Source organism: Pseudomonas sp. FYR_7 (genome assembly GCF_043106155.1).
GTDB lineage: Bacteria > Pseudomonadota > Gammaproteobacteria > Pseudomonadales > Pseudomonadaceae > Aquipseudomonas > Aquipseudomonas parafulva_B.
This window is the reverse complement of sequence record NZ_JBICMI010000010.1, coordinates 1-111,668: the sequence shown is the minus strand read 5'-3', so window position 1 is coordinate 111,668 and position 111,668 is coordinate 1. Positions and strand designations below refer to the sequence as shown.

At 61.3% G+C, this 111,668-nt stretch carries 109 protein-coding genes, 6 tRNA genes and 4 pseudogenes; 77 read left to right on the top strand and 42 right to left on the bottom strand.

The annotated features are described in order from the left end of the window. Positions 1-141: 141 nt before the first annotated feature. The 6 genes from murJ to ispH all read left to right on the top strand — a co-directional run bounded on the left by murJ (position 142) and on the right by ispH (position 7,477). Positions 142-1,680 (top strand): murein biosynthesis integral membrane protein MurJ, encoded by a 1,539-nt coding sequence (gene murJ, locus ACF8R3_RS01390; RefSeq protein ID WP_392514694.1) that lies wholly within the window; start codon positions 142-144, stop codon positions 1,678-1,680. 118 nt (positions 1,681-1,798) lie between these two features. Then, entirely contained in the window at positions 1,799-2,749 is a 951-nt protein-coding gene (gene ribF, locus ACF8R3_RS01385) for a bifunctional riboflavin kinase/FAD synthetase (protein WP_197844829.1), read from the top strand. Next, positions 2,746-5,577 carry an isoleucine--tRNA ligase gene (gene ileS / locus ACF8R3_RS01380; RefSeq protein WP_197844828.1) on the top strand — a complete coding sequence of 944 codons (2,832 nt, stop codon included), beginning with the start codon at positions 2,746-2,748 and terminating at the stop codon, positions 5,575-5,577. Before ribF ends, ileS begins: the two co-directional genes overlap by 4 nt. Further along, entirely contained in the window at positions 5,570-6,085 is a 516-nt protein-coding gene (gene lspA / locus ACF8R3_RS01375) for a signal peptidase II (RefSeq protein ID WP_058638649.1), read from the top strand. Before ileS ends, lspA begins: the two co-directional genes overlap by 8 nt. Further along, entirely contained in the window at positions 6,078-6,515 is a 438-nt protein-coding gene (fkpB, locus tag ACF8R3_RS01370; protein ID WP_058603168.1) for an FKBP-type peptidyl-prolyl cis-trans isomerase, read from the top strand. Before lspA ends, fkpB begins: the two co-directional genes overlap by 8 nt. 14 nt (positions 6,516-6,529) lie before the next feature. Beyond that, positions 6,530-7,477, top strand: coding sequence for a 4-hydroxy-3-methylbut-2-enyl diphosphate reductase (ispH, locus tag ACF8R3_RS01365; RefSeq protein WP_058603167.1), 948 nt, complete (start codon positions 6,530-6,532; stop codon positions 7,475-7,477). 36 nt (positions 7,478-7,513) lie between these two features. Here the strand turns inward: ispH and ACF8R3_RS01360 are convergent, their stop codons facing one another. Next, the gene (locus tag ACF8R3_RS01360; RefSeq protein WP_392514692.1) at positions 7,514-8,011 is read right to left on the bottom strand and encodes a GspH/FimT family pseudopilin; all 498 of its coding nucleotides are present in this window, start codon (positions 8,009-8,011) and stop codon (positions 7,514-7,516) included. Between the two features lie 109 nt (positions 8,012-8,120). Here ACF8R3_RS01360 and ACF8R3_RS01355 point away from each other — a divergent pair, with 109 nt between their 5' ends. From ACF8R3_RS01355 to thiO, 5 genes are read left to right on the top strand one after another with little or no spacing between them, the layout of a single operon-like run. After that, positions 8,121-8,303: a prepilin-type N-terminal cleavage/methylation domain-containing protein gene (locus ACF8R3_RS01355; protein ID WP_078479150.1), complete on the top strand. Its 183-nt coding sequence runs from the start codon at positions 8,121-8,123 to the stop codon at positions 8,301-8,303. Further along, positions 8,300-8,938, top strand: coding sequence for a PilW family protein (locus ACF8R3_RS01350; protein ID WP_145256863.1), 639 nt, complete (start codon positions 8,300-8,302; stop codon positions 8,936-8,938). The genes ACF8R3_RS01355 and ACF8R3_RS01350 overlap by 4 nt, the downstream gene beginning before the upstream one ends. Beyond that, a complete protein-coding gene (locus ACF8R3_RS01345; RefSeq protein WP_078479148.1) occupies positions 8,935-9,399 on the top strand; it encodes a hypothetical protein in 465 nt (154 codons plus the stop codon). The genes ACF8R3_RS01350 and ACF8R3_RS01345 overlap by 4 nt, the downstream gene beginning before the upstream one ends. 1 nt (position 9,400) lies before the next feature. Then, positions 9,401-9,787, top strand: a complete 387-nt coding sequence (locus ACF8R3_RS01340; protein ID WP_058638644.1) for a type IV pilin protein — start codon at positions 9,401-9,403, stop codon at positions 9,785-9,787. Between the two features lie 56 nt (positions 9,788-9,843). Continuing rightward, complete coding sequence (thiO, locus tag ACF8R3_RS01335; RefSeq protein ID WP_058638643.1) at positions 9,844-10,941, top strand: glycine oxidase ThiO; 1,098 nt, start codon at positions 9,844-9,846, stop codon at positions 10,939-10,941. Positions 10,942-10,949: 8 nt separating this feature from the next. On the opposite strand, the gene ACF8R3_RS01330 is transcribed toward thiO, so the two are convergent. Continuing rightward, complete coding sequence (locus tag ACF8R3_RS01330; RefSeq protein ID WP_023533255.1) at positions 10,950-11,180, bottom strand: PP0621 family protein; 231 nt, start codon at positions 11,178-11,180, stop codon at positions 10,950-10,952. A 94-nt stretch (positions 11,181-11,274) separates the two neighbouring features. Then, complete coding sequence (locus ACF8R3_RS01325) at positions 11,275-12,294, bottom strand: outer membrane protein assembly factor BamD (RefSeq protein ID WP_058638642.1); 1,020 nt, start codon at positions 12,292-12,294, stop codon at positions 11,275-11,277. A gap of 147 nt (positions 12,295-12,441) precedes the next feature. Here ACF8R3_RS01325 and rluD point away from each other — a divergent pair, with 147 nt between their 5' ends. From rluD to ACF8R3_RS01290, 7 genes are all read left to right on the top strand, one after another. Further along, entirely contained in the window at positions 12,442-13,404 is a 963-nt protein-coding gene (rluD, locus tag ACF8R3_RS01320) for a 23S rRNA pseudouridine(1911/1915/1917) synthase RluD (protein WP_023533229.1), read from the top strand. Next, entirely contained in the window at positions 13,401-14,141 is a 741-nt protein-coding gene (gene pgeF / locus ACF8R3_RS01315; RefSeq protein ID WP_058638641.1) for a peptidoglycan editing factor PgeF, read from the top strand. Before rluD ends, pgeF begins: the two co-directional genes overlap by 4 nt. 173 nt (positions 14,142-14,314) lie before the next feature. After that, positions 14,315-16,879 (top strand): ATP-dependent chaperone ClpB, encoded by a 2,565-nt coding sequence (gene clpB / locus ACF8R3_RS01310; protein WP_196126674.1) that lies wholly within the window; start codon positions 14,315-14,317, stop codon positions 16,877-16,879. Between the two features lie 483 nt (positions 16,880-17,362). After that, positions 17,363-17,438: transfer RNA gene (locus ACF8R3_RS01305), tRNA-Asn, on the top strand. A gap of 4 nt (positions 17,439-17,442) precedes the next feature. Further along, a tRNA-Pro gene (locus tag ACF8R3_RS01300) sits at positions 17,443-17,519 on the top strand. Positions 17,520-17,525: 6 nt separating this feature from the next. Next, a tRNA-Lys gene (locus ACF8R3_RS01295) sits at positions 17,526-17,601 on the top strand. A gap of 122 nt (positions 17,602-17,723) precedes the next feature. Beyond that, positions 17,724-18,770 carry an FAD-dependent oxidoreductase gene (locus tag ACF8R3_RS01290; protein WP_326384256.1) on the top strand — a complete coding sequence of 349 codons (1,047 nt, stop codon included), beginning with the start codon at positions 17,724-17,726 and terminating at the stop codon, positions 18,768-18,770. Between the two features lie 35 nt (positions 18,771-18,805). Here the strand turns inward: ACF8R3_RS01290 and ACF8R3_RS01285 are convergent, their stop codons facing one another. Both ACF8R3_RS01285 and ACF8R3_RS01280 read right to left on the bottom strand, forming a co-directional pair. Then, positions 18,806-20,101, bottom strand: coding sequence for an NAD(P)/FAD-dependent oxidoreductase (locus ACF8R3_RS01285; protein ID WP_078479144.1), 1,296 nt, complete (start codon positions 20,099-20,101; stop codon positions 18,806-18,808). 350 nt (positions 20,102-20,451) lie between these two features. Continuing rightward, positions 20,452-21,081: a DUF1780 domain-containing protein gene (locus ACF8R3_RS01280; RefSeq protein ID WP_023533234.1), complete on the bottom strand. Its 630-nt coding sequence runs from the start codon at positions 21,079-21,081 to the stop codon at positions 20,452-20,454. A gap of 150 nt (positions 21,082-21,231) precedes the next feature. Between ACF8R3_RS01280 and ACF8R3_RS01275 the strand changes: the two genes are divergently transcribed. After that, positions 21,232-21,915, top strand: a complete 684-nt coding sequence (locus ACF8R3_RS01275) for an energy-coupling factor ABC transporter permease (RefSeq protein ID WP_078479143.1) — start codon at positions 21,232-21,234, stop codon at positions 21,913-21,915. A gap of 49 nt (positions 21,916-21,964) precedes the next feature. Here the strand turns inward: ACF8R3_RS01275 and yacG are convergent, their stop codons facing one another. Genes yacG through ACF8R3_RS01255 form a run of 4 tightly spaced genes read right to left on the bottom strand, consistent with a single transcriptional unit; the run spans position 21,965 to position 24,861 of the window. Beyond that, the gene (yacG, locus tag ACF8R3_RS01270; RefSeq protein ID WP_023533231.1) at positions 21,965-22,165 is read right to left on the bottom strand and encodes a DNA gyrase inhibitor YacG; all 201 of its coding nucleotides are present in this window, start codon (positions 22,163-22,165) and stop codon (positions 21,965-21,967) included. Beyond that, positions 22,162-22,785: a dephospho-CoA kinase gene (coaE, locus tag ACF8R3_RS01265; protein WP_392514688.1), complete on the bottom strand. Its 624-nt coding sequence runs from the start codon at positions 22,783-22,785 to the stop codon at positions 22,162-22,164. Before coaE ends, yacG begins: the two co-directional genes overlap by 4 nt. Then, the gene (locus ACF8R3_RS01260) at positions 22,782-23,651 is read right to left on the bottom strand and encodes an A24 family peptidase (protein ID WP_145256845.1); all 870 of its coding nucleotides are present in this window, start codon (positions 23,649-23,651) and stop codon (positions 22,782-22,784) included. Before ACF8R3_RS01260 ends, coaE begins: the two co-directional genes overlap by 4 nt. A gap of 1 nt (position 23,652) precedes the next feature. Continuing rightward, positions 23,653-24,861, bottom strand: coding sequence for a type II secretion system F family protein (locus ACF8R3_RS01255; protein WP_392514687.1), 1,209 nt, complete (start codon positions 24,859-24,861; stop codon positions 23,653-23,655). A gap of 214 nt (positions 24,862-25,075) precedes the next feature. Between ACF8R3_RS01255 and ACF8R3_RS01250 the strand changes: the two genes are divergently transcribed. From ACF8R3_RS01250 to ACF8R3_RS01115, 28 genes and pseudogenes are all read left to right on the top strand, one after another. After that, entirely contained in the window at positions 25,076-25,486 is a 411-nt protein-coding gene (locus ACF8R3_RS01250) for a pilin (protein WP_058638634.1), read from the top strand. A gap of 70 nt (positions 25,487-25,556) precedes the next feature. Beyond that, positions 25,557-25,632 (top strand) — tRNA-Thr (locus ACF8R3_RS01245). A gap of 161 nt (positions 25,633-25,793) precedes the next feature. Further along, a complete protein-coding gene (locus ACF8R3_RS01240; RefSeq protein ID WP_392514686.1) occupies positions 25,794-27,107 on the top strand; it encodes a tyrosine-type recombinase/integrase in 1,314 nt (437 codons plus the stop codon). A 181-nt stretch (positions 27,108-27,288) separates the two neighbouring features. Further along, on the top strand, positions 27,289-27,990 hold the full coding sequence (locus ACF8R3_RS01235; protein ID WP_392514684.1) for a hypothetical protein: 702 nt from the start codon (positions 27,289-27,291) through the stop codon (positions 27,988-27,990). A gap of 173 nt (positions 27,991-28,163) precedes the next feature. Further along, a complete protein-coding gene (locus ACF8R3_RS01230; protein WP_392514682.1) occupies positions 28,164-28,421 on the top strand; it encodes a helix-turn-helix transcriptional regulator in 258 nt (85 codons plus the stop codon). Next, on the top strand, positions 28,422-28,775 hold the full coding sequence (locus ACF8R3_RS01225; protein ID WP_392514680.1) for a hypothetical protein: 354 nt from the start codon (positions 28,422-28,424) through the stop codon (positions 28,773-28,775). Next, positions 28,772-29,287 (top strand): Rha family transcriptional regulator, encoded by a 516-nt coding sequence (locus ACF8R3_RS01220; protein WP_392514678.1) that lies wholly within the window; start codon positions 28,772-28,774, stop codon positions 29,285-29,287. Before ACF8R3_RS01225 ends, ACF8R3_RS01220 begins: the two co-directional genes overlap by 4 nt. Continuing rightward, positions 29,284-29,835 (top strand): hypothetical protein, encoded by a 552-nt coding sequence (locus ACF8R3_RS01215; protein WP_392514677.1) that lies wholly within the window; start codon positions 29,284-29,286, stop codon positions 29,833-29,835. Before ACF8R3_RS01220 ends, ACF8R3_RS01215 begins: the two co-directional genes overlap by 4 nt. After that, complete coding sequence (locus tag ACF8R3_RS01210) at positions 29,835-29,984, top strand: hypothetical protein (protein WP_178102750.1); 150 nt, start codon at positions 29,835-29,837, stop codon at positions 29,982-29,984. The genes ACF8R3_RS01215 and ACF8R3_RS01210 overlap by 1 nt, the downstream gene beginning before the upstream one ends. Continuing rightward, positions 29,981-30,313 carry a hypothetical protein gene (locus ACF8R3_RS01205; RefSeq protein ID WP_392514675.1) on the top strand — a complete coding sequence of 111 codons (333 nt, stop codon included), beginning with the start codon at positions 29,981-29,983 and terminating at the stop codon, positions 30,311-30,313. Before ACF8R3_RS01210 ends, ACF8R3_RS01205 begins: the two co-directional genes overlap by 4 nt. Continuing rightward, positions 30,310-30,609 carry a hypothetical protein gene (locus tag ACF8R3_RS01200; protein ID WP_058603144.1) on the top strand — a complete coding sequence of 100 codons (300 nt, stop codon included), beginning with the start codon at positions 30,310-30,312 and terminating at the stop codon, positions 30,607-30,609. The genes ACF8R3_RS01205 and ACF8R3_RS01200 overlap by 4 nt, the downstream gene beginning before the upstream one ends. Continuing rightward, the gene (locus ACF8R3_RS01195; RefSeq protein ID WP_058603143.1) at positions 30,606-30,821 is read left to right on the top strand and encodes a hypothetical protein; all 216 of its coding nucleotides are present in this window, start codon (positions 30,606-30,608) and stop codon (positions 30,819-30,821) included. Before ACF8R3_RS01200 ends, ACF8R3_RS01195 begins: the two co-directional genes overlap by 4 nt. Next, complete coding sequence (locus tag ACF8R3_RS01190) at positions 30,818-31,534, top strand: hypothetical protein (protein WP_392514673.1); 717 nt, start codon at positions 30,818-30,820, stop codon at positions 31,532-31,534. The genes ACF8R3_RS01195 and ACF8R3_RS01190 overlap by 4 nt, the downstream gene beginning before the upstream one ends. Before the next feature lie 2 nt (positions 31,535-31,536). Beyond that, positions 31,537-31,821: a hypothetical protein gene (locus tag ACF8R3_RS01185; protein WP_392514671.1), complete on the top strand. Its 285-nt coding sequence runs from the start codon at positions 31,537-31,539 to the stop codon at positions 31,819-31,821. After that, positions 31,814-32,041: a hypothetical protein gene (locus ACF8R3_RS01180; RefSeq protein ID WP_060709044.1), complete on the top strand. Its 228-nt coding sequence runs from the start codon at positions 31,814-31,816 to the stop codon at positions 32,039-32,041. Before ACF8R3_RS01185 ends, ACF8R3_RS01180 begins: the two co-directional genes overlap by 8 nt. Then, positions 32,038-32,928 carry a toprim domain-containing protein gene (locus ACF8R3_RS01175; protein WP_392514670.1) on the top strand — a complete coding sequence of 297 codons (891 nt, stop codon included), beginning with the start codon at positions 32,038-32,040 and terminating at the stop codon, positions 32,926-32,928. Before ACF8R3_RS01180 ends, ACF8R3_RS01175 begins: the two co-directional genes overlap by 4 nt. Next, positions 32,915-34,714, top strand: a complete 1,800-nt coding sequence (locus ACF8R3_RS01170) for a DUF927 domain-containing protein (protein ID WP_181074044.1) — start codon at positions 32,915-32,917, stop codon at positions 34,712-34,714. Before ACF8R3_RS01175 ends, ACF8R3_RS01170 begins: the two co-directional genes overlap by 14 nt. A gap of 336 nt (positions 34,715-35,050) precedes the next feature. Beyond that, positions 35,051-35,353, top strand: coding sequence for a hypothetical protein (locus ACF8R3_RS01165; RefSeq protein WP_392514669.1), 303 nt, complete (start codon positions 35,051-35,053; stop codon positions 35,351-35,353). Continuing rightward, positions 35,350-35,949, top strand: coding sequence for a hypothetical protein (locus tag ACF8R3_RS01160; protein ID WP_392514667.1), 600 nt, complete (start codon positions 35,350-35,352; stop codon positions 35,947-35,949). Before ACF8R3_RS01165 ends, ACF8R3_RS01160 begins: the two co-directional genes overlap by 4 nt. A gap of 3 nt (positions 35,950-35,952) precedes the next feature. After that, entirely contained in the window at positions 35,953-36,897 is a 945-nt protein-coding gene (locus ACF8R3_RS01155; protein WP_392514665.1) for a hypothetical protein, read from the top strand. Between the two features lie 71 nt (positions 36,898-36,968). Next, on the top strand, positions 36,969-37,571 hold the full coding sequence (locus tag ACF8R3_RS01150; RefSeq protein ID WP_392514663.1) for a tail assembly protein: 603 nt from the start codon (positions 36,969-36,971) through the stop codon (positions 37,569-37,571). Further along, entirely contained in the window at positions 37,568-38,029 is a 462-nt protein-coding gene (locus ACF8R3_RS01145; RefSeq protein WP_392514661.1) for a hypothetical protein, read from the top strand. Before ACF8R3_RS01150 ends, ACF8R3_RS01145 begins: the two co-directional genes overlap by 4 nt. Before the next feature lie 60 nt (positions 38,030-38,089). Next, positions 38,090-38,443, top strand: a complete 354-nt coding sequence (locus ACF8R3_RS01140; protein WP_392514659.1) for a hypothetical protein — start codon at positions 38,090-38,092, stop codon at positions 38,441-38,443. A gap of 612 nt (positions 38,444-39,055) precedes the next feature. Continuing rightward, positions 39,056-39,838: a hypothetical protein gene (locus ACF8R3_RS01135; RefSeq protein ID WP_392514657.1), complete on the top strand. Its 783-nt coding sequence runs from the start codon at positions 39,056-39,058 to the stop codon at positions 39,836-39,838. A gap of 217 nt (positions 39,839-40,055) precedes the next feature. Next, on the top strand, positions 40,056-40,940 hold the full coding sequence (locus tag ACF8R3_RS01130) for a hypothetical protein (protein ID WP_392514655.1): 885 nt from the start codon (positions 40,056-40,058) through the stop codon (positions 40,938-40,940). 951 nt (positions 40,941-41,891) lie between these two features. Further along, entirely contained in the window at positions 41,892-42,107 is a 216-nt protein-coding gene (locus ACF8R3_RS01125) for a hypothetical protein (RefSeq protein WP_392514653.1), read from the top strand. A 303-nt stretch (positions 42,108-42,410) separates the two neighbouring features. Beyond that, positions 42,411-43,055: pseudogene (locus ACF8R3_RS01120) on the top strand (Abi family protein); the annotation flags it as partial. A gap of 573 nt (positions 43,056-43,628) precedes the next feature. Next, positions 43,629-44,525: an FRG domain-containing protein gene (locus ACF8R3_RS01115; protein ID WP_196186751.1), complete on the top strand. Its 897-nt coding sequence runs from the start codon at positions 43,629-43,631 to the stop codon at positions 44,523-44,525. On the opposite strand, the gene ACF8R3_RS01110 is transcribed toward ACF8R3_RS01115, so the two are convergent. Then, positions 44,522-45,136: a recombinase family protein gene (locus ACF8R3_RS01110; RefSeq protein WP_196186752.1), complete on the bottom strand. Its 615-nt coding sequence runs from the start codon at positions 45,134-45,136 to the stop codon at positions 44,522-44,524. The genes ACF8R3_RS01115 and ACF8R3_RS01110 overlap by 4 nt on opposite strands. Before the next feature lie 150 nt (positions 45,137-45,286). Between ACF8R3_RS01110 and ACF8R3_RS01105 the strand changes: the two genes are divergently transcribed. After that, a complete protein-coding gene (locus ACF8R3_RS01105) occupies positions 45,287-45,844 on the top strand; it encodes a hypothetical protein (protein ID WP_392514651.1) in 558 nt (185 codons plus the stop codon). 146 nt (positions 45,845-45,990) lie between these two features. Here the strand turns inward: ACF8R3_RS01105 and tnpC are convergent. The 4 genes and pseudogenes from tnpC to ACF8R3_RS01085 form a co-directional block, all read right to left on the bottom strand. Then, positions 45,991-47,544: pseudogene (gene tnpC, locus ACF8R3_RS01100) on the bottom strand (IS66 family transposase). 18 nt (positions 47,545-47,562) lie between these two features. Next, positions 47,563-47,922 (bottom strand): IS66 family insertion sequence element accessory protein TnpB, encoded by a 360-nt coding sequence (gene tnpB / locus ACF8R3_RS01095; RefSeq protein WP_230384521.1) that lies wholly within the window; start codon positions 47,920-47,922, stop codon positions 47,563-47,565. Positions 47,923-48,076: 154 nt separating this feature from the next. After that, positions 48,077-49,756: a DUF262 domain-containing protein gene (locus ACF8R3_RS01090; RefSeq protein WP_392514649.1), complete on the bottom strand. Its 1,680-nt coding sequence runs from the start codon at positions 49,754-49,756 to the stop codon at positions 48,077-48,079. A 17-nt stretch (positions 49,757-49,773) separates the two neighbouring features. Then, positions 49,774-50,322, bottom strand: a complete 549-nt coding sequence (locus ACF8R3_RS01085; RefSeq protein ID WP_392514648.1) for a PD-(D/E)XK nuclease family protein — start codon at positions 50,320-50,322, stop codon at positions 49,774-49,776. A gap of 493 nt (positions 50,323-50,815) precedes the next feature. Between ACF8R3_RS01085 and ACF8R3_RS01080 the strand changes: the two genes are divergently transcribed. Continuing rightward, the gene (locus tag ACF8R3_RS01080) at positions 50,816-51,337 is read left to right on the top strand and encodes an AAA family ATPase (RefSeq protein ID WP_197844698.1); all 522 of its coding nucleotides are present in this window, start codon (positions 50,816-50,818) and stop codon (positions 51,335-51,337) included. 27 nt (positions 51,338-51,364) lie between these two features. Here the strand turns inward: ACF8R3_RS01080 and ACF8R3_RS01075 are convergent, their stop codons facing one another. Further along, positions 51,365-53,320, bottom strand: coding sequence for an ATP-binding protein (locus tag ACF8R3_RS01075; protein ID WP_392514646.1), 1,956 nt, complete (start codon positions 53,318-53,320; stop codon positions 51,365-51,367). Between the two features lie 211 nt (positions 53,321-53,531). On the opposite strand from ACF8R3_RS01075, the gene ACF8R3_RS01070 reads away from it, so the two are divergent. From ACF8R3_RS01070 to ACF8R3_RS01060, 3 genes and pseudogenes are all read left to right on the top strand, one after another. Next, positions 53,532-55,307 carry an EAL domain-containing protein gene (locus tag ACF8R3_RS01070; protein ID WP_392514644.1) on the top strand — a complete coding sequence of 592 codons (1,776 nt, stop codon included), beginning with the start codon at positions 53,532-53,534 and terminating at the stop codon, positions 55,305-55,307. Then, positions 55,280-56,170: pseudogene (locus ACF8R3_RS01065) on the top strand (PAS domain-containing protein); the annotation flags it as partial. The gene ACF8R3_RS01070 and the pseudogene ACF8R3_RS01065, both read left to right, overlap by 28 nt. A 48-nt stretch (positions 56,171-56,218) precedes the next feature. Continuing rightward, on the top strand, positions 56,219-56,722 hold the full coding sequence (locus tag ACF8R3_RS01060; protein WP_235166502.1) for a methyl-accepting chemotaxis protein: 504 nt from the start codon (positions 56,219-56,221) through the stop codon (positions 56,720-56,722). 70 nt (positions 56,723-56,792) lie between these two features. Here ACF8R3_RS01060 and ACF8R3_RS01055 read toward each other — a convergent pair whose 3' ends face one another. Both ACF8R3_RS01055 and ACF8R3_RS01050 read right to left on the bottom strand, forming a co-directional pair. Beyond that, on the bottom strand, positions 56,793-57,614 hold the full coding sequence (locus ACF8R3_RS01055; RefSeq protein ID WP_326383407.1) for an amino acid ABC transporter permease: 822 nt from the start codon (positions 57,612-57,614) through the stop codon (positions 56,793-56,795). After that, positions 57,611-58,432, bottom strand: coding sequence for an ABC transporter substrate-binding protein (locus ACF8R3_RS01050; protein WP_100852257.1), 822 nt, complete (start codon positions 58,430-58,432; stop codon positions 57,611-57,613). Before ACF8R3_RS01050 ends, ACF8R3_RS01055 begins: the two co-directional genes overlap by 4 nt. A gap of 118 nt (positions 58,433-58,550) precedes the next feature. Between ACF8R3_RS01050 and ACF8R3_RS01045 the strand changes: the two genes are divergently transcribed. Then, positions 58,551-59,435, top strand: coding sequence for a homocysteine S-methyltransferase family protein (locus ACF8R3_RS01045; protein ID WP_178102749.1), 885 nt, complete (start codon positions 58,551-58,553; stop codon positions 59,433-59,435). 164 nt (positions 59,436-59,599) lie between these two features. Next, a complete protein-coding gene (locus ACF8R3_RS01040; RefSeq protein ID WP_197844702.1) occupies positions 59,600-61,573 on the top strand; it encodes a choline BCCT transporter BetT in 1,974 nt (657 codons plus the stop codon). 6 nt (positions 61,574-61,579) lie between these two features. Here ACF8R3_RS01040 and ACF8R3_RS01035 read toward each other — a convergent pair whose 3' ends face one another. From ACF8R3_RS01035 to ACF8R3_RS01025, 3 genes are all read right to left on the bottom strand, one after another. After that, positions 61,580-62,536 (bottom strand): arsenic resistance protein, encoded by a 957-nt coding sequence (locus ACF8R3_RS01035; RefSeq protein ID WP_196186348.1) that lies wholly within the window; start codon positions 62,534-62,536, stop codon positions 61,580-61,582. A gap of 475 nt (positions 62,537-63,011) precedes the next feature. Then, positions 63,012-64,265 (bottom strand): serine hydroxymethyltransferase, encoded by a 1,254-nt coding sequence (gene glyA / locus ACF8R3_RS01030; RefSeq protein WP_023533265.1) that lies wholly within the window; start codon positions 64,263-64,265, stop codon positions 63,012-63,014. Between the two features lie 251 nt (positions 64,266-64,516). Further along, positions 64,517-68,386 (bottom strand): bifunctional diguanylate cyclase/phosphodiesterase, encoded by a 3,870-nt coding sequence (locus ACF8R3_RS01025; RefSeq protein WP_196125967.1) that lies wholly within the window; start codon positions 68,384-68,386, stop codon positions 64,517-64,519. A 199-nt stretch (positions 68,387-68,585) separates the two neighbouring features. On the opposite strand from ACF8R3_RS01025, the gene ACF8R3_RS01020 reads away from it, so the two are divergent. The 3 genes from ACF8R3_RS01020 (at position 68,586) to gdhA (ending at position 72,542) form a co-directional block, all read left to right on the top strand. Then, entirely contained in the window at positions 68,586-68,984 is a 399-nt protein-coding gene (locus ACF8R3_RS01020; RefSeq protein WP_078479116.1) for a hypothetical protein, read from the top strand. 251 nt (positions 68,985-69,235) lie between these two features. Then, positions 69,236-70,903, top strand: coding sequence for an energy-dependent translational throttle protein EttA (gene ettA, locus ACF8R3_RS01015; RefSeq protein ID WP_023533201.1), 1,668 nt, complete (start codon positions 69,236-69,238; stop codon positions 70,901-70,903). A 298-nt stretch (positions 70,904-71,201) separates the two neighbouring features. Beyond that, the gene (gene gdhA, locus ACF8R3_RS01010) at positions 71,202-72,542 is read left to right on the top strand and encodes an NADP-specific glutamate dehydrogenase (protein WP_145256796.1); all 1,341 of its coding nucleotides are present in this window, start codon (positions 71,202-71,204) and stop codon (positions 72,540-72,542) included. A 72-nt stretch (positions 72,543-72,614) separates the two neighbouring features. Here the strand turns inward: gdhA and ACF8R3_RS01005 are convergent, their stop codons facing one another. The 4 genes from ACF8R3_RS01005 to ACF8R3_RS00990 all read right to left on the bottom strand — a co-directional run bounded on the left by ACF8R3_RS01005 (position 72,615) and on the right by ACF8R3_RS00990 (position 76,094). Further along, entirely contained in the window at positions 72,615-73,115 is a 501-nt protein-coding gene (locus tag ACF8R3_RS01005; RefSeq protein ID WP_058638615.1) for a GreA/GreB family elongation factor, read from the bottom strand. Positions 73,116-73,185: 70 nt separating this feature from the next. Continuing rightward, complete coding sequence (locus ACF8R3_RS01000) at positions 73,186-73,536, bottom strand: hypothetical protein (protein WP_145256793.1); 351 nt, start codon at positions 73,534-73,536, stop codon at positions 73,186-73,188. A gap of 143 nt (positions 73,537-73,679) precedes the next feature. Continuing rightward, the gene (locus ACF8R3_RS00995) at positions 73,680-75,533 is read right to left on the bottom strand and encodes a DUF4105 domain-containing protein (protein WP_392514640.1); all 1,854 of its coding nucleotides are present in this window, start codon (positions 75,531-75,533) and stop codon (positions 73,680-73,682) included. 72 nt (positions 75,534-75,605) lie between these two features. Continuing rightward, positions 75,606-76,094: a DUF3015 domain-containing protein gene (locus ACF8R3_RS00990; protein ID WP_023533283.1), complete on the bottom strand. Its 489-nt coding sequence runs from the start codon at positions 76,092-76,094 to the stop codon at positions 75,606-75,608. A 253-nt stretch (positions 76,095-76,347) separates the two neighbouring features. Between ACF8R3_RS00990 and ACF8R3_RS00985 the strand changes: the two genes are divergently transcribed. From ACF8R3_RS00985 to ACF8R3_RS00970, 4 genes are all read left to right on the top strand, one after another. Next, positions 76,348-78,786 (top strand): Lon protease family protein, encoded by a 2,439-nt coding sequence (locus ACF8R3_RS00985; RefSeq protein WP_058603100.1) that lies wholly within the window; start codon positions 76,348-76,350, stop codon positions 78,784-78,786. Between the two features lie 156 nt (positions 78,787-78,942). Further along, positions 78,943-79,281, top strand: coding sequence for a hypothetical protein (locus ACF8R3_RS00980; RefSeq protein ID WP_027915475.1), 339 nt, complete (start codon positions 78,943-78,945; stop codon positions 79,279-79,281). Positions 79,282-79,373: 92 nt separating this feature from the next. Then, the gene (locus ACF8R3_RS00975) at positions 79,374-79,862 is read left to right on the top strand and encodes a TIGR00645 family protein (protein ID WP_151924393.1); all 489 of its coding nucleotides are present in this window, start codon (positions 79,374-79,376) and stop codon (positions 79,860-79,862) included. A gap of 121 nt (positions 79,863-79,983) precedes the next feature. Next, on the top strand, positions 79,984-80,601 hold the full coding sequence (locus tag ACF8R3_RS00970) for an FKBP-type peptidyl-prolyl cis-trans isomerase (RefSeq protein WP_058603099.1): 618 nt from the start codon (positions 79,984-79,986) through the stop codon (positions 80,599-80,601). 46 nt (positions 80,602-80,647) lie between these two features. On the opposite strand, the gene ACF8R3_RS00965 is transcribed toward ACF8R3_RS00970, so the two are convergent. The 3 genes from ACF8R3_RS00965 to ACF8R3_RS00955 all read right to left on the bottom strand — a co-directional run bounded on the left by ACF8R3_RS00965 (position 80,648) and on the right by ACF8R3_RS00955 (position 82,414). Further along, positions 80,648-80,893 carry a hypothetical protein gene (locus ACF8R3_RS00965; protein WP_023533238.1) on the bottom strand — a complete coding sequence of 82 codons (246 nt, stop codon included), beginning with the start codon at positions 80,891-80,893 and terminating at the stop codon, positions 80,648-80,650. Between the two features lie 83 nt (positions 80,894-80,976). Further along, complete coding sequence (locus ACF8R3_RS00960) at positions 80,977-81,318, bottom strand: zinc ribbon domain-containing protein YjdM (RefSeq protein WP_058603098.1); 342 nt, start codon at positions 81,316-81,318, stop codon at positions 80,977-80,979. A 127-nt stretch (positions 81,319-81,445) separates the two neighbouring features. Next, positions 81,446-82,414: a polyprenyl synthetase family protein gene (locus tag ACF8R3_RS00955; protein WP_058638612.1), complete on the bottom strand. Its 969-nt coding sequence runs from the start codon at positions 82,412-82,414 to the stop codon at positions 81,446-81,448. A gap of 244 nt (positions 82,415-82,658) precedes the next feature. Here ACF8R3_RS00955 and rplU point away from each other — a divergent pair, with 244 nt between their 5' ends. The 5 genes from rplU (at position 82,659) to ACF8R3_RS00930 (ending at position 86,347) form a co-directional block, all read left to right on the top strand. Then, positions 82,659-82,973 (top strand): 50S ribosomal protein L21, encoded by a 315-nt coding sequence (gene rplU, locus ACF8R3_RS00950; RefSeq protein ID WP_023533254.1) that lies wholly within the window; start codon positions 82,659-82,661, stop codon positions 82,971-82,973. 38 nt (positions 82,974-83,011) lie between these two features. After that, positions 83,012-83,269, top strand: a complete 258-nt coding sequence (rpmA, locus tag ACF8R3_RS00945; RefSeq protein ID WP_023533198.1) for a 50S ribosomal protein L27 — start codon at positions 83,012-83,014, stop codon at positions 83,267-83,269. A 189-nt stretch (positions 83,270-83,458) separates the two neighbouring features. After that, on the top strand, positions 83,459-84,685 hold the full coding sequence (gene cgtA, locus ACF8R3_RS00940; RefSeq protein WP_058638611.1) for an Obg family GTPase CgtA: 1,227 nt from the start codon (positions 83,459-83,461) through the stop codon (positions 84,683-84,685). An 85-nt stretch (positions 84,686-84,770) separates the two neighbouring features. Next, a complete protein-coding gene (proB, locus tag ACF8R3_RS00935) occupies positions 84,771-85,889 on the top strand; it encodes a glutamate 5-kinase (protein WP_058603097.1) in 1,119 nt (372 codons plus the stop codon). 2 nt (positions 85,890-85,891) lie between these two features. Then, entirely contained in the window at positions 85,892-86,347 is a 456-nt protein-coding gene (locus tag ACF8R3_RS00930) for a CreA family protein (RefSeq protein ID WP_371259680.1), read from the top strand. Positions 86,348-86,481: 134 nt separating this feature from the next. Here ACF8R3_RS00930 and mksF read toward each other — a convergent pair whose 3' ends face one another. The 3 genes from mksF to mksB are packed head-to-tail and all read right to left on the bottom strand — an operon-like array spanning position 86,482 to position 91,296. Beyond that, positions 86,482-89,313: an Mks condensin complex protein MksF gene (mksF, locus tag ACF8R3_RS00925; RefSeq protein WP_058603096.1), complete on the bottom strand. Its 2,832-nt coding sequence runs from the start codon at positions 89,311-89,313 to the stop codon at positions 86,482-86,484. Continuing rightward, entirely contained in the window at positions 89,310-90,017 is a 708-nt protein-coding gene (gene mksE, locus ACF8R3_RS00920; RefSeq protein ID WP_100852240.1) for an Mks condensin complex protein MksE, read from the bottom strand. The genes mksF and mksE overlap by 4 nt, the downstream gene beginning before the upstream one ends. Next, positions 90,007-91,296, bottom strand: a complete 1,290-nt coding sequence (gene mksB, locus ACF8R3_RS00915; protein WP_392514637.1) for an Mks condensin complex protein MksB — start codon at positions 91,294-91,296, stop codon at positions 90,007-90,009. Before mksB ends, mksE begins: the two co-directional genes overlap by 11 nt. Before the next feature lie 222 nt (positions 91,297-91,518). On the opposite strand from mksB, the gene ACF8R3_RS00910 reads away from it, so the two are divergent. The 3 genes from ACF8R3_RS00910 to ACF8R3_RS00900 are packed head-to-tail and all read left to right on the top strand — an operon-like array spanning position 91,519 to position 93,388. After that, the gene (locus ACF8R3_RS00910; protein WP_078479453.1) at positions 91,519-92,304 is read left to right on the top strand and encodes an energy transducer TonB; all 786 of its coding nucleotides are present in this window, start codon (positions 91,519-91,521) and stop codon (positions 92,302-92,304) included. After that, the gene (gene rimI, locus ACF8R3_RS00905) at positions 92,301-92,753 is read left to right on the top strand and encodes a ribosomal protein S18-alanine N-acetyltransferase (protein WP_392514635.1); all 453 of its coding nucleotides are present in this window, start codon (positions 92,301-92,303) and stop codon (positions 92,751-92,753) included. Before ACF8R3_RS00910 ends, rimI begins: the two co-directional genes overlap by 4 nt. 41 nt (positions 92,754-92,794) lie before the next feature. Next, on the top strand, positions 92,795-93,388 hold the full coding sequence (locus tag ACF8R3_RS00900) for a D-Ala-D-Ala carboxypeptidase family metallohydrolase (protein WP_392514633.1): 594 nt from the start codon (positions 92,795-92,797) through the stop codon (positions 93,386-93,388). Positions 93,389-93,581: 193 nt separating this feature from the next. Here ACF8R3_RS00900 and ACF8R3_RS00895 read toward each other — a convergent pair. Further along, a tRNA-Met gene (locus tag ACF8R3_RS00895) sits at positions 93,582-93,658 on the bottom strand. 313 nt (positions 93,659-93,971) lie between these two features. Here ACF8R3_RS00895 and ACF8R3_RS00890 point away from each other — a divergent pair. From ACF8R3_RS00890 to ACF8R3_RS00880, 3 genes are all read left to right on the top strand, one after another. Then, complete coding sequence (locus ACF8R3_RS00890; protein WP_078479114.1) at positions 93,972-95,186, top strand: MFS transporter; 1,215 nt, start codon at positions 93,972-93,974, stop codon at positions 95,184-95,186. Between the two features lie 119 nt (positions 95,187-95,305). After that, positions 95,306-95,443 (top strand): hypothetical protein, encoded by a 138-nt coding sequence (locus ACF8R3_RS00885; protein WP_167338938.1) that lies wholly within the window; start codon positions 95,306-95,308, stop codon positions 95,441-95,443. A gap of 78 nt (positions 95,444-95,521) precedes the next feature. Then, positions 95,522-96,682, top strand: a complete 1,161-nt coding sequence (locus ACF8R3_RS00880) for an MFS transporter (RefSeq protein WP_058638607.1) — start codon at positions 95,522-95,524, stop codon at positions 96,680-96,682. A 67-nt stretch (positions 96,683-96,749) separates the two neighbouring features. Here the strand turns inward: ACF8R3_RS00880 and ACF8R3_RS00875 are convergent, their stop codons facing one another. Beyond that, a complete protein-coding gene (locus ACF8R3_RS00875; protein WP_392514631.1) occupies positions 96,750-97,703 on the bottom strand; it encodes a FecR domain-containing protein in 954 nt (317 codons plus the stop codon). Beyond that, positions 97,690-98,205 (bottom strand): sigma-70 family RNA polymerase sigma factor, encoded by a 516-nt coding sequence (locus ACF8R3_RS00870; RefSeq protein WP_027915459.1) that lies wholly within the window; start codon positions 98,203-98,205, stop codon positions 97,690-97,692. The genes ACF8R3_RS00875 and ACF8R3_RS00870 overlap by 14 nt, the downstream gene beginning before the upstream one ends. A gap of 171 nt (positions 98,206-98,376) precedes the next feature. Here ACF8R3_RS00870 and ACF8R3_RS00865 point away from each other — a divergent pair, with 171 nt between their 5' ends. The 3 genes from ACF8R3_RS00865 to ACF8R3_RS00855 are packed head-to-tail and all read left to right on the top strand — an operon-like array spanning position 98,377 to position 102,566. Further along, positions 98,377-99,000 carry a DNA-3-methyladenine glycosylase gene (locus ACF8R3_RS00865; protein ID WP_058638605.1) on the top strand — a complete coding sequence of 208 codons (624 nt, stop codon included), beginning with the start codon at positions 98,377-98,379 and terminating at the stop codon, positions 98,998-99,000. Positions 99,001-99,036: 36 nt separating this feature from the next. Continuing rightward, entirely contained in the window at positions 99,037-100,092 is a 1,056-nt protein-coding gene (ada, locus tag ACF8R3_RS00860; RefSeq protein ID WP_145256772.1) for a bifunctional DNA-binding transcriptional regulator/O6-methylguanine-DNA methyltransferase Ada, read from the top strand. Positions 100,093-100,148: 56 nt separating this feature from the next. Then, a complete protein-coding gene (locus tag ACF8R3_RS00855; RefSeq protein ID WP_196186351.1) occupies positions 100,149-102,566 on the top strand; it encodes a DUF3772 domain-containing protein in 2,418 nt (805 codons plus the stop codon). Between the two features lie 66 nt (positions 102,567-102,632). Here ACF8R3_RS00855 and ACF8R3_RS00850 read toward each other — a convergent pair. Beyond that, positions 102,633-103,022 (bottom strand): annotated as a pseudogene (locus ACF8R3_RS00850) (transcriptional regulator); the annotation flags it as partial. Here ACF8R3_RS00850 and ACF8R3_RS00845 point away from each other — a divergent pair. Beyond that, on the top strand, positions 103,005-103,559 hold the full coding sequence (locus ACF8R3_RS00845) for an MFS transporter (protein WP_392514629.1): 555 nt from the start codon (positions 103,005-103,007) through the stop codon (positions 103,557-103,559). The pseudogene ACF8R3_RS00850 and the gene ACF8R3_RS00845 overlap by 18 nt on opposite strands. After that, positions 103,547-104,188: an MFS transporter gene (locus tag ACF8R3_RS00840; protein ID WP_392514627.1), complete on the top strand. Its 642-nt coding sequence runs from the start codon at positions 103,547-103,549 to the stop codon at positions 104,186-104,188. The genes ACF8R3_RS00845 and ACF8R3_RS00840 overlap by 13 nt, the downstream gene beginning before the upstream one ends. A gap of 122 nt (positions 104,189-104,310) precedes the next feature. On the opposite strand, the gene ychF is transcribed toward ACF8R3_RS00840, so the two are convergent. From ychF to ACF8R3_RS00800, 8 genes are all read right to left on the bottom strand, one after another. Next, entirely contained in the window at positions 104,311-105,411 is a 1,101-nt protein-coding gene (ychF, locus tag ACF8R3_RS00835) for a redox-regulated ATPase YchF (protein ID WP_392514625.1), read from the bottom strand. A 24-nt stretch (positions 105,412-105,435) separates the two neighbouring features. After that, positions 105,436-106,020, bottom strand: a complete 585-nt coding sequence (gene pth, locus ACF8R3_RS00830) for an aminoacyl-tRNA hydrolase (RefSeq protein ID WP_016501511.1) — start codon at positions 106,018-106,020, stop codon at positions 105,436-105,438. A gap of 79 nt (positions 106,021-106,099) precedes the next feature. Continuing rightward, on the bottom strand, positions 106,100-106,699 hold the full coding sequence (locus tag ACF8R3_RS00825) for a 50S ribosomal protein L25/general stress protein Ctc (protein WP_023533244.1): 600 nt from the start codon (positions 106,697-106,699) through the stop codon (positions 106,100-106,102). A 120-nt stretch (positions 106,700-106,819) separates the two neighbouring features. Further along, positions 106,820-107,761, bottom strand: coding sequence for a ribose-phosphate pyrophosphokinase (locus tag ACF8R3_RS00820; protein ID WP_003247410.1), 942 nt, complete (start codon positions 107,759-107,761; stop codon positions 106,820-106,822). A gap of 48 nt (positions 107,762-107,809) precedes the next feature. Next, positions 107,810-107,884: transfer RNA gene (locus tag ACF8R3_RS00815), tRNA-Gln, on the bottom strand. 19 nt (positions 107,885-107,903) lie between these two features. Continuing rightward, on the bottom strand, positions 107,904-108,764 hold the full coding sequence (gene ispE, locus ACF8R3_RS00810) for a 4-(cytidine 5'-diphospho)-2-C-methyl-D-erythritol kinase (protein WP_182140272.1): 861 nt from the start codon (positions 108,762-108,764) through the stop codon (positions 107,904-107,906). 4 nt (positions 108,765-108,768) lie between these two features. Continuing rightward, positions 108,769-109,386 carry a lipoprotein insertase outer membrane protein LolB gene (gene lolB / locus ACF8R3_RS00805; protein ID WP_197844707.1) on the bottom strand — a complete coding sequence of 206 codons (618 nt, stop codon included), beginning with the start codon at positions 109,384-109,386 and terminating at the stop codon, positions 108,769-108,771. A gap of 4 nt (positions 109,387-109,390) precedes the next feature. Further along, the gene (locus tag ACF8R3_RS00800) at positions 109,391-111,109 is read right to left on the bottom strand and encodes a tetratricopeptide repeat protein (protein ID WP_392514623.1); all 1,719 of its coding nucleotides are present in this window, start codon (positions 111,107-111,109) and stop codon (positions 109,391-109,393) included. Between the last annotated feature and the right edge of the window lie 559 nt (positions 111,110-111,668).

Here is a 111,668-nt window from a genome sequence, read left to right as displayed (position 1 = left end):
GCGCCAACAAGCGGGAAAGATTCCTTTCTGCTGCGCGACCTGTACACTCGGGAATTTTTGGCTCCCCTGCGAAGGCGCGGGAGTATCGCACATTCGGGCGCGCTCTGGCAGCGTCCTCTGTCATTGGCGTGAATCTTTTCGATGAACCTGCTCAAATCCCTGGCTGCGGTAAGCTCGATCACCATGATTTCGCGGGTGCTGGGCTTTGTCCGCGACACCATTCTGGCGCGTATTTTCGGCGCCGGCGTTGCCACCGATGCCTTCTTTATTGCATTCAAGCTACCCAACCTGCTGCGCCGCATCTTTGCCGAAGGGGCGTTCTCCCAAGCATTCGTGCCCATTCTTGCCGAATACAAAAGCCAGCAGGGCGAAGAGGCCACGCGTACTTTCGTGGCCTACGTCAGCGGCTTGCTGACGCTGGTGCTGGCCGTTGTGACCGGCATCGGCATACTGGCCGCACCCTGGGTGGTGTGGGCCACGGCGCCTGGTTTCGTCGACAACGCCGAGAAATACCAGCTCACCACCGATCTGCTGCGGGTCACCTTTCCTTATATATTGCTGATCTCGCTGTCATCGCTGGTGGGCGCCATCCTCAACACCTGGAACCGCTTCAGCGTGCCGGCCTTCACGCCGACCTTGCTGAACGTGGCGATGATCGTGTTCGCCGTATTGCTCACGCCGTATTTCAATCCGCCGATCATGGCGCTGGCCTGGGGCGTGCTGGCCGGTGGCCTGGCGCAACTGCTCTACCAGCTGCCGGCCCTGAAAAGGATCGGCATGCTGGTGTTGCCGCGGCTGAACCTGAAAGATGCAGGCGTGTGGCGGGTGCTCAAGCAGATGATCCCTGCCATCCTCGGCGTCTCGGTGAGCCAGATATCGCTGATCATCAATACTATTTTCGCCTCGTTCCTGGTGGCAGGTTCTGTCTCCTGGATGTATTACGCAGACCGGCTTATGGAACTGCCGTCTGGTGTCCTGGGCGTCGCTTTGGGCACCATCTTGCTACCGACCCTGGCCAAGACTTACGCCAACAAGGACCGGGAAGAGTACTCGCGCATCCTCGACTGGGGCCTGCGCTTGTGCTTTTTGCTGGTGCTGCCGTGTACGCTGGGGTTGGCGATCCTTGCCGAGCCGCTGACCGTGGCCCTGTTCCAGTACGGCAAATTCAGCGCGACCGATGCGGCCATGACCCAGCAGGCGCTGATCGCCTATTCCGTTGGTCTGCTGGCAATCATCATGGTCAAGGTGCTGGCGCCGGGCTTCTATGCGCAGCAGAATATTCGCACGCCAGTGAAGATTGCCGTCTTCACCCTGGTCTGCACGCAACTGTTCAACCTTGTGCTCATCGGCCCGCTGGCGCATGCCGGACTGGCCCTGGCCATCAGCCTTGGCGCCTGCCTCAACGCCGGCTTGCTGTTCTGGAAACTGCGCACCCAGCGGCTGTTCCAGCCGCAACCGGGCTGGGCCGTGTTTCTGCTCAAGCTGGTGTTGGCGGCAAGCCTGATGTCCGGTGTCCTGTTGGCCGGCATGCACTACCTGACGGCCTGGGTCGAGGGGAACATGCTTGAACGACTGATGCGGCTGATGGCGCTGATCATGGCGGGCGTCGTCACCTACTTTGGTTGCCTGTACCTGTGCGGTTTCCGGCCTCGGCAGTTCGCCCGCAAAGCCTTGCACTGAGGCGGCGGGCGCGTCAGGCGTCGGTTTTTCGCAATCCACGCCGCCCTTGGGCGCTGCTGCCTGTCACCGGCGCCCGGGTGTGGTTATAATCGGCCACTTTATGAGCAAGAAGCGCGTTATGCAGCTGGTTCGAGGTCTTCACAACCTGCGCCCCGAACACCGGGGGTGTGTCGCCACCATTGGCAACTTCGACGGGGTTCATCGTGGCCACCAGGCAATCCTGGCGCGCCTGCGCGAGCGCGGCCAGGCCCTGGGCCTGCCGACCTGCGTGGTAATCTTCGAACCGCAGCCGCGTGAGTACTTCACGCCCGACACCGCGCCGGCCCGCCTGGCCCGGCTGCGCGACAAGATCGCGTTGCTGGCCGGGGAGGGCATCGACCGCGTGTTGTGCCTGGCCTTCAACCAGCGCCTGGGTGAGCTCGACGCCGACGACTTCGTCAGGACCATCCTGGTCGATGGCCTGGGCGTGCAGCATCTTGAAGTGGGTGACGACTTCCGCTTTGGCTGTGACCGTAAAGGCGACTTCGCCTTCCTGGTCCAGGCAGGCGTGCAGTATGGTTTTACCGTAGAAGCCGCCAACACCGTGATCCAGGACGGCCTGCGGGTCAGCAGCACCGAGGTGCGCAAGGCGCTGGCGCAAGGCAACTTCGAGCTGGCCGAGCACCTGCTGGGCCGCCCGTACAGCATCACCGGCCGCGTGTTGCATGGCCAGAAGCTGGCCCGCCAGCTCGGCACACCCACCGCCAACATCCAACTCAAGCGCCGTCGTGTACCGCTGGCCGGGGTCTACCTGGCCAGTATCGAGATCGATGGCAAGGCCTGGGCGGGTGTCGGCAACATTGGCGTGCGTCCTACCGTTGCCGGTGACGGACGCCCGCACCTGGAAATCCATCTTCTGGACTATGCCGGTGACCTTTATGGCCGCCGCCTGACGGTGGTGTTCCACCACAAGCTGCGTGAAGAGCAGCGATTCGCCTCCCTGGAGGCGCTGAAGTCGGCGATCGATGCGGATATCGCCGCCGCACGTGCACATTGGCACGCTCAACCGCTAACCAAGAGCCTGAAATGACCGACTACAAAGCCACGCTAAACCTTCCGGACACCGCCTTCCCCATGAAGGCCGGCCTGCCTCAGCGCGAACCGCAGATTCTGCAGCGCTGGGACAGCATTGGCCTGTACCAGAAGCTGCGCGAGATTGGCAAGGATCGTCCCAAGTTCGTCCTGCACGACGGCCCGCCCTACGCCAACGGCAAGATCCACATCGGTCATGCGCTGAACAAGATCCTCAAGGACATGATCGTCCGTTCCAAGACCCTGGCCGGCTTCGATGCGCCGTACGTGCCGGGCTGGGACTGCCATGGGCTGCCGATCGAACACAAGGTCGAAGTCACCCATGGCAAGCACCTGACCGCCGACCGTACCCGCGAGCTGTGCCGCGAGTACGCTGCCGAACAGATCGAAGGGCAGAAGACCGAGTTCATTCGCCTGGGCGTGCTGGGCGATTGGGACAACCCCTACAAGACCATGAACTTTGCCAACGAGGCCGGTGAAATCCGCGCCCTGGCCGAGATGGTCAAGCAGGGCTACGTGTTCAAGGGCCTCAAGCCGGTGAACTGGTGCTTCGATTGCGGCTCGGCACTGGCCGAGGCCGAAGTCGAATACGCCGACAAGAAGTCGCAGACCATCGACGTGGCGTTCCCTGTCGCCGATGACGCCAAGCTGGCCGCAGCCTTCGGCCTGGCGGCACTCGAAAAGCCGGCCGCCATCGTGATCTGGACCACCACCCCGTGGACCATCCCTGCCAACCAGGCACTGAACGTTCACCCCGAATTCCAGTACGCTCTGGTCGATATCGGCGAGCGCCTGCTGGTCCTGGCCGAAGAACTGGTCGAGTCCTGCCTCAAGCGCTACGAACTTGAGGGTTCGGTGATCGCCACCGCTCCAGGCTCGGCCCTTGAACGGGTCAACTTCCGTCACCCGTTCTACGACCGCCTCTCGCCGGTCTACCTGGCCGAATACGTCGAACTCGGCGCAGGCACTGGTGTGGTGCATTCCGCGCCGGCCTACGGTGAAGACGACTTCGTGACCTGCAAGCGCTACGGCATGGTCAACGATGACATCCTCACGCCCGTGCAGAGCAACGGGGTGTACGTCGAATCGCTGCCGTTCTTCGGCGGGCAGTTCATCTGGAAGGCCAACCCGGCCATCGTAGAGAAACTGGGCGAAGTCGGTGCGCTGATGCACACCGAGACCATCAGCCACAGCTACATGCACTGCTGGCGTCACAAGTCGCCGCTGATCTACCGTGCCACCGCACAGTGGTTCGTGGGCATGGACAAACAGCCACGCGACGGTGAACCGCTGCGCGAGCGTGCCCTCAAGGCCATCGAGGACACCAAGTTCGTCCCGGCGTGGGGCCAGGCACGCCTGCACTCGATGATCGCCAACCGGCCTGACTGGTGCATCTCGCGCCAGCGCAACTGGGGGGTGCCTATCCCGTTCTTCCTGAACAAGCAGACGGGTGAGCTGCACCCACGCACCGTCGAGTTGATGGAAGAGGTTGCCAAGCGCGTCGAGCAACAGGGCATCGAGGCCTGGTTCAAGCTCGACGCCGCCGAGTTGCTGGGCGCCGAAGCCGATCAGTACGACAAGATCGCCGACACCCTGGACGTATGGTTCGACTCTGGCACCACGCACTGGCATGTACTGCGCGGCTCCCACGACATCGGCCATGCCACCGGCCCCCGCGCCGATTTGTACCTGGAGGGTTCCGACCAACACCGCGGCTGGTTCCACTCGTCGCTGTTGACCGGCTGCGCCATCGACGGCCACGCCCCGTACCGCGAGCTGCTGACCCACGGCTTCACGGTGGACGAGAACGGCCGCAAGATGTCCAAGTCGCTGGGCAACACCATCGAGCCCGAGAAGGTCAACAACACCCTGGGTGCCGATATCCTGCGCCTGTGGGTAGCTGCCACCGACTACTCCGGCGAAATGGCAGTGTCCGAGCAGATCCTGCAGCGCAGCGCCGATGCCTACCGGCGTATTCGCAACACCGCACGCTTCCTGCTCTCCAACCTGACCGGCTTCGACCCGGCCCGCGACCTGCTCGCGCCGCAGGACATGCTGGCCCTGGACCGTTGGGCGGTGGACCGCACCCTGTTGCTGCAACGCGAGCTGGAAGAGCACTACGGCGAGTACCGCTTCTGGAACGTCTACTCCAAGGTGCACAACTTCTGTGTGCAGGAGCTGGGTGGTTTCTACCTCGACATCATCAAGGATCGCCAGTACACCACCGGTGCCAACAGTGTCGCCCGTCGCTCCTGCCAGACCGCGCTGTACCACATCAGCGAGGCGCTGGTGCGCTGGATCGCGCCGATCCTGGCCTTCACCGCCGACGAAATCTGGCAGTACCTGCCGGGTGAGCGTAACGAGTCGGTCATGCTCAATGGCTGGTATGAGGGCCTGAACGAGCTGCCGGAAGGCACCGAACTCGATCGCGCCTATTGGGATCGGGTGATGGCGGTCAAGGCTTCGGTCAACAAGGAACTGGAAAACCAGCGGACCGCCAAGGTCATCGGCGGCAACCTGCAGGCCGAAGTCACCTTGTATGCGGACGAGGGCCTGAGCGCCGACCTGAACAAGCTGGGCGACGAGCTGCGCTTCGTGCTCATCACCTCGGCTGCCAGCGTTGTGCCGTTCGCGCAGGCGCCTGCCGAGGCGGTGGCGACCGAAGTGGAAGGCCTTAAGCTGAAAGTGGTCAAGTCCGGCTACACCAAGTGCGGCCGTTGCTGGCACTTCCGTGCAGACGTCGGCAGCCATCCGGAGCACCCGGAAATCTGCGGTCGCTGTGTGGAAAACCTGACCGGCTCCGGCGAGGTGCGCCACTATGCCTAACCTTGCAGGGGGGCGCTTCGGGCGCCTCGCGTGGCTGTGGCTGAGCGTGCTGGTCCTGGTCGTCGACCAGGCCACCAAGCTGTACTTCAACAATGCCCTGACCATGTACCAGCAAATTGTCGTCATCCCCGACTACTTCAGCTGGACCCTGGCCTACAACACTGGCGCTGCGTTCAGTTTCCTGGCCGATGGCGCCGGCTGGCAGCGTTGGTTGTTCGCCCTGATCGCCGTGGTGGTCAGCGCAGTGCTGGTGGTGTGGCTCAAGCGCCTCGGTCGTCATGAAACCTGGCTGGCCGTAGCGCTGGCCCTGGTACTGGGTGGTGCTATCGGGAACCTCTACGATCGCATCGTGCTGGGCCATGTGGTCGATTTCATCCTGGTGCACTGGCAGAACCGCCACTACTTCCCGGCCTTCAACGTGGCTGACAGCGCCATCACCGTCGGCGCAATCATGTTGGCGCTGGATATGTTCAAGAGCAAGAAATCCGAGGAGCCGGTCCATGACTGACATTCGTATCGGCCAGAACACCGAAGTCACCCTGCATTTCGCCCTGCACCTGGAAAACGGTGACACGGTCGACAGCACGTTCGACAAGGCACCTGCCACCTTCAAGGTGGGCGACGGCAACCTGCTGCCGGGCTTCGAGGCCGCGCTGTTCGGTTTCAAGGCTGGCGACAAGCGTACCGTGGAGGTTGCCCCGGAGAACGCCTTCGGCCAGCCTAACCCACAGAATGTGCAGGTTATGCCGAGGTCCCAGTTCGAAGGCATGGAGCTGTCCGATGGCTTGCTGATCATTTTCAAGGACGCCGCCAACGCCGAACTGCCGGGCGTGGTGAAGGCCTTCGACGACGATCAGGTGACCATCGACTTCAATCACCCACTGGCTGGCAAGACCCTGACCTTCGAGGTGGAGATCCTCGAGGTGAAGGCCCTGTAGGCCTGGAGCCGATCATGCAAATCAAACTCGCCAACCCGCGCGGCTTCTGCGCGGGGGTCGACCGGGCAATCGAAATCGTCAACCGCGCGCTGGAAGTGTTCGGCCCGCCCATCTATGTGCGTCACGAAGTGGTGCACAACAAGTTCGTCGTCGAAGACCTGCGCAGCCGTGGCGCCATTTTCGTCGAGGAGCTCGATCAGGTGCCGGACGATGTCATCGTCATCTTCAGCGCCCATGGGGTTTCCCAGGCCGTGCGTCAGGAAGCCGGTGGGCGCGGCCTGAAGGTGTTCGATGCCACCTGCCCGTTGGTCACCAAGGTGCACATCGAGGTGGCCAAGTACAGCCGCGATGGCCGTGAGTGCATCCTGATTGGCCATGCCGGGCACCCGGAAGTCGAAGGCACCATGGGGCAGTATGACGCCAGCAACGGCGGGGCCATCTACCTGGTAGAAGACGAGAACGATGTGGCCAATCTGCAGGTGAAAGACCCTGACCACTTGGCATTCGTGACGCAAACTACCCTGTCGATGGACGACACCAGCCGCGTGATCGACGCGCTGCGTGCGCGCTTTCCCAACATCGGCGGGCCGCGCAAGGACGATATCTGCTACGCCACGCAAAACCGCCAGGATGCCGTGAAGCAACTGGCCGACGAGTGTGATGTGGTCCTAGTGGTCGGCAGCCCCAACAGTTCCAACTCCAACCGGCTGCGTGAACTTGCCGAGCGCATGGGCACCCCGGCCCATCTGATCGACGGTGCTGAAGACCTGCAGCGGGCCTGGTTCGACCAGGTTGGCCGCATCGGCATCACCGCAGGCGCGTCCGCGCCGGAAGTGCTGGTGCGCGGCGTCATCGAACAGCTCAAGGCATGGGGCGCTACGGGTGCCGAAGAGCTGGACGGGCGTGAAGAGAACGTCACCTTCTCGATGCCCAAAGAGCTGCGTGTGCGCTCATTGATCTGATCGCCTGCGCGGGCCTGAGCGTTTATCCATAAACGCTCAGGCCCCAGCATCTGTGCACCTTCGATTATCGCGGATTTCATTCGATACCCGGACCCTGCCGCTGGACGCCATCACCACTTGATGCTGGCTGGTGCCGGCCGAGCGCGTGCATACCTCGAAAGTCGCCGCCAGCCAGTTGCCGGCAGGGTTGACTGGCAGGCCCATGGCCGTGAACGTCATCGTCGGACCCAGGTTCGCGGCGATCTGCAGAGGCCGGCGCAGGCGTTGTTCACGCAGCACCCGCGAATCCTGCACCAGCATCACTCGCCATCCGTTGCCCCACGCATCGTCGAGCGCCTGCACCCGCACATCCTCACCCAACAGCATGGCGTGCCCGCGTGCGCTACGCAGCGTTTGCGCCAAGTCCCGCGTGACGGCAGCACGGTGTAGGTCATCGCTGAGCTTGACGTAGGCAGGCGCCCCAAGCTGCGTCAGGACAGCGAGCACCGCCAGCGCCGACACCGTTTGTATCAGTGTTACTCCCTGTTGCTTCACCGTGCATTTCTCCTTGGACGTGCTTGGCTTTAGCTTCACGCACGCGGGGTCACCCTTCCAGTGGCAGGCGTACATCGACAACGCATGAAAAGTCGCAGGAGCTGCAGGGATGCAGGTAACGCAACGGGGCATGACGCTCTTGGAAACGCTGTTGGCCATGGTGGTGATTGCCGTGGGCATGTTTGCCGCAGCGGCGCTGCACATGCAGGCTTTGCAGGCCACGCATGACGCTCGGCAGCAGGCGCAGGCGGTGCTGGCATCTGCCAGTGCACATGAGCAGGCGCTGCCATGAGGCTTCGGCAAAACGGGGTCGGATTGCTCGAACTGCTGCTGGCGCTGGCACTCGGGTTGATGCTGTTGGCCGGCGCCAGCCAGTTGTTCACCTCTGCCCACCGGGCGTGGCAGTTGCAAGCGGCTGCGCTGCGCATGCAGGAAGATGCACGGCTGGCCCTATTGCGCATGGCCCAGGACGTCCGTATGGCTGGCATGTTCGGCTGCCTGCGCTTAGAGCCCGCTGATCTGCCGGACGGCGACACCCTTGCCGCCTTTAGCCGACCACTGGAAGTCGAGGAATCAAGCCTTACGGTGGTAGTGGCCGACCTTCCGGGCCATTCGCTCAAGCCCCAATGGACCCTGCTCACTGACTGCGTCGGATACGCCAAAGTACATCGTGGACATGTCCACGCCGTCGCGCCGCTGATGGCCATCCCCATCACCCGGCATCGTTACGCCGTCAGGGACGATACCCTGTACTTCACCCGTGGCAGCAGCACCCAGCCCCTGCTTGAGCATGTACGCCGTCTACACGTGGTGGCTGCGGACGATGGCCAGCGCATCGACCTGCACTTGAATCTGTTCGACCCTTTGTTGGCGCTGGAGCAGCAGTACGTTGTCAGTGTGGCCCGCCGCAACGGGGGCGAGCCATGACACGTGAGCGGGGGGTGGTGCTGCTGTTGGCGTTGGGGCTGAGCCTTTTGTTGGGGGTGCTGAGCACTTCGGCGCTACGTGCAGCCGCCGTTGAAACGCAAATGGTAGGCCTGTTCAAAGAAGGTCAGCTGGCCTTCGAGCAGGCCGAAGCCACATTGGCGGTTGGCAAGCAATCGATCGTGCAGGCGCCGCCACCGCCGTGTGAAGTGTGTCTGCCGCCTGAGCAGCCTCATCGCCTGGCCGGGGCCTGGCAAGCCGGGCCGGAAGGTTTTTTTCAGGTGCAGAACCTGGGTACTACGCAACGCGCCGTGGCTATCCCGATGGGGCGACCAGTGACCGTGTTCCGGGTCACCGCGGTCAGCCAGCGAAGTCATCCGCGGCAGGCAGTGGAAGCGGTGTATGCCAACGATGGCGGTGAGCTTGTCCGCATGGCGTGGCGACAAAGATTCAGAGGAGACTGACATGCAGCAAGGCATTAGCCTGATCGAGCTGTTGATTGTGCTGGCCGTCACCGGCATTCTGGCAGCCATTGCCTACCCCCGTTACAACGACCACCTGCGGCAGGCAGCGCGCCACGAGGTGGTCGCCCTGTTGCAAGATGCCGCATTGCGCCTGGAACGCCATCGCTTGCTTACTGGCCAGTATGCCGAAGGCGACCCGAGTCTGCCTTCGGGCAACCGCTACTACAGCCTGCAAGCGCTGCGCGAGGACCAGACCTTCACCCTGCGTGCCCGACGTTTGCCCACAGGGCTCATGGCCGAAGATCGCTGTGGCGATTTCGAGCTTGATCAAGCTGGGGTAGGGCGCAACCACGGCGCCAGCGACAGCGCGCGCTGCTGGGGAGGCTGAACGGTCACAGGTGCCCGGTGCATCGCGGTTTTTTACTTCAGGTGTTGAATCGACAGATGAGCAAGCAAGTAGTGGTGGTCGGTGGCGGGGTCATTGGCCTGCTGACGGCATTCAACCTGGCGGCGAGCGTTGACCAGGTGGTGATATGCGACCAGGGCGAGGTAGGCCGCGAGTCATCCTGGGCCGGGGGCGGTATCGTCTCACCCCTGTATCCGTGGCGCTACAGCCCGGCAGTGACCGCCCTGGCGCATTGGTCGCAAGACTTCTATCCACAGCTGGGCGAGCGCCTGTTCGCCAGCACGGGCCTGGACCCTGAAGTGCATACCACCGGGCTTTACTGGCTCGACCTGGATGATCAAGCCCAGGCCTTGGCTTGGGCGAGCCGTGAGCAGCGCCCGCTGAGCGCCGTGGACATTTCGGCGGTGTACGACGCAGTCCCTGTGCTGGGGCCAGGCTTTGAGCGGGCCCTCTACATGGAAGGCGTGGCCAATGTGCGCAACCCACGCCTGGTCAAATCGCTGAAGGCAGCGTTGCTGGCATTACCCAATGTGAGTGTGCGTGAGCACTGCCAGATCACGGGTTTTGTGCAGCAGGACGGTCGTATCGTTGGGGTGAGCACCGCTGAAGGCGAGCTGGCCGCCGACGAAGTCGTACTCAGTGCCGGCGCCTGGAGCGGCGAACTGCTACGCCACCTGGGCCTTGAGCTTCCGGTCGAGCCGGTGAAAGGGCAGATGATCCTGTTCAAATGCGCTGAAGATTTTCTGCCAAGCATGGTGCTTGCCAAAGGCCGTTATGCCATTCCGCGCCGGGATGGGCACATTCTGGTAGGCAGCACGCTGGAGCATGCCGGCTACGACAAGACCCCCACCGATCAGGCGCTGGCAAGCCTCAAGGCATCGGCGGTGGATCTGCTGCCCGGCCTGGATGGCGCGCCCGTGGTGGCCCACTGGGCCGGGCTACGGCCAGGTTCGCCTGAAGGCGTTCCGTTTATCGGGCCGGTGCCAGGTTTTGATGGGTTATGGCTGAACTGCGGCCATTATCGAAACGGGCTGGTGCTGGCGCCAGCCTCGTGCCAACTGCTGGCTGATTTGCTCAATGGCGCCGAGCCCATCATCGACCCGGCACCCTACGCCCCCCATGGGCGTCTTGGCTAACCGCCCGATCAGCCCTGGCGGCCAGGCCCCTGCTGCAAGTGCGCCTGGCTGCAATACCAGGTGTTGCCCTGCGCCAGTGCTTGGTCGGTGGGCAGGTGCACGCCGCAATGCGCGCAGCGAACCATTTTCAGAGGCGCGTCGAGTTTGGCCTCTTGACGCGGTTGCTGGCTGAGTTTGAATTTGCGCCACAGCCAGAACGCGGCGGCGATCAGGACGATCCAGAAAAGTAGGCGAACCATGGTGTTCAGCTTGTCGAATGAAAGAGGATGACAGTCTAGGGCGCAGGCAATAAAAAAGGGAGGTCCAGGACCTCCCTTTCATGCAACGCCCGAATCAGTCGAACAGACCAAAGGTCATGTAGCTGAACCAGGAGCGGTTGCTATTGGCTTCCTTGGGCCCTGGTGGCTCGATCGGGTCGCCGTTTTCGTCCTTGGGCAGCAGCTCCTTGGGCATTTCGTCACGCGCATCCTGGAACTGCTTGATCACGTCCTGGTTGGCGCGGGTCTGGCCCGGTGGCAGCGGGGTGTCGGTTTCGATCAGGCCCAGCGTAGCCTTGGACAGCCAGCCGCGACCGTCAGACTCGGTCTGCTTGGGCTGGAACTCGCCATCGGCCAGGCTCGGGTGGTCCGGGTAGTTGAGCTTCAGGGTCTCGAGGCTAGTGGCAGCCAGGTCGTCCAGGTGCATCTTCTGGTACGCCTCGACCATCACCGCCAGGCCGTCGCCAACCGAAGGCGTTTCCTGGAAGTTCTCCACCACGTAGCGGCCACGGTTGGCGGCAGCCACGTATGCCTGACGGCTGAGGTAGTAGTCGGCCACGTGGATTTCATAGGAGGCCAGCAGGTTGCGCAGGTAAATCATGCGCTGCTTGGCGTCCGGGGCGTAACGGCTGTTGGGGAAACGGCTGGTGAGCTGCGCGAACTCGTTGTACGAGTCGCGTGCCGCGCCCGGGTCGCGTTTGGTCATGTCCAGCGGCAGGAAGCGCGCCAGCAGGCCACGGTCCTGGTCGAAGGAGGTCAGGCCTTTGAGGTAGTAGGCGTAGTCGACGTTCGGGTGCTGCGGGTGCAGGCGGATGAAGCGCTCGGCAGCCGACTTGGCAGCCTCCGGCTCCGAGTTCTTGTAGTTGGCGTAGATCAGCTCCAGCTGCGCCTGGTCGGCATAGCGGCCGAACGGGTATCGCGACTCCAGGGCCTTGAGCTTGTTCACGGCGCTGGTGTAGCTGGAATTGTCCAGGTCAGCTTGGGCCTGCTGATACAGCTCGGCCTCGCTGAGGTTCTCGTCGATGACTTCCTTATTAGAGGAACAGGCCGCGGTGAGCCCGAGGATGGCGATCAGCAGCAGGTGTTTCACTTGCATGGCGGCTTGCGTCCCTTTGACGGCCGCTGTCTTGGGCGGGGCCGTCCTGTTATGATGAGCGCCCCGGCCAACCCCGGGACAAAAGAAGCCGTATTTAACCACAAGCTCGCAGCTGAAACCAAAGGCTGTGCGCCCACTGAATCGAGCATGTCCGAGATCATTCAACTTAGCGCAGAGGTCCCGTCCGAACTGGGCGGTCAACGCCTCGACCAGGTCGCCGCCCAATTGTTCGACGAGTATTCGCGCTCGCGGCTGACGGCCTGGATCAAAGATGGCCGTCTGACGGTCGACGGTGCTGTACTGCGCCCGCGTGACACCGTGCATGGCGGTGCCGTGCTGGCCCTGGAAGCCGAGCAGGAAGCCCAGGGCGAATGGGAGGCCGAGGACATTGCGCTGGACATCGTCTATGAAGACGACCAGATCCTGGTCATCAACAAGCCTGCGGGCCTGGTGGTGCACCCGGCTGCCGGCCATGCCAGCGGTACCTTGCTCAACGCCTTGCTGCATCACGTGCCCGACATCATCAACGTGCCACGTGCCGGCATCGTCCACCGCCTGGACAAGGACACCACCGGCCTGATGGTCGTGGCCAAGACCTTGCAGGCGCAAACCCACCTGGTGGACCAGTTGCAAAAGCGCTCGGTCAGCCGTATCTACGAATGCATCGTGGTGGGCGTGGTCACTGCCGGTGGCAAGATCGACGCCCCCATCGGTCGCCACGGCGGCATGCGCCAGCGCATGGCTGTCACAGACGGTGGCAAGCCAGCGGTCAGCCACTACCGTGTGCTCAAGCGTTTCCGGTCGCACACTCACGTGCGGGTCAAGCTCGAAACCGGCCGTACCCACCAGATTCGCGTGCACATGGCCCACGTCGGCTTCCCCCTGGTCGGTGACCAGACCTACGGCGGGCGCTTCCGCATCCCGCCTGCGGCAAGCCCGACCATGGTCGAGGCGGTCAAGACCTTCCCGCGTCAGGCCCTGCACGCACGCTTCCTGGCACTGGTGCACCCGGCGACGGGCGAGCGCATGGAATGGGAATCGCCACTGCCCGATGATTTCGTCTGGCTGCTGTCGCTGCTCAACCAGGATCGCGAGAGTTTCATCGGATGAGTGGCCTGACGCAGTCGCTGCTGACACCGGACTGGCCTGCGCCAGCCTCGGTTCGCGCCTGCGTCACCACCCGCCAGGGCGGCGTCAGCCTGCCGCCTTTCGATACCTTCAACCTGGGTGACCATGTGGGGGACGACCCTGCGGCCGTTGCCCAGAACCGTCTGCGCCTGAGCGGCGAGTTCGACATCCAGCCCGCCTGGCTCAAGCAGGTGCACGGCTTGGCCGTCGTCGATGCCGACCCCTCCCGCGTGGTCGAAGCCGATGCCAGCTGGACCGACCGGCCAGGCATCGCCTGCACGGTGATGACCGCCGATTGCCTGCCTGTACTTTTCTGTGACCAGGCCGGTACGCAGGTGGCGGCAGCCCATGCGGGCTGGCGCGGGCTTGCCGGGGGCGTGTTGGAAGCCACCCTGGATCGCTTGGACGTACCACCGGCTCAGGTGCTGGTATGGCTGGGCCCGGCGATTGGGCCCCAGGCATTCGAAGTGGGCCTGGAAGTGCGTGATGCCTTCACTGCGGTGCACCCGGAGGCCGCGCGGGCATTCGTCGACGGTGAGCGACCCGGCAAGCTGATGGCCGATATCTACGCCCTGGCCCGTATTCGCCTGGCAGCCCGTGGGGTCACGGCTGTTTACGGTGGCGGCTTATGCACGGTGAGCGACGAGCGGTTCTTCTCCTATCGGCGTACCCCGCAAGGTGGGCGTTTCGCTTCCTTGGTGTGGCTGGCGCCGCGCTAGCAATGGGCCGCACCTGCCTTTACACCGGTGCAAATCCAACAGCTTGACCTCCGTCAACCCCGCTACGCTTGAATCTTCCAGAATCAGCCTTATCTATAAGACATCTCAGGCAGGTTTCTTCATAAACAGGCGCTGTCCATCGCTCCGACCTGCCCTTTACAGGAAGGTACATCATGCGAATAGACCGTTTGACCAGCAAGCTCCAGCTTGCAATATCCGATGCGCAATCCTTGGCCGTTGGCATGGATCACCCCGCCATCGAGCCTGTCCACTTGCTCCAGGCCTTGCTTGAACAGCAGGGTGGCTCTATCAAGCCACTGCTGATGCAGGTCGGCTTCGACATCAATAGCCTGCGTCAGTCGATGGTCAAGGAACTTGATCAACTGCCGAAAATCCAGAACCCCACGGGCGACGTGAACATGTCGCAGGATCTGGCACGCCTGCTCAACCAGGCAGACCGCCTGGCCCAGCAAAAGGGTGACCAGTTCATTTCCAGCGAGCTGGTCGTGTTGGCGGCCATGGATGAGAACAGTAAGCTGGGCAAGTTGCTGCTCAGCCAGGGCGTGAGCAAGAAAGCCTTGGAGAACGCCATCAACAACCTGCGCGGTGGTGCGGCCGTGAACGATGCCAACGCAGAGGAATCGCGTCAGGCACTGGACAAGTACACCGTCGACCTGACCAAGCGTGCCGAAGAAGGCAAGCTTGACCCTGTGATCGGCCGTGACGACGAAATCCGCCGCACCGTCCAGGTGTTGCAACGCCGTACCAAGAACAACCCCGTGCTGATCGGTGAGCCTGGCGTGGGCAAGACCGCCATTGCCGAAGGCCTCGCCCAGCGCATCATCAACGGTGAAGTGCCAGATGGCCTGAAAGGCAAGCGTTTGCTCGCCCTGGACATGGGGGCCCTGATTGCCGGCGCCAAGTACCGGGGTGAATTCGAAGAGCGCCTCAAAGGCCTGCTCAACGAACTGTCGAAGCAGGAAGGGCAGGTGATCCTGTTCATCGACGAACTGCACACCATGGTCGGCGCCGGTAAAGGCGAGGGTGCCATGGATGCGGGCAACATGCTCAAGCCGGCCCTGGCCCGTGGTGAACTGCATTGCGTAGGCGCCACCACCTTGAACGAGTACCGCCAGTTCATCGAGAAGGATGCGGCCCTGGAGCGTCGCTTCCAGAAGGTGCTGGTGGAGGAGCCTAGCGAAGAGGACACCATCGCTATTCTGCGTGGCCTGAAAGAACGCTATGAAGTGCACCACAAGGTGGCCATCACCGACGGCGCCATCATCGCGGCGGCCAAGCTCAGCCACCGCTACATCACCGATCGTCAGTTGCCTGACAAGGCCATCGACCTGATCGACGAGGCAGCCAGCCGTATTCGGATGGAAATCGACTCCAAGCCTGAGGTCCTCGACCGTCTCGACCGCCGTCTGATCCAGCTCAAGGTCGAGTCCCAGGCGCTCAAGAAAGAAGAGGATGAGGCTGCCAAGAAGCGCTTGGAGAAGCTGACCGAGGAAATCGAGCGCCTTGAGCGTGAATATTCCGACCTCGAAGAGATCTGGGCGTCGGAAAAAGCTGAAGTGCAGGGTTCGGCCCAGATTCAGCAAAAGATCGAGCAAGCGCGTCAGGAACTTGAGGCCGCCCGCCGCAAAGGCGACCTGAGCCGCATGGCTGAGCTGCAGTACGGGGTAATCCCGGACCTGGAGCGCAGCCTGCAGATGGTCGACCAGCACGGCAAGACCGATAACCAATTGCTGCGCAACAAGGTGACCGAGGAAGAAATCGCCGAAGTGGTTTCCAAGTGGACGGGCATCCCTGTGTCCAAGATGCTGGAAGGCGAGCGCGAGAAGCTGCTGAAAATGGAAGCGCTGCTGCACCAGCGTGTGATTGGCCAGAGCGAGGCCGTTACCGCCGTGGCCAACGCGGTGCGCCGGTCCCGGGCAGGCTTGTCCGATCCTAACCGGCCCAGCGGCTCGTTCATGTTCCTCGGCCCGACCGGCGTGGGCAAGACCGAACTGTGCAAGGCGCTGGCCGAATTCCTGTTCGATACCGAGGAGGCCATGGTGCGTATCGATATGTCCGAGTTCATGGAGAAACACTCCGTGGCGCGGCTGATCGGTGCACCACCAGGCTATGTGGGGTACGAGGAGGGCGGTTACCTGACCGAGGCCGTGCGCCGCAAGCCGTACTCGGTGGTGCTGCTCGACGAGGTAGAGAAGGCTCACCCCGACGTGTTCAACGTGCTGTTGCAGGTACTGGAAGACGGACGCTTGACCGATAGCCACGGTCGCACTGTGGACTTCCGCAATACGGTCATCGTGATGACGTCCAACCTCGGCTCGGCACAGATCCAGGAGTTGGTGGGCGATCGCGAGGCGCAGCGTGCTGCCGTGATGGATGCGGTGGGCGCGCACTTCCGTCCCGAATTCATCAACCGGATCGACGAAGTGGTGGTGTTCGAACCGCTGGGCCGCGAGCAGATCGCCGGCATTACCGAGATCCAGCTGGGACGGCTGCGCAGCCGCTTGATGGAGCGCGAGCTTTCGCTGAGCTTGAGCCCGCAAGCCCTGGACAAGCTGATCGCCGTGGGTTACGACCCGGTGTATGGAGCGCGGCCGCTCAAGCGCGCGATTCAGCGCTGGATCGAAAACCCGCTGGCGCAGTTGATCCTGTCGGGCAAGTTCGTGCCAGGTACGGCGATCACTGCCACGGTGGAAGGCGACGAGATCGTCTTTGCGTGACGTTAAGTTGTTGGGGCCGTCTCGCGGCCCATCGCGGCTGGTCCGGCGCCTCGGCAATGTCGCTCCAAATCCTGATGTATCAGGCATCATGCGGTCAGGGTAGGAGCGGCCTCGTGCCGCGATGGGCCGCAAAGCGGCCCCGACAACCCTTATGCTGTCATCGACGAGCCCAGCCAACCCCCGTAAATCCGGGCCTTTGCGCTAATCCAAGATAACTTGCTGAAATTTTTGAAATTTATGCTTGCATGATCAATCGAGTGGCCCTAATATACGCCGCGTTGTCAGGCACTAAGCGAATCACCAGCAACACCGGTGACCGCAAAACAACTTAGAAATCAGTAAGTTGAATGAAAAAAAGTGGTTGACAAGCAAAACGAAGAATGTAGAATAGCCGGCCTCAGCAGCGATAACGCGAAAGCGGATAGCTAAAGAGACCGAAGTTAACACAAGCTTCGAAGATGTAAGGTTGTACCGAAGTTCAGTTCCGCGATAGCTCAGTCGGTAGAGCAAATGACTGTTAATCATTGGGTCCCTGGTTCGAGTCCAGGTCGCGGAGCCAATCTCGGGGTGTAGCGCAGTCCGGTAGCGCGCCTGCTTTGGGAGCAGGATGTCAGGAGTTCGAATCCCCTCACCCCGACCATTTTCCGGGTCGTTAGCTCAGTTGGTAGAGCAGTTGGCTTTTAACCAATTGGTCGTAGGTTCGAATCCTACACGACCCACCATGTAAGAAGGGCATCTCGAATGAGATGCCCTTTTTCTTTTGCCTCGGTTTTTCTAAGCCCTGTATTTTCCCGCAAATCCGCTATTCTGGCCTGTGTCTTTCGCAGTCTGGGGACCTATTGGCATGGGAGCCAACACATCAAGTGTCGTGGTCGTGGGTGGAGGCATCATGGGTGCTTCCATTGCGTGGCACCTTGCAAGGCTCGGTGCTCGGGTCACTGTTCTGGAGCAAGGGTCTCGAGCCGCCAGTGGCGTTACCCGTTGGTCATATGGTTGGGTAGGCACTGCCAGCGCCAGTGCATCGGACAACCCGGCTGCATTTTCCTCCACATTGCAGGCCATCGCCGACTTCAACCGGCTGGCGCTTGACCTCGGGCCTTTGCCGGTTGCCGCCCGTGGCGCCATGGTGTGGTTGGACAACGATGCGCAAACGGCCGCCCTCATCGACCAGCAACGCTCTGCCGGCGTAAACCTTCAACCACTGGACGCCCAGCAGATAAGCGCCCTTGAGCCGTGCATGATCACGCCACCCGCACTGGCCGCTTGGGCGCCGGACGATTTTGCCGTGGAACCTGTTGCCTTGGCGAAAATGCTGTTGAGCGGCGCCGAGCAAGCCGGGGCAGAGGTTCTATACGGCCGGCGGGTCGATGGCATAGAGACGCACAACGGACGCGTGACGGCCGCCAGGTGCGCAACGCAAACCTACGCCGCCGATACCGTGGTGCTGGCCAATGCCGGTGCCGCAATCGGCCTTGCAGCAGATGTCGGTCTGCCCTTGCCCTTGCTTACCCGGCCAGCTGTACTGATGCGCTTCGCGGCGCCAGCCGGTGTAGTGCGGCACCTGGTCTACGGTAATGGCTTGGAGTTACGCCCGGCATTGGAAGGGGGCGTGGCCTGCGCCGAAGAAGCGCCTGCCGAGGGTGAGGCAGGGTTGCCAGCCTTGGTCGAGCGCACCACAAAAGCCATCCGGCAGATGTTCATCGGCGCCACGGCGCTTTCGCTGCGCGCGGTCAGTATCGGGCACCGACCGATGAGCCCGGAAGGCAAGCCTGTGATGGGTTACCTTCCTGGCGTCGAGGGGGTGTACGCCTTGGTGGCACATCCTGGAATCGTGCTTGCGCCGCACCTCGGCCGTCTGGCAGCCGAGGAAATCGTTCGAACGCGACGCTAGCCGGGCGCCGCGAGTGCACCCAGCCAGCAGCCAGGTCAGTGCAACTTCAGCCGTGGTTCTGTGCCGCGACCAATCTTGCTGCCCAGCATCATCAGGGCCGTGCGGAAGAAACCGTACAACGCCATCTGGTGCATACGATACAGCGACACGTAGAACATCCTTGCGAGCCAGCCTTCGAGCTTCACACTGCCCATCAAGTTACCCATCAGGTTACCCACGGCCGAGAAGCGCGAGAGCGACACCAGCGAGCCATAATCCTTGTACTGGTAGGTCGGCAGCAGCTTGTTCTCAAGGCGCGCCTTGATGCTCTGCGCCAGCATCGACGCCTGCTGGTGGGCCGCCTGCGCCCGGGGCGGTACGTTGCGATCGCTGTTTGGCTGCGGGCAGGCGGCGCAGTCACCGAAGGCAAAAATAGCGTCATCACGGGTGGTTTGCAGGGTGGGCCGTACGACGAGTTGGTTGATGCGGTTGGTCTCCAGGCCATCGATTTCCTTCAGGAAACCCGGCGCCCGGATGCCCGCTGCCCAGACCTTCAGGCTGGCCTGGATCACTTCGCCGTCTTTGGTCTTGAGACCTTCGGCCGTCACTTCGCTGACGGCCGCGTTGGTCATTACCTTCACCCCCAGCTTCTCAAGGGTCTGATGCACGGGCACGCTGATGCGCTCCGGCAGTGCCGGCAGCACGCGCGGGCCTGCCTCGATCAAGGTGATGTGCATGTCTTTCGGTTGGATGCGGTCCAGGCCGTAGGCCGCCAGTTCATGGGCCGCGTGATGCAGCTCGGCAGCCAGCTCCACGCCCGTGGCACCGGCACCGACGATGGCTACGCTGATCTTTTCACTGGCCACATCGCCTGCATGGGCGCGCAGGTAATGGTTGAGCAGTTGCTGGTGGAAGCGCTCTGCCTGCTTGCGCGTGTCCAGGAACAGGCAATGCTGCGCCGCACCCAAGGTGCCGAAGTCGTTGGTGTTCGAGCCCACGGCAATGACCAGGGTGTCGTAGGCAAGGGTGCGCGCGGGCAGCAGCTCGCGGCCGTCTTCATCCAGCGTCGCAGCCAACTGGATCCGCTTGCTCTCACGCTCCAGGCCGCTCATGCGCCCCAGTTGGAAGTTGAAGTGGTTCCACTTGGCTTGCGCCACGTAGTTCAGTTCGTCTTCGGAGGAGTTCAAGGAGCCGGCGGCCACCTCGTGCAGCAGCGGTTTCCAGATATGGGTGAGGTTGGTGTCCACCAGGGTGATGTCAGCCTGCTTGCGCTTGCCCAGGGTCTTGCCCAGGCGGGTAGCCAATTCCAAGCCGCCGGCGCCGCCGCCGACAATCACGATGCGATGAGTCATGGGAATATCTCATAAGGTTTACGGAATTCTTGGCCCAACGGGCCGGCCGCACGGGGTATGAGGGGAGGGCGAGCGCAAGGCAGCTCATAGCTCCGGTCCACTCAACGGGCGCCAGACCCAAGACAGCGGGGGTGGCGAGATGCTCGACCCCAGTGTATGCAGGGCTTGCAGGTCATCATCGACACTGGCTGACACACAGGGTTCAGGCAGTAGGTCATGCTGGGCCTATACGGATAGACGTTCGTGCAGGGGCAAACGCTACAGTGGTCGCTCACGCGGCTGTAACAAATGATAATGCTTTCTATCCGCGCCGCCGAGTGTACGTCATCGCAAACGATCACTGCACAGGATCAAAGGCTGATCCCCACATCGAAGACGATGCTGCGCCCCAGGTTGCCGCGTAGAAAATCCGGCGCATCCGGGTGAGCGAACAATACCCGGGCAAAGGTTGGCCCGACCAGCGACAGCGAGCGCCAGCCCTGGCGCAAATACTCGGTGGGCGGCGGGAAGTGGGTGTTGAGGTCCAGCACCTCGCGCTTGAGGCTGGCGAAGGCAATGATGTCCAACTCGTTCAGGTCCAGCCCGCGCTCACGGTAGTTGTGCGCTTTCTTGCGCAGGGTAGGTGCCAGCCTGCCCAGCAACTCGGTGGCACTGATGCGGCGAGGGCGCGCTTCGCGTCGCACCAGTTGCGCCAGTGAAAAGGCGCTGCGCCTGCGTTGCAGCTCTTCTCGCCATTCATCGTTAAGCCGGCGACCCTCGTCCAGCACGAAGAACACCTCGAAGGCCGCATCGCGGAACAATACGTCAGGCGGCTCCTGGCCGGCGGGCGTGAAGTCGTCGTTGCGATACGCGATGTTCAGGCCTTGCAGCAGGCGCTGGCAGACCCAACGCTCACGCTCCCATTTGCGGGCATTGGACAGGAACGCGTTGGCTTGTTCGGCCTGGATGGTAAGCAGGCGCAGGTAATCGGAGTCATCCATGAAGCAAGCTTAGCTGTAATTTGATGACGATCCGGTGTTGATCGCGCCTTGAATCAATGAATTGCATGCTTGTGGTGTAGGGACACGCTGATACTTGGGCAATACGTGTAGACTCGCCTTTGTCCATGCATTGATTGAGGTTATTCCTACATGATCAGCGCGCAGGTGCTGTCGGGAACAACGCTGACCGTTGGCTGGCTCGGCTACGTGCCGCTGCTCGCCTGGGCCACCAGTCAGGCCCGCTGGGTCGAGCTGGTCACCGACCGGCGGCGCCAGCACTTGCTGTTCGGCACCGTGGTCGGGTTGTTCGCGCTGTGGTTGGTTCGGCGTGATTTCGACACGGGGGTGTCCTACCACTTCATCGGCATGACCGCCGTCACCCTGCTGCTGGACTGGCCGCTGGCAGTTCTGGGTGGCTTCATGGCGCAAGTGGGCCTGCTGCTGCTCGGGCGTCAGGAGTTGACTGCATTAGGGGTCAACGGCCTGCTGTTGGTCGGCCTGCCGGTCTTGGTCACCGAAGTCTGTGCCATCGCGGTGGAACGCGCGCAGCCGCGAAACCTTTTCGTGTACATCTTTTGCTCAGGGTTTTTCCCGGCGGCACTGACGGTGGTCGTCTGCCTTAGTGCCGCGCTGGGATTGCTCTGGCTCGATGGGTTGTTCGCCATGCCGGAGTGGCTGAGTGATTTCGTGGGCTACCTGTGGCTGATGATGTTTCCCGAAGCGTTTATCAACGGAACCGTCATCAGCGCACTGGTGGTCTTCTGCCCCGAATGGCTGGAGACGTTCAACCGTACTCGATACCTGCAGGCTCCCTGGAAGGAAGGCGGTGGCTGACAGCCATGCCTCGCTGAACAGCATCTAGCTGGTGTATCTCCCAAAGTGATCAGTGACGAGGCTCCAGATCCCCTGAATACAGTTCGTCTTCCGAGTCCTCGGCTCCGGGAATCTTGTGCTCCTCGGACGCCCAGGCGCCCAGGTCGATCAGTTTGCAGCGGTCGGAGCAGAACGGCCGAAAGGTGTTCTTCTCGTTCCATTCCACAGGTGCGCCACAGGTCGGGCAATCGACGGTCAATGGCTGGCTCATGGCTGGCCTCCTCGTAAAGTCAGATAAAAGTGGTGCAGTCGGTCGATCTGCGCATGCAAGTGACCTAGGTCGCCGTCATTGACCACCACGTCATCGGCATGGCGCAGGCGTTCTTCACGCGGCAGCTGGGCCTGAAGAATGGCCTGCACCTGCTCGGCGCTGGTGTGGTCGCGGGCGAGGGTGCGTGCTACCTGCAGGGTCTGCGGGGCGTCGATGACCAGTACGCGCTGGGTTTTCTTATACTGCCCCGACTCGATCAGCAGGGGCGAGACATACACCGCATAGGGCGATTGCCCTTTGGCCAGGTAACTGAAAATCTCCTGGCCGATCAGCGGGTGCAACAATTGCTCCAGCCATTTGCGCTGCGCCGGGTTGGTGAAGATCAACTGGCGCAGCGCGGCACGGTCAAGCTGCCCATCCGCCTGCAGCACGGCAGGGCCGAAGTGCTCGACGATGCTCGCCAAGGCTGGGCGGCCGGGCTCGACCACCCACCGCGCTGCCTGATCGGCATCGACCAGGTGCACGCCAAGCTCGACGAAGCGCTCGGCTGCGGCGCTCTTGCCGCTGCCGATGCCGCCGGTAAGGCCGAGAATCCAGGGTGTTGTGGCCGCTGTGGTCATTGGAATCCAAGCAGTTGCATGTAGGAGGGGGGTATTTCATCACCCCAGAGCACGGCAATCCACCCCGCAATAGCCAGATAAGGCCCAAAGGGCATTGCCGCCCCCATGGCATGCCGGCGCAGCCCGATCAGGCACAACCCTATGAATGTGCCCGCCACCGAGGACAGCAAGAGGGTCAGGGGCAGCACCTGCCAGCCACCCCAGGCACCGATGAGCGCCATCAATTTGAAGTCACCGTACCCAAGGCCTTCCTTGCCGGTCAGCAACTTGAATGCCCAGTAGACGGTCCAGAGGCTTAGATAACCCAGCACGGCGCCCCACAGCGCATCGCCAAGTGGCGCGAACACATTGCCAGCATTGACGATCAGCCCCAGCCACACTGCCGGCAACACCAGTACGTCGGGCAACAGCTGTTGATCCGCATCGATCAGGCTCAGCGTCAGCAGGCACCAGGTCAGCAGCAGCGCAAAAAGCGCTTGCTCCGACGGGCCGAAGCGCCAGGCAATGGCCATCGACAACAGGGTACTGGCCACCTCGACCAAGGGATAACGCACGCTGATCCGTCCCTTGCACCCCCGGCAACGGCCATTGAGTGCCAGGTAACTGAGCACAGGGATGTTCTCCCACGCGCGGATGACGTGCTTGCACAGAGGGCAATGGGAGCCGGGTAACCATAAATCGAACCGCGCAGACGAGGTTGGGGGGAGCTCCAGTATCTCTTGCGCAGTGCGTCGCCATTGCCGCTTGAGCATGATCGGCAAACGATGCGCCACGACATTGATGAAGCTGCCTGCCAGCAAACCGAGCAGCGCGGCCCAGGCGATGAAATGCGCAGGCTCCATGCCCTGCAGTGTCCAGACCGTCATATCAGATCAGGCTACCCAGTTGGAAAATCGGCAGGTACATCGCCACCACCAGCCCACCGACCAGCACTCCCAGCACCAGCACGATGGCCGGTTCCAGCAGACTGGCCAGCTGGTCCAGGGCCTGGCTGACCTGGTCCTCATAATGGATCGCAGCCTTGTCCAGCATCTGGTCCAAGGTCCCGCTGGCCTCGCCGATTGCCGTCATTTGCACCAGCAGGGGCGGGAACACGTGCTCCTCAGCCATCGCTTGATTGAGGGCCCGACCGTTCGCCAGTGCTTGACGCAACCGCATCACCGCCTGCTCGTGAAGCTCACTCCCACACCCCCTGGCCACCGTGCCCAGCGCGTCCAGCAACGGCACCCCAGCCGCATAACTGGTCGCCAGGCTGCGGGCGAACCGCGCCAGCGCAGCCTGCCCCAACAACGCTCCGAACACCGGCATGCTTAGCAGTTGCTGCGCGCACCACAGGCGTGCCGGTGTATGCTGGCGATACAGCTGGCGCCCACCGACGCCCAACAGCACCCCCACCAGCGCCACCCAGGGCGCCACCTGCCCGAACCCCGCCGACAGGTCTATCACCCACTGGGTGGGGGCTGGCAATGCCGTACCCATGCCGATGAACATCGATTCGAACTGCGGAATCACTTCCAGCAACAAGATGGTCGAAACCCCCAACCCCGTGAGCAACAGCAGGATGGGATAGGCCATCGCCTTTCGTACCTTCTTCTCAAGCGCGCGCCGCTGCTCCAGCATGCACGCCAACTGTTCGAGCTGCCGATCCAGCGTCCCTGACTGCTCACCCACCCGTACCAGGTTGCAGTACAGCCCATCGAACCAGCGAGGGTGGCGTTGCAAGGCATCCGCCAATCCCAACCCCGCGCCCAGATCTTTTTTCAGCGCCAGCAGCACCGCCGCCTGCCCCTCGGGGCAGCCGCTACGGCTCATCACTTCGAACGCCTGCAACAACGGCACACCCGCTCGCAGTAAGGTCGCCAACTGCCGACTGAAACCCGCCGTGTCCGGCCTGGCCTGCCAACGCGGCCAGGTCAGTGCCAGCCCTCCCGCTGGCCGCACCCGCGCCCCCGTGATGCCCTGGCGAATCAGCGCAGCCTGTACATAGGCCGGGCTGCGCCCCGTGGTCTGGCCGCTGACGGGGGCGCCGCTGGCGTCCGTGCCCTGCCAGGTATAGAGATGCGTAGATGACGTCATGCACATGTCCTTTTTCGTCCCTGTGACAAGCCTGGAAACAGCTTGCCCCGTCCTTGGAAAGGCGCGCCTTTCCGATGGTCACTAGAGTAGTGCAGCGAGGGCAAAGCCCAAGCGGGTAGGGGTGACAAAAGGTGTCTGTTCAGGCCTACTGCGCCGCTGCCGGTCGAGGCAAGCCTGACCTCACTGAGTCTGCGTATCGAAAAGGAAATTGTTCATGAAAGGGCAACGCGGCATCACCCTGATCGAACTGATGATCGTCGTCGCGATCATCGGCATTCTGGCGACCATCGCCTTACCGATGTACACCAACCACCAAGCCCGCTCCAAGGCCGCCGCCGGCCTGCTGGAGATCAGCGCCCTGAAAACCGCGATGGACCTGCGCTTGAACGAAGGCCGCGACGTCACCGACGTCGCCAGCCTCGGCGGCCAGCCCAGCACCGCCCATTGCGCAATCACCGCCACCGGCAAGGCCAGCGACGCCAGTGGCCGCATCGTCTGCACCCTGGTCGACGCCCCCGCGACCGTGCTGGGCAAGGCCCTGACCCTGACCCGCTCAGCCACCGGTTGGGCCTGCACCACCGACATCGAAACCGACCTCGCCCCCAACGGCTGCGCCGCGCCGTAAGGGTGACGCAATAAACGAATGGAAACAGAGGTTTGCGTAACGGGTGCAGCAGTGGTACGTTGCGCTACACGCCGGTGTAGCTCAGTCGGTAGAGCAGCGCACTCGTAACGCGAAGGTCGCAGGTTCGATTCCTGTCTCCGGCACCATCCATCTGTTTCGTTACGTCTCTTCTTGCATACGGAACCCCCTGAAAAGCCCGCCAAGTGCGGGCTTTCTTGTTTCTAACTGTCTCGCTCTGTCTCTAGGTATATACCGGATTTAGGTATACGCTAGGGTATACGCCGGTTCGACGAGAAAACGTATACCTATGGCACGCACCGTTACGCCCCTCTCAGACCCAAAATGCGAGGCCGCCAAGCCGCGGGACAAGGACTACACCTTGTTCGACGGCCAGGGCCTGTTCCTGCTGGTCAAGAAGAACGGCAGCAAGATCTGGCGCATGAAGTTCAAGCGGCCGGATGGCAGGGAGGGGCTGGCCACCTTCGGCAACTACCCGGCACTGACGCTCAAGGCTGCCCGTGAGCGCCGAGCCGAAGCGCTGGGGTTGCTAGCGCATGGTAAAGACCCGATCGAGAGCGCCAGGCAGGGGAAGGTCGAAGCGGCGAATGCGAGGGCCAACACCTTCGGCGTGCTGGCCAAGGACTGGCATGAGGCCTGTTCCAAGAAATGGTCTCCAGGTCATGCCGCGACGGTGTGGCGGCGGATCGAAACTTATCTGCTCCCGGCCTTGGGCCAGCGTCCGGTGGCCGGCCTGAAGACCCGCGACCTGCTGGCGCCGCTCAAGGCGGTGGAGAAGCGCGAAGTTCTGGATACCGCTGGCCGGCTACGGCAGTACATGACCGGCATCATGCGCATGGCTGTCCAGCACGGACACATCGACACCAATCCAGCGGTGGACCTCCAGGGCGCAACCGCCACACGCAAAACTGTTCACCGGCCTGCGCTGGCGCTGGATCGGCTCCCCGAGCTGCTGCAAAGAATCGACAGCGACACCGGTCGCCCGCTGACCCGGTTGGCCACCCAGCTCACCTTGTTGGTCTTCATCCGTTCCAGTGAGCTGCGGTTTGCTCGCTGGCCAGAGATCGACGCCGGTCGCTCCATGTGGGAAATCCCTGGCGAGCGCCAGCAGATCGAGGGCGTGAAGAACTCGCACCGCGGCTCCAAGATGAGCACGCCCCATCTGGTGCCGCTGAGCCGCCAAGCCCTGGCCGCGCTTGAGCAGGTGCGCCAGCTGACCGGGCGCTTCGACCTGGTGTTCGCTGGTGACAGCAACCACTGGAAGCCAATGAGTGAGAACACGGTGAACAAGGCGCTTCGGCGCATGGGTTACGACACCAAGTCTGAGGTGTGCGGGCACGGGTTCAGGGCCATGGCCTGTTCCGCCTTGGTCGAGTCGGGATTGTGGAGCAAGGACGCGGTAGAGCGTCAAATGAGCCACCAAGAGCGCAACAGCGTGCGAGCGGCCTACATCCACAAGGCCGAGTACATCGAGGAACGCCGGCTGATGGTTCAGTGGTGGGCGGACTACCTCGATGCGAACCGCGAGAAGCACGTCACCCCATACGACTATGCACATCGTGCTGAGCAGAATGCCAATGTGGTGCCGATCAAGAGGGCCTGACGCAGGCCTTCCATCGCCCACGTAGACAGATATAGACTCAATGCCGTTACTGTTCGGATAGCCAGTATCTGAGGAGCCAACTGTTTTCGGCTGGCCTAGCTCGACGGAGCGAAAAGCGGGCTTCCCATCCGCTTGGCCAACCGGTCTATTCAAGATTGGGAGCGCCTGGGAGGGCGTGAGAATGGAATACGATGATGACTTGCCCGATCTGAGTCATTGGAAGCAGGTGATGGAGTTCACGGTGGAGCAAGCGGCCCTTTTGATGGCGTCCATTGATCCGTTCGATACCCCCTCTCTCGAAGAAGCTAAACATCGCCGTCTGCCCCGATGGAAAAGAGCACACGGCAATGCCCTTGGCATTCTGTCGGCCATCCGTCAGGGTTTGATTAGTCCCGTAGCATGTAAGGCCGTTTTCATTGACTACGACTTTAACGGTAATGCCGAGAAGACAATCAGAACCATCAAACCTACTGATAGGGATGCAGATATCTGCTTATCAGAGACCATCATCACCCGCGCATCGCTGGTGGGATGGATCACCACTGAACGCGTGCAGATCTCCAGACCTACTAGGTCAATCGCACCCGTAATGCCAGCGCCCCACCCGCAACCACCCGAATTCACCGATCCTCCACCTCAGCCGCTCTCGCTTCCTTACTACGGCCACACCTCTGAGGGCCTAGAGTTCGTGGACGATGCGATCAAGCAGATGTGGTCAACCTATGATGATGATGATCCGAACACTGCGCCAACACGGGAGGCTGTTATTAAATACCTTCGAGAAAGGGGGGCTGGCGCCAACATGGCTGAAGCTGTGAATCTCATTCTTCGTCCAGCGAATCTAAGGAATGGTGGGCGCAAGAATAAGAAGGCACCCACCTGAAAACGCCAGTAAATCCGCCACCTGTAGCTGTGGTGCCCACCTGAAAGGATGGTGATGTGGGCACCTATCATGACAGTCTATATGCCCACCTGATGCCCACCTTGAAAGGTTGCTGGTCACCCGATCCTTTCTGCAAATCTGAACCCCGTCGCCATCAACAACGGGATACAGACATGAGCAACATTCGCCCAATCGAGGCAGGCACCGCCCCTCAGTTCGACCCTGCTAACACCATCATCCGCTTCCCCGAGGTCGAGGCCATCACCGGCCTGGCCCGAGCTACCGTTTACAAGCGCCTCAAGGATGATCCGACCTTCCCCCGCCCTGTATCGCTGAGCAACAGCAAGTCGCGCGGATCGCCTGTGGGATTCGTTCTCGCTGAGATTCAGGCTTGGGTGCGCCAGCGCATCGCATTGCGCGAGGTGGCGTAAATGAAAAAGGCCACGATCCCCGAAGAGAAACGCAGCCAGTCGCAAGGCGATATTACCACCAGCAAGCCGCCGAGCAAGATCGCCCGGGTGCTGGCGTACATGCTCCATGATGGCAGCCTGCAACGCTTCGAGGCCGAGCGCCTGGGTGACCACTGCTTGCACTCCACCATCAGCAGCCTGGCCAACGGCTACGGCCTGAAGTTCCAGCGCCAGCTTGAGCGCGTGCCGAACCACTGGGGCGAGCCTTGCACTGTCACCCGGTACACCCTTCCCGCCAGCGAGCGCCGCCGCGCCAGCGCCGTGCTGGACATGCTGTGCTCGCCCCTGAAGCAACGCCAGCGGGTGGCCGCATGAAAAAGACGACCATTCCATCGGCAGAGCCTGTCCACGAGAAGCCCCCCATCACCCTGACCCAGTACAACGGTGAGCCACGCGTGGATAGCCGCCAGCTGGCTGAACAGTTGGAGAACAAGCACAAGAACTCCATGGCGCTGATCGACCGCTATCTGGCCAAGTTCGAAGAGTTCGGGGTTGTTCCGTTTCAAACGGAGAAACCCTTGGCTGGGACTGCTGGAGGTAGGCCGGAACGCTTCGCCCTACTGAATGAGGATCAAGCATTCTTCCTGCTGGCGCTGTCGCGCAACAGTGACCGCGTGGTGGGTCTGAAAGCCGACCTCATCATGGCATTTCGCGAGGCTCGGTACGGGTATGCCCGCCAGGCTCTGGAAGCTCGCCAACAGCAGGTCAGCGAATGCGGCCGTCGCTTGGCCCACTGGCGCTACGACAAGCCAGGCGCGTATCAGCATGTGGCTCATTTGCGTGAGCAACTGAAGCTCCCGCTCGACCTGGAGGACGACCACCAATGACGCCCGCCATCCACCCAGCGCTGCCGTTGTCCAATCTGAAACTGGGGGTTGCATCCACTCCCGCCCGCATGTATCGTCCGGGCGTCACGGTAAATCCCGTGGCCGACCTTGGCCGGTCGTTCAACTTGGCGCGCAGGCGCCCCATTCCCTTGCAGGCGCTTTTTTTGCGTCTGCACATTCGTGTTATGGCGGCTGTGCGTGGGACACCTTCGGGTGTGCCGGGTGCCAAGTTCCCGGTCGGCCAACCCGCGTACAGCTGCCTCCCTAACTCGCTTGGCCGCGAGCGGCGGCAGCTCCACATCAAACTTGGAGCTGTACCCATGCACGCCCTCAATCCGTCCGAAATATCCCGCGAGCATCAGCGCGCCTACTGCTCAAAGCTGCTGAAGACGCTTACGCGCTACTCCACCCCCTCTGAGCTTTCCCGTATCACTGCCACCCTTGAAGGTGAGGTGGCGAAGACCTTGGCAACTCGCTTCGTCCCTGGCCTCAATGATGCAGCCTATGAGGTCTACCGCAGCTTCTGGCTGAAGGGTGGTGCCCAGTGATGAAGAACTTCAGCCTTCGCGCATACGCCCACCGCCGCCTGGCCCTGGCCGCACTTCGCGCTGACTCCAGCCTTGCCACGCGCCTCAAGCGCTACAACGCCGCCATGGCGAAAGCCCGCGCCCTGGAAGCGCAAGGCGGTGCCCAGTGACTTGCGTTCAACAGGCCGTCGAAGCTGTACGGGGCTTCATTCAATCTCAGGTTGTGGTCACCATGCCGGGCCAAGAGATGTTCCGCATTCCTCCGGTGATCGGCTGTGGCATTGCTACGGATATCGCGGCCATCGTGGGCGCTGATTTCCCGTCCGCATCAATCAGCATCCAAGGGCGCTGCCGCGGTTCCTTGGCGGGCCTGGATCATGCCTTGCGCGTATCAGAAGAAGTCTCCGCCGCGCTGGAGAAATGCCAGCGCCAGCCGCGCCCAGGCGCTGCGCTGGTTGAGCATTTCAAAGCCGCAGCCCAAGTCGGGGGTGCCCAATGAATAACTTCCCGGCAGTAGCGGCTCTTGATGGTGAGGTTCTGTCTGAGGCGGTGCTGGATGCTCGCGAGATGTGCTACATGAATTTCGCCCGCGAAGAGCACAAGAAGCTGGAGAAGATCCTGCTCACGCTGGTGATTCCGGCGATGGGCGGGTATGACAACGAGCTGGCCTGCGACATTGCCCGTCACCTCGAGCAGATCCAGTCGTTCAGTGGCAATTATTGCTGGCGCCACCGCCACCTTGGTGCCTCGCATGGTGTTGTTGGCCAGCCTGCTGCTAACGGAGGTCTTGTATGACTTCCGTTATCCAGTTGCCGAGCGATATCCAAGACGATCTGCGCGACGTACAAGGCGTGCTGGTACTACTGAGCATGGCTCTGGCGCTGATCGCCGCACCCACCACGCCAGTCATCGTCGCCCGCGTCACCGCAGTGATGGCGCAGCACACCGCCATGGCCTGGGCCGAGCTGTTGGACGGCGTGATTGCTGAGCAAGGGGGTGATCTGTGAAGACCGACACGACCCTGCGCATTACCCGCCGCCAGTATCGCCAGTTCGCAGAGTTGGCCAAGTCGAATGGGGTTGGCTTGACGTTGGACACCTTCACCAACCTGGGCGGCATTTGGGGCGAGTACAGCTGCTGGGCGCAGCCGATCATTCATGACGTGTCGAGTGACAGCCGCATGTGTGATGAACGTATTGCTATCAAGCTGGCCACCAGTGTGAATGCTGGCGCTTTCCGTGGTGCCCACCGCCCTGAGCTGGACTGGTCGGCGCTGGATGACAGCGAAATTTACCCGTTCATCGTCAGTCATGAGATCGGCCACCACGTCGACAATTTCGCGTACTGGGATATCGCCCTGATGCCTGATTTGGCAGCCCGCGATCGGTGCCACAAGGTGATGTACCGCGTGAACGAGATGCTTGCAGATCGCTATGCCTGGGAGCAGGTAAGGCCCGGCGAGCCACTGCCGCTGAGCGAGACAGGCAAGCGCTTGCAGGAGGAAATGGCTACCGACCTGGAGTTGCTCAACCAGCATATGCCTCGCACCCGCAGGGCGCCCAAGGCGCTGCCAAGTGGCCAGTACGCCTATGTGCCTGCCTCGATGCTGAAAACCGAGGAACTGGCCGCATTCGTCGGGCCGCACGTCTCCCCGGCGCTGATTGAACACACCCGAAACCGCCGCCGCGTCCATCGCCGCGACTCCAGACTGAGGGGTTAAAAATGACCAGTTTTCAACAGCGCCTCGCTGCGCTGACGGGATCGGCTTGCCCGAAGAAAGCCACCGAGCTGTTTTACGTGAGTCATCCGAAGGCCGAACGTGCGCTGCTGGGGCCGTTCTTGAGCCAGGCCGATGCCGAGTGCGGGCGCGTAGTTTCGCGTAGTGCTGAGGCGGTGGTGACGGCCTGCCTCGTCGAGTCGCTGGACGAACTGACCTACTGGCACGCTGTGAACAACGGCCAGGTCTGCCGGGCCTTCGCTGGCGCCGAGGGGGTGAGCCATGAGTAAGGTTACGCCGATTCGCCGCAAGGGTGCCGGTGGTCCGCCGACTGCTGACGCCTACATCGACACCGCCAGCTATGCCCTGCTGGTGGAAACCCTGGTGGGCTTCTTGGAACTGCGCATTGCCGAGGGTGACGCTGGTCGTCACTGCCCTGAGTTGGAGCGCCTGACCAATCAACTGGAGCAGCTGGCCAAGCGCTTCACGCCACCGCGGGGGGCCGCATGACCGACGCGACGATCCTTTTCCGTGACGTGCTCCAGTCGGCCTACGGGCCGCTCGACTGGCTGCCCCTGGACGATGGCGATATCCACCGCTTCCACGTTCCCGGCGACAAGCCTGGCACGCTCAATGGCTGGTACTGCCTGTTTGCTGATGGCATTGCCTCGGGCGCGTTCGGGAGCTGGAAGACGGGCAGCACCAACACCTGGTGTAGCCGTGAACCGGTGGACGCCCGCGAAGCCGAGCATGTGCGCCAGCGCATCGAGCAGGCCCGGCGACAGCGGGAGGCCGAACGGCAGCGGCGCCAGCTCAGAGCGGCCGGCCTGGCGCAGCGCTGGTGGCGTGATGCCCGTCGTGCTGATCCGGCCCACCCCTACCTGGTCGCCAGGGACATTCGAGCCCATGGTTTGCGCCAGCGTGGTGACGACCTGCTGGTCCCCCTGTATGCCGGTGGTGTGCTGGTGAACTTGCAACGGATCGGCCCGGACGGCGACAAGCGCTTCCTGTATGGCGGGCGGATCAAAGGCGCCTATTCGCCACTGGGGCGCATCACGCCGGGCAAGCCACTGTGTATCTGTGAGGGATGGGCCACGGGTGCCACGCTTCACGAAAGCGGCTACACGGTCGCTTGTGCGATGAACGCCGGGAACCTGAAACCGGTGGCGCTGGCGCTACGGGCCGACCACCCCGACACCGAAATCATCATCGCCGGCGACGACGACCGCCAGACCGAGGCCGAAGGCAAGGGCAATCCGGGGCGCACCGCCGCCCATGATGCCGCAGCCGCATGCGGTGGCCTGGTGACCTTCCCCGAGTGGCCTGCCGACGCGCCGCTGACCCTTACCGACTTCAACGACCTCGCCGCCTGGAGGTGCCGCCATGCGCCCGCCTGATACCAATGTCATCAACCTGCGCCCCGAAGCGCCCAGGGTCGAGCCTGATCGCCCGTGCTGGGGTGTGTACGAGCACTGGGTAACCAATGAAAAGGGCCGCAGGCTCAAGCCCGGCGTGTACTGGCACGGCTTCAAGCGCAGCGCCGGCGATGATGACAGCGACGACGACAAGGCCGACCGCCCGATCACTGACGAGTGGATCGCCACGCCGGTGACCGTCGCTGCCCGCACCACCAACAGCGACGATGGTAGCGAAGGCCGGTTTCTGCGCCTGCTCACCTACAGCGGTCCCAAGGAGTGGATCATTCCCATGGAGGTGTTCGGTGGGAGCGGCGAGGACGCCAGGCGGACGCTGTTCGGCATGGGCGTCATCATCGCCTTGAAGAAGCGCGGCCAGTTCATGGAGTACCTGCTGGACCAGCGCCCTGCAGAAGTGTTTGCCACCACCTGCCGCCCCGGCTGGCATGAGTCGGGCGCCTTTGTGCTGCCTGGGCGCACCATTGGCAGCGACAAGGTGCGCTACCAGGCCAGCGCCAAGGGACAGAACCTGTTCAGCGTGCGCGGTAGCCTGGAGGGCTGGAAGGTCGAGGTTGCGGCCAAGTGCGAGGGTAACCCGGTACTGACCTTGGCCATCGGCTGCGCCCTCGCTGGCCCGCTGCTGAGCCTGGTGGGCGTGCTGGGTGGCGGTGTTCACCTGGTGGGCGACAGCTCCAGCGGCAAGTCGCTGGCGCAACTGATCGGCTCGTCCGTATGGGGCGACCCAGGCATCTTCGCTGCGTCCTGGGACATGACCAAGGGCGGCCTGGAGATCGAGGCGTCCAGCCGTAACGACACCATGCTGCCCCTGGACGAGATCAAGCGGGCCGACCCCAAGCGCGTACAGGAAATGGCCTATTCGCTCGCCAACGGCCAGGGCAAGGGCACCATGACCCGTGATCGGGAGGCCCGCGGAAAACTGAGCTGGCGCCTGCTGGCGCTTTCCAGCGGTGAGCGCTCTCTGTCCGAGCACGCGGCCATCAGCGGCAATGCCGCCCATGCTGGCGCCGAGCTGCGTATGGTCGACGTGAATGCCGGTACCCGCACACACCGCGCCTTCGATGAATTGCATGGCCTGGAGGGCGCCGACTTCCACCGCCAGCTCACGGTGGCTGTAGGAGCGAACCACGGACACATCGGGCCGGCCTTCGTGGAGAAGCTGCTGGCCAGCGATGACCGCCCCGGCCTGCTCGAGGACTTCGCCGGCATCCGCGCCCAGTTCGTCGAAGACAACGCCCAGGCCGGGCGGGTGGCGGATCGCTTCGCGGTGATCGCGCTGGCGGGGGAGATGGCCATTGCCTATGGCCTGCTGCCCTGGACACCGGGTACCGCTCTGGCCGACTGCCAGTTGCTGTATGGCGAGTGGCTGAGCCGGGTGGGTGGTGGCAATGCCGAGGACCGCCAGATCCTGGCCGGCATCCTCGACTTCATCGACAAGCACGGCAGCAGCCGTTTTTCGGACGTAGAAGACCAGACGCCGGACACCAAGGTGTTCAACCGCGCCGGGTACTGGGAGGTGGTCGGCGTCAAGCGACTGTACCTGTTCAACAAGTCCGCACTGACCGAGGCCGCCCATGGTCACGGGCTGGCGCGGGTTGTGAAAGCGCTGGAAGGCGCTGGTGCTCTCGCCAAGCACGATACCGACCGGGACAGCCGCAGGACCAAGAAGTACCGCCTGCCTGCTGGTGGGTCTGCCCGGCTGTATGTGATCGACCCCGACGCCATGGATAGCGAAGGCGGTGGCCTATGACCGTCATCACCACCCAACGCCATTGCCCGAATTCACAGGAACCTAAAAACGTGGGGAACAGGGGGAACGGGGGAACAGCCAGCAAATACGCGGCCTGTAGCCGTTCCCCCTTATTGAAGTGTTGGGGAACAGGGGGAACACAAACATGTTTTTGAACATAAGCGCCATTTCTGACCCTTTTGTTTGGTTATCACTGTTCCCCCGTTTTTCGGGTGGGGAACACGTACCCCCGCTGGAGGCCCCGGAAACACTGGGTGTTCCCCGCGTTCCCCCGTTCCCCCGATTTTTTTTCACAGACACATTTGGGCGTTACGGGAATCCGTGTGAGGTGTCGCCATGAGCCTCCTTTCCGACCTGCTCAATCACACGCCGCCGAACGTTGCTGGTGCTGGCAAATCACCCATGGCGAAACGCACCCCGGATCGTCCGCGCCTGGTGCTAGTCGAGCCTGCCCAATTGCCACCCAGCCCATACGCCAACGCCGCCAATGCCACGCCTGAATGGCGCCAGGCCCGCGACCGGTACATCAGCCATGTGATGACCTGCCGGGGCTGCTATGCGCCTGCTGGCCGCCATTGCCTGATCGGTGCCGAGTTGCGCGCCACCTACGACAACACGCCCATGGAGGCCCACCCATGACGCTCACACCGACCATGCGCCTGTGCGATATCGCCTTGAAGCCAGGTATCAGCGCCAGCACGCACCTCATCACCACCCGGCGCATCTGCCGCAACATCAGCCGCAACCTTGATGCGATCCACGCTGAGCGACGTGCCATGCGCCGCCAGGCGGGCAAGCTGAAAGCGTTTCTGCCGTTCACCCGACAGGCCATTGCCGATCTGGAGGAACAGGCACAGACGCACCGAACGGTTGAGCGCGCCAAGGCGCTGGTGGCGCTGGCCGGGTTCGGCCAATCGCTGCTGTTCGACCATGACGGGCTGGCCAAAGCCCTGGGGTTCGACCGCCTGTGCGACCTGCTGAGCGTGAATACGGTGGAGCGCGAGCGGGCTAGGCAGGAGGGCGTCACCAGCCTGGAAGGCCTGGTGTTCACCAATGCGCTGGAGGACAGCGCAGAGCGCCGGGCGCAGGAGTGGAATGACGCGCCGCTGTTCAACGCCTGTCACGCGGCTATGGCGGACTTCATCAGGGACTGCCCCGATGGCGTGTTGCCTGACCCATTCGCACCTGGGGCGCCGTTCGGGCCGAAGCTGCCACCGAAACTGAGGGTGGTATGAACCATGACCGCGCCAGCAATGAAACAGGCGGATTCAGCCGCCAAGACGAAACAGCGGGTTTCAGACGATCAGCGCCGGCAGGTGCTGGACCTGCGCCGCCGTCACTCGCTGCGTGAGGTGGCCGAGATCACCGGCCTGCCGCTGGGAACGGTGAAGACCCTGGTTTCACGCTCCGGGGCGTTCCGCGACAACGAGCAGCATCGCGCCATGTTCACACTGCCGCCGATCAGCGCCAGCACCGAGACCCTCCCGAGCGTGCCCGAGCTGCCGCCGCAGGAGGTGGTCACAGGCGACAAGGAGGTGGATGCGGTGCTGTGGCTGCGCTCGATCATCAACACCGGTCAGGCCGTTCTGATTGACCGGGCCATGGAGGGCGTCAAGAAGATCAAAACGTCGCTCGATGTGCTGGAGAAGCGCTACACGGCTCACCTGATAGCCACCAACCCCGGCAACCCATTCGCCGCCATGTCGTCGTTCGGCTTCGCTGACCTGGAGGCGCTGGCCACTCGGGCTATCGAGCGGCACCGGCTGAGGCTGGAGGGTAACGCTCGCTTCGGTGATGCCCTGCTGGCTGACACCGAGGCGGAAACGTTCTGCATCGATGCGCTGCGCGGACTGGAGGCTACCGGCCAACTCGGTGACTTCGACAAGAGCGAAGTGGCAGCTTGGTTCAACGCCCACCCTGAGCTGCTACCCCACACCCTGGCTGATTGCCTGTACGAACTGGACTACTGGGATCACCTGTACCGGCTGCGCACCGCCGTAGACCGAGACGCCAGCGATGGGCCGCCCGAAGCGACGGCACGTGACTGGTTTGTATTCGGCCTGCTGGCGCAAATCAGGCCACGCGATAAGGCCGAGGCGCTGGCGGTATTCCGCTACTTGATCGCCAGCCAGCGAGACGATATGGCGGAGTCAGAGGCGATTCTTTGCAACCTGATCGGGTGACCGGCCCGATCAACCACACCACCGGGCATTTGCCCACAACAAGCGCCAACGGCGCATCCAGGAGTTTACTCATGGCAGCTACAGCAGCTCATTACACCCCCCGGACGAAAGTGCGCCTTGGCGGCTTCCTTCGTAAAAAATACTTCAAGGAACAGAGTTTCCTGCTGGACCGGGGCGACGCCCGGGAGGCGGTAAAGGCAATTGACGTGAACTATCCGGGCTTCGCCCAAGACGTGGCCGATGCTGAAAGTCTAGGGTTGCGCTTCGCGGTCTTCAAAAATGGCAGAAATATCGGGGAGGAGGAGCTAGACCTGGGCGGCGCTCGGGAGCTGTGGTTCGTGCCTGTGGTCCATGGGAGCAAGCGTGCTGGCTCACTGCAGACAATCATTGGAGTGGTGCTAATTGTTGTCGCCTCGTTCATGACTGCTGGTGCTGCTGCGTCAGCCGTGATGGCAGCGGGTATTGCTAACACCGCTGGCGGCGTCATTCAAATGCTTAGCCCACAAGCGAACGGGTTATCTCAGAGCGGGGCGCCCGAGAATCTACCAAGTTACGCCTTCGGCAGCGCTAAGAATACGGTAGCCAGCGGCAATCCCGTCCCGATCTGCATCGGTGAGCGACGGTGGGGTGGGGCGATCATTTCGGCCTCGATTGTGGCGGAAGACAAGGCATGAACGTGCGTGAAAGGATCGGTCTCACGATCAAGGCTATTGCTCAAAAAGATTACGCTCAGGTCCGTCAGTTGATAGACAGCTGCCCCACTGAGCATATTGAAGTCGCAAACCTGGAGTTTCTCAATACGACAAGGATGCTGTGTCGTGTAGCCCAACAGTTCGAGTGCGACATGCGTGGATTGGCGCTAAATTTAGCCAGTACAGCTACACGTGATAGCGCCGTGGGAATCACCGATTGCCTCGACCAGGTCGCCGCAGCAAATCAGGCCTTCACCGAGTTTTGCGATGATTATGGAGTGCGCGTGGATGACCTTCTTGGGACAGTTGGCGGCCAACATCCTGCCGTGGCATATGTGATCGGCATATCTCCAGAACCAAAGGCGGATTTGGTGGGGCACTGGCGCCAAGCGTTCGCCATCGCGGCTAGTGGGGAGGTGCTGGGCGAACGACATCACTGATTGGGCTTTGCGTAGACGCATGGTAGCTTTCTAGTCATCTCTGTAATGGATGACTACCCCATGCGCGTTACCAGCTTCACTTTAATAGCCGCCTTTACCTTTTCGGTTGCCGGGTGTTACTCGCCCGGCGAGCTGATTCGAAAGGGCCCCACCTATGCTGCTCAGACCGCCAAGCCTCCCAAGCAATATGCGTTATGTGTTTTCCCGCAATGGCAGGAATCCAGGCCAGATGCGACCATGAGCGAGACTGAGAACGGCTACAGATTGCTGAGCGGTAACGACATGAACACCAATGAGATTTTGCAGATCAGCAAAACACCTGGTGGCAGCGACGTAAAGTTCTATCAGCGCTCATACCTCGATTTCGGGGCCGGCAGAGCAACAGCACTGGAATCGACAAAGAGCTGCCTGTGACTGTTCCCGCGCCACTAAATGCGACCTCACCGTTTTGTGGCGCGAGACAGACCAAAACGTCTCACTCGGACCATATCGCCTGTCTCGCTAACCTGGCCATGCATGGTGGTAACCAGTAATGGTGACCGCACCTGGTAACCAGCCTGGCCGTGGTTACTGGCCATCACCGGCACGCCCAGCGCCAGCGCCCAACCTTGACGATTGTTAGCAGGCTGGAAGGCTGGCCAGCCTCGGCCAGGCAATAACATTTGCCAACAGGGCAGGTGCTTGGAGGGCGGCGCTAGACCGTTCTCATATCAACATTTGTCAACGTCTGGCCGGGTCGCTGGCGCGGAATAGATCGGCCGGTATCCACCCTGGTATCCACGAGTTGGGTTGATCTTGCTGGATACCTGGCCCGTTTCGCGCAGTCCGTCACGCACGATCGTCACGCAATCGGAGTGCGCTATCCCGCTGCGGTACGCAGCCAGGTACGCGCTGCTGGTACGCATTTTGGCGCTGATGCTGGGCCAGTTCGCACCGGTGGTTCGCGCATATGGTTCGCAACCCTCATGGCGCGAACGAGGTGGCTACAATGGAGCCCAATCTTTCCCGCGCACGAGGAGCATGCGGATGTGGGTTTTTGAGCTGGTTGTGCCTGGCGTTTGGCTTGAAATGGAAGACCGCCAGTTGTCTTGGGAGGTGGAGGGCCTGCTTCGGCACCTCGAAGGGAGTTTTTTTGAAGCCAACACAGCTTTGAACCTGTTCCACCAAGCCCGAGTAATCGATTCCCAAGATCCCTCTCACAGTCACGATGACTGGGAGAGGGACAGGGCGCGACGTATTGAGATACAGAACGCGCTAATTCAGGCTAGGGGAGGCCTCAGTCATGATCACTACATGGAGATCCACTTTGAAGCTGAGGTGATACACAAGCGGGAGAAATGGTCTCAAGGCCGAGTACCCCGTGAGCTGCAACACAACGTCGTTTTTATCTATGCCAGAGCTTTTCTATATGCGATGGATGCATTCGACAAATTCCTCACGGTTCTCAGCAAAACCGCCGGCGTTCCACCAGAACTCACTCAACTAAGTAACAAGATGAATGAGCATTTCCCTCATTTGCGGGGGGTTAGGAATTCAGCTCAGCATCAAGAGGACCGAGCGAGAGGGCTTGGGGTGCGAGGGGCTAAAATAGACCTGAAGCCGATCGACAACACGATGGTAAAAGCCCCAGGCGGAGTGTTGATGCTGAATTGCTTGAATGGATCAAGATACGGCTCAACGATGGCTGACGGCCATTACGGCGAGGTTGACGTATCTCCTGAGTCGATGGCGTGCCTACAGTCCTTACTCCTTGAGGTTTTGAATTGCTTCAGCTGGAAGGGCCCCAAGCGGCATCTTCCTAGCGGCTGACAAGCCATTTATAACCGTGACTCAGACTTCTGGCTCGTCCATTCACCCGCGGCGCTGGCGCGAACCTAGGCGGCCTGCCTGTTGAGAAATGTTGAGGTTGCCAGTCGATGGTTTACACCATGGTTTCCATCAAAAGCACGTATTTTGGGACCGTGATGAAAAACCCATCGTCTAGGGTTAACTGAGGAATCACTACCCTAAGCACGGAGGTTACTTCATGAGTGAGTACTGCATTTACTTGGATGGGCTCAGTGATGATATGAGCAAAGAACATATTTTTCCGACATCACTGGGCGGTCTTGATTCGTTTTGTATTCAAGCTGATAGGGCGTTCAACAATAAAGTCGGTTCCAAGGTTGATGGAGCTATAGCAAACGACTTTATCATGCTTTTTAAAAGAGATAGGGCTGAGGCAAAGGGGTACTCAGGCACTCACCCTGAGCCTGTGGCTCGCCGCGCTACACTAGAAGACGGAACGCCTATTCAAGCGACATTTTCAAAAAATGGATTGCGTTTGTATGATCTAAAACAAAAGCGAGTTTTAGACAAACGTGAGTGGTCGCGGACAATTCAGGTGCGGGATTTGAGGCTTGATCTGGACGCAGATGTTCGCTTCGTGGCGAAGGTGGCTCTGTCGGCAGGTTACTACGCATATGGTGAATTGTTCAAAAATTGCGTCGAGCACAGCCAGGCAAGGATGATCGTGAACGCAGAGCGCCTCACCGACGTGTGCCCCAACGTCCGACTGTACACTCGCTTCCAAGATCCGGAATCGCTTCCAGACCCATCTGATTATCACCTATTTAGAACTGCAATAGAGCTAAGTGGTTGCTCCTGCGTTCTGATGCTACCAGGGAAAGATTGTTTCGGTGTAATTGTGGGTGTGCTCGGTGAATTCATGGGGATGATTAATATTCCGGCCAATACCGTGGGCTTCCCTAATGAGGGGGCGTATTCACTCGGCCACTGCATCTTCCTGCAGGAAGGTCAAGTAAAGCGAATATCCTTTCGTCATCTGTGCGATAAACTATCCGACGTGATGGAGAACATCATTGATAAAAAAGATGAGGGAGGTAACCGTACGGGAAATGAGGAGTCATGAGCGTCCTATGGGCGCTATTTACACTCTCGCGACAAGGACAAAAATTCAGTGGAAGACACGACATAGCACATACCCTGATCTAACAAGCGCTCAGCGGCCGTTGACATCCCTGGCAGAGGGATGAGGATTCTGGCGTTGAGGCTTGGTTACTTTTCTTTGGCCTTTATCGAACCGCTGAAGCATGTGAGACAGGCATGAGACGAAACCAGCATGGCCTGGGCGTTTAAGGCCGTACGCCAGGCCGTGCCTATGAAACTGGTTGCCGGCGCCGTCTCACACAGCTGACGGTGCCGGACGCTTCTTTGACCACGCTTTGACGGAGTACGGGCCAGGCAGATGGCAGTGGATCTTATGGCCGGGCGTCTGAGGTCTTCCAGGTACTGGAGGCCTTCAATGTAAGGGAGCGTACCCCTGACAGACCTAAGACGAATTCTGGACAGGCTCTGGACGGATCGGCGCGGGCACCAGCAGATGGAATGACGTGGAAGCAGCGATTTACCAGAGGCGCGGGAGGCTGACCACCATCGACCGGCGTGTACTCGTCCAGAATGGCCGGGGGATGGCGAAATTCTTGACAGGCCTTGACGGAATTCTTGACAGGGCCTTGACGGATACAGCCGCTGGCGCTTGAACAGGATCGGCTGTAAGCCTTGCTGTACAAGGGCTGGTGCTGTATCTGACAGGCCTATGGGAGCGGTGGCAGTCAAGAATTTCCGTGGGTGCTCGTCAAGAGAAATCAGGCGGCTCAGAACCTGACAAAACCTGGCATGCCGGGCCTTGGCCAAAGTGATCCACCCCTACGCAGCGGGCCATGGTCACCACCACTGCTGACGGATTGTGGATATCACCACGCCCTTCCGGCAAAGGTATCTCCGAGACGGACATGCCCTGGCATTTGCCAGTCGTTGCCGATCAACTATGGTTCCTCAACTACCTATTGGAGTGCCATGGATGAAAGAATTACGCACAGTCGCCGAGGTGCTCGAGCGTCTCAGTCACAATCAGGAAGCGCTGAGGGCCTCAGTGGAGGAACTGGCCAAGTGGGTTGGCGAGCGGGGATCGGATGCCGTGGTGGGAAACGTCAACAGCGCGTTGGTAACCATGGATGACAACATCGATGCCGTGCGACGGGGAATCGCAGAGCTGGTGGCGGCAAGTGTTCGATAGCCTTTCAAAAGCCTCGGCCTACCTCGATGGTAGAATCATGGATTGATTTTCGCTTACCAAGCGCGCGGATCAGCGGTGGTTGTCAATGGGTTCAGTATGCTTAAGGATAATGAAATTCGATTGGATTAACCCACTGTTAGACGGCCTGCATCCTTCAGTTCCGAGAATGGGGATTGACAAAATGTCAAAAGTCCCTTATATTTTGACTCAAGAATAACCCCCACGCCTCGGACGGGACCTAGCCCCGAACTGCGCACCAGGGGGTTAGTTTTTTCTAAATCATAGCCAGCAGGAAGCTCAGGCATGCCACATGCCCCTATGGCATTCGTCAAGCCTGCCAAAACCCCCGCCGCACTCCTTCGACATCTTCGCGCCAAAGGGCTCAGCACCCGCGGTCAACGCGACAAGGCGACGCGTGCCTTAGAGTTCATCGGCTATTTTCGTCTCCTGATCTATATGCGTCCGATGCAGGATACCGCGAAGCGGTTTCATCCTACCGCTCGCTTTGACGACGTCTTGGCTCTCTACGATTTTGATAGAAGGCTGAGGTTGGTATGCCTTGATGCAATCGACCGTATCGAGGTCGCATTCCGCGCTGCTATCACCAATACGTTAGCGAATGATAGAGCATGCGGGCCTCATTTCTACACTGACGCGATCCATTTCCATAGCATGGAAAAGCATCGAGAATTCCTCAAAAACGTCCTCGGTCTTCGGGTGAAAAATGCCCCGATCCAGCACTATTACGACACCTATAATACCCCAGCATTGCCGCCAATCTGGACAGTTCTAGAGGCTATGACCATCGGTCAATTGTCGCGACTGCTGGCGGGTCTGCACCTAGACCATCGCAAAAGCGTCGCTGCCTGCTTTGGCTACAACGAGGGTGTGATTTGCTCTTGGCTCAAGAGCATCACTCTTTTGCGCAATATCTGCGCACACCATAGTCGACTGTGGAACACGTCCGTAACCTCTGACACGCCGCAATATGCGAAGGCCATTAAAGCGGAATTCCCGGCGGAGGCTGACCGAGGCCGAGTGTTTGCCCGAGCGGTTGCTATGCAGGCTCTGCTACGAAAAATTGATCCCACCTCGGACTGGCAATGCAAATTCAAAGCGGTGATGGCGACCGTTCCCGTTGCGGCACTAGCGAAAGCAGGTTTGACCACCTCCGTTCTCGGCATTGTCCCGGGTTGGGAAGCTCATCCCTTCTGGAAATGAGGTCGCGTACCAAAGGCCTCAACAGGGGCCTTGTGTACTCGTTTTAAGCTTCCTACTACAGGGTACATTTCGATTTAGGTATATGTTTAGGTATACAGCTATGGCCAGGGCTCGTTATCAGTGCCGCTTTTATTGGTCTTTAGGTGCTTGATTCGACTCCTGTCTCCGGCACCAGTAAATTCAAGGGTTACAGACGTTTTCCTGTGATCAATATGTCGCTCGTGACAGCAGGGTGACAGCAAAAAGCCCCGCATACCTCATTGGATGCGGGGCTTTTTCGTTTAAACGGATATACCTCAAATGGCAAAGCACGATAGGTTCACTGAGCACTTCTATCAGACCGCTGAGGAGCTCTGGCAAGCGCTTTCACCCACACATGATTTCAAAAAGGGTCATGAGGACTTTGTGTACCGAGGGCAGGCTGATGCCAGGTGGGAATTGCTTCCAACCATCTTACGCCCGCGTAACGTGCCGCCGATTGTATCGTACACAGAGATGGTTGACGCCTCAGACATGGTTTTTTACGAGCTAGCGATTCTCCAACGATTCGCTAAGCACTGTGACGATGTGGGTATTCCCATCCCCAACGATTCCCAGACCTTTAGAAAGACCATCCTAGACACCCAAACCGCAGACCGTTTCTACAAAGATCCTTCACTATGGCCTAATCCTGAGATCTTAGATTTCATGGCCATGGCGCAGCATCACGGGGTGCCGACACGATTGCTTGATTGGACGACTAGATCATTCACTGCTGCCTATTTTGCGGCCAGCAGTGCCATCGCTCGTTTCAGTGAGTGGGGGGCAGACGATAGGCTGGTTATCTGGGCTATGGATCGTGTAGGGATCAATCTGCATAGCCGGATTGTGCTTCATCATGCTCCCGGAGCAGTCAGCAGGCACCTCGCCGCTCAAGGCGGGCTTTTCACGGTTCATCCTCACACATGCGTGGAGGGTGGAAGCTTCGTCATTGAGGGCCTGGAAACACTACTGGAGGACATTGATAGCACACCGTTCCTCAAGCTCACATTACCGGTGTATGAAGCAGCGCGCCTGCTTCATCTCTGCTCTCGCGCTGGATTCAATGCCGCCACTATCTATCCAACGGCAGACGGAGCGGGCCGTGCGGTTCTGGATGACATGAATACTGAAGGGGCGCGGACAAGATGGAACATCGATTCCATTAGAGTTCGCTAGGAAGTGATGTCTCGGATTCGCATGACGGTGGTGGTTGAGCAGTTTGCATGCCTAGCGATGGCGCGAATTCCTAAGCCGGCTGCCAACAGTTCCCTCACCCGGCTGTGTAGCTCTTCATTCATTGGTCTGCCTTGATACTTTCCGGCTGCCTTTGCCTTGTGTATGCCCTGAGCCTGTCGCTCACGCCTCTGTTCGTAGTCCTTCCTCGCAATCGCTGCCATCATTTCCACCAGCATCGAGTTGATGGCAGCCAGCATTCGGTCAGTAAACTCATCGCCCTTTGTGTCCCGCATCCCTTGGTGACTTGTAGGCAGATCAAGCGCCACGATGCGCAGGCCTTTGGCATCAATTGCAGCTTTAAGCTTGGCCCAGTCTCCGGAGGGTAGGCGAGATAGACGGTCGATAGATTCGACCAGTAGCACATCACCAGCGCGGGAGTCATTGAGCAGTCTAAGCAGCTCGGGTCTTTCCGAGGAAGCGCCGCTAGCGTTCTCCAGATACTCGCAGGCGATAACCTTCTCTTGGTCATGAGCGAACTTTTCCAGAGACGCTCGGGCACGGCTAGCATCTTGCTCGTCAGTGGATGCTCGGAGGTATGCGCGGATGAACATTGTGCTGTCCGTATCAGTTAGGGTATACCAAAAAGGAACACAGCGGCTGAAGATTTGCATCTCTAAAAAAAAGCTCTTAAATCTCTATTGGATTTCTACAGAGTTGATGTAGTCTTGAATGATCAAGCTATCATCCGAAGGATCTCACCCATGACCAATATTGCCGAAAAAGTCGATAGCCCCTCTTGCCTAGCAGTTTTCACTTGCCGGGGACTTCAGCGTATTCTGCGAGAAGGAGGCAGCCAAGCATGGCGCCTATCGACCAGCAATGCATCGAAGATACGCTACATCGTATGCGTTCAGAATCGTAACCTTGAGTGGGGGAATGCGTCCCACCCACACGGCACGGCATTTTTGGTAGGAAAGATTTCAGGAGTTGAATCTCTAAAGGAGGACTCCAAGGGCGACGTTAGAAAGATCGTAAAGATTAGTGAGTATGCCGAGATTGACGTGCCCGACTGCTGGGATGGTGGTAGGAATCCGATTGCATACATGAAGCTAAGTGATTTTGGCCTGAAACTCGATGAGTTGGATTTCAAGCCAGTCCCAGTTCTAACAGAGGCACATCGAATAGGTGACAACGCTCCGATTGCCGAAGATGAATTGCCCGAGGACCAAGTAGGGCTAACCATCGAGCAAGCTAAAAGGGGGCTTGCAATCAGCTTGGGAATCAGAGCTGAACAAATAGAAATTTTAATTCGAGCCTGATGACTTAGCTTAACTACTACCAGAGCGATAAAAAGCCACCGTGCGGTGGCTTTTTTATGCCAGCTATCAGCTCAGAAATATACCGCTGATTCAGTTCAATTGTAAGCGATCCATGAACCCCACCTACCGAGAATAGGAAGTCGCAGTTATCGTGGCATCTCCGGCGAGCAGTTCCACGGCAGTAGCGCTTCATAGTCTGCTACAGACTGCGCGTGGGGCAGTCGCTCCAGTACGTGGCGTAGCCACGTATAAGGCTCTTAGCCGTTGATCTTTGCAGTCTCGACCAAGCTGTAGATCTGGGCACTGGCCGTGGCGCCCTTGGGCGTGTCGCTGAACAGCCAGGCCTTGCGACCGATGACAAACGGCTTGAGCGAGCGCTCAGCCAGATTGTTGTCGATTGGTAGATAACCAGCCTCGACGTAACGCACCAACCGGCTCCAGTTATTCGCCAGATAATTCACGGCCTTGCCCAGCACGCTTTGCGGCGTCACTTGGGATTGGGCCTTGTCCAACCAACTTTTCAACTGGGTCAGGACTAGCAGGCTTTGCGCCTGTCGCGCTACATAACGCTGCTCGTCACTGGCGTCTTTCAGTTCGCACTCGATGCCATACAGCTTGTTGATCATTGCCAGTGCGACATCGGCCCGTCCGGTTTTGCCTTTAGGCTGCACTTTCTGAGCGTCGACGAATTTGCGCCGGGCATGCGCCATGCACGCCAACCGTTCGACGCCAGGCTGCAGCGCCAACGCGTTATAGCCGGCGTAATCGTCCGTCATGACATACCCGCGATAACTTTCCAGCAGGCGCAACGGCACTTCCTGCGCCCGACTGGAGCTGTAGTCGAACAGCACGATTTTTCGGTCAGGCGGTCCGCTGACTTGCACCCACATCCAGGATTGGCTGGTCGGGTCTCGATCCGGTTCTTTCAGGACCTGGACACGGGTTTCATCGCAATGGATGACCGGACTTTCCAGTAATCGCTCACGCATCAAATTCAGCAGCGGCTGGACATGTTCGCTGCATTGGATGATCCAGCGCGCCAGTGTCTGACGTGGAATGTCGATCCCGTGCCGGCTCAGGACACTTTCAAAACGGTGCAGCGGCAAGCCATCGACATACTTGGTGGTCAGCAACATCGCCAACACGCTCGGGCTGGCCATGCTCTTCTCGATCAGTTGAGCCGGTTTGTCTGCCGTGATCGGGGCAACTTCACATCCCCGGCAGCCGTAGACCTTACGGACATGTTTGAGCACGCGGATCTGCATCGGCACGATATCCAGCTGCTCGCTGATTTCCTCACCGATCTCATGCTTGCGGCAACCGCATGCACAGGTCAGTTCGTGTTCAGGCAGTTCGTGGATGACTTCGATACGCGGCAGATCAGCCGAGAGTGGCTTGCGTTTTCCCCGGCGTGGCGCTGGTGTGACGAGTTCTTCATCCGGCGTCTCCACCGTCAACAGAGGCTCGCTCTCTGCCTCGTTGAACATCGCCAGTTGCGGCGTGTTGGGGTCGATGGCCTGCTCGGACTTGCGGCCGAAAAGACGATCACGCAGCAACTTGATCTGTTCTTTCAGATCAACGATGTGGGTGGCGTAGGCTTCTTTGACTTCCTGCTCACGCGAGCGTGCTGCGTAAGCCTCAAGGAGCACTTGCTTGAGCAGGACAGGGTCATCGGGAAGGTCATCGGGCATGGAATTCATGCCGAGGATTATACCGATTCAGGCAACGAAACGAGGGGTCAAAACCTGATGCGGACGGTTGCGCCAGAGGTCGAAGCCGTCGAGTAGCCAGTTCAACTCCTGAACAGTCAGGACAATGGCTTCGTCAGTAATGTCGGGCGAGGTTTTGAAGCGTTCGGATTCCAGGCGCTTGAGCCAGAGACAGAAACCGTTGCGCTCCCAATAGAGGATCTTCACGCGATTGCGCGGTTTGTTGAGGAACACGAAAAGAACCGGGTCGAACACGGCCACCTTGATATCCAGTTCAACCAAGGCTGCGAGGCCATCGATGGATTTTCGAAAGTCGACGGGCTTGGGGTAGAGATAGACTTTTTCGACTTTGGCGTCGGGGCGCATCATCGTCGGCAGGCTCCAGAAAGAAATCGGGAGCACAGCATCGGGGATCAGGTAAGCGCTTTGAATGTGGGGTTCATGGAGCGCTTACTTTTTTTTGTATAGGCACCGGAGTGATTTCGGTGCTTTTTCACAAGCTAGGTGTAACGGAGCCTAGGGTTTACAAAATACCCTCGACAATCTCACCATCGCATAACCGGCAAAGTATTTTGCGAATCAGTTCGGCCCTGGTATGAATAAACCCATCGTAGTCGTTAGCTATCAGCTGGGCTACGGGGATCAAATGCGACTCAAGACGTCTAGCGATCTCTGGCTGTCCCAACGAACTTGCTTCCATTCTTTCTGCCACGTATGCTGATGGCATTTTAGCGGAAATATTTCGGTTCGTTTTCCAAGATATCAGGGCGCAGTTGAGCGCTCGATTGATTTCATGCTCTTTGACTCCAAGTTCTTTGAGCCAGGCATGAGGGAAAACGTGGTGGTATTCTCGTGTTTGAATACTCTCGAAAGAGGCTGGCGCCCCATCAGCAAAATCAAAGCCACCTGATTTCAGGCTAATTGCAAGTATCGCTCGGGCAAGCCTATCTTTGCGGTATGGCCAATTCGCAGATTTAAGCTCTTCAATGGTAGCGAGAGGATAGAGGTTGATGTCGAAGATTTCTGGATGTGCGTCTTCTCCTTTGATCATCTTAGCCAGCTCTCGGTAATCAGAAAAGGCTCTGCTGTTCGTCGTTCTGTCATAGCGATCCGTGAAGAAAGCTCTCCAGATATAGCGCCTCAGGACGGAGCGTGTTTCACCTTCTTTGTCCAGGCCTTCCTCCGCGATACCCCAAAGCGCTGCGAGAACATATATGACAACATCTGTTGGCAGGCGGCGTGAGTCGAGTAGCTTCTCGTCGGTGAGAAATGAGAGAGCCTTTTTTATACCATGCTTTATAGTTGGCCAATGACTATCAAACTCACTTGAAAAGTCGGGTAACAGGTAGGTTCCTTTCGACGGGAGACGCGATGATAGTAACGCCGCTACTGCAAGGACGATATCTTCTGGGCTGTTATATCGAAGAATGCTAGGAGCTTCCTGTTTGAGCTCTTCGATGTAGCCATGGAGCGATTTTCCAGAGGCTGCTTCTATCTGCGCGACCACGATGTCGAAAGGCGATAGCGGAGATGATGAAGTATTCATTTTTATAAATACATCAAGGGCGACTTCTGGTTGAGTTGTGGTCGGAAGAGAAAGGAATGGAATGTTGAATATGGCAAATTTGTTTCGAAGCCTATTGCCCGTTTCGATTAGGTCCAACAATACATCGGTGTCTCCTCTTGAAGCATCCTTGGCCCAGGACTTGAAATTGTTCTCTGCCTCACTGTCAGGTCGTAACAGCGCGGCTGGCACATATTTTCTAGACCACAATTCGACTGGTGAATTTGCCCATAAGGGGTATCGCTCATTGTTTTTGGTGTATCTTGTTATGGAGGTTGCGAAGTAGGGTAGCTCTAAGTCCTCTTCGGGCTCAATTTTGATTAGGTATGTTCTGTCCTCATAAGTGTCGTTAAGAGATCGCCAAAATGCGGTGAGGCGCTGCTGTCCATCCAGTAAGTGTTCTATGATTTTGTCGCCAGAGTGTGGCGCTGTCGCGATTGGGCGCGAAAGAAATGGTTCCTTCTCCCCTACATCTAGTGTCAGTACTGCACCTGCTGGAAGCTCTTTGAGTACCGTATTCAACAAGGACTCAATTTGGTAGTTGCTCCAGGCTTCATATCTTTGAAATCTGGGAAGAACTACTTGTCGAGTGCGGATCTTTGTAAGCCAATCGGGGAGAGTTCGATTTCGTGCTTCCACTCTAAATACTCCATGTACTAAGTGTGACTGAATTGGATGAGGCAGAATGAGGTGTGACGGGAGCTTAAGTGTGCTGCATCCGCCATGCGCCCGCAATCGTTAGCCTCTCTCGGCGGGCATGGGCTTACCCCCAAGGAAATGGATGATGATTGTTGGACAGTCGGAGCGGCATCGTTTCTGCCGGAGTCGGGGGAGTTGGAGTGGCTCAGGCGGGGCTGGGAAAATGGACGCATGGTGGTGGTAATCCTGTGGTGGATCACTACGTCGACACGGCCGTAGCCCGCAAAAAACTGCTCTTTATTTACTTTGGCGTCGCTGATGCTGCCTTCGTAGTCGAAGCCCATTGTCGCCAGGAACAGTTCGAGAAAGCGTTCACCCTGACCGTGGCGGCCCTTGGGGTTCAAGAGTTCTGCAATCATCGCAGAATGGGTATTGACCTCGGCCCGCTCGATTCGGGTGATGGAGAAGATATTGAAAAGCTCACCGCTTGCTGCGAGCTTGGCTTCTGTCTCCCTCACCAGGCTGCCTGCCTGATTCAACAACAATTGCGCTTTGTCCATGCTCATTATTTGTCCAGAATCAGATTCAGCATTGTCCCGTGGTTCGGGTTCGAGTTAGATATCAACGGCGTGCTGTAGCGATCAGAAATTCGCACACCAACCATCACGTTGGATCGTACTCGGGGCCGATGATAGAGGCCGCGAGCTACGTATTCATTGATCCAGACGGTCACCGATTCGCGCTTTCCTAGATCAGATGTAATCGGCTTGCCTGCTCTACAGCTAACAGGGCGCGATGCCAGGCCTCTTTCGACGTGATACGCGCTCTCTCGTAACGTCCGCCCCAGCAGGCATCACCGTACTAATCACCTGAAAGTCCAATCTCGCCCCAACACCACCTCACAAAACGCCCCCTCAAGCGTCGTATTGTGATGCACCACAATCTGCTCAGCGCTCAGCGCTCAGCGCCCAGCGGGCTGCGCGCAATTGGCACGCAGCTTGGAGACTTCTTTACAACCCCGGCCTCCTGTACAAAATGGCGGGTTGAAAAGGAGTCCCCATGAAACGCGTCATGATCGTTGGTCAACCGGGCGCCGGCAAGAGTACGCTGGCTCGCCACCTGGGCGAGCGAACCGGCTTGCCGGTCGTGCATATCGATACCATTCACTGGCTACCCGGCTGGGTCGAGCGCAGCCGGGACGAAAAGACCCGCCTGTGCCATGAAGTGGAGGCGCGCGAACGGTGGATCTTCGAGGGCGGGCATTCGGCGACCTGGGACAACCGTCTTGCCAGGGCCGAAATGCTTATCTGGATTGACCGTTCCCTGACGGTCCGATTGTGGCGTGTGCTGGTCAGAACCCTGACCCAGTTGGGCCGCACACGCCCGGACCTGCCAGATGACTGCCCCGAGTCGCTGCGCAATTTGCCTGGCTTCATCCGGTTCATCTGGTCCACGCGGCATTCTTCACAGGACAAGATCAAGCACCTGACGGCGACGGCGCCTGCGGGGTGCCGGGTCGTGCACCTGCGCTCCAACCGGCAGACGCGTCAGTTTCTGGCGTCGATCGATTCGCAGCCCTGAGGTATGTGACGCTTGTCGGCCATGGCGTTAGCGGCGTTTGGCCTGGTCCAGCAGCAGGGGTGCATCCTGGTCACCGAACATCCCTTCGACGCACGCCTTGAACTGGCCGAGCGTGAAGGGCTTGGGCAGCAAGCGCGAATGTGGTTGCTGCTCGGTAAGGCTGGCCGGCGCCTCGATCAACCCTGAAATGAACAGCACCCGCACTGCCGGCACAAGCGCCCGCACCCCTTGGGCGATGTTGTCTCCCGTCAGGCCGCCGGGCAGGACCAGGTCGGTCACCACAAGCTGCAGGTCTTGGCACTGTTCGATCAGGTGCAGCGCGTCGGCAGGATGGGTGACTTCGATCACCTCGAAACCGAGCTCCTGCAACGCTTCGCCGACCAGCTCCCGGATCGCGCCCTCGTCCTCGATCACCAGTGCACTGCCGCGGTTGTCAATACGGGCTGCCAGGGTGGCGTGCGTGATCGGTGTGACGCTGGACGGGGCCGGCTCAAGGTGGACGGGCAACAGCAGACTGACCGTGGTGCCGCTGCCCATGACCGATTCGATCACTGCCGTGCCGCCCGCCTGGCGAGCGAAGTCCTTGACCATCGAAAGCCCCAGACCCGTGCCCGACCCCAGCGGCTTGGTGGTGAAGAACGGTTCGAAGGCCCGCTCGGCAATGCTGGCCGGCATCCCCAGGCCTGTATCGGTGACGCTTACCTGAATGTATTCACCAGCGCGTAGCCCAAGCTGCTCCAACTCAGCCGGGCTGCGGGTGACCTTGCTGATCCGCACCTGCAAACGGCCCCCTTGGGGCATGGCGTCACGTGCGTTGATGCACAAGTTGAGCAGCGCATTTTCCAGTTGGTGGGCGTCGCAGTAGCACAAGGCTGGCGAAGGCAATGGGGTGAATTGAAACTCGATCTTGGGTGTAAGGGTTCTGGCCAGCAGCTCTTTCATGTCGTCCACCAGCAGCACCACATCGACCGTGGTGCTGGCCAGTGGTTGCTGCCTGGCGAAGGTCAGCAGGCGGTGGGTGAGGGTGCTGGCCTTGCGAGTGGCAGCTCTGGCCAACGCCAGGTAACGGCCCAGTTCGTCATGCCGGCCTTGCGCCAGGCGTTGCTCGATCATGTCCTGCGTGCCGGTGATCACGGTCAGCAGGTTGTTGAAGTCATGGGCCAGGCCGCCGGTGAGCTGCCCGAGCGCTTCCATCTTCTGGCTTTGCTGCAATTGCTGGCTGACTTGCTCGAACGCCTGCTGCCGCTCGCGGTACTGGGTGACATCACGTGCCACGGCGAAGTAACGGCCCTCGAACCCGGCAATGCGCCAGTTGAGCAGCAAGGGTTGGCCATCGCTGCGCACGCTCTGGGTGTCGAGCTCGACGATGGGCTTGTGGTTGAGCTCGCGCAACGCGTTCGCCAATTGTGCGGGGGAGATGAAACTGTAGAACGTCCCAGTCTTGAGCTGTTCTTCAGTGAAGCCCGTTTCTACCTGCCACGCCGGGTTCACCGACAACACCTGGCCGTTTTCGGACAACGTGCAGATCAGGTCGGGGGACACGTTCCACAGGCTGTCGCGCTCCCCCGTTCGGTGTTGCACTTGTTGCTCGAGCGTTTCGTTGAGCTGCTCCACGGCGCTCAGGTTACGCCTGAGCGAAGCACACACCACCGCCATGGCGAAGGTCACCACGCCAAAACTCAGGCTGTTGGCCCACGTGGCCCAGTCAGCATCGAAACCCAGCGGCCCGATGAAAAAATACTGGGCGATCAGCACGGCCATGATGCACCCCAGCAGGGACGGACCTGCGCCGAACCAGAACCCGATCAGCATCAGGCCAGGAATGAAAAACAGGTAGGGGAGCGCGGCAGGCGACATCTGCGCGCGCGCCAGGGAGCACGCAGCGATGATCAACGCGGCGCCCACGTAGCGGCTGGCCGTGCTCGGTTCGGCACGTCGCAGGCGTTGCAGGATGGCGGTAATCCTTTCTTTGAACCAGGCCAAGGCTGACTCCGTAACAGGCTGAGCATCATCTACGCGATCTGCCGTGCCAAGCGCGGCTGACAGCCTTTTAGGCTAGCTGACCGCAGGCGTCCAATAGATTTTTTGGCCGACCGCCGGTGGGAGTGCTCAATTGTCGAGAGAAACCGATCACAGCTAAGCTGGCAATGTGCCTTCTGGGCTAGAATTTGCTGTTACCGCGACCGGAGCTTTCATGGACAACTTGACGACCCTTCGAGACGAGCGCTTGCGCCTGGTTGAAGTGGACCGCCTTACATCGGACCTGGCAAATGGAGAGGATCCGGTGCTCAATGGCGTCGTCAACATGCTCTGTGCGCATTTCGACGTCCCTACCGCGCTGGTCAGCATCGTCGACCGCGATTACCAGGTATTCAAGGCCAAGATCGGCATGGCCGACGATCGCACGCCGCGCGAAATGTCCATCTGCGCCCATGGCCTGCGCCAGGAAACGGTGCTCGAGATCTGCGACACGCTGCAGGACCCGCGCACGGTGGATAACCCCCTCGTGCAATCGGCCCCCCATATTCGCTACTACGCTGGCGCACCGCTGATCGTTCGGCCAGGCGTCAGCCTGGGTGGGCTGTGCATCATCGACCATGCCACGCGCCAAGCCTTGTCGGAGCGCGACCGTAATCTGCTGACCAACGCCGCCAAAGTGGTGGTGGCCCGCCTGCAGTCGATCCACCGGCAGAACTTCTACGATCCGATGACCGGGTTGCCCAATCGGCGGCGCTTCGAGACGGACTTCAAGGAAGGTGCCGTGACGGCCGGCCAGGTGGCTGTTTTCATCGAGCCGGTGTCGGCTGCGGGTATGGACCGACTGTTCAAGGCGCTGGGCATCGAGTTCTTCACCGATTTCATGCTGGCAGTCAAAGAAGTGCTGCTCACAGCACTTCCGCCCGGCTGCCGCCTTTATCGGGCCAGTACCCTGGGCTTCATGACGGTCATTGATGCATGCGATACCAGTTTTCTTGCCGGTTGGCTTCAGACGCTGGTGGCTTCGCTCGGTGGGCCACTGCGCAGCGGTCACGTACCGGTCACGCCGGATGTCGGCATCAGCGTCCTGACGCTGGGCGTGGACGCCAGCGCCTCGCCAGACATCCTGCGCCTGATGGCCAGCATGACCGACACCGCTCGCAAGAGCGATCAGCGCTGGTTGGCGTACGACCCGGTGGTGGACGCCAACCTGCGGCGCAACACCGCCATACTCAATGCCCTGGAAGCCGCACTGCTGGCACCCGACCAGTTGAGCCTGGCCTACCAGCCCAGGATCGACCTTGGCAGCAACCGCTGCGTGGCGGTCGAGGCGCTCTTGCGCTGGACGCACCCGCAACTGGGCGTGATCAGCCCGGCCGAGTTTATTCCGCTGGCGGAAACCACCGCTTCCATCCGCGGCATAACTCGCTGGGTGGTGGAACAGGTGTGCCGTCAAATTGCCCAGTGGCAGGCCAGCGACCTGATGTTGCAGGTCTCGTTGAACATCTCGGCCCTCGATCTGGGTGATGGTCAGCTGTACGAAGATGTCACGCGAGCGCTGGCCCGACACCAGGTGCACCCGAGCCTGGTGGAGCTCGAGTTCACCGAAAGCGCCCTGGTAGCCGACTTCGATGCCGTGCAGGAGCAGCTCCAGCGCTTCCGCGCCCTGGGCATTTCGATCGGCATCGACGATTTTGGCAGCGGCTACAGCAACTGGATCTACCTGCGCAAAATCCCCGCCACCAGCGTGAAGCTCGACCGTTCCCTGCTGGCCGAACTGCAGCCTGGCGGCAATGACTGGCACATCGTGCGTGGGCTGGTCAGCCTGCTGCGCGACCTGCGCTTGACGGTGGTGGCCGAGGGTGTGGAGACGGACCTGCACCATCATGTGCTACGGGGGTGGGGCTGTGATCAAGGGCAAGGCTATTATTACGCAAGGCCCCTCCCGGCAGATGACCTGGCAGCATGGGTGCGTCAGCCGCGGCAAGCCTGACGTTAGGTGAAGCAGCACTCGGTGTGCGCTGCCTGTCAGCGCCTGTTCAATCCCAACAGTTGTCATCCGCAATGACGAGGATCGCCATGTTCAACAAAGCGCTTAGGGATGAGGTCGAGGCACTCAAACGGGAGCTGCATGGGCTCAGGGCTGCGCAACAGAGCAGGTCCAGCGAGATGCTTGAAATCACCGTGGACCGCGACCTGCTGATCACGGCCGTCAACCCGCGGTTTTCCAGCTTCGTGGGGATCGACGCTTCGAAGCTTGTCGGCACATCGATGGGCGCGCTCACGCCTGACTATGTGAAGGACTTGCCTTGCTACAAGGATTTCCAGACCGCGATGAGCCAGGGCACTGGGGTGAGCGACGACTACCGCTACATCGCGGCCGATGGGCGTCTGGTGTGGATGCGCGCGGCGTGGTGCCCGGTCAAGGCCCCCAGCGGCGAGGTGACCCACATGACGGCCTACGGCACCGAGGTTACCGCCGCCATCGACAAGGCCCGTGAAAACGACGAGCTGATCAAGGCGCTTTCCCGGTCCACGGCGGTGATCGAGTTCGCACTGGACGGCACCATACTCACCGCCAACCAGAACTTCCTGAATACGGTGAGCTACACGCTCCCGGAAATCGTCGGCAAGCATCACAGTATTTTCTGCGATCCGGCCTACACCCGGTCGCCGGATTATCAGCGACTGTGGGCCAGCCTCAACGACGGCCGCTTCGTCGCCGAGCGCTTTTTGCGGTTTGACAAGGGCGGCCGCGAGCTGTGGCTCGAAGCTTCCTACAATCCGGTGCGCGACACCCGCGGGCGGCTGTACAAGGTCGTGAAGTTCGCGGTGGATATCACCGCTCAGGTCGAAAGCGAGAAACAGGTCAGCTCGGCAGCGGACGTTGCCTATGAGATCTCCATGAAGACCGACAGCTCCGCCCAGCGTGGCGCGGAGGCGGTCAGGGACACGGTGGAGACCATGAACCGCATCGTCGAGCAGGTCTCGAACGTGTCCACGGGTGTCGAGGCGCTGGGGCATCAGTCGCACCTGATCACGTCCATCGTGTCGACCATCGGCGGCATCGCCCAGCAGACCAACTTGTTGGCGCTGAACGCGGCCATCGAAGCCGCGCGTGCCGGTGATCAAGGCCGGGGCTTTGCCGTGGTGGCGGACGAGGTTCGCAAGTTGGCCGGGCGAACCAGTGCCGCCACCCAGGAAATCGTCGAGGTGGTGCAGAAGAACAACGCCTTGGTGGAGGAGGCGGTACACAGCATGGGCGAGAGCAGGAAACAGGCCGAACTGGGCCTGAGCCTGGCCCAGCAGGCGGGTACCGTGATCACGGAAATCCAGTCAGGTGCGCAGGAAGTGGTCACCGCCGTGGGCCAGTTCTCTTCGAAACTGGTGGCGGAGGCGGGGCGTTAGTCCGATCCGGCAGCACGGCTGCCGATGAACGCAACGCCTGCCCCTGGCCAGGGGCAGGCGCTAGGCACCGTCAGCGCTGATAGGCCTTGCCGTAATGCCGCTCAAGGCGCGCCTGTACCAGCTCCAGCGCGATCGACAACACCCAGTAGATCACGGCAGCGGTGGTCAGCATTTCCAGGTAGCGGTAGCTCGACCGTCCGTAGGACTGGGCCAGGAACATGATTTCCCACACCCCCATCACCGAGATCAGCGACGAATCCTTGAGCATGGAGATGAACTGGTTGGCGGTTGGCGGGATGATCACCCGCATGGCCTGCGGCAGTACGATGTGGCAGAAAATCTGCGGCGGGCGCATGCCCAGCGCCAGCGCCGCTTCGCGTTGGCCTCGGGCAACACCCAGGATGCCCGCGCGGAAGATTTCACTGAGGTAAGCGCCGTAGTTCAGCGACAGGGCGATGATACCGGCGCTGATCGCGCCGGGCACCAGGCCTATCTGGGGCAAGCCCAGGTAGATGAGCAGAATCTGGATCAGCAGTGGTGTACCGCGGAAAAACGACGTGTAGAAACTGGCAACACCCACCAGCACCGCGCTGCCGGACAAGCGTGCCAGCGCGGCGGCAAAGCCCAATGCCACCGACACCACCATCGAGCATATGCACAAGAACAGCGTCAGCGCTGCGCCCTGCAGAAAACCGTTGGGCCCCAGTTTGAAACCGGCCAGGTTGGGAAACTTCTCCAGGATGATCGAGAACTTGAGGTCGAAGCTCAGGAAGAACCCGACGAACAGGGCGAACATCACCAGCCAGGTGAGCATCAACCGTGTGCGAAAGCCCAGCAGGCGTGTGCCCGTGGTACAGGCCACGGGCTTGGGGGACGGCGGAAACGTGCTCATTTGCTGATATCGGCGCCGATCCACTTCTGCGACAGCTTGCTCAGGGTGCCGTCTGCCTTGAGCTCGGCGAACACCTGGCGAACCTTCGCATCCCACTCTGGGTCGCCCTTCTCGATGGCGACCGAGTTGGGTTCTTCATACAACGGCGCACCGGCGAGCTTGAAACGCTTGTCCTGGTCCAGGCGCGGCTTGGCCGTGACCAGGTTGGTCAGGATTGCATCCAGGCGCACGCCCGCGCCCAGCCCTAGGTCCTGGAACGCCACATTGTCGGTGTCATACGGGGCGATCTGCACGAAGTCGAAGGGGTAGTCGAGGGTTCGGCCCTCGTCACCCTCGATGACCAGATTCTTGTTCAGGTAGCTTTCGTAGCTCGACGCGCTGGTCAGGCCGACCTTGCGCCCGTCCAGATCTTTTGCACCGTGGATGCGGTCATCCTTGGCATTGACCACGATGACCGCCGGGGAGGCGTAGTACTCCACAGGGAAGTCGAACACCTGGGCGCGGGCCTTGCTGGGGGTCATCGAGCAAATGCAGATGTCGTAGCGCCCACTCCAGCGACCGGCGGCGATCACATCCCAGGAAGGCGTCTCCAGGCGCAATTTCACACCCAGCTTGTCCGCCACTGCCTTGGCCACATCCACGTCGAAGCCGTCGAGCTGGTTCTGGTCATTGAGAAAAGAGAACGGGGGATAGCTCTCCATCAGCACATTGACCAGTTCCTTGCGTGATTCGACCCGCTCCAGCGTGGCGCCGGCAAAGGCCTGGGTGGCGGTCGCAAGCAGCGCAAGGCTTGCACCGAGCAATGTGGAAAAACGCATGTTCATACCTGAAATGTTGGCCAAATGAGTATTAGGGTATTAAATAGTTATATATCTAACCCACATAATGAATTTTATTCATAAGCACCTTCAGAGTAGTTATATGACAGAGCGAGCGATGGTGATTCTCGACGGTGGCATGGGCCGCGAACTGCAGCGCAGCGGTGCGCCGTTCCGCCAGCCAGAATGGTCTGCACTGGCGTTGACCGAGGCGCCGGAAGCGGTGGTGGGGGTGCATGCGGCGTTCATTGCCGCAGGTGCTCAGGTCATTACCAGCAACAGCTATGCGGTCGTCCCCTTCCACATTGGTGAAGCGCGCTTTGCCGAAGAAGGCCGGCAGTTGGCCAATGTTGCCGGTCAATTGGCCCGCCACGCAGCCGATACCGGCCCGCACCCGGTGAGGGTGGCCGGTTCGCTGCCGCCGTTGTTCGGGTCCTATCGTCCCGACCTGTTCCAGCCTGAGCGCGTCGAGGAAGTCCTGCGGCCGCTGCTTGAGGGCCTGGCGCCACACGTTGACCTGTGGCTTGCCGAAACCCAGAGCGCGATCGCTGAAGTCCGCGCCATACGTGCCCACCTGCCCGAGGACGGTCGCCCGTTCTGGGTGTCCTTCACCTTGCAGGATGAAGACGTCGATACGGTGCCGCGCCTGCGCTCCGGTGAGCCGGTGGCCGATGCCGTGCAGGCGGTGATCGAACTGGGCGCAGCAGCGGTGCTGTTCAACTGCAGCCAGCCGGAAGTGATCGGCGCGGCCATCGATGTCGCCCGTTCGGTCATCGATCAGCAAGGTGGCGAAGTCGCCATCGGTGCCTATGCCAACGCCTTCCCACCCCAGCCCAAGGAAGCCACCGCCAACGACGGGCTGGACGAACTGCGCGAAGACCTGGACCCACCGGGCTACCTGGCCTGGGCAAAAGACTGGCGCGCACGCGGCGCCAGCATGGTGGGTGGCTGCTGCGGCATTGGCCCTGAGCACATTGCCGAGCTCAAACAGCGCCTCGGCTGACGGGTTCAAGGGCATCTGAAAAGCAAGCGAAGCGTTTAAGTTTGGGAAATGCTGGAACTGACGGTAAGGTTTCAGCATCTTCCATTCATCATGCGCCACGGGCAGTCGTGTTCTGACTGCCCAACCATGGAGCGCAGCGCTGAACGTCAGAAGGAGCAATGCCTATGCCTGAAGAACAACAACGCAGGAGCACCATCAACCCACCTGTCTTTTTCACCAGTGCGATACTGGTGCTGTTGCTGGTTTTATACGCCACCCTTTTCCAGGAGCATGCCCAAAGCGTCTTCGAGCATGTTCAGCAATGGATCGTCACCAATGCGGCCTGGTTCTACATTCTTACCGTTGCGCTGGTGCTGATCAGCGTCGTCTTCCTGGCCGTCAGCCGCTACGGCGATATCAAGCTGGGCCCGGACCACAGCGAGCCCGATTACCCCAACAAGAGCTGGTTCGCCATGCTGTTCTCGGCGGGCATGGGCATTGGTCTGATGTTCTTCGGCGTGGCCGAGCCTGTGATGCACTTCATCAACCCGCCTGTGGGTGACCCCAATACGGTGGCTGCGGCCCGCGAAGCGATGAACATCACATTCTTCCACTGGGGCCTGCATGCCTGGGCGATCTACGCCATCGTGGCGCTGATCCTGGCCTACTTCAGTTTTCGCAACGGGCTGCCGCTTACCTTGCGCTCGGCGCTGTACCCGCTGATCGGGGAGCGTATCTACGGGCCCATTGGCCATGCGGTTGATATCTTCGCCATCCTGGGCACCGTGTTCGGCGTGGCGACCTCGCTTGGGTACGGCGTGCTGCAGATCAATAGCGGCTTGCATCAGCTGTTCGGTCTTCCGATCAGCACCACGATCCAGGTCATCCTGATCGCCGTCACCTGTGCGCTGGCCACGCTGTCGGTAGCCAGCGGCCTGGACAAGGGTATCCGGATTCTTTCGGAGCTCAACCTGGGCCTTGCTGTGGTACTGATGCTCTTCGTCCTGGCAGTCGGGCCTACGGTCTTCCTGCTCCAGGCCTATGTGCAGAACACAGGTGCGTACCTGTCCGATATCGTCAACAAGACGTTCAACCTGTTCGCCTATGAACCCACCGACTGGATTGGTGGCTGGACCTTGCTCTACTGGGGCTGGTGGTTGTCCTGGTCGCCCTTCGTCGGGCTGTTCATTGCACGGATTTCCCGTGGCCGCACCATTCGCGAGTTCGTCTGTGGCGTGCTGTTCGTACCGGCAGGTTTCACCTTGCTGTGGATGACTGTATTTGGCGATTCGGCCATTCACATGATCCTGCACGGGGGTATCAAAGACCTGGCCACGGTGGTCGATCAGGACAGTTCGTTAGCCTTGTTCGCGTTTCTCGAGCATTTCCCCTGGTCCACAGCCATTTCGATGCTGGCGGTGCTGATGGTCGTCGTGTTCTTCGTCACCTCAGCCGACTCGGGCGCCTTGGTGGTGGACATGCTGGCTTCGTCCGGCAGGGGACATTCACCGCTCTGGCAACGTGTGTTCTGGTCGGTCAGCATGGGCGCAGTGGCCATTGCCCTGCTGTTGGCCAACGGTTTGAAGGCCTTGCAGGCCGCCACCATCGCCAGTGCGCTGCCGTTCGCGATCATTCTGCTGTTTTCCATCTGGGGGCTGTTCAAAGCACTGGGGCTGGACGCCACGCGGCGTGGTCTGCGAACCCAGGCGTTGCCGGGCCAGCGGCAGGGCCGTCAGAACCACGGCGGCTGGCAGCGTCGGTTGCGCAATATCGCGATGATGCCGCGCAGGGCTCATGTCACTCGCTTCATTGGCGAGGTGGTCAAGCCCGCGTGCGAGGAAGTGGCACAGGAGCTGCGCAAACAAGGCTACGAAGTGACGGTGGATGAGCGCGAAGACGGCCGCATCACGCTGGAGCTTTCCCATGCCGGTGAGGGCCGCTTCAAATACGAGGTTCGCCCCCGCGCCTTCAATACGCCAAGCTTCGTCATGCGCGATGCCGATGATAACAGCGATGCACGCAAGTACTTCCGTGCCGAGGTGTACCTGCGCGAAGGCGGACAGGACTACGACGTCATGGGCTGGAGCCGTGAAGATGTGATCGGCGACATCCTCGACCAGTACGAGCGCCACCTGCACTACCTGCACGTGGTCAGCTGAACCCGCCTACGTGCGGGCGACCACTGGAAACGCCCGCACGTACACCAGCTCGCAGATCAGCTCGACCACTGTCTGCGTGATCACCGCCGCCGCTGCCAGCGTTCGTATCTGCTCTGGCAAGGCGAGCGCCAACGGCAACACCACCAACGAATTGCGCGTCGAGGCACTGAACATCACGGCGCGCGTTTGTTGTACAGGCAAGCCCATCAGCCGTGCCGTCGCCCAGCCAATCACCGGTGCCAAAAGCGCAAAGCCCAGAAACACCGGCACCACGGGCAGCAGTTGATCCAGCGCCTGCAACACGATGCCGATCTGCGAAGCGATCACCACGAACAACACGAGTGCCATCGCCGGCACCGGCATCCAGGCCCAGGCGTCGTTCCAGCGGCTGACCCGCTTTGATTTGGCCACGTGTGCACTGGTCAGCACCGCCAAGGCCAACGGCACGACGATCATCAGCACGAACGCCTGCACGAAAGGCCCGAGCGCCAGGCTTATGTGGTCGCCGTCTTCAAGCATGAGCGCCAGGTAAAGCGGCAGCAGCACCAGCTGTAGCAGCAACAGCACGGGTGTGGCGGCCAGCATGAGCCGTGCATCGCCCTTGCCCATGTGCGTGAACACCACCACGTAGTCGATACAGGGCGCCAGCAGGACCAGCAGGGTGCCGATCAGCAAGGCCGGGTGGCCTGTCAGCCCACGGGTCAACGCCCACGCCAGGACGGGCACCAGCACGAAGTTAGCCAGGAGCAAGGCAGTCATGAACCGCCGATTGGCCAGGCTCGCGCGCAGGTGCAGAAAGGGTATCTGCAGGAACATGGCGTACATCAGCACGGCGATGGCTGGCGTGATCAGTGCTTCCAGGACAGAGGCACAGGCATCGGCTACAAGGCCGAAGGCGATGGCTGCCAGCACGGTGGCGAAATAAAGGGGTGTCTGCCGGGTTTCGAGTTGGTCTCTGGTCAAGAACGTACCTGTTTGGAAAAGGCGCAGCGCTGCAGTGCGATGCGGCATTCGTCTACTGCCTTGTTAGCATCGCAGTCAGGGTCGAGCAGTGGTCTGAACGCTACGTTGCAATTGTTCCCGGCCCATGCACCAGTAAGCGTACAGACAAAGAGTGCGCTTTGTGATTCATCGCCGACGTTCAGGGACGAGCCCAGAGGCTATGCCGATGTGCGCTAGGGGACTAACCGGAATGGGTCCAAACGCAGGATACAAAAAAGCCCGGCACCTAGCTGTAATGCTTTTACTTGAAATTCTTGGGGCCGCTGTGCGGCCCATCGCGGCACAAGGCCGCTCAAGTACCTAACCGGTCAGCTCAGTGGTCACACGGTCAGTGTAGGAGCGGCCTTGCGCCGCGATGGGCCGCACAGCGGCCCCAACGATCTTAAGTGAACAGCATTACGGCACCTGGCCGGGCTTTCCAGTTAGCGATCAGCGATCAGTTGCCGTACACCGGCAGCTTTTTGCAGATGGCTTTGACCTTCTCGCGCACGGCGTCGATCACCGCTTCGTTGTTCAGGTCGGCGAGGATGTCGCAGATCCAGCCAGCCAGCTCACGGCACTCGGCTTCCTTGAAACCGCGAGTGGTCACGGCCGGGGTGCCGAAACGCAGGCCCGAGGTGACGAACGGGGAGCGTGGGTCGTTCGGCACCGAGTTCTTGTTGACGGTGATGAACGCCTTGCCCAAGGCCGCGTCAGCGTCCTTGCCCGAGATGTCCTGCTTGATCAGCGACAGCAGGAACAGGTGGTTTTCGGTACCACCGGATACCACGTCGAAGCCACGCTCGATAAAGACGCTGGCCATGGCCTGGGCGTTTTTCACCACTTGCTGCTGATAGGCCTTGAACTCTGGCTGCAAAGCTTCCTTGAAGCAGATGGCCTTGGCTGCAATCACGTGCTCCAGCGGGCCACCCTGGGCGCCTGGGAAGACCGCGGAATTGAGCTTTTTCTCGATCTCTTCGTTCTTGCGAGCCAGGATCAGGCCGCCGCGCGGGCCGCGCAGGGTCTTGTGCGTGGTGGTGGTGACGACGTCGGCGAAGGGCACCGGGTTAGGGTAGACGCCGGCGGCGACCAGGCCCGCCACGTGCGCCATGTCGACGAACAGGTAGGCACCGACCTTGTCGGCGATGGCGCGGAAGCGGGCGAAGTCCAGTACCTGGGAGTACGCCGAGAAACCGGCAACGATCATCTTCGGCTTGTGCTCGACCGCCAGGCGCTCGACTTCGTCGTAGTCGATCAGGCCATTGCCGTCGATGCCGTACTGTACGGCGTTGTACAGCTTGCCCGACGAGCTGACCGAAGCACCGTGGGTCAGGTGACCACCATGGGCCAGGCTCATGCCCAGGATGGTGTCACCGGCCGACAGCAGGGCCAGGTAGACAGCGGCGTTGGCCTGGGAGCCAGCGTGCGGCTGGACGTTGGCGTAGTCGGCACCGAACAGTTGCTTGGCGCGGTCGATGGCCAGTTGCTCGACCACGTCGACGTATTCGCAGCCACCATAGTAGCGCTTGCCTGGATAGCCTTCGGCGTACTTGTTGGTCAGTACCGAACCCTGGGCTTCCATGACGGCCGGGCTGGTGTAGTTTTCCGAGGCGATCAGCTCGATATGCTCTTCCTGGCGCAGGGCTTCTTGCTGCATGGCTTCGAAGAGCTCGGCGTCGTACTTGGCAATGGTCAAATCACGGCTGAACATGGCGGTCCTCAAGGATCGGGGGTGAAGTGGGTGGGCATTCTACCCCATTGACCCGCCGCTGGCATATGAAGTGGCATCAAGTCGCGGACCAGTGGGGCTCATGTTGCATCCCGCGCCGTTGCTGGGCTGGGCGGGCATTCGAGTTGACTTTCAGGTCCGGTTTTTGGCGTTGCCTGCGTGTGGTGCGCGACCAGACGTGAGAGGCCTCGCTGCCGTTTCAACCGCAGCGCGAAGGCAGAGTCAAGGGCGGCTCAATTGAACATGAACAACGTCTCATTGGCGAACTGTGCCTCGAACTGATGCGCCGGCATCGGTCGTCCGAACAGGTAGCCCTGTACTTCGTCGCAGCCGTGCTCACGCAGGAACTCAAGTTGCTCATGAGTCTCGACGCCTTCGGCGATGACCGCCAGGTTCAAGCTGTGGGCCATGGCGATGATCGCCCTGGCGATCTGCGCATCCTGCTCACCTTCGGGCAAGCCGTCGACGAAGGTACGGTCGATCTTCAACACATCGATCGGGAACTGCTTGAGGTAGTTGAGCGAAGAATAGCCGGTCCCGAAATCGTCCACTGCAATGCTCAGGCCCAGGTTCTTGAGGCTGGCCAGAATCTGCAGCGCTTCGTTCACTTCGCGCATCAGGATGCTTTCGGTCAGCTCAAGCTCAAGGCACGCCGGTGGCAGGCCGCTTTCTTCCAGGATGTTGGCGATCCGCGTACCCAGCTGACCATCGGAAAACTGGCGCGCGGAGATGTTGACCGACACTTTCGGCACACGCACCTTGGCCTTGTGCCAGGCCTTCAGCTGACGGCTGGCTTCGCGCAGCACCCAATCACCGACGTCCACCACCAGGCCCAGTTCTTCGATGACGGGAATGAAGTCGCCCGGTGGCACCAGGCCGCGGGTGGGGTGCCGCCAGCGCAGCAGGGCCTCGGCACCGGTCAGGCGCTTGCCGTCGCCGCTGAATTGCGGCTGGTAATACAGAATGAATTCGTTCTGCTCCATGGCATGGCGCAGGTCACTTTCCAGTTCCAGACGCTCCAGGGCGCTGGCGTTCATCTCGGCCTGGTAGAACTGGAAGTTGTTTTTGCCGCGCTCTTTGGCGTGATACATGGCGGTGTCGGCGTTCTTCATCAATTGGCTCAACTCGCCGCCATCCTGCGGGCTGAGTGCGATGCCGATGCTGGCCGTGACGAAGAACTCGCGGTTCTCCAGCACGAACGGCTTGACCAGGCTGCCGAGGATGTTTTCGGCCACGTGAATGGCGCGGTTCAACGCCAGCTCGCGGGTAGGCCGGGGCTGTAGCAGCAGCGTGAATTCATCGCCGCCCATGCGCGCGACCGTATCGTCCTCGTCTACGCAAGCCAGCAAGCGCAGCGCCATGTCCTTGAGCATGCGATCGCCCGCGGCATGGCCAAGGGAGTCGTTGATAGGCTTGAAACGGTCCAGGTCCAGGAACATCAACACCACCCAGGCCTTCTGCCGCTCGGCCTGCTGCAGGGCATTGTACAGCCGGTCCTGGAACAACGTACGGTTGGGCAGGTGCGTGAGTGCGTCGTAGTAGGCCAGGCGGTGAATGCGCTGTTCGCTGGCCTTGCGCTCGCTGATGTCGGTAAAGAAGCACACGTAGCTGGCCAGGTCGCCTTCATCGTCCAGCACGGCAGTGATGCCTACCCAGGCCGGGTAGTGATCGCCATCGCGGCGCTTGAGCCACACCTCGCCCTCCCAGCTGCCACGCTGGTTGAGCTGCTTGAGGATGTAGCGCAGGTGCGCCTGCTGCTGGTCGTTCATGACCAGCATGCTCGGCAATTGGTCCAGCACCTCGCTGACCGCGTAGCCGCTGACCCGGCTGAATGCCTCGTTGGCCTGCACGATGTAGCCGGCAGGGTCGGTGATCAGTATGGCCGAGGTCGAGTGCTCGAAAACCGTCGCGGCCATGCGCAAGTCTTTCTCTGCACGGCGCTGCTGGCTGATATCGCGACCTACTCCCAGTACACCCTCGAAACGCTGGTCGTCATCCCAGACCAGTACCAGGCGCAACTCGATGGGGATCTTGCGGCCGTCGGCGCGCAGGCAGTCGAACAGGAACAGCTGGGTCGGCAACTGGCCACGCAGTTCGGCCAGTTGAGCCGGGTCGTCCATCGCCTTGCTTACCCGCTCCATCAACCCGTAGATGCCCGTGAGCTGGGCGGGGTTGGCGATGATCGAATGCCAACCGTTGGCGAAGATCCAGTCGGCGTGATAGCCCAGCACGCTTTGCACCGAGGGGCTTACGTAGTCGAGCTTGAGCTGGCTGTCGGTGGAGAAGATCACGTCACTGATGCTTTCGGCCAGCATCCGATAGCGCTGTTCGCTGTCGCGCAGCGACTGGCTCGCCTCGATCTGTACGGTCACGTCCTTGCCTACACCGATGATGCGCGTCACCCGGCCGTCGGCGTCACGAGCCAGCACTTGCTCACGTATGTCGTAGCAGCGCCAGTTGCCATCATGGTGCCGGAAACGCAGCTGGCAGTGCAGCGGCAAGTCATGGCCGTTGTCGAGCTGCTGTTGGCGCAGGTCCTGGTAATGCGCGGCGTCTTCGGGGTGCAGCAGCAGCTCCCAGAAGCGGTCGCCCATGCGGGCCAGTTCCGTGCGGTCATACCCCAGCGTCTGGCCCAGGTGGCGGTTGCTGAAGATCATCCGCTGGCTGTGGATATCCTGGACGTAGAGCTGATCCGGTACGGTACGCACCACGTCCGACCAGAACCGCTCGCGCTCAAGCAACGACAGCTCCACCTTCTTGCGGCTGGTGATGTCGCTGATGCTGAGGATCACGGCCTGGTAGTTGCGGCGCAATTGCGGCAGGCGCGCTGTGAGCCACAAGTGCAGTGCGTCGCCATGCGGAGCAGGCAGGCGCACCTCGAGCTCCAGGGACGGGCGTTGGTCGATCAAGGCCTCGAGCAGTTGCATGCCAACGCTGTCCTGGCCGTCACCGCTGTCGTCGATCAGGCGCTGCCAGGCCTGCTGGTGGTCTTCGATTTGAAGCAACTGGCGCGCTACCTGGTTGATTTCGGTGATCTTCAGTTGCGCCAGGAGCGAGCGGCGCAGGTGAGGGTCCAGCATCAGGCTGTGCTTGAGCGCGGCGCGGTTGCGCACGTGATAGCGGTCCAGTTGGCCGGGCAAACTGGACAGGTCCAGCACGCACAGGGCCACACCTGTGCCTTCGAAGATCTCCTGATAACGCCTGCGGTCTTCCTGCAAGGCCCGCTGCCGGCGGCGCATGTTGACCAGCGCCAGCACTGGGAGCAGGGCGCAGAACAGCACCAGCAGGCATTTGCCTATCAAGGCAGGCAGCAGGTCATTGCGCGCCCGGTCAGCGTCGAACAGGCCGCGCAGTTGCCAGGCACTGTTGTCGATGAACGCCAGCATGACGCTCTGCAAGGGCGCGTCGGGGCGCTCGGCGGCCAGGTCGCGTTGCAGCACCTCGCCTGTACGGCTGTTTTCCAGCAGCCATAGCAGATGGTCAGCTTCGTGCAGGTGGCCGGTAAGGGCGCGGTAATAATCAGGCGACAAGCGCAGTAGCCAATGGCCTTGGCCTGGTGATTGGCTCAGCAACAGGTACACGTTGGCGTTGCTGGGCGCATTGGTAAAGAAATACGGCCGCTCCTGGTTGAGCCTCAGCACCTCACCGATGACTGCGTGGTCGTCGCTGGCAGGTGCACTGTCGGCAACGATCTGCCCGGCATCGTCTATCCAGACCACGCTGCGCAGCGCAGGCACTCGCTCGCGCAGCGTGACCACCAGGGGCCCAGCTGCCGATGCCGCCACGGTTGGGTAGGGCTGGAGCAGGTTGATGGCCTGCTGTGCCTTGAGCGCCATGTTCAGACCCAGGTGGTCCGCCAGCTCGGTCGTGTCTTCCAGGCGCTTGTTGCGCAGTTCGGCCTGGGTCAGGCTGAACTGCGCGAACAGCTGCCATAGCAGCAGCCCGAGCAGAATCAGGGCGAGCAATGCCAGCGCACCCTTGATCGACCCGCGCAGGCTGGCAGCGGGCGCCTTGGACACGCTACGCGATGACGGCGGTGGAGTGAGTGTGATCAAGCGTCGATCCTGCGATGGGCCTGGCGATGGCAGGGAGGGGGCGGGCATGGCGTATGCTTTTTTTATGAGGTAACCGATGCGCGGTGGCGCACTATAAGCCGACCACTCGAAACCGGCTAGCATGCCTCGCATTATGGCAAAGTGCCAGTGCCATTCATGCTTCTGACCGCCCCTATTCGGCAAGCGCATGCCTGCTGTGCGAGAATACCGCCCGCTTTACATGACAATGCTTGGGAGATGTTCGGTTTTGGTTACTCATTTTTCCATCAATGGCCTCGATTCCGCCTGTGGGCGCAGCAGTCAGACCCTTGTCAGCTCTGCCGTGACCGAGGACGTGTCCTGCAAATCGTGCCAGCGCTCACTGGCCAAGCCCGAGGCAGCCACTTCTACCAAAAGCAAGGCGCCGTCGCTGGCCGAGCTGCGCAAGTCTGCCAAGGCTCCCGTCCCAGCTGCAGTGGTTGGCGCCGCCCCACATGCGCCGACGGCGGCATCGGTCACGTCCGGCACCTCTGATAACCGTGTCGGCGCTGCGCAGCCTGCGCGCTCGGGCGGGTTCTGCGTCAAGTCCGCCTGGGCGGCGCGCCTGGCCGAGCAAGGCGACCGTTGCCGACTGCCACGGGGCAAGGTGCGCCAGCGTCACGTCTGAGCAAGGGCTGCTCACCAGGCGCGGCCGCAGGGCATGATCGCTGCTGCTCGACGACCGTTCCAAGCCTGCACCGCCGGCAGATCCAGGCGTGTACAGCGCCGTGATGCCGGCGCGTTGTTGCGCTCGGCGCCTCCTATCAAATACTGCGCGTTGGCGTAGAATGGTCCACTTTGTTCAACGACACCCGACCCTGGCCGACCCGCTGGGGCGATCGTCGATGTCTTTACCTATCTGAATTAGAGGGCTTGGTTTTGGCTCAATACGTCTACACCATGCATCGGCTGAGCAAGGTCGTGCCGCCGAAGCGGGAAATCCTGAAGAACATTTCCCTGTCGTTCTTCCCTGGCGCCAAGATCGGCGTGCTGGGCCTCAACGGCGCGGGTAAATCGACGCTGCTGCGGATCATGGCGGGCGTCGACAAGGAATTCGACGGCGAAGCCCGTCCGATGCCTGACATCAACGTGGGCTACCTGCCCCAGGAGCCTCAGCTGGACCCGAGCAAATCGGTCCGTGAGGTGGTCGAGGAAGCCGTCAGCGTCATCAAGGACGCCCAGGCGCGCCTTGACGAGGTCTACGCGGCCTACGCCGAGCCGGACGCCGACTTCGACAAGCTGGCTGCCGAGCAGGCCAAGCTCGAATCCATCCTGCAGGCCGCCGACGGGCACAACCTGGAACGCCAGCTGGACGTGGCCGCCGACGCGCTGCGCCTGCCGGCTTGGGATGCACGCATCGAGCACCTTTCCGGTGGCGAAAAGCGCCGTGTCGCCCTGTGCCGTCTGCTGCTGTCGGCGCCCGACATGCTGCTGCTCGACGAACCGACCAACCACCTGGACGCTGACTCGGTCGCCTGGCTCGAGCGCTTCCTGCACGACTTCCCCGGTACCGTGGTGGCCATCACCCACGACCGTTACTTCCTCGACAACGTCGCAGGCTGGATCCTGGAACTCGACCGCGGCGCTGGTATTCCTTATGAAGGTAACTATTCGGGCTGGCTGGAAGCCAAGTCCGACCGTCTGGCCCAGGAATCCAAACAGCAAAGCGCCCATGAAAAGGCCATGAAGGAAGAACTGGAGTGGGTGCGCAAAGGCGCCAAGGCTCGCCAGTCCAAATCCAAGGCACGTCTGCAGCGTTTCGAAGAACTGCAGTCGCAGGAATTCCAGAAGCGCAGCGAAACCAACGAGATCTACATCCCGGCCGGTCCGCGCCTGGGCGACAAGGTCATCGAATTCAAGAACGTGACCAAGGGTTATGGCGACCGCGTCCTGATCGACAACCTGTCCTTCGCCATGCCCAAGGGTGCAATCGTGGGCGTGATCGGGGGTAACGGTGCCGGTAAATCCACCCTGTTCCGCATGCTCATGGGCAAGGAACAGCCGGATTCGGGCAGCATCGAGATCGGTGAAACCGTGCAACTGGCCTGTGTCGACCAGAGCCGCGAGGACCTGGACGGTGCCAAGACCGTGTTCCAGCAGATTTCCGACGGCTCGGACATGATCCGTATCGGCAACTACGAAATCCCGTCGCGTACCTACGTGGGCCGCTTCAACTTCAAAGGTGGCGACCAGCAGAAGTTCGTCAAGGACCTCTCGGGCGGTGAACGTGGCCGTCTGCACCTGGCGCTGACCTTGAAAGAGGGCGGCAACGTCCTGCTGCTCGACGAACCGTCCAACGACCTGGACGTCGAAACCTTGCGTTCCCTGGAAGAGGCACTGTTGGACTTCCCCGGCGCCGCTATCGTGATTTCCCACGACCGTTGGTTCCTGGACCGCGTCGCGACTCACATCCTGGCGTACGAGGACGACTCGAACGTGGTGTTCTTCGAAGGCAACTACACCGAGTACGAAGCCGATCGCAAGAAGCGCCTGGGCGACGCCGCTGCACAGCCGCACCGTGTGCGGCACAAGAAGCTGGCGCAATAAGCCAGATCTTGCTGCACAGAAATGGGGCCCTCAGGGGCCCCATTTTCGTGCGTGTAGCACAACCTGGCACGATCCTGTCGGCAGGTCGTGAGGGCCTACGGCAGACCTTCTAGCGCCTTGTATCTCACGCGTGTTGCTTGAACGATCGCCCCCATCTTTCCCGAAGGTTTGTATACATTTACATTAAACGCACCAAATTATTTCAATAAAACGACATTTCGCCCTGTTGCAGGGCAATTGCTTCTTGGTACATTCGGGAAAAACCAATAAGTCCAATCCTCTTGGTGAGATGTCTACCATGATCGAATCCGTCGACAATTTCCTTGCACGCCTGCAACAGCGGGACCCTGGCCAACCGGAGTTTCACCAGGCTGTCGAAGAGGTGCTGCGCACCTTGTGGCCCTTTCTGGAAGCCAACCCGCACTACCTGCAAGCGGGCATTCTCGAACGCATGGTCGAGCCTGAGCGTGCAGTGCTGTTCCGGGTGTCGTGGGTGGACGATCAGGGCAAGGTCCAGGTCAATCGCGGTTACCGTATCCAGATGAACAGCGCCATTGGCCCTTACAAGGGCGGCCTGCGCTTTCATCCTTCGGTGAACCTCAGTGTTCTGAAATTCCTGGCATTCGAGCAGGTCTTCAAGAATTCCCTGACCTCACTGCCCATGGGCGGTGGCAAGGGTGGGTCTGACTTCGATCCCAAGGGCAAGAGCGACGCCGAAGTGATGCGCTTCTGCCAGGCCTTCATGAGCGAGTTGTACCGTCACATCGGCGCCGACTGCGATGTACCGGCCGGGGATATCGGGGTAGGGGCTCGCGAGATCGGCTATATGTTCGGGCAATACAAGCGTCTGGCCAACCAGTTCACCTCCGTGCTGACCGGCAAGGGCATGACCTATGGCGGCAGCCTGATTCGTCCGGAGGCCACGGGCTATGGCTGTGTGTATTTTGCCGAGGAGATGCTCAAGCGCCAGGGCCAGCGCATCGACGGTCGTCGCGTGGCGATCTCGGGTTCGGGCAACGTCGCGCAGTATGCGGCGCGCAAGGTCATGGACCTGGGGGGCAAGGTGATCTCGCTGTCCGATTCCGAAGGCACGTTGTACGCCGAAGCGGGCCTCACCGACGCGCAGTGGGAAGCGGTGATGACCCTCAAGAACGTCAAGCGCGGCCGCATCAGCGAGCTGGCCGAGGAGTTCGGCCTGGAGTTCCGCAAGGGCCAGACGCCGTGGAGCCTGGCCTGCGACATCGCGCTGCCATGCGCGACGCAGAACGAACTGGACATCGAGGATGCCAAGGCGCTGTTGGCCAACGGCTGTATCTGCGTTGCAGAAGGCGCCAACATGCCGACGACCCTGGCGGCTGTGGACATCTTCCTCGAGGCGGGCATCCTCTATGCGCCCGGCAAGGCGTCCAATGCCGGTGGCGTTGCGGTGTCGGGCCTGGAAATGTCGCAGAACGCCATGCGCTTGCTGTGGACTGCCGGCGAAGTTGACAGCAAGCTGCATGGCATCATGCAGTCGATTCACCACGCCTGCGTTCACTTTGGTGAGCAGGACGATGGCCGGGTCAACTATGTGAAAGGGGCCAACATTGCGGGCTTCGTGAAGGTGGCTGATGCAATGCTGGCCCAGGGGGTCGTCTGATTGGGTGAGGCTTCGCAGCCCATCGCCGGCTACTCGGGTATTGAGCGGCCTCGCCGGGCCGGCTGCGGTGGGCTATTGGCCCGCCGCTTCGATCTCGATGATCTCGATGGCCTGTTCACCGACAGGCCGGCGCCATGTCACTTCATCTCCCGGGGCTGCGCCCAGCAAGGCCCTGCCCAGAGGTGATCCCCAGTTGATCAGGCCACGTGCCGCGTCAGCCTCATCTTCCCCAACCAGGCACACCAAGTGTTCCTGGTCCTGATCGTCGATGAACCTGACGCGGCTGCCTATCTGCACTTTTTCGGTGGACAGAGCTGCCGGCACCACCTGGGCACTTTGCACCCTGGCGGCGAAATACCGCAGATCCCGCTCGACTTCGGCTAACCGCTGTTTGTCGGCACGCTCGCCCTGAGCCTGCAATTCACTGCGCAACGTATTGAGTTCGGTCAGGCGCCGTTGCAGCTGGCGCAGGCCGTTGGCGGTGACGTAATTACGCTGGTCGCTGACACGCCGCTCGACCGGTTGGTCGGCCTGGGCGGCGGCTTGGTCTTCGTTGACGAATGCTCGGCTCATGAGTGCCTCCTTGTGCAGAAGACCATCATGGCAGGGGCAGGGTTTCAAGCGATGTCCAGCTGCGACACCTTCAGCGCCAGGCGCGGGCGGCGCCGCGGTCTTTCTCCTGCTGCCACTGACGGTCCCGTTCGTCCCAGAAACGCTCGTGGTAGCGCTGCTGTTCGGCGCGCTCCTGCATGGCCTGGCATTGGCGAAAGCCATCGTCCCAGCCAGCCTCGTACTGCCGGTCTTGAAGATAGCGCGGCACATTCTTGCGGAAATCACCCGCCGGCACGCCCGCGGCCTGACGGCCGCTGCTGCACCCGTCCTCGAAGCCATCGGCGTAGGCAGGGGGAAACCCTTGGCCAAGCATCTGCTCGTGAGTCGTTTCGCACCCCGACAGCAGCATCACCACGCACAGACCCCACCAGAACCGCCCCATAGACCTTGCCCTCATGCCATCGAGGTAAAGTCTAGAAGGCCAGTTGTGGGCGTGCTGTCAAAACCGTGTCAAAGACTGGTCGAGGCGGGCCACTGGCCGCAGTTCCGCTGTAAACATGAACACTTTCGCAACAAACCAGCCCATCAATAGTGATACCACTTCACTTCCAGCATCACCTCGTTCTGCGCTGTGGACAGGTGGCTGAACTGGCGCGAGGCACTCAGGCGCAGCCCCAGGTTCTGGCTGATTTCCCACTGCTGGTTCAGGCTGACGCTTCGGCGCACCTCGCCATTGGTGAAGTAATCGCCCTTGGCCTCCAGCGTCATGTTGCCAAGCCCATTGCGCCACAGCAGCCCGCCATTGAAACCTGCGGCAGGCGCGATGAATTGCGCGAAGTCGTTGTGGTGTTCTACACGGACCGTGCCCAGTGCAAAGCCCAGCAGGTCATCACCCAGCTGCCAGGTGCCACCGGCGCCACCATTGACGTGGCTCACCAGCACCTCGTCATCGTGTTTGCCCGGCACTCGCTCAAGGCCGCCGGCCACTTGCCACGACCAAGGCTTGAGCAGTTCGTTGCGCGGTGTCAGCGAACGGATGGTTGCCAGGTCCAGGCGTTGCACTTGCCAGTCATTGCCTTCGTACTGACGCACTTTCAGTTGCAGGATCTCGATCTGCGCCCCCAATGGGAAGCCGTAGGCGTTGTCGTTGAGATCATGGTAGGCCATGCGCAGGCCATACTCGGCATAGGCGCGGTCTTGGCGAGTGCCCACACCCAATTGCCAGGTCCGCGAATCATGGCCGTCCTCGGGCAAGCCCGGGCGCTCGATGGCCAACGGCGGCGGCGGGTTGGTGTTGATCGCGCGTAGCAATTCGAAGCTGCGCTTGGCTTGGCCGGGGTCACGTTCCTGGCCATTGGCTCGGTAGCGCTCAAGGCGGTAGGCGGCGTCTTGTACCAAGGCCTGCCGCTCACGGGGCAGTGCCTTGAATGCGGGGCTTTGCAATTGCGCCGTGTCGACGCTTACAGCCAGCACCTGGCGTTTCTCGTCATGGTCCAGTGGCTCAGCACGCGCCAGCAGTTCGCGTTCGCGTGATGGCCGGTAGATTTCACTGGCGACCAAGCCCGATTGCTTCACCGCCTTCACGGTGTCGGTCGGTATGGCGGTCAGCGGGAACTGCGAGGTCAGGTCCAGGCCTGGCCGAGCCACCTGCAGCAACTCCAGCAGGCGATAGGAGCAGTTCTCGTCGAAGAAGAAGTAGTCGAACTGAATCTGTTTCAGTTCCCAGACGTGCTCGACCATGCGGCCAGTTTCTTCTGGCGTGAGGTCCAGCTGGTATTCCCACAGGTCGCGGTTTTCCAGGCTGCGGTATTCCGACAGTTTCTCCTGGTAGGGCATCAGCGCGAACAGCCCGGGATAGCCACCGGCCAACCCTTTCCAGGCATACAGAATGCTGTTGTCGCTGCCTTCGATGTACGCGCCGAAGTTGATCGCATAGCTGAGCAGCGTGGTGTCGTCGCTGCGGGTAGTGGACTGGTCGATGCGCAGCAGCGTGTGCCCGAACATCGACGAGGGGCTGTTCAGGTAGGCAGCCGGGAAGATCAACGCGGCGCTGTGCGGGTCGATCGACTGGTACCAGGTCTTGAATTCCTGGCACTGGGGTTGCGGCAAATCCTGTAGGCCAAGTTGCTCTTTGAGCCAGCGTGTACGGGCCGGGAATACACATTGGGCGTGCTTGTCGCCCAGGCTTGCCGGGGCATACAGCGCCTGTACAGTCGCTTTCAGCTCTCGGTCCGGATGGTGTGCGCCATCCTGGGCAAGGAAGAAGGCGTCATCATCCACGTAGCTGCGCCAGCCACCGAGCTTGCCGGTTTCGTAATGGCCCAAAGCAATCCAGTAGGGGGTACTGGCCAACTGCTGGAGACGGCTTTGATCCAGCATCGGCGCAGCATGAACAGGGGCGCAGAGCAACAGCGCCAGAGAGGCAAGGCGTTTGAGCATATCGGGCAACTACTTCCAGACGATGCCGAAGAAAGAGAGACCCGCCCCGGAACCGGGGCGGGAAACGCGCGTTTAGGCTTCGGTAGCGTACTTGGCCAGGCGTGGGTCGTTCTTCAGAACGGCCAGGGTGTTGCTGTGCACGGTTTCAGCATTGACGTCGGCGCTGCTGAAGATCTGGTTGAAGTGGTCGTGGGTAACCGATGCGAAGTGCGCACGGTCTTCCGGCGCCACGCCCAGTACCACGGCGTAGGTGGTCAGTGCTTCACCCTGACCCATGGCCATGTCTTCGGAAAGCTCGTTCATCATGCCGTTCATGGCAAACCACGATTTGCCGCCGTAGGTCAGTGCAGACTTGGTGGAGCAGCCGTTGGTGCCGGAGGTCATGCCGAAAGTGGCGTTACCGGAAGTGCCGTTGGTGGTGGAAGCCAGGAAGTGTGCCGGAGTGCCGCGCTGGCCTTCGAACAGCATGTTGCCCCAGCCGCAGTTCGGGCCGCCTGGCGCGTCGGCCATGGCGTTGAGCGAAGCGACGGTGAACAGAGTACCCAGAAGAATCCGTTTCATAGCATTTATTCTCTATTTGACTTAAACCAAGGGTCAGGTTTCTGGCAACTCGGGTGCCAGGTCGGGAAAGCATTTCACCCACCCGCGCAAGTTGGAGTTTAGGCATGTTCCAAAGGTTGCGTTACTGATTGCGAAAAATTTGCTTGTACAAGACACCGTCGCACCTGCGACATAAATCCCCAGGAGCCTTGCAACCCGCGCGCAGGCAGCGCCAGAATGCTGCGTATCTGCCCCGCCGAAGTAAGGAAACCCAATGCCCGATCCTGTCGCTGCGCGCCTGCGTCTTGCGCCTGAAGCCCTCACCCGGCGTTTCTCTCCCGAGCAGTTTGCTTTCACCAACACGGACGATCTGGAGCCGTTCCGCGGCGTACTGGGCCAGGAGCGTGCTGTCGAGGCCCTGCAATTCGGCGTGGCCATGCCGCGCCCCGGCTATAACGTATACGTCATGGGCGAGCCCGGTACCGGCCGCTTCTCGTTCGTCAAACGCTACCTCAAGGCCGAGGGCAAGCGTCAGCAGACCCCATCCGATTGGCTGTACGTCAATCACTTCGACGACACCCGCGAGCCGCGAGCCCTGGAATTGCCATCGGGCAGTGCCGGGGACTTCATCGCCGACATGAACGGGTTGATCGACAACTTGCTGGCGACGTTCCCGGCCGTGTTCGAGCACCCCTCGTATCAGCAGAAAAAAGGCGCCATCGACCGCGCCTTCAACCAGCGCTACGACCGCGCCCTGGATGTGATCGAGCGCGCTTCGCTGGAAAAGGACGTGGCCCTGTACCGCGATGCCAGCAACGTGGCCTTCACGCCGATGGCAGACGGCAAGGCTCTGGATGAGGCTGAGTTTGCCCAGTTGCCTGAGCACGTGCGCGAACAGTTTCACGAAGACATCGCCCTGCTCGAGGAGCGTTTGAACGAAGAGCTGGCCAGCCTCCCGCAATGGAAGCGTGAATCGAACAACCAGTTGCGTCAGCTCAACGAAGAAACCATCACCTTGGCGCTTGAGCCTTTGCTGGCACCGTTGTCGGAAAAGTACGCCGAAAACGCTGCCGTATGTGCCTACCTGCAATCGGTGCAACTGAACCTGTTGCGCACGGTGGTCGAGCAACTGGTCGAAGACAGCAAGACTGACGCCGTGGCGCGCAAGATGCTCGAAGAGCAGTACGCACCCAGCCTGGTCGTGGGCCATCATCATGACGGCGGGGCGCCGGTGGTGTTCGAGCCGCATCCGACCTACGACAACCTGTTCGGTCGCATCGAGTACAGCACCGACCAGGGCGCGCTCTACACCTCCTACCGGCAGTTGCGTCCAGGGGCCTTGCACCGGGCCAACGGTGGCTTCCTGATCCTGGAAGCCGAGAAGATGCTGGGCGAGCCCTTTGTCTGGGATGCGCTCAAACGCGCGTTGCAATCGCGCAAGCTCAAGATGGAGTCACCCCTGGGCGAACTGGGCCGGGTGGCAACCGTCAGCCTCACCCCGCAGGTAATTGCGCTCAACGTGAAGCTGGTGATCATCGGCTCGCGTCAGCTGTATTACGCGCTGCAGGACCACGACCCGGACTTCCAGGAGATGTTCAGGGTGCTGGTGGACTTCGACGAAGACATGCCCATGGTCGACGAGAATCTGGAGCAGTTCGCCCAACTGCTGCGCACCCGTACCAACGAGGAGGGCATGGCGCCCTTGACCAGCGACGCGGTAGCCCGACTGGCCACCTACAGCGCTCGACTGGCTGAAAACCAGGCACGGCTCTCGGCCCGGATCGGCGATCTGTTCCAGCTGGTCAGCGAGGCCGACTTCATCCGTCAGCTGGCCAACGACGAAATGACCGATGCTGGCCATATCGAACGTGCACTCAAGGCCAAGGCGACGCGCACCGGGCGGGTCTCGCAGCGGGTGCTGGACGATATGCTGGCCGGCATCATTCTGATCGATACCCAGGGCGCGGCCATCGGCAAATGCAATGGCCTGACCGTGCTGGAGGTGGGCGACTCGGCATTCGGCATGCCCGCGCGTATCTCGGCCACCGTGTACCCGGGCGGCAGCGGTATCGTCGACATCGAGCGCGAGGTCAACCTGGGCCAGCCCATCCACTCCAAGGGGGTAATGATCCTGACCGGCTACCTGGGCAGTCGCTATGCCCAGGAATTCCCGCTGGCGATCTCGGCCAGCATCGCTCTGGAGCAATCCTACGGTTACGTGGACGGCGACAGCGCCTCGCTGGGTGAGGCCTGCACGTTGATCTCGGCCCTCTCGCGCACCCCGCTCAAGCAGTGCTTTGCGATCACCGGTTCCATCAACCAGTTCGGAGAAGTGCAGGCGGTCGGTGGTGTGAACGAGAAGATCGAAGGTTTCTTCAGGCTCTGCGAAGCCCGTGGCCTGACCGGTGAGCAAGGGGTGATCATTCCACGTGCCAACGTGGCCACGCTCATGCTCGACGAACGGGTGCTGCAGGCGGTTGAGAGCGGCACTTTCCACGTGTACGCGGTAAGCCAGGCAGATGAGGCACTGAGCCTGCTGGTAGGTGAGGAGGCGGGTGTGCCTGACGAGAAAGGGCAGTTTACCGAAGGCAGCGTCAATGCGCGCGTGGTCGAACGGCTGCGCGAGATTGCCGAGATGATCAGCGAGGAAGACATCGAAAAGGCGGAGAAGGAGCGTCTTGAAGAGGTAATTGCGCAAGCTAAACCTGCTTGAGTCAATAAACCGGCGCCGGCGGCCAATGGCTACCGTTCGGCGCCGGTTTTCCATCTTTTGCTGGCGCTCTTCTATGCTGAACCAAGGACGCTACCAGTGTTCAGGATGAAGACAGCCCATTCACAGGGCTGAACAGAGCTTTCGGAGGACGCGGCCATGCGCAACCTCAGCCTTACACGTCAGTGCCTGGGCCTTGTGACCCGCATCGAATGCAGCATTCGGCCCCTGGCTGGCGATACCGGTATGTGGACATTGTTGTTCGCCGCCGGCATGGCCGGTGAACAACCCTCGGCGGTAAAGGCCCAGGGGCCGTTTCACGGGCCGCAAGTGGCCGAGTCCGTGCTCAATGCCATTGTCGACAGCCTGACTCTGCACGGGTATCAGCTCAACGAAGACCCGCCCATCTGGTGCCTGCACCTGCAGGCGCAGTTGCGGCGCATGAACGGCGAGCGCACCAAAAACCTCGGCGATTACCAGTTCCATCCTGAGACCTGAACAAGCCGGGGCAGTCATCCAGCTTTTGCTGCATGAGGCGGCTGGCTATACTCGCGGTCGTTTTTCCAGCCACCTACGAGTCCTCATCCTCCATGGAACGTTTTCTCGAAAATGCGATGTATGCCTCCCGCTGGCTGCTCGCCCCCATCTACTTTGGCCTGTCCCTGGGCCTATTGGCCCTTGCGCTGAAATTCTTCCAGGAAGTTGTCCATGTTCTGCCCAACGTCTTCGCCTTGAGCGAAGCCGACCTGATCCTGGTGATCCTGTCGCTGATCGACATGTCGCTGGTCGGCGGCCTGTTGGTCATGGTGATGATTTCCGGCTATGAGAACTTCGTCTCGCAGCTGGATATCGACGAGAGCAAGGAAAAGCTCAACTGGCTCGGCAAGATGGACTCCTCCTCGCTGAAGATGAAGGTGGCTGCGTCGATCGTGGCCATTTCGTCCATCCACTTGTTGCGGGTGTTCATGGATGCACAGAACATCTCCACCGATTACCTGATGTGGTACGTCATCATCCACATGACCTTCGTCGTCTCGGCGTTCTGCATGGGTTACCTGGACAAGCTCACCAAGCACTAACCACAACTTCAGCTGCACGCGGTGGTCTGCCGCGTGCAGCGAGGTGCCTCTCGATATGCTAGGCTGCTCGCCCTTTTCATCAAGGGCGTGGCTGCGCTGCGCCCTGCAGTGGAGCATGACAATGTCCGAGATCAACCTGTCTACCGACGAAACCCGCGTCAGCTACGGCATCGGCCGTCAGCTGGGTGGCCAGCTGCGTGACAACCCGCCGCCAGGTGTGAGCCTGGACGCGATCGTGGCCGGCCTGACCGACGCTTTCAACGGTGCAGACAGCCGCGTCAGCGAGGCCGAACTGTCGGCCAGCTTCCAAGTTATCCGTGAAGTGATGCAAGCCCAGGCGGCCGCCAAGGCCGAGGCTGCAGCGGCAGCCGGCAAGCAGTTCCTGGCCGACAACGCCAAGCGCGACGGTATCGTCACCCTGGATTCGGGCCTGCAGTACGAAGCGCTGAGCACAGGTGAAGGCGCCAAGCCATCGCGCGAAGACCAGGTGCGTGTGCACTACCACGGCACCCTGATCGACGGCACCGTGTTCGACAGCTCCTATGATCGTGGTCAGCCAGCCGAATTCCCGGTCGGTGGTGTGATCGCAGGCTGGACCGAAGCCCTGCAATTGATGAGCGCCGGCAGCAAGTGGCGCCTGTATGTGCCAAGCGAACTGGCCTACGGTGCCCAGGGCGTCGGCAGCATCCCGCCGCACAGCGTGCTGGTGTTCGACGTCGAACTGCTCGACGTTCTGTAATACCGCTGGGGCCGCGTTGCGGCCCTTTCCCGGCTCGCTAGAACTGTCAGTTCCAGTCTGTTCCCACCGGGCGCAATGCCCGTGCATAGCAGAACAGAAACAAGTTGCGCACCAGCTCCTTCAGCACCCCCGGCTCATTCGAATTCAGCCCGCGCAGGTCCAGATCGCCCTGGTCGCGCAGTTCGTCCAGCGCCTCTGCTTCGAGCACCGCGCACACTTCACCGGTCTCACGATGAAGAATGCGCAGATACGGATGAGGGCGGTCCAGCCAGGCATCGATCAGATAAGTCATGACTACTCTCCTTGGATAACTTTCCAATGAGAATAATTCTTATTATCAAAATAGCAAGAACCAATTGGCGGATCTGGGTGAAATCAGACCTTGCGCACGAATTCCGATTTCAGTTTCATCGCGCCAATGCCGTCGATCTTGCAGTCGATATCGTGGTCACCGTCGCACAGGCGGATGTTCTTGACCTTGGTGCCGACCTTGACCACCAGGGACGAGCCCTTGACCTTCAAGTCCTTGATCACGGTCACGGTGTCGCCGTCTTGTAGCACGTTGCCGACTGAATCTTTTTTCACCACATCGTCATTGGCAGGTTCGGCTTCGCCGTTGGCCGACCATTCGTGGGCACATTCAGGGCAGATCAGCTGCGTGCCATCCTCGTAGGTGTATTCGGAATTGCATTTGGGGCAGGGTGGCAACGTACTCACTTCGGTTCCTCGAACAGACAAGCGGAAAAAGCCGCCATTGTAGAAGGTCTGGTTTCAGAAGTGATTATGTCCGGACAAAAGTCCGTAGCGGTTCGGGGACGAACCGCGTGTGGGGAAGGGCGTGCCGTCAGTGGGTGCGTGCGACCGCGAACTGGCTGAGCTCGACCAACGCATCCCGGTATTCGCTGGCAGGGAGCACTTCCAGGCACTCGATAGCGCGCTTGACGTAATCCTGCGCCAGGGCTGCGGTGTACTTGAGTGCACCCGATGCCTCTACGGCGGCACGGATCTGCTCCAGGTCTTCGAGGCCGCCTTTCTGAATGGCCTGACGCACCAGCGCTGCCTGCTCGGCAGTGCCCTCGCGCATGGTGTAGATCAAAGGCAGGGTGGGCTTGCCCTCGGCCAGGTCGTCGCCCACGTTCTTGCCCAGTGCTTCGGCATCGCCTTCATAGTCAAGCAGGTCGTCGACCAGCTGGAAAGCCACGCCCAGGTGGTCACCGAACATGCGCAAGGCCTCGCGCTGGGCATCGGAGGCCTGGGCCAGCGCCGCAGCACTGTGGGTAGAGGCTTCGAACAGCATGGCAGTCTTGCCGCGGATGACGTCCATGTAGACCTCCTCGGTGGTGCTGGCATCGCGTACCCGCGACAGCTGCAGCACTTCGCCTTCGGCGATGACCCGGGTAGCCCTGGACAGAATCTGCATGACCGGCATCGACCCCAGTTCGACCATCATCTCGAACGAACGGGAATAGAGGAAATCACCGACCAGCACGCTTGGGGCATTGCCCCACAGGGCGTTGGCCGTGGAGCGGCCGCGGCGCATGCCCGACATGTCGACCACGTCATCGTGCAGCAGGGTAGCGGTGTGCAGGAACTCGATGGTGGCCGCCAGTAGCCGCAGGTCGTCGCCCCGGTGGCCCAGAGCCTTGCCGCACAGCAACACCAGCAATGGACGCAGGCGCTTGCCGCCGGCCGACGTGATATAGTCGCCGATCTTCGATACCAGCGGCACGCGCGAGGTCAGCTGCTTCTTGATGATCTCGTCGACGGCGCTGAAATCGTCAGCCACCGCACGGTAGAAGGTTTGGGGTTGCATCGGCTGCTCCAGTGAGGTTGCGCGGCATGCTAGGTTGCGGGTCCCGGTGTGTCAAGGCACGGTGCCGGTCGGTCGGGCGCTGCACTTGCAAGCAAAACCTGTGTTGCGTACAATCGCGCACCCTAACTTCCTGGGCAGCACCTGCCTTACGCAATTGCGCCGGGCCGTTCCAGCCCTGTGCAGCCATGCCAGCCAATACTCATCATATAAAGCGCTGGGTGAGCAGGATTATCGGAGAAATACCATGTCTTACGCAGTAATCGTTACCGGCGGCAAGCAGTACAAAGTCGCTGAAGGTGAATTCCTCAAGGTCGAGAAACTGGAAGTCGCCACTGGCGAGTCCGTGACTTTCGATCGCGTTCTGCTGGTCGCCAACGGTGAAGAAGTCACCATCGGTGCTCCAGTTGTTGCTGGCGCTAAAGTAGTGGCCGAAGTCGTTTCGCAAGGCCGCCACGACAAGGTTCGCATCATCAAGTTCCGTCGTCGTAAGCACCACATGAAGCGCATGGGCCACCGCCAGTGGTTCACCGAGATCAAAATCACCGGCATCCAGGCTTAATCCCCTAGATCCCCTGAATTTATTTGGAGAATTGAACCATGGCTCACAAGAAGGCTGGTGGTAGTACTCGTAACGGTCGCGACTCAGAATCGAAACGCCTTGGCGTGAAGATGTATGGCGGCCAGGTTATCAAGCCAGGCAACATCATCGTCCGCCAGCGCGGCACCGAATTCCACCCAGGCTACGGCGTGGGCATCGGTAAAGATCACACCCTGTTCGCCAAGATCGAAGGCGTGATCAAGTTCGAAAAGAAAGGCGAGTTCAACCGCCGTTACGTGAGCATCGTCGCAGCCTAATCGCGACGTCGCTCCAAAAGCCCCGTCATGCGACGGGGCTTTTTCGTTTGTGGTGAGCCTCTTGCAAAGCTGTTTGTATGGGTTGCCGGCGTGGGTTTCTACGGTCGTACGGGGCCGCCGCGCTCATTTTTGCAAGAGCCTCATGTTTATCAGTGTTCAACTCGTCGGAAGGCGAGAGGCGGTTTTTGAATGAAGTTTGTTGACGAAGTATCCATTCGGGTCAAGGCCGGTGACGGCGGTAACGGTTGCATGAGCTTCCGCCGCGAGAAGTTCATCGAGAACGGTGGCCCCAACGGCGGCGATGGCGGTGACGGTGGCTCGGTGTTCATGGTGGCAGACGAGAACCTCAACACCCTGGTCGACTATCGCTACACCCGTCACCACGAAGCCCAGCGCGGCGCCAATGGCGGCAGCACCGACTGCACGGGCAAGAAGGGCGAAGACCTGTTCCTGCGTGTGCCGGTGGGCACTACTGTGATCGATGCCTCCACGCAGGAAGTGATCGGTGACCTGGTCAAGCCGGGGCAGAAGCTGATGGTCGCCCAGGGCGGCTGGCACGGCCTGGGCAATACCCGTTTCAAATCCAGTACCAACCGTGCACCGCGCCAGACCACCCCTGGCAAGCCGGGTGAGCAGCGCGACTTGAAGATGGAAATGAAAGTGCTGGCCGATGTGGGCCTGCTGGGCCTGCCGAATGCGGGCAAGAGCACCTTTATCCGCTCGGTATCGGCCGCCAAGCCGAAAGTGGCCGACTACCCGTTCACTACTCTGGTGCCGAACCTGGGCGTGGTCAGTGTCGACCGCTGGAAAAGCTTCGTCATCGCCGACATTCCTGGGCTGATCGAAGGTGCCTCCGACGGTGCTGGCCTGGGTATCCGCTTCCTCAAGCACCTGGCGCGTACCCGTGTTCTGCTGCACCTGGTGGACATGGCGCCGCTGGACGAGAGCAGCCCGGCCGATGCCGCCGAAGTCATCGTCAACGAGCTGACCCGCTTCAGCCCGTCACTGGCTGAGCGTGAGCGCTGGTTGGTGCTGAACAAGGCCGACATGGTCATGGATGACGAGCGCGACGAGCGGGTCAAGGAAGTGGTCGAGCGCCTGCAGTGGGAGGGCCCTGTGTACGTGATCTCGGCCATCTCCAAGCAAGGTACCGAAAAGCTCAGCCACGACCTGATGCGCTACCTCGAAGACCGTGCCGACCGCCTGGCCAACGACCCGGCCTATGCCGAGGAACTGGCCGACCTCGACCAGCGCATCGAGGACGAGGCGCGGGCCCAGTTGCAGGCCCTGGACGATGCTCGCACCTTGCGCCGTACCGGTGTCAAGAGCGTGCACGACATCGGCGATGACGATGGCTGGGATGATGACTTCGAGGACGACGAAGACGGCCCGGAAATCATTTACGTGCGCGACTGATCGGTTGCAGTACACTAAACGCCGCTCGCTTGAGCGGCGTTTTTGTATCCACGGTATCTACAGATTCGACATAGGTTGGAAGACGATGCGAAGCAAGGTGACGGGCGCCAGGCGCTGGGTCGTGAAGATTGGCAGTGCGCTGCTGACCGCCGATGGCAAAGGCCTCGATCGCGGCGCCATGGCCGTGTGGGTCGAGCAGATGGTCGCGCTGCGTGAAGCGGGCGTGGAGTTGGTGCTGGTCTCCTCGGGCGCCGTGGCCGCCGGCATGAGCCAGCTGGGCTGGACGTCACGCCCCAGTGCGATGAACGAGCTGCAGGCAGCAGCGTCCATCGGTCAGATGCGCCTGGTGCAGGCCTGGGAGTCGAGTTTTGGCGAGCATGGCAAGCATACCGCGCAGATCCTGTTGACCCATGACGACCTGTCCGACCGCAAGCGCTACCTCAATGCGCGCAGCACCTTGCGCACCCTCGTCGAACTGGGCGTGGTGCCGGTGATCAATGAAAACGACACCGTGGTGACCGACGAAATTCGCTTCGGTGACAACGATACCCTGGCGGCATTGGTGGCTAACCTCGTGGAAGCCGACCTGCTGGTGATCCTGACCGACCGTGATGGCATGTTCGATGCCGACCCGCGCAACAACCCCGACGCGCAACTGATCTTCGAGGCCCGTGCCGATGATCCGGCGCTGGACGCCGTGGCCGGCAGCACCGGTGGTGCACTGGGGCGCGGCGGTATGCAGACCAAGCTGCGCGCTGCGCGCTTGGCGGCACGCTCCGGTGCCCACACCATCATCATTGGCGGGCGCATCGAGCGCGTGCTTGATCGTCTCAAGGCCGGTGAGCGGTTGGGCACCTTGCTGTCGCCTGAGCGTGGCATGCTGGCAGCCCGCAAGCAGTGGCTGGCGGGCCATTTGCAGACCCGCGGCACGCTGGTGTTGGACGAGGGTGCGGTACAGGCACTGCGCCAGGCCAACAAGAGTTTGCTGCCAGTGGGCGTCAAGGCCATCCAGGGCAGCTTCAGACGTGGCGAGATGGTGGTATGCGTGGGCCCTGATGGGTTGGAGGTGGCCAGGGGCCTGGCCAACTACAGTGCCCTGGAGGCGCAGAAGATCATCGGGCAATCCTCCGACGTCATCGAGTCTATCCTGGGTTATAGCGCCGAGCCTGAGCTGGTGCATCGTGACAATCTGGTGCTGGTATGAACATGCTGAAGAAACTGTTTGTCGTGGCAGCCCTTGGGTTGCCGATGCTGGCTGGCGCCGAGGAAATCGGCCAGGTGTCCACTGTCTTCAAGTTTCTAGGGCCGAACGACCGCATCGTCGTGGAAGCCTTCGACGACCCCAAGGTCGAAGGTGTGACGTGCTACCTGTCGCGAGCCAAGACGGGGGGTGTGAAGGGTGGACTGGGGTTGGCCGAGGACCGCGCCGAGGCCTCGATCGCCTGCCGTCAGGTAGGACCGATCAGCTTCAAGGGCGAGCTCAAGGATGGCGATGAGGTATTCAAGGAGCGCACATCGCTGGTATTCAAGACCATGCAGGTGGTGCGCTTCCTGGACAAGAAGCGCAATACGCTGGTGTATCTGGTATACAGCGACCGCATCGTCGAAGGCAGCCCGCAGAATGCCGTGACGGCGATTCCGATTCTGCCGTGGGCTCAGTGATAGGCAGGTCTGGGTCGATTTGAGTTGGATGCGTTGTGAGTGTTGAGGTGGGGGTGATGGGAGGCGTGTCAGTCCCAGAACCTCAGCTTCGCAACATCCATTGTCGGGGCCGCAACGCGGCCCCACGATCTCCGTCAGATAACCACTTCACCCTGATCTTCGCGTACCACCACCTTCACCTCCTCCAGCGGGCTGATGAACTTCCAGTCCGATTCGTCGATGTAGATGCCGTTGGGGCCGCTGCCGCCTTCCAGGTCGATGGCCACGTGTGCCGAAACCTGCGGTTTGACGCTCGCCAGGATCGGCACGAAGCCCAGCTGCAGGCTGGTCTCCAGCAATGCCGCCTGGTTGCGTTCGTCGATGTCCGCCGCTTCGTCCAGGTAGTACGGCAGGCGCACACGCCCAGCCAAGTCGCGGTCCATCAGGTGCAGCAACAGGTACATGTTGGTCAGCGCCTTGATGGTCATGGTCGTGCCGTTGGACGCCGCGCCGTCGATGTCGGCGTGGATGATCGGCTGGCCGTTGACCTTGGTGATCTCGAACGCCAGCTCGAACAGGTCCTTCAACCCCAGCTGGTTATGGTTCGCGGCGACCAGGCGCGCCAGGTATTCCTTGGCCTGCTCGTTCCGGTTGTCCTGGTCGGCGTTCTGGGTGAGGTCGAACACCGACAGGGTTTCGCCTTCTTCATATTGGCCAGCACTGTGGATGATCTGGTCGATGTGCTTGAGCGCCTCCTTGTTCGGTGCCAGCACCACACGGAAGCTTTCCAGGTTCGACACCTGGCGTCGGTTGATCTCGCGGTTGAACAGGGCAAGCTGGTGCTCGAGGCTGTCGTAGTCGCTGCGGATGTTGCGCAGGGTACGGGCAATGTCCGTCACGGCAGCGCGACGCGCCTTGGCCAGGGTCAATGCCTCGTCGGTACGGTGGGCATAGGCGTTGACCAGCAACTGCAGGCGGCGCTCCATGTCGTCTTCGCTGTCGAACTTGGCCACGCCTTTGAGGCGCACCTGCGCGTACAACGCTTCGATCTGGTTATCCACCCGCTGCAGGCTCTGCCAGCTGTCCTGGTAGTCGTTGAGCAGTGGCAGCAGGTTGTCCATGGAGTCGTCGATGGCTTCCATGAACGGGGTGCCGAGGGGCAGGTCGGCCGGTAGCAACTGACGGCGGCGCAATGCATCGTCCAGGGTGCGTTGCTTGGACTCCAGGTCACCCAACTGGCGCGCCACCAGTTGCAGCTTGGCCGACAGCTGCTGTACCCGCTCGGTAAACGCATCGCTGGAGCGCTTGAGTTCATCCTGAGCGGCCTCCATTTGTGCGAGCTGTTCGAGCTTGGCAGGCTCTTCGGCGGCCAGGGTCTGGCTGCGGCGGTAGTCTTCCAGGGCTTTCTGGGCGTCGAGTACCTGCTGGTACAGCGCTTCGGTCTGCGCCTTGGAAGCCGAGCGGTCGGCGCTCACTGCCTGCTGGGTCTTGAGCTGGCGCAGCTCCTTGTCCAGGCGCTCCTTCTGATCACGCAGCGCGGCGCGGTCAGCCAGCGCCTGCAAGGCCGGTGGGTCGATGTGGGACAGGTCGATGGACAGGCCAGGCACCTCGAAACGCTCACCCTTGAAGCGGTCGAGCACCGCTTCAAGGGATTTCACCCACAGGTCGCTGTCGTCCAGCTCGATGCCACGCTCACCCAATGGCAGGCTGAACAGGGCACCGTTGAACAGGCGCATCAGGCGGTCGACATCCTGCTGCGAGAACTCTTCGCGCAAACGGGCATAACTGTTGTTGTCGGCGTGATCGAGCTGCTGCTTGACCTGCCTGAGGCGTTTTTCCAGGTCGCCAACGCGCTGGTCGAGGTCTTCGGCACTGAACTGACGGGACTGGGCCAGGGCGCCGGCGAGCTCGTCATGGGCATCCTTGGCCGCCAGCAACTGCTGCTCCAGCACCTTGACGTCATCGACCAAAGCAAAACGATGGCGCAACACCGACAGCTCGCCTAGCCAGCGCTGGATGCCGGTGATTTCACGCTCAAGGCGCATCAGCTCCTGGGTGCCGCCGCGCTGATCGTTTTGCAAGCGGTCCTGTTCACCCCGGTAATGCTCGGCCTGGATGACCAGCTCTTCCTTGCGCGCCATGGCGTAGTCCTGCCAGGTACCCAGCAGGTTGTCGAGCACCGGCGAAATACGGTGCAGCTTGCCGCGCAGGATGTCGCGTTGGGCAACGCCGCCGGCCAGTGCCTCGACCAGTGGGCCGGCGGCGACCAGGGCGTTGTAGTCCTGTTCCATGCGTCGCACATCGCGGAAGGCTTCTTCGCAGGCGGCAATGTAGTCGACACTGCCAGAACGCAGGCTGTGCTCGAAGGCATCGAGGAACAGCTGCTTGAGCTTGGCCGCCGTGATTTCGCGCATGTGCAGCAGGTTGATGAACAACGCGCGGAAGGTCTTGAGGCTCTGCTCGCTGGTCGAGCGCAGCGGGATCAGGGTCAGGTCCAGGGGCACCGAGGTATGACCGCCGACCAACAGGCGGCGCAGCTCGTCCGGCTTGAGCTCGTAGGCTTTGATGCCCTTGCTTTCAAGGTTGGTGAACAGCTCTTTCTGGCGCAGGCACGTGTCGTTCTTCTGATAGTGCGCCAGGTCCAGCTCGCCCTGGTAGGCAAAGAACTGGTGCCCGAAGCCGCCACCCGGCCCACGGCCGACGACCCCGATCACGTGCGGCCCGTGGGGCAGGCTCAGTTCGCAGAGGATGTACGAGGTGTCACTGGCGAAGTAGAAGCGGCGCGACTGCTCCAGGCTGTACTTGCCAAAGCTCATGTCCGACATGCGGGCCAGGATCGGGAACTGCAGGGCGTTGATCGATGCCGACTTGCCCAGGTTGTTGGCGCCGTACACCGACAGCGGGTGCTCCAGCGGGAACAAACCCAGGCTGTAGCCTGCCGTGTTGAGCAATGCGAAGCGGCGGATGCCGTAGCGTTCCTGGCTCATGCGTCGATCTCCTGTTGCTCTTGGCGGATGGCACGAGCCAGGGCCTGTTCCTCGTCTTCCTCAGCCTCGAACGGCGTCAGGTCGAGCGGATCGTCGGTGTGTTCGAGCATTGGCTCGGCGTGGTCTTCGGCCAGCACTGGGGTGGGCAAGGGCAGGGCGCTGTGCAGCGTCGCCGCCAGGTCCCGGTCCTGCTGCACGGCCAGGCAAACGTCCAGGAACCGGTGCATCGGCGGCAGGAAACGGTAGATGCCACCTTCTTCATGGGCGAAGCCAAGCTGGGTCATGCGGCGCAGGATCTTTTCTTCCAAGTCCTCGACCGTCTGCACCTCGGCCTGCAGGAACAGGTCACGGTATTTGTCGAGCAACGAAGGCAGTTCGTCGCGACCAACGCTGCCGCCGTCGAGCACCGCGATCGGGTCACGGCCTTGATCGGCCAGGTGCTCGACCAGAATGAAGGTGAACAGCGACAGGCGCTGCGCCGTCTTGTTGACCTGCGCCGCCGTCATGTCCGGCACGAAGTAGTAGAAACCGCGGGTGTCGCACACCAGCTCGAAGCCCAGGGCCTTGAACAGGCTGCGGTACTGGTCCTGGAAGTTGGACAACTGCGCGTACAGCTCCGGGTCGCGGCGGCTGATGTGGAAACCTTTGAACAGCTCGCGGAAGATCGGTGCGAGCTGGGACAGTTCGGAAAGATCAAGATGCATGGGCTGGGCTCGCGTGGGGTTCTGGGGACGCACTGGCGGCGTCTTCGCGGCTGGAAGTCAGGGCGTACGAACGCAGGCTGACGCGGTGTTCCTGGGTGTCGTAGTTACGCCGCTCGAGGCGCTCGCGGTTGAAGCGTTTTTCCCGTGACAGGCGCGAGAACCAGTACAGCAGTTCGTCGGTGGCGCCTTCGGGCTCCTGCTCCAGCAGCCACACCATCAGGTCTGGCAGAGGCAGTGCCTGTTCACAGCGTTCGGTCATTTCCTTGACCGTGCGCGGTGCGCGAGGCTTGGCGTCGGACGTGCTCTTGTGCGCCTTGGGAAAGCGCGCCGGTTTGGGCTCGAAGCGCGCCAAGGCATAGACATAGGCTTCGACCTGGCTGGCGCTACCCAGGAAGGTGCTCTGCGGCCGAGTGAACAACGGCATGGCCGCCTGTGGCAGCGCGTCCAGGCCCTTGCGGCGCACCACCGACAGTGCCAGGGCTGCGCCACGGGTAACTGCGTTATGACGCCGTGCTTCCTCGCGCAGCGGCAGCAGCAGCTCACGGGCATGACGCAGGGTAAGCTGGGCGCTGGTCTGCATCTCCAGAATGCGCGCATGGGTGCGCAGCAGCATGTCGTCATCGACCAGGTGGCCAAGGCGCGCCTGTTCACCGAGTAGCTTCAGCAGCACGGTCTCGACCTTGCGCACGCCCTGCTCGAAGGCGCCGTCGGCGTTGACCAGCTGGATCATCGGCTCGACGTATTCGTCCCAGGTGGCCAGCACCTCGGCATAGCGCTGGCGCAGCGGTATCTGGCGACTGCTGGTCTTGGCCCGCTCGGCGACGGCCACCAGGGCCTGCTCATCGTTGTCGAGCTTCTTCAACACGTCCCGCACGCGCATGTCCAGCAACCGCAGTTGCCGCGCCAGGTCGTCGCTGTCGCGGTTGTCGAAGGCATCCTGGATGTGCCCGGCCAGGCGCTCCAGATGACGCAGGTAGGCCTCGATCTCCAGGCACAGGCCGAGGCGATGTTCACGGCGCAGGTAGGCGAGAAAATCGTGGATCTGGGCATTGAGCTCGAAGCGGTTCGGGCTCTTGGCAACGGGTACCAGGATGTCCAGGCGGATCCACACATCGAGCAGTTGGGTAATGTCCTGCGGGGTGCTCTCGATCTGCTGGCGGGCCACATGCTGGCGCAGCTCTACCAGGCTGAGGGTGCCCTGGTCGAAACGCTCGCACAGCGGCTCGATCAGGGCCCAGTGTTCGGCTAGGGCACGCAGGACGCGCTTGGGTTCGATCATCGGCTTGGACTCGTTGCCAAGAAAAAGGGGGCGATTGTACTGCATCCGACGGGTTGGTTCTTATTCGCTTGCTCTGTCGTGCGACAGGCTGATCGACCACGCGCTTCCTGTGGCTTGCCCAGGCAGGCAGGGGATGCGTAAAAAACCGCCGAGCAGATGCGGCACTGGCAGGTCATCGGCGTTAGAATGCGCACCTGTCCCAACCCCCCTCGGATGACCGCCTTGCTTACCGAACAACGTCGCCGCGCCTATCTGTCCGCCATGCAAGTGGTGCACTGGCTGCCGCGCGCTGAGCTGCCGTTCGCCGCGCCGTCACGGCCCGAGCTGCTGCTGCCGTTGGCGCCGCCCGAGGACATCGATTTCGAGCCGCCGCCACGCCAGATAGCCGACAAATCACCTGTTGCCCCCCAGGCACGGGTCGTCGAGCGGCCGAAGATCGAGGTCCCGCGCCCTGGCGTTTCCGCCAAGGCCGCGGCCAAGCCTGTGGAGGCGCCCGAGCAGGCTGCGACCCCTCGCCCAGTGCCGGTACCGCCTCCGCGCTTTGCCTTGCAATTGCTGCGCGCTGGCGATTGCCTATTGCTGGTCGAGCTGGCCACCGGCCAGCCTTTCCAGAGCCGTGACCCGTCCTACCTGCTGCTCAAGGACATGCTGCGCGCCGCTGGCCTACCCGATGCCCCGCAGATCGTGGGTGAGCCAGTGCGCTGGCCGCTGCTGATGCGCGGCAACATGGACCAGGGCCCGGACGCAGCCCGCGATTTTGTACAGGGTTTTGTCCAGGCGCGTCTGGAAGAAGCGCCCTGCACCTGCCTGTGGCTGGTGGGTACGCCGGCGCTGCGCTTTGCTGCCGGCGCCGACGACCAGGCTTATTACCAAACCCTCAAGCTCGACGGCCTGGGCGAGGCGTGGGCCTTGCCGGGCCTGGAACTGTTGATGGACGAGCCGCAGCGTAAAGCGGACGTCTGGAAAGCCATGCGCCAGCTGATGGCGCGCTGGAAACCCGTTGAATGAGTGACTCGATCAGCTTTCGCCCCATGACCGAGGCGGATCTGGATGCCGTGCTGAAAATCGAATATGCCGCGTTCAGCCACCCCTGGACCCGCGGCATCTTTCTGGATGCCCTGAAATCCTATGAAGTCTGGCTGATGTTCGATGGGCAGCAACAGGTTGGCCACGGCGTGATCAACGTGATCATCGACGAAGCTCACCTGCTCAACATCACCGTCAAGCCGGAAAACCAGGGGCGCGGCCTGGGCTTGCGGCTGCTCGAACACCTGATGTCGCGCGCCTACCAGCTCAACGGTCGCGAGTGTTTCCTGGAGGTGAGGGCCAGCAACCCGGCTTATCGCCTGTACGAGCGTTTCGGCTTCAATGAAATCGGCCGCCGGCGCGACTATTATCCAGTTGCGGGTGGTCGCGAGGATGCGCTGGTGATGGCCTGCACGTTGTTCCCGGACTGAGCCAGCGGCAGGGCCGCTGCCGAGACGTGCAGGGGTGTGCCATGTCGAAGAAACGGAGTGTGGTTGCCGCGCTGTTGCTGGCGGTAAATTCGGCGTCCAGCGGGGCCCTGGCCGATGAACGCGACCTGAGGATGTTCGCCCAGTGGGCGGGTGAGCACCCGACACGGCCTTTTCGGGACATGCTCGTGCAGGCGCGCGTCTACGGCGTGGTGCCCATTGATCAGCTGCTGCGCTCGGCCTCGGACTGGAAATTGTGCCGGGCTTCACCGTTTGCCGTGCCGCCCAAGCAAAACTGGCCGGCCGTGCGCGCTACGCTGTCGTTGCTCCGAACGCTGGGTGAGCAACGAGCCTTGCCCGATTTCGAAGTGGTCTCCGCCTACCGTGATCCAGGCCTCAATCGCTGTGCCGGCGGGGCGATCGGCAGTGCGCATACCCAAGCATTTGCCGTGGATGTCTTGCTGGCGCCCTGGGCCGACCCCAACCCGCTGTGCCGTTTCTGGCAGCAGCACGGTCAGGCGTGGGGCATGGGCCTTGGCCGCTACCCAAGCGGTCGCATTCATCTGGACACGGCCGGCTACCGCACCTGGGGCGGTGACGGCAGCGCGGCGTCATCCTTTTGCAGCAAGCCCAGGTGAGTCAGCAATCCCGCTGTGGCTTAACGTGGCCTATCGCGCGCCCATGTCGCTCGCGCACTGGGCGTGGTTAGCCTGGTAGCTGTCTTTTTGGCGATGAGCGGTGTGAGGTGATTGCGCAGGCTCGCGAAGACCACCTGACTTTCTGGCGGGCAAAGAAAAAGGGCTTACCTTGCGGTAAGCCCTTCGTCTTGTTTGGTGGCTACACAGGGACTTGAACCCCGGACCCCAGCATTATGAATGCTATGCTCTAACCAACTGAGCTATGTAGCCGATGGCGCGCATTATTCTCTTGAACGGCCCCCCTGTCAACACGCTTTATAAAAAAATTTGCACGCTTTCAGAAACTTAGCGAGCGATCGCGGTCCGCGTAGCGTTATCGACCCGCTGAAACCCCGAATCGTGTGGTTGATCGGCTTCAATCTCGGCCTTTACCTGTTAGAGCCCCAGACTCGCTCGACCCTCTTTGAAGCCCATCAGCGTCTGGAAGAAATGCCTGGCCAGGCTGGATCTGGAAAAAAAGGTAGCTATGTATCTATTTGTATCCCGATAATCGGAGTCCAGCTTTCCGACGGAGATCCAGGCCATGGCCATCCCCAGCGCCGCCCCGGCGTCCACCCAAGCGCAGGCGAGCACCGCTACGCCGTTGGTGATGCGCATCATCGGCTTCTGCGCCTTGGCGCACCTGATCAATGATCTGATCCAGTCAGTGCTGCCGGCCATCTACCCAATGCTCAAGGCCAATTACGACTTGAGCTTCGCCCAGATCGGCATGATCACCCTGACGTTTCAGATCACCGCCTCGCTGCTGCAACCCTGGGTGGGCTTTTTCACCGACCGCCGGCCTACGCCCAACCTGCTGCCCATGGGCACGGTGTGCACGCTGATCGGTATCGTGATGCTGGCGTTCGTCGGCAGCTTCCCGATGATTCTGCTCGCCTCGGCCCTGGTGGGCATCGGCTCTTCGACATTCCATCCCGAAACCTCGCGTATTGCGCGATTGGCGTCCGGAGGCCGCTTTGGCCTGGCGCAATCGACCTTCCAGGTAGGCGGTAACACAGGTTCTGCCCTGGGCCCGTTGCTGGCTGCGGCCATCGTCATCCCGTTCGGGCAAACCCATGTCGCCTGGTTTGGCGTGGCTGCACTGTTCTTTCTCGCCGTGACCCTGATGCTGCGCCGCTGGTACATCGAGCACCTGAGCCAAGCCAAGGCGCGCAAGGTGGTACAGGCTACCCACGGCATCTCCCGCGGGCGCGTGGTTGCCGCGCTGGTGGTGCTGGGGCTGCTGGTGTTTTCCAAGTACTTCTACATGGCAAGCTTCACCAGCTACTTCACCTTCTACCTGATCGAGAAGTTCGGCGTATCGGTCGCCAGTTCGCAGTTGCACCTGTTCCTGTTCCTGGGCGCGGTCGCGGCGGGCACCTTCTTTGGCGGGCCCATCGGCGATCGCATCGGGCGCAAGGCGGTGATCTGGTTCTCGATTCTGGGCGTGGCACCGTTCACCCTGGCACTGCCTTACGCGGACCTGTTCTGGACAACGGTACTGAGCGTGGTGATCGGCTTCATCCTGGCCTCGGCATTCTCCGCCATCGTGGTGTATGCCCAGGAACTGGTGCCCGGTAGCGTAGGCATGATCGCGGGCATCTTCTTTGGCCTGATGTTCGGCTTTGGCGGCATCGGCGCGGCATTGCTGGGCTATGTGGCTGACCTGCGCGGTATCGAATACGTGTACGGGCTTTGCTCGTTCCTGCCCCTGTTCGGGGTGCTGGCGGTATTGCTGCCGAGCACGGGCAAGCGCTGATGCTCAGAAAGGGGCAGGGATGCCCCCTTGACGCCACAGGCACTGAGGCAATTGACGGTATCGCCTGCTCTGGCCTAGAGTGCCGCCTCTTGCTCACTTTCTGCGTAGTAGCCAAAGCAATGCGCCGTTTCCTGTCCTTGCCCTGTCGCCGTCAGCCTGCCCCGGATGGGCTGCGCCGTGCCTGGCCGAGCGACACCGTGCTCAAGCGCCGTCGCAGCGTCCTGTTTGCCTTCACCTTCTCGCCACACCTGAACTGATCAGCGTTCGAACAGCGTCCGCCGTGCTGGTGGGTGCGTTTTTGTCTGCACGTCTTATCGGTTTGCTGGGAGTGGTTCATGAACATGCGTTTGCTGGCGGGCTTACTGTTCGCCGTTTCGGTCGTGGGGTTCAGCCTGGGCGCGACCCTACCCCTGGTGTCGTTGCGCCTGCACGAGGCTGGCGCAGGCACCCTTGAAATTGGGATGATTTCCGCCATTCCGGCGGCTGGCATGATGCTGTCGGCCTTTCTGGTTGATGCCTGCTGCCGGTATTTCAAGCGACGCACACTCTATTTGCTGTGTTTCAGCCTGTGCACACTGAGCATCGGCCTGCTGGAACCCGCATTCGCCTCGTTGTGGTGGCTGGCCATCTTGCGCCTGGCACTGGGCCTTGGCATGGGCATCGCGATCATTCTTGGTGAGTCGTGGGTCAACGAGCTGTGCCAGGAGCATAACCGGGGGAAGATCATGGCCCTCTACGCCACCAGCTTTACCGGTTTCCAAGTGCTTGGGCCGGCGATGCTGGCGGTGCTTGGTGCCCACAGCCCCTGGATTACCGGCGTGGTCACGGCCTGCTATGGCCTGGCGTTGGCGTGCATCGTGGTGACGGTGCCCAATGACCGGGTGCTGCACGCTGAAGACGACAAGAGCTTCGGCCTGGCCGGCTTCTTTCGCGTGGCCCCGGCGCTGTGCGTGGCTGTGCTGTTTTTCTCGTTTTTCGATGCCGTGGTGCTCTCGCTCTTGCCGGTGTACGCCAGCAGCCACGGTTTTGCCGTGGGTGTGGCGGCGCTGATGGTGACCGTGGTGTTCGCAGGGGACATGCTGTTCCAGCTGCCGCTGGGCTGGCTTGCCGACCGCGTCGAGCGCACCGGCCTGCACCTGGCGTGCGGGGTAGTGGCCATGGCCATTGGCATCGGGTTGCCCTGGTTGCTGAACATGACGTGGCTGTTGTGGCCCTTGCTAGTAGTACTGGGTGCTGTCGCGGGCGGCATCTATACCCTGGCACTGGTGTTGATAGGCCAGCGTTTCAAAGGGCAGGACCTGGTCACCGCCAATGCCAGCGTCGGTTTGTTGTGGGGCGTCGGCAGCCTGGTGGGGCCGCTGATCAGTGGTGCGGCCATGGACGTGGCGCCCCACGGGCTGCCCATGGCGCTGGCATTGATGGCCGGGCTTTTCGTGTGCTTTGCACGGCAGTCTTATCGGCGTGAGCAGCCGTCCTGCACCCCCTCTGAAAGCTAGCGGATTTGCCTGCAGGAACGGCATTGCAGCTCGCTCCGGTGGTTACCAACTGAGCCGTGTCAGTGAGCTAAGCGGCGTCGATGTTGACCCAATACTGGGTGTGGTAATCGATACGCACTGGCAGGCTGCGGGCCAGTAGCTGCAGGATCTGATTGGTGTCGGCCAGCTGGTAGGTCCCGGAAACCATCAGTTTCGCCACCGCTGGGGCGCAGCGCAGCAGACCGGGGCGGTATCGGTTCAGCTCAGCGACGAAATCTGCCAGCGGCATTTGCCGGACGCTGAGCACACCCTGCGTCCAGCCCCAAGGGTCACTGGGCGGGGTGACGGCTTGATGGCTTCCATTGGCCTGCACGCGCAAGGTCTCGCCGGAATGCACCCGCACTGGCGTAGCACCGGTCATCACCGTGACTTCGCCCCGGCGCACCGCCACCAGCAAGCCGTGATCGCTCTGGCGCACCAGCAGTTGCCCGTCGAGGGTGCGCAGGGTGGCTATTCGGGTATCGATGAAGAACGGGCGTCTGTCGTCAGAATTGCTGTCCAGGCTGACTTCACCGCGCAGAAGCGCCAGGCGGCGTTGGCTCGCCGTGAAGCGCAGGTCGATGGCACTGGCGGTGTTCAGTTGGATGCGGCTGCCATCACTGCCTTGCAATTGTCGGCGCTCGCCGGTGGCAGTGGCACTGTCGGCCAGCAGCTCCGGCAGGCCCAGCGGCTCGCGCGCCATCCAGCCAAGGCCGCTGCCGACCACCAAAAAGGCCCCCAGCTTGAGCTGGTCGCGCCGGCTGATGCCCTGGCGCTTGCTGCCTTGCAGGGTACGACGGCTGAGGTCCTTGGGTAGCCCGGCGAGCTCATCGCCCAGGTTGCTGACGCGCTGCCAGGCCAACCCATTGTGAGGGTGCAACGACAACCATTGCTGGAACTGCGCCTGGGCATCCGGCCCTGGGCTGCCGAAGCGTAGCCTCACCAACCAGTCGATGGCCTGGTCGACCCGAGCCTGGGCGGGTGCTTGGTCAGGCGTCGGCATAACGCAACCGGTAGCAAGTCTTCAGCGCCTTGGCCAGGTCGCGCTCCACGGTCGCTTTCGAAACGCCCAGGAGCAAGCTGATCTGGATGATGCTCAGCCCGTCCAGTTGCGCATGCAGAAAGGCTTGGCGAGCACGCGGCTTGAGCTGGTGCAGGGCACGATCGAGGCGCTCCAGGCTGTCGAGAATGACCAGCCTGTGTTCTTCGCTCGGGATATCGGTTTCGGGTAGGTGCGCCAGGCTGTCCTGGTAGGCCCGCTCCAGCGCACGGCGACGAAACTGATCGATCATCAGGCCGCGGGCGATGCTGCTGAGGTAGGCGCGAGGCTCTTTCAACGGCGAGGTCTGCCGGGCGCGCAACAGGCGCACGAAGGTGTCCTGGGCCAGGTCGGCCGCATGTTCGCTGCAACCGACGCGACTGCGTAGCCAGCCGCGCAACCACGCATGGTGGGATTGGTAGAGCAGGGCGACCTCGGTCGGTTTGAGCGTGTCGGGAAGCTGCATCGTCGCCACGGTCGGTTCCTGTCGGATGTGATTGTGAATGGTTCTCAATTCTATGCGGGTCAGGCCATGGCGGGCAATGCTGCCTCAGGAATTACTTGCGCAAGATCCGGCAGTCGGCCGATGAGTGGCTGGGTTAAGCTGGCATCTCCACTGATCGATGGAGCCGCTTCAATGTTGATCGACGCCGAACCTCTCGCCTACCGGCAAGCGGCCGAATACCTGGGTGGCCTGGATGCGGATTGGGCGCGGCACATTGCCGCCGTCGGCCCCTGCCGCCACCGTACTACCCCAGGGCGTGAACCCTTCGAAGCACTGGTGAGGTCGGTCGCTTACCAACAACTGCACGCCCGTGCAGGCGACGCCATCCTCGGGCGACTGCTGGCGCTATTTGGGCAAGAGGCTTTCCCCACCCCCACGCAACTGCTGACAGCGGACCCCGCCGCCTTGCGCAGCTGCGGCTTCTCGGCCAGCAAACTGGCCACGCTGCTGGACATTGCCCAAGGCCGCCTGGACGGTGTGGTGCCAACCCGCGAGCAGGCCCTGGACATGCCCGACGACGAATTGATCGAGCGTCTGGTGACGCTGCGCGGGGTAGGGCGATGGACAGTGGAGATGCTGTTGATCTACAGCCTGGAGCGTCTGGATGTGTTGCCGGTCGATGACTTTGGCGTACGGGAGGGCTATCGGCGGCTCAAGGGCTTGGAAAAAGCACCGACGCCTGCACAGATGCGCGCGCTGGGCGCCGCCTGGCGACCTTATCGCACCGTCGCCGCCTGGTACTTGTGGCGGGCCTGAGCGCTTGCCGAACTGCACTTAGTCTAGAAGATGAACATGACAACCTACACCACTCCCGAGCAGCGCTGGCAGGCCGTTGCGGCACGTGTTGCCGAGGCGGCGGACCATTTCGTCTATGCCGTGCGCACCACCGGCATCTACTGCTATCCAGGCTGCAAGGCCAGGCTCCCCCTGCGCAGCAACCTGGAGTTCTTCGAGTCCCCGGCATTGGCCGAGGCAGCAGGCTACCGCGCCTGCAAGCGCTGCATGGGCCGGCCTGCCATTTCGGCGCGTACGCGGCGCCTGGTCAGCGATGCCTGTCGCCTGATCGAGGCGTGCGAGCTACCGCCCAGCCTGGAGCAGTTGGGCGAGCGCCTGGCCGTCAGCCCGTTCCACCTGCATCGGCTGTTCAAGGCGCAAACCGGCCTTACACCCAAAGCCTACGCCGAGGCCTTCCGCGCCCAGCGCCTGAGGAGCAGCCTGGGGCATGGGCAGGGCTCGGTCACCGATGCCATTTTCGAGGCGGGCTACAACTCCAGCAGCCGCTTCTATGCCGGGGCTGAGCAGCGGCTGGGCATGCCACCCCGGCAGTTTCGCGCAGGTGGTGCCGGGGTGACCATTCGCTTCGCCGTGGGCCAGTGCTCACTAGGTGCCATCCTGGTTGCCCAGAGCGAAAAGGGCATCTGCGCGATTTTGCTCGGCGATGATCCTGAGGCGCTGGTGCACGCCCTGGAAGACCAGTTCTGCAACGCCGAGCTGATCGGTGCCGATGGCGCGTACGAACAGGTCGTGGCGCAGGTCATCGGGTTCGTCGAGGCGCCGGCGCTCGGCCTGGACCTGCCGCTGGATGTGCAGGGCACCGTCTTTCAGGAGCGCGTGTGGCAAGCGCTGCGTGAAGTACCCCCTGGCTGCCGGGTCAGCTACAGCGACATCGCCGAGCGCATAGGCGCCCCCAAGGCGGTGCGGGCAGTGGCCAAGGCCTGCGCGGCTAACCGTATTGCCGTGGCCATTCCATGCCACCGGGTGGTGCGCCGGGACGGCGACATCAGCGGCTACCGCTGGGGGATCGAGCGCAAACGGCAATTGCTGGCGCGCGAAACAGCCCTCTCCTGATGGCCCGAAGCGGCGTAGAATCGCTCGCCAGATCGAATTGGAAAGAGGAATGTTCGATGAGGCGTGTCAGCCTTTCCCGCTTTAGTCACAGCGTGATGCTGTTGCTGGCGCTGATTGTGACAGTGTCCAACCCAGCCTGGTCGGCACCTGCCCCTGCGACGACGGCGCAGGCTGCCGCTGACGCACCGGCACTGGACGAAACCGCGAGCGTCGACCAGCTTAGCGACCGACTGGACCAGATTCGCCAGGGCGTCACCAGTGATGCCAACGACGACCTGCTGGCGCAACTGCGCATGGCGGCCGTGCAGGTCCAGCGCCAGGCCGATGCTTTGAGCACCCAGCGTGCAGCCGATGCGCAGAAGGTGGACGATCAGTTGAAGGTCATCGGCCCCGCTCAGCCGGACGAGCCTGCGACCCTGACCCAGCAGCGCAAGGCGCTGGAGGCCGAGAAGAAAACCCTGGCGACCCAGCAGGATCAGGCCACCAAGCTGACCCAGTCGGCGCGGGACCTGTCCACGCAGATCGTCAACCTGCGCCGCAGCCTGTTCAACTCGCAGATATCCAGCCGGGCAGCGTCGCCGTTGAGCCCTGCGTTCTGGCAGAGCATGATCCGCCCGACCCAGGACGATGTGGCACGGCTGCATGACCTGCGCGGCGAGATCACCGACGCGCTCGACAGTGCCCTGAGCGCTGAACACCGCTGGCTGTTCTTCACCAGCCTGATCGCTTCGATCCTGGTATGGACCTTGGTGCGGGGTTTGCTGGAGCGGCTGCTGGCAAGGTCCATGGTGCGCTGGTTACCGGAGGGACGCTTGCGTCGCAGTGCCTTGGCCGTGGGCGTAAGCCTGGCAACCCTGGGCACCATTGCCGGCTCGGTATCGCTGCTGCGCTGGGGCGTTGAAAGCAGTGCGCAACTGGGTTCGGACCTGGCCAGCCTGACCGACCATATTCTTGCCCTGGTGGTGTTCAGCGCCTTCATTACCGGCCTTGGCCGGGCACTGTTGATGTTGCAGCGTCCCTCCTGGCGTTTGCCGGCGATTGCCGACGAAGTGGCCGAGGCCCTGGGCTGGTTCCCCAAGGTGCTGGCGCTGGCCTTGATGGTGATGATGACCCTGGAGCGGGTCAACAGTGTGATCGGCGTCAGCCTGGCCCTGACCGTGGCGGTCAATGGCCTTACTGCACTGGTGGTGGCGTTGATTTTCGCCGGCGCCCTGATGACCTACCGCCGTGCTCGGCGTCGGCATGGCATTGACCGGGCGACGGGCCTGGCCGGCTTGATCCCGTTCGTGATGGTGGTGTGGCTAGCCGCGATCCTGCTATCGCTGATCACCGGGTACCTCACCCTGGCCTATTTCCTCACAGCCAAGCTGCTATGGGTAAGCCTGGTCGTCACGTGCGCCTACTTGCTCACAACGTTCCTGAGTGATCTGTGCGAAATGCTGCTCTCGCCTCGCCAACCGGGTGGCCTGGCGCTGGCCTCGACGCTGGGCCTGGCACCACGGCACCAGGCGCAGGCGAGCACGGTGCTCGCCGGCATTGGTCGCACCGTCGTGGTGATCCTGGCCCTGCTGCTGACCTTGATGCCGTCGGGCACCAGCCCCAGCGAACTGTTGCTGAGCCTGGGTGACTGGGATGGCACGGGCGGCAAGCTACTTGGCAACCTGAACATCGTGCCCCAGGACATCGTGCTGGCGCTTGGCATACTGGTAGGCGGGATGCTGGCCATTCGTGTGGTCAAGCGCTGGTTGAGTGAGCGCCTGCTGCCGGAAACCGACATGGACGCCGGCATGCGCGCCTCGCTGGTCACCCTGGTGGGTTACCTGGGCTTCCTGTTCCTGGCCATGCTGGTGATGTCGACCCTGCACATCAACCTCACTAGCTTGACCTGGGTGGTGAGTGCCTTGTCGGTCGGTATCGGCTTCGGCCTGCAGCAGATCGTGCAGAACTTCATCTCCGGCCTGATCCTGCTTACCGAACGCCCGGTCAAGGTGGGTGACTGGGTGAGCCTGGCGGGTGTCGAGGGGGATATCCGTCGCATCAACGTGCGCGCCACCGAGATCCAGATGTCGGACCGCTCCACCGTGATCGTCCCTAACTCGCAGTTCATCTCCCAGAACGTGCGCAACGTGACCATGGGCAATGCCCTTGGCGTGGTCGGTATTACCCTGACCTTGCCCCTGGACACCGACGCCAACCGGGTCCGTGAGCTGCTGCTGACCGCCTTCCAGGAGCACGAGGCCATCCTCGATGCACCGGCGCCGTCGGTGTCGTTCAAGGACCTGACCAATGCCGGTATGGTGATTGGCGTCAGTGGTTATGTGGCAGGGCCGCGGTTGGTGGGCGGTGCCCGCAGTGACCTGCTGTTCACCATACTGGGGCGCCTGCGCGACGAAGGTATCGCCCTCTCTGCGCCGCAGAGCATGGTGCTGTTGCAGGACGGGCAACGCCCGGCCGAAGCTGAAAACGACGCGTGAATCATGGGCTGCCTGGCAGCCATTTTGGCGTGCGTATACCACCAGCCGAAGGTGCCGGTCTTCATCGACGGTCAGCGAGGTATGCTCGAACGGCTGGGCCTGCCCATCGATGACCAGTTGGCGTACGCCGCTGCAGGATGCATGCACGTCGTGGGTGCGCCAGCCGGCCTTGAAGGCCGGCGAGACATGCTCCAGTTCGTCCACCAATGCGTGGATATCGGCTTCCTGCGTGGCCCGGGCGAAGTCGCGACGAAAGCTTGCCAGCATAATCGGGGCCTGGCTGTCCCAGTCGTGCAAGCGCCCATGCATCGTCGGGTCGGTGAACAGCAGCCAGAGCAGGTTGCGGCGCTCAGGCGGGTGCGCGGCGAAGCCGAAGAGTGCGTCGGCTAGCCCATTGAACCCCAGTACATCCCAGCGCAGGTTGAGGACGAAGGCCGCGTGCGGCAGGTCGTGCATCAAACGCCTCACCAGCGGCGTCTGGCGCCCAGTGCTGCTTTTCTGATCGGTGCACGGGCTGTACAGGGGCTGGCCACCGCGCTGCTGTTCCCTCAAGTCTATGCTTCGATTCGGGTCAACTTCGACGCCCAGGACAGCCGCCGCGCCTTCGGCTTGCTAGGGATGACGCTGGGGCTGGCTGCCCTCGCAGGCCAGGTGCTGGGCGGCTGGATGGTACATGCTGACCTGTTCGGATCAGGCTGGCGCAGCATCTTTTTGATCAATGTACCCATTGGGTTGCTGGCTATCGTGGCGGCGCGCTACATCCCCGAGACCCGCGCGCCCCAGCGCCCGGACCTGGACTGGGCAGGCGTGGCGCTGGTCAGCGTAGGCCTGGCATTGCTACTCGTGCCGCTGATCGAAGGACCGGGGCAGGGGTGGCCTGCCTGTAGTTTCTTCGCGCTCGGCCTGGCATTGGGCTTGCTCGCGCTGTTCAAGCGCCAGCAGCAACGGCGACGAGCGACCGGCAGGTTGCCCTTGGGGACATGCAACTGTTGACGCAGCGCCGCTTTGCACTGGGTACGCTGCTGGTACTGGTGGTCTATTCCACATCCAGTTCCTTCTTTCTGTGCTTCGCCCTGCTGATGCAGAGCGGGCTGGGTCTGGATCCCTTCATGGCGGGCAGTATCTTCGCACCCTGCAGTGTGGGTTTCGTACTGGCATCGCTTGCTGCCCCGCGACTGGTTGCGGGCTGGGGAATACGAGCGATCGTGGTAGGGGCCTTGCTGTACGCGCTGTCGATCGGGTTGCTGATTGCCCAGGTCCAGGCGGCAGGCGCACAGTTGGTGCCAGTTTGGCTGATCCCGGTACTGATCGTGGTAGGTGCGGGGCAGGGGTTGGTGATGACCCCTTTGCTCAACCTGGTACTGGCCCTGGTCGACGAAGCGAAGGCGGGCATGGCCTCGGGCGTGATCGCGACCGTGCAGCAGGTCGGTGCGGCGCTGGGGGTGGCCGTGGTGGGGATTTTCTTCGCGGCAGCGCTGCCAGGGGAAGGCTTGGTCGTTCAAGCCGGCCAGTATGTGCATGCGTTTGTGGCCGGCATGCTCTACAACCTGGGTGCCGCGGTGATGGTGATCGTCTTGCTGGTGATGCTGGCAGGCGAGCAGCGGTCTGGGGGAGGTGAGTAAGCCGCACGCACTGGCGCCGTGCTCCCGCTTTCTGCGGGCTTGAATAAAAACAGGAGCGTTCGGCAGACCCTCAATCGGGCTGCTGAACGCTCCTGCTTGTTTACGCTGCGGTTAAGCGTCGATCAAACGTTGAAGCGGAAGTGCATCACGTCGCCATCTTTGACGATGTAATCCTTGCCTTCCAAGCGCCACTTGCCGGCTTCCTTGGCGCCGCTCTCACCCTTGTACTGGATGAAATCGTCATAGGCCACGACTTCGGCACGGATGAAGCCTTTCTCGAAGTCGGTGTGGATCACCCCGGCCGCTTGCGGGGCCGTGGCGCCTACGCGCACGGTCCATGCACGTACTTCCTGCACGCCGGCGGTGAAGTAGGTCTGCAGGCTCAGCAACTCGTAACCGGCACGGATCACACGATTCAGGCCAGGTTCTTCCAGGCCCAGGGCCTCGAGGAACATGTCCTTTTCTTCACCGTCGTCCAGCTCGGCGATTTCCGCTTCGATCTTGTTGCACACCGGTACGACCACCGCGCCTTCTTCCTCGGCGATGGCGTTCACCACGTCCAGGTGCGGGTTGTTCTCGAAACCGTCCTCGGCAACGTTGGCGATGTACATCACCGGCTTGCTGGTCAGCAGGTGGAAGCTACGGATCAGGGCCTTTTCATCGGAGCTCATGTTCTTCATCAGGCTGCGCGCTGGCTTGCCTTCGGTGAAATGCGGGATCAGCTGTTCCAGAATGGCCTTCTGCGCCAGGGCGTCCTTGTCGCCACCCTTGGCGTTGCGGGCCACTTTCTGCAACTGCTTTTCGCAGCTGTCGAGGTCGGCAAAGATCAGTTCGAGGTCGATGATCTCGATGTCGCGCTTGGGATCGACGCTGTTGGAAACGTGAATCACGTTCTCGTCTTCGAAGCAGCGCACCACGTGGGCGATGGCGTCGGTCTCGCGGATGTTGGCGAGGAACTTGTTGCCCAGGCCTTCGCCTTTCGAAGCACCGGCCACCAGGCCTGCAATGTCGACGAATTCCATGGTGGTGGGCAGGATGCGGTTGGGCTTGACGATTTCAGCCAGCGCATTGAGGCGCGCATCGGGCATGGGCACGATACCGCTGTTCGGCTCGATGGTGCAGAAAGGGAAGTTCTCTGCCGCGATGCCAGACTTGGTCAGGGCGTTGAACAGGGTGGACTTGCCGACGTTGGGCAGGCCGACGATGCCGCAATTGAAACCCATGGGTATTCCCCTCTCTAAAGGAAATCAGGCCTTCTGGCTGTGCAGCTCGCGCATCGCCTTGGCGAAGTCGCCAGCGAGCACGTCCGGCAGCACACCGAGGGCAAAGTCGATGCTGGCGTCGAGCTTCTCCTGCTCGGCGCGCGGTGCGCGGCCCAGGACGAAGTTGGAGACCAGCTTGGCGTCGCCTGGATGGCCAATACCGAGCCGCAGGCGATGGAAGTCGTTCTGGTTGCCGAGCTGCGCGATGATGTCGCGCAGGCCGTTGTGCCCGCCATGGCCGCCGCCGCGCTTGAGCTTGGCAACGCCGGGAGGCAGGTCGAGTTCGTCGTGCGCCACCAGGATGGCCTCCGGTTTAATCCGGAAGAAATTGGCCAACGCCGCCACGGACTGGCCGCTACGGTTCATGTAGGTGGTGGGGATCAGCAGGCGAACATCGTTGCCCTGATGGCTGAATTTAGCCGTCAGGCCGAAATATTTCTTATCAGCGGTCAGCGAGATGCGCTGGGCGCTGGCAATGCGTTCAACGAAAAGAGCCCCTGCGTTATGCCGGGTCTGTTCGTATTCGGGGCCGGGGTTACCCAGGCCGACGATCAACTGGATGGCGGTCACGTCAGGGGCTCTTCCTTGGAGTTGGTGGGTTACAGGGCGCGCGGCACTGTAACCCGATCAACGCCGGCGTGCGAGTGGATTACTCGGCAGCGCCTTCTTCCTCAGCTTCAGCGGACACGCGTGGTGCGTGAACGTTGGCAACTGCTTTGTCATCACCGTGGGCCAGAGCGACGAACTCTACGCCTTTCGGAGCTTTCAGGTCCGACAGGTGGATGATGGTGCCGATTTCAGCATTGGCCAGGTCGACCTCGATGAACTCAGGCAGGTCTTTGGCTTCGCAGGAAACTTCCAGCTCCGACTCAACGTGCGAAACTTCGCCGCCTTTCTTGACCGGGCCTTCTTCGTTGATGAAGTGAACCGGTACCTTGGCGGTCAGTTTCTGGCCTGCAACGACGCGGATGAAGTCGGCGTGCATGATGAACTGCTTGGCCGGGTGGCGCTGCATGGCCTTGATGATGACGTTCTGCTTGACGCCGTCAACGTTCAGTTCGATGACGTGGCTGAAGGCCGCTTCGTTTTCGAACAGCTTGGTGATTTCCTTGGCCACGATGGTCAGGGATTGAGCTTCTTTATCACCACCGTAGACTACGGCTGGGATGCTGGCGGAGTGACGCAGGCGGCGGCTCGCACCTTTCCCCAGGTCAGTACGCGCTTGGGCGTTCAGAGTGAAATCAGTCATTTTGTTTCTCCAAAATAGCCCCCCGAGGGCGTTTGCGACCAGCGCCAACGGGGATGGCAAAAAAGCCCCGCCCCAGCAGATGTGCTGGGGCGGGGCGCTTTTCGTCAGCGAGCGTTCCGCTTAGCGGAACATCGCGCTGATCGATTCTTCGTTGCTGATGCGGCGAACCGCTTCGGCGACAACCGGTGCGATATCCAGCTGGCGGATACGGTCACAGGCTTGAGCAGCGGCGGACAGCGGAACGGTGTTGGTCACCACCAGCTCGTCCAGGACCGACTTCTCGATGTTCTCGATCGCGCGGCCCGACAGGACAGGGTGCGTGCAATAGGCGTAAACCTTGGCAGCGCCGTGCTCTTTCAGGGCTTTGGCCGCATGGCACAGGGTGCCGGCGGTGTCGACCATGTCGTCTACCAGGATGCAGGTGCGCCCTTCGACGTCGCCGATGATGTGCATCACTTCGGAGTGATTGGCCTTTTCACGGCGTTTGTCGATGATACCCAGGTCGACACCCAGGGACTTGGCGACAGCACGTGCGCGCACGACACCACCGATGTCCGGGGAGACAATCATCAGGTTCTCGAAACGCTGGTCTTCGATATCGTCGACCAGTACGGGCGAACCGTAGATGTTGTCGACCGGGATATCGAAGAAACCCTGGATCTGGTCAGCGTGCAGGTCGACGGTGAGTACACGGTCGATACCCACGACAGTGAGCATGTCAGCGACGACTTTGGCGCTGATGGCTACACGTGCCGAACGCGGACGGCGGTCCTGGCGGGCGTATCCGAAGTAAGGAATCACGGCGGTGATTCGGGAAGCTGAGGAGCGGCGGAAGGCGTCGGCCATCACTACCAGTTCCATCAGGTTATCGTTGGTCGGTGCACAGGTCGGCTGAATAATGAAGACGTCTTTACCGCGGACATTTTCATTGATCTCAGTGCTGATCTCGCCGTCGGAGAATTTACCGACAGAGACGTCACCGAGAGGGATATGCAGCTGACGTACGACACGCCGAGCCAGATCGGGGTTAGCGTTCCCCGTAAAGACCATCATCTTGGACACGCGCAGTACCTGAAGGCTGAGGGTATACCTGGATGAGTATAAGGAAAATGGCAGGGGCGGCTGGATTCGAACCAACGCATGGCAGGATCAAAACCTGCTGCCTTACCGCTTGGCGACGCCCCTGTATCTGTTGCTGCGAGCGCTAGGCACTCGACTTCTTGACCAGACTTTGCAGCTTGCGATGCAACATCGAAATATTGCTTCCTTTCGCCACAAACCCTGTTTGGGTCGCTGAAAGAAGGGCCAGAACTTTATCAGCTTCGGCTTTGCTTGGGAAGGCCCCAAACACACAACTTCCAGTTCCGGTTAGTCGAGCCTCTGTGAATTTTCCCAGTGCGTTCAGCGCGTTGCGAACTTCCGGGTAATTCTGCTCTACCACCGGTTGGCAGTCATTTCGACTGTTTCCCTTGGGAACGGGGCGCATCTTAAGGGGGAGAGAATCACGTGTCAACTGCGGATGTGAAAAAATTTCTGCTGTGCTTACAGACACTTGCGGAACCAGCACCACATACCAGGGTTGTTCCGGATCGACCGGCGTGAGCTGTTCGCCCACACCCTGGGCAAAGGCGGCATGACCGCGCACGAATACCGGTACATCGGCACCCAGGCCGAGGCCCAGGGCAGCCAGGCGATCTTCGTTCCAATCCAATTGCCACAGGTGCGCAAGGCCAAGCAGGGTAGTGGCGGCATCCGAGCTGCCGCCGCCGATGCCACCGCCCATCGGCAGCACCTTGTCAAGCCAGATGTCCGCGCCTAGGGGCGTACCCGATTGGACCTGCAGCTGGCGAGCGGCACGCACGATCAGGTTGCTGTCATGGGGCACGGTATCGAGGTCGCTGTGCAGGCGGATCATGCCGTCCTCACGCACAGCGAAGCTCAGCTCGTCGCCGTGGTCGAGAAACTGGAAGACCGTTTCAAGCTCGTGGTAGCCATCGGCACGGCGGCCAATGATGTGCAGCCACAGGTTCAGCTTGGCCGGCGCGGGCAGGGTAAGCGCTTGCATCGACTCAGTGCCCCAGCTGGCGGGGCTGCCAGTCCTTGACCACCAGGGTCACGTCCAGGTCCTTGCCGTGCAGCTTGAGGCGTTCGGGCAGCCAGTAACCTTTATGCTCGGCATAGCTCAGGTACTCGACCTGCCAGCCGTCCTGTTCAAGGCTGGCCAGGCGGCTGTCGCCGTCGAGGGTCAGCTTGCTCTTGGTGTCCGGCGCTGGCAGGCCGCGCACCCACCAGACCAGGTGGGAAACAGGCAGCTTCCAGCCCAGTTGCTCTTCCAGCAGCGCTTCGGGGCTGGTGGCTTCGTAGCGGCCCTGGTTGGCCACTTCCAGCACCACGGCGTCAGGCCGGCCGGTCAGGCGTGCGGCCCCACGGCCCAGCGGCCCGGCCAGGCGAATGTCGAAGTAGTCCTGGCGCTGCAGCCAGAACAGGGTGCCACTGCCCGAGTCGCGTGGGGCACGGATGCCCACCTTGCCGTTGATCTGCCAGCCGTCGAGGCTGCTCAACTGCTGTTTGTGGGCACGCCACTGCTGTGGGTCGCCGTGGCCCTGCAAGGCTTCGCGGCTGCCAATGCCGGCACAGCCGGCCAGGAGGACGATGAGGGTGAAGGTTACGAAATGGCGCAATAGCATGGTCTTAAAGGGTCTCGGATCCGGTCAGGCGTAGGAGGGTCTCGCGCAGCACTGGGCTGTCGGCCTGGGCTTCGAAGCCCTTGGCCCACACTTGGCGGGCTTCGCGCCGCTTGCCGTTGGCCCACAGCACCTCGCCCAGGTGGGCGGCGACTTCATGGTCGGGGAAGCTGGCGAAGGCCTGGCGCAGGTAACCCTCTGCTTTGTCGAGGTTGCCCAGGCGATAGTTCACCCAGCCCAGGCTGTCGAGCACTGCGGGATCGTCCGGGGTCAGCTGATGCGCCTTGTCGATCAGGGCCTGGGCTTCGGCGTAACGATTGGTGCGGTCGGCCAGGGTATAGCCAAGGGCATTCAAGGCCATGGCGTTTTCCGGCTCGCGGGCAATGATGGCGCGCAGGTCCTTTTCCATCTGGGGCAGGTCATCGCGCTTTTCGGCGAGCATGGCACGGGTGTAGAGCAGGTTGAGGTCGTCCGGGTAGCGCTGGATGGCTTGTTGCAGCACCTGGTTGGCCTGGGCGTCCTTGTTATTGTTGCTGTAGCTTTCCGATTCGATCAGGAACAGCTGGATCGCGTAGTCGGGCTGGGCTTCGCGGGCTTCGGCCAGCAGGCGAGAGGCTTCGGTGCCGCGGCCGTTGGCGATCAAGATGTCGGCCTGGCGCAGTTGCGCGGCCAGGTAGTCGGGCCCTGGCCCTACCAGGGCGTACTGGCGCAGGGCACCTGCCGGGTCGTGGCGTTCTTCGTGGATGCGGCCAAGGTTCAGGTGCGCGGCATCGGTGTTGCTGTCGCGTTCGACCAACTCCTGCAGGTAGCCTTCGGCTTCATCCCACTCCTTGTTTTCAAGGCACACCAGCGCCAGGGAATAGCGCAGCTCGTCGTCCTCGGGATACTGCTGGACCAGGCTGACGAATTCGCCTTTGGCGTCGGCGATGCGGTCCTGTTCTACCAGGGTCCGGGCATAGGTCAGGCGCAGGCGCTTGTCGTCGGGGTTTTCGCGAATCGCCTTGCGCAGCAGGGGGAGGGCTTCTGGACCACGGTCCAGGGCTTGCAGCAAGCGAGCGCGCAGCAGGATCGGTGCAATTTCGCCGTTTTGTGGCGCGTGCGATTCGAGCAGTTCGAGCGCCTCTTCGGCCTTGCCGTCCTGGTTCAGCAGCAGGGCCTTGCCGAAGATCAACTGACCGTTGTCAGGGTACTTGACCAACAGGCGTTCGAAGCTCTGCAGCAGACCATCACGTGTGCTCTGGTCGGTTTCGGCAGCCGACAGGGCCAGAAAATCGAAATGGGTATCGCCCTGGCCTTGCAGGACCTTTTCCATATAGGCCATGGCATCGTCATAGCGGCCTGCGCGGGCCAGCTGGATGGCGGCGGCGCGTTGCGCATCGAGGTTCTGCGGGTCGTTGCGGGCCCAGATCAGGGCGTTGTCCTGCGCAGGTTCATCGGCGCCCAGGTATTCGGCGATACGGTAGGCGCGTTCGGAGACGCCAGGATCCTGGGTTCGCGCGGCCTCATCGGTGTAGTTGGCCAGGGCGATGTCGAAGCGATTGCGTTGCCCGGCAAGCTCGGCCACCAACAGGTTATAGAGCGTATCCTGCTTGAACGAGCCGTACACCATGGGCTTCTCGGCTTCGGGTTTACCGACGTCAGCAGCAGGCTCGGCCTTGTGCGCGGGCAGGCTCTGGCAGCCCTGGAGCAGGGCGAAGGCAAGCAGCAATGCGTAGGGTTTGTTCATAGAGGGCTTATAAGGAGACTCACCGGCGGTTGGAGCATGATGACACAAGCGCGGTGGCAAACCCACCGGGCCAAGGTATGAAGCGGATCCTTCGTTTATGAAGACCGCGACATTAGGATGTGGTTCGGCTTGCAGCGCGGGAGGTGGCCTGGTCGGTGGGCCAGGGGCTTGTGCGTAGCTATCGCGCAAGTACTTGCTGCTGCCAAGCCCGTAGCATACCTGCATCCATCCCATGCCCGTGCTTTTGGTTCTAAGCGCGCGGTAGCTCAGGCGCCGCAGATCGCGACTTCAGGAGGCCGAGCGCAGGGCTTGCGCAGGGAGGTGACAGGCATGGATGCCTGTCAAGCGCTGGGCCCCAGGATGGGGCCTGCAGCGCGGTCCTCCCGGGAGCAAGCCCGGAGCGAGGGAACCCCGGAGCGTAGCGTAGGGGCCGGATGATAGGAGCAGGCGGTTTTTGCTTACTTTTTGACAAGACAAAAAGTGAGCCGCCGTAAGGGCGGAAAGGTGACTGTGCGCCACCCGCGCCAATGAATACCAACTTGCTGTATGTGCCAACGCT

Coding starts and splice junctions, on each gene's coding strand:
- ACF8R3_RS00870 (WP_027915459.1), bottom strand. CDS start 98,205: ATGCAGCTTCCCGACACGCTCAAACCGACCGAGGTCGCCCTGCTCTAC.
- ACF8R3_RS01280 (WP_023533234.1), bottom strand. CDS start 21,081: ATGGATGACTCCGATTACCTGCGCCTGCTTACCATCCAGGCCGAACAA.
- ACF8R3_RS01125 (WP_392514653.1), top strand. CDS start 41,892: ATGAAAGAATTACGCACAGTCGCCGAGGTGCTCGAGCGTCTCAGTCAC.
- ACF8R3_RS01230 (WP_392514682.1), top strand. CDS start 28,164: ATGAGCAACATTCGCCCAATCGAGGCAGGCACCGCCCCTCAGTTCGAC.
- ACF8R3_RS00980 (WP_027915475.1), top strand. CDS start 78,943: ATGCGCAACCTCAGCCTTACACGTCAGTGCCTGGGCCTTGTGACCCGC.
- ACF8R3_RS01210 (WP_178102750.1), top strand. CDS start 29,835: ATGAAGAACTTCAGCCTTCGCGCATACGCCCACCGCCGCCTGGCCCTG.
- ACF8R3_RS01055 (WP_326383407.1), bottom strand. CDS start 57,614: ATGAGCACGTTTCCGCCGTCCCCCAAGCCCGTGGCCTGTACCACGGGC.
- ACF8R3_RS00930 (WP_371259680.1), top strand. CDS start 85,892: ATGCTGAAGAAACTGTTTGTCGTGGCAGCCCTTGGGTTGCCGATGCTG.
- proB (WP_058603097.1), top strand. CDS start 84,771: ATGCGAAGCAAGGTGACGGGCGCCAGGCGCTGGGTCGTGAAGATTGGC.
- ACF8R3_RS00995 (WP_392514640.1), bottom strand. CDS start 75,533: ATGCTCAAACGCCTTGCCTCTCTGGCGCTGTTGCTCTGCGCCCCTGTT.
- cgtA (WP_058638611.1), top strand. CDS start 83,459: ATGAAGTTTGTTGACGAAGTATCCATTCGGGTCAAGGCCGGTGACGGC.
- ACF8R3_RS01130 (WP_392514655.1), top strand. CDS start 40,056: ATGAGTGAGTACTGCATTTACTTGGATGGGCTCAGTGATGATATGAGC.
- mksE (WP_100852240.1), bottom strand. CDS start 90,017: ATGCATCTTGATCTTTCCGAACTGTCCCAGCTCGCACCGATCTTCCGC.
- ACF8R3_RS00825 (WP_023533244.1), bottom strand. CDS start 106,699: ATGACTGATTTCACTCTGAACGCCCAAGCGCGTACTGACCTGGGGAAA.
- murJ (WP_392514694.1), top strand. CDS start 142: ATGAACCTGCTCAAATCCCTGGCTGCGGTAAGCTCGATCACCATGATT.
- thiO (WP_058638643.1), top strand. CDS start 9,844: ATGAGCAAGCAAGTAGTGGTGGTCGGTGGCGGGGTCATTGGCCTGCTG.
- lolB (WP_197844707.1), bottom strand. CDS start 109,386: ATGCTATTGCGCCATTTCGTAACCTTCACCCTCATCGTCCTCCTGGCC.
- ACF8R3_RS01165 (WP_392514669.1), top strand. CDS start 35,051: ATGAGCCTCCTTTCCGACCTGCTCAATCACACGCCGCCGAACGTTGCT.
- ACF8R3_RS01070 (WP_392514644.1), top strand. CDS start 53,532: ATGGACAACTTGACGACCCTTCGAGACGAGCGCTTGCGCCTGGTTGAA.
- ACF8R3_RS01115 (WP_196186751.1), top strand. CDS start 43,629: ATGGCAAAGCACGATAGGTTCACTGAGCACTTCTATCAGACCGCTGAG.
- yacG (WP_023533231.1), bottom strand. CDS start 22,165: ATGAGCCAGCCATTGACCGTCGATTGCCCGACCTGTGGCGCACCTGTG.
- ACF8R3_RS00955 (WP_058638612.1), bottom strand. CDS start 82,414: ATGCAACCCCAAACCTTCTACCGTGCGGTGGCTGACGATTTCAGCGCC.
- ACF8R3_RS01025 (WP_196125967.1), bottom strand. CDS start 68,386: ATGCCCGCCCCCTCCCTGCCATCGCCAGGCCCATCGCAGGATCGACGC.
- ileS (WP_197844828.1), top strand. CDS start 2,746: ATGACCGACTACAAAGCCACGCTAAACCTTCCGGACACCGCCTTCCCC.
- ACF8R3_RS01225 (WP_392514680.1), top strand. CDS start 28,422: ATGAAAAAGGCCACGATCCCCGAAGAGAAACGCAGCCAGTCGCAAGGC.
- ACF8R3_RS01045 (WP_178102749.1), top strand. CDS start 58,551: ATGGTGATTCTCGACGGTGGCATGGGCCGCGAACTGCAGCGCAGCGGT.
- ACF8R3_RS01290 (WP_326384256.1), top strand. CDS start 17,724: ATGGGAGCCAACACATCAAGTGTCGTGGTCGTGGGTGGAGGCATCATG.
- ACF8R3_RS01200 (WP_058603144.1), top strand. CDS start 30,310: ATGAATAACTTCCCGGCAGTAGCGGCTCTTGATGGTGAGGTTCTGTCT.
- rplU (WP_023533254.1), top strand. CDS start 82,659: ATGTCTTACGCAGTAATCGTTACCGGCGGCAAGCAGTACAAAGTCGCT.
- ACF8R3_RS01330 (WP_023533255.1), bottom strand. CDS start 11,180: ATGGTTCGCCTACTTTTCTGGATCGTCCTGATCGCCGCCGCGTTCTGG.
- ACF8R3_RS01060 (WP_235166502.1), top strand. CDS start 56,219: ATGAAGACCGACAGCTCCGCCCAGCGTGGCGCGGAGGCGGTCAGGGAC.
- ispH (WP_058603167.1), top strand. CDS start 6,530: ATGCAAATCAAACTCGCCAACCCGCGCGGCTTCTGCGCGGGGGTCGAC.
- ACF8R3_RS01040 (WP_197844702.1), top strand. CDS start 59,600: ATGCCTGAAGAACAACAACGCAGGAGCACCATCAACCCACCTGTCTTT.
- ACF8R3_RS01345 (WP_078479148.1), top strand. CDS start 8,935: ATGACACGTGAGCGGGGGGTGGTGCTGCTGTTGGCGTTGGGGCTGAGC.
- fkpB (WP_058603168.1), top strand. CDS start 6,078: ATGACTGACATTCGTATCGGCCAGAACACCGAAGTCACCCTGCATTTC.
- ACF8R3_RS00985 (WP_058603100.1), top strand. CDS start 76,348: ATGCCCGATCCTGTCGCTGCGCGCCTGCGTCTTGCGCCTGAAGCCCTC.
- ACF8R3_RS01105 (WP_392514651.1), top strand. CDS start 45,287: ATGACCAATATTGCCGAAAAAGTCGATAGCCCCTCTTGCCTAGCAGTT.
- rluD (WP_023533229.1), top strand. CDS start 12,442: ATGTCCGAGATCATTCAACTTAGCGCAGAGGTCCCGTCCGAACTGGGC.
- ispE (WP_182140272.1), bottom strand. CDS start 108,764: ATGCAAGCGCTTACCCTGCCCGCGCCGGCCAAGCTGAACCTGTGGCTG.
- ACF8R3_RS01250 (WP_058638634.1), top strand. CDS start 25,076: ATGAAAGGGCAACGCGGCATCACCCTGATCGAACTGATGATCGTCGTC.
- ACF8R3_RS00865 (WP_058638605.1), top strand. CDS start 98,377: ATGTTGATCGACGCCGAACCTCTCGCCTACCGGCAAGCGGCCGAATAC.
- ada (WP_145256772.1), top strand. CDS start 99,037: ATGACAACCTACACCACTCCCGAGCAGCGCTGGCAGGCCGTTGCGGCA.
- ACF8R3_RS01355 (WP_078479150.1), top strand. CDS start 8,121: ATGCAGGTAACGCAACGGGGCATGACGCTCTTGGAAACGCTGTTGGCC.
- ychF (WP_392514625.1), bottom strand. CDS start 105,411: ATGGGTTTCAATTGCGGCATCGTCGGCCTGCCCAACGTCGGCAAGTCC.
- ACF8R3_RS01255 (WP_392514687.1), bottom strand. CDS start 24,861: ATGACGTCATCTACGCATCTCTATACCTGGCAGGGCACGGACGCCAGC.
- ACF8R3_RS01240 (WP_392514686.1), top strand. CDS start 25,794: ATGGCACGCACCGTTACGCCCCTCTCAGACCCAAAATGCGAGGCCGCC.
- ACF8R3_RS01350 (WP_145256863.1), top strand. CDS start 8,300: ATGAGGCTTCGGCAAAACGGGGTCGGATTGCTCGAACTGCTGCTGGCG.
- ACF8R3_RS00855 (WP_196186351.1), top strand. CDS start 100,149: ATGAGGCGTGTCAGCCTTTCCCGCTTTAGTCACAGCGTGATGCTGTTG.
- ACF8R3_RS01220 (WP_392514678.1), top strand. CDS start 28,772: ATGAAAAAGACGACCATTCCATCGGCAGAGCCTGTCCACGAGAAGCCC.
- ACF8R3_RS01110 (WP_196186752.1), bottom strand. CDS start 45,136: ATGTTCATCCGCGCATACCTCCGAGCATCCACTGACGAGCAAGATGCT.
- ACF8R3_RS00840 (WP_392514627.1), top strand. CDS start 103,547: ATGCAACTGTTGACGCAGCGCCGCTTTGCACTGGGTACGCTGCTGGTA.
- ACF8R3_RS01195 (WP_058603143.1), top strand. CDS start 30,606: ATGACTTCCGTTATCCAGTTGCCGAGCGATATCCAAGACGATCTGCGC.
- ACF8R3_RS00975 (WP_151924393.1), top strand. CDS start 79,374: ATGGAACGTTTTCTCGAAAATGCGATGTATGCCTCCCGCTGGCTGCTC.
- ACF8R3_RS00800 (WP_392514623.1), bottom strand. CDS start 111,109: ATGAACAAACCCTACGCATTGCTGCTTGCCTTCGCCCTGCTCCAGGGC.
- ACF8R3_RS01260 (WP_145256845.1), bottom strand. CDS start 23,651: ATGACGGTCTGGACACTGCAGGGCATGGAGCCTGCGCATTTCATCGCC.
- ACF8R3_RS00875 (WP_392514631.1), bottom strand. CDS start 97,703: ATGCCGACGCCTGACCAAGCACCCGCCCAGGCTCGGGTCGACCAGGCC.
- ACF8R3_RS01180 (WP_060709044.1), top strand. CDS start 31,814: ATGAGTAAGGTTACGCCGATTCGCCGCAAGGGTGCCGGTGGTCCGCCG.
- ACF8R3_RS00890 (WP_078479114.1), top strand. CDS start 93,972: ATGGCCATCCCCAGCGCCGCCCCGGCGTCCACCCAAGCGCAGGCGAGC.
- tnpB (WP_230384521.1), bottom strand. CDS start 47,922: ATGATGCGCCCCGACGCCAAAGTCGAAAAAGTCTATCTCTACCCCAAG.
- pgeF (WP_058638641.1), top strand. CDS start 13,401: ATGAGTGGCCTGACGCAGTCGCTGCTGACACCGGACTGGCCTGCGCCA.
- ACF8R3_RS00970 (WP_058603099.1), top strand. CDS start 79,984: ATGTCCGAGATCAACCTGTCTACCGACGAAACCCGCGTCAGCTACGGC.
- ACF8R3_RS01000 (WP_145256793.1), bottom strand. CDS start 73,536: ATGGGGCGGTTCTGGTGGGGTCTGTGCGTGGTGATGCTGCTGTCGGGG.
- ACF8R3_RS01135 (WP_392514657.1), top strand. CDS start 39,056: ATGTGGGTTTTTGAGCTGGTTGTGCCTGGCGTTTGGCTTGAAATGGAA.
- gdhA (WP_145256796.1), top strand. CDS start 71,202: ATGATCGAATCCGTCGACAATTTCCTTGCACGCCTGCAACAGCGGGAC.
- ACF8R3_RS01275 (WP_078479143.1), top strand. CDS start 21,232: ATGATCAGCGCGCAGGTGCTGTCGGGAACAACGCTGACCGTTGGCTGG.
- mksB (WP_392514637.1), bottom strand. CDS start 91,296: ATGATCGAACCCAAGCGCGTCCTGCGTGCCCTAGCCGAACACTGGGCC.
- ACF8R3_RS01140 (WP_392514659.1), top strand. CDS start 38,090: ATGCGCGTTACCAGCTTCACTTTAATAGCCGCCTTTACCTTTTCGGTT.
- ACF8R3_RS01340 (WP_058638644.1), top strand. CDS start 9,401: ATGCAGCAAGGCATTAGCCTGATCGAGCTGTTGATTGTGCTGGCCGTC.
- ACF8R3_RS00965 (WP_023533238.1), bottom strand. CDS start 80,893: ATGACTTATCTGATCGATGCCTGGCTGGACCGCCCTCATCCGTATCTG.
- ACF8R3_RS01085 (WP_392514648.1), bottom strand. CDS start 50,322: ATGAGCATGGACAAAGCGCAATTGTTGTTGAATCAGGCAGGCAGCCTG.
- ACF8R3_RS00885 (WP_167338938.1), top strand. CDS start 95,306: ATGCGCCGTTTCCTGTCCTTGCCCTGTCGCCGTCAGCCTGCCCCGGAT.
- ACF8R3_RS01160 (WP_392514667.1), top strand. CDS start 35,350: ATGACGCTCACACCGACCATGCGCCTGTGCGATATCGCCTTGAAGCCA.
- lspA (WP_058638649.1), top strand. CDS start 5,570: ATGCCTAACCTTGCAGGGGGGCGCTTCGGGCGCCTCGCGTGGCTGTGG.
- clpB (WP_196126674.1), top strand. CDS start 14,315: ATGCGAATAGACCGTTTGACCAGCAAGCTCCAGCTTGCAATATCCGAT.
- ACF8R3_RS01215 (WP_392514677.1), top strand. CDS start 29,284: ATGACGCCCGCCATCCACCCAGCGCTGCCGTTGTCCAATCTGAAACTG.
- ACF8R3_RS01080 (WP_197844698.1), top strand. CDS start 50,816: ATGAAACGCGTCATGATCGTTGGTCAACCGGGCGCCGGCAAGAGTACG.
- ACF8R3_RS00990 (WP_023533283.1), bottom strand. CDS start 76,094: ATGAAACGGATTCTTCTGGGTACTCTGTTCACCGTCGCTTCGCTCAAC.
- ribF (WP_197844829.1), top strand. CDS start 1,799: ATGCAGCTGGTTCGAGGTCTTCACAACCTGCGCCCCGAACACCGGGGG.
- ACF8R3_RS01155 (WP_392514665.1), top strand. CDS start 35,953: ATGACCGCGCCAGCAATGAAACAGGCGGATTCAGCCGCCAAGACGAAA.
- ACF8R3_RS01050 (WP_100852257.1), bottom strand. CDS start 58,432: ATGCGTTTTTCCACATTGCTCGGTGCAAGCCTTGCGCTGCTTGCGACC.
- rpmA (WP_023533198.1), top strand. CDS start 83,012: ATGGCTCACAAGAAGGCTGGTGGTAGTACTCGTAACGGTCGCGACTCA.
- ACF8R3_RS01285 (WP_078479144.1), bottom strand. CDS start 20,101: ATGACTCATCGCATCGTGATTGTCGGCGGCGGCGCCGGCGGCTTGGAA.
- ACF8R3_RS01175 (WP_392514670.1), top strand. CDS start 32,038: ATGACCGACGCGACGATCCTTTTCCGTGACGTGCTCCAGTCGGCCTAC.
- rimI (WP_392514635.1), top strand. CDS start 92,301: ATGAGTGACTCGATCAGCTTTCGCCCCATGACCGAGGCGGATCTGGAT.
- coaE (WP_392514688.1), bottom strand. CDS start 22,785: ATGACCACAGCGGCCACAACACCCTGGATTCTCGGCCTTACCGGCGGC.
- mksF (WP_058603096.1), bottom strand. CDS start 89,313: ATGAGCCAGGAACGCTACGGCATCCGCCGCTTCGCATTGCTCAACACG.
- ACF8R3_RS01325 (WP_058638642.1), bottom strand. CDS start 12,294: ATGCAAGTGAAACACCTGCTGCTGATCGCCATCCTCGGGCTCACCGCG.
- ACF8R3_RS01150 (WP_392514663.1), top strand. CDS start 36,969: ATGGCAGCTACAGCAGCTCATTACACCCCCCGGACGAAAGTGCGCCTT.
- ACF8R3_RS01145 (WP_392514661.1), top strand. CDS start 37,568: ATGAACGTGCGTGAAAGGATCGGTCTCACGATCAAGGCTATTGCTCAA.
- ACF8R3_RS01235 (WP_392514684.1), top strand. CDS start 27,289: ATGGAATACGATGATGACTTGCCCGATCTGAGTCATTGGAAGCAGGTG.
- glyA (WP_023533265.1), bottom strand. CDS start 64,265: ATGTTCAGCCGTGATTTGACCATTGCCAAGTACGACGCCGAGCTCTTC.
- ACF8R3_RS01005 (WP_058638615.1), bottom strand. CDS start 73,115: ATGAGCCGAGCATTCGTCAACGAAGACCAAGCCGCCGCCCAGGCCGAC.
- ACF8R3_RS01185 (WP_392514671.1), top strand. CDS start 31,537: ATGACCAGTTTTCAACAGCGCCTCGCTGCGCTGACGGGATCGGCTTGC.
- ACF8R3_RS00880 (WP_058638607.1), top strand. CDS start 95,522: ATGAACATGCGTTTGCTGGCGGGCTTACTGTTCGCCGTTTCGGTCGTG.
- ACF8R3_RS01170 (WP_181074044.1), top strand. CDS start 32,915: ATGCGCCCGCCTGATACCAATGTCATCAACCTGCGCCCCGAAGCGCCC.
- ACF8R3_RS00900 (WP_392514633.1), top strand. CDS start 92,795: ATGTCGAAGAAACGGAGTGTGGTTGCCGCGCTGTTGCTGGCGGTAAAT.